The organism is Oscillospiraceae bacterium, from assembly GCA_009780275.1.
Taxonomy (GTDB): Bacteria; Bacillota; Clostridia; order Oscillospirales; family UBA929; genus WRAI01.
Genome location: WRAI01000005.1, coordinates 1 through 87,917 on the forward strand (window position 1 = coordinate 1; position 87,917 = coordinate 87,917).

Annotated in this window: 88 protein-coding genes and 1 tRNA gene; 48 read left to right on the forward strand and 41 right to left on the reverse strand. The window is 49.2% G+C overall.

Going from position 1 to position 87,917, the window contains the following annotated elements; translation table 11 throughout:
* Window positions 1–13 precede the first annotated feature (13 nt).
* From FWE06_02465 to FWE06_02490, 6 genes are all read right to left on the reverse strand, one after another.
* Window positions 14–403, reverse strand: coding sequence for a VOC family protein (locus FWE06_02465; protein ID MCL2546045.1), 390 nt, complete (start codon window positions 401–403; stop codon window positions 14–16).
* A gap of 33 nt (window positions 404–436) precedes the next feature.
* Complete coding sequence (locus FWE06_02470; protein ID MCL2546046.1) at window positions 437–1,597, reverse strand: PLP-dependent aminotransferase family protein; 1,161 nt, start codon at window positions 1,595–1,597, stop codon at window positions 437–439.
* Between the two features lie 96 nt (window positions 1,598–1,693).
* Complete coding sequence (locus FWE06_02475; GenBank protein MCL2546047.1) at window positions 1,694–2,590, reverse strand: YegS/Rv2252/BmrU family lipid kinase; 897 nt, start codon at window positions 2,588–2,590, stop codon at window positions 1,694–1,696.
* 155 nt (window positions 2,591–2,745) lie between these two features.
* Complete coding sequence (locus FWE06_02480) at window positions 2,746–3,291, reverse strand: chromate transporter (protein ID MCL2546048.1); 546 nt, start codon at window positions 3,289–3,291, stop codon at window positions 2,746–2,748.
* Window positions 3,288–3,881 carry a chromate transporter gene (locus FWE06_02485; protein ID MCL2546049.1) on the reverse strand — a complete coding sequence of 198 codons (594 nt, stop codon included), beginning with the start codon at window positions 3,879–3,881 and terminating at the stop codon, window positions 3,288–3,290. The genes FWE06_02480 and FWE06_02485 overlap by 4 nt, the downstream gene beginning before the upstream one ends.
* A gap of 48 nt (window positions 3,882–3,929) precedes the next feature.
* Window positions 3,930–6,086 (reverse strand): hydratase, encoded by a 2,157-nt coding sequence (locus tag FWE06_02490; protein ID MCL2546050.1) that lies wholly within the window; start codon window positions 6,084–6,086, stop codon window positions 3,930–3,932.
* A 247-nt stretch (window positions 6,087–6,333) separates the two neighbouring features.
* Between FWE06_02490 and FWE06_02495 the strand changes: the two genes are divergently transcribed.
* A complete protein-coding gene (locus FWE06_02495; protein ID MCL2546051.1) occupies window positions 6,334–6,825 on the forward strand; it encodes a DUF4537 domain-containing protein in 492 nt (163 codons plus the stop codon).
* An 82-nt stretch (window positions 6,826–6,907) separates the two neighbouring features.
* Here the strand turns inward: FWE06_02495 and FWE06_02500 are convergent, their stop codons facing one another.
* Window positions 6,908–8,347: a YdiU family protein gene (locus FWE06_02500; GenBank protein MCL2546052.1), complete on the reverse strand. Its 1,440-nt coding sequence runs from the start codon at window positions 8,345–8,347 to the stop codon at window positions 6,908–6,910.
* Between the two features lie 272 nt (window positions 8,348–8,619).
* On the opposite strand from FWE06_02500, the gene FWE06_02505 reads away from it, so the two are divergent.
* The 7 genes from FWE06_02505 (at window position 8,620) to FWE06_02535 (ending at window position 14,738) form a co-directional block, all read left to right on the forward strand.
* Entirely contained in the window at window positions 8,620–9,099 is a 480-nt protein-coding gene (locus FWE06_02505) for an Lrp/AsnC family transcriptional regulator (GenBank protein MCL2546053.1), read from the forward strand.
* Window positions 9,096–10,259 carry an aminotransferase class I/II-fold pyridoxal phosphate-dependent enzyme gene (locus tag FWE06_02510; GenBank protein ID MCL2546054.1) on the forward strand — a complete coding sequence of 388 codons (1,164 nt, stop codon included), beginning with the start codon at window positions 9,096–9,098 and terminating at the stop codon, window positions 10,257–10,259. Before FWE06_02505 ends, FWE06_02510 begins: the two co-directional genes overlap by 4 nt.
* Window positions 10,234–10,755 (forward strand): GNAT family N-acetyltransferase, encoded by a 522-nt coding sequence (locus FWE06_02515; protein ID MCL2546055.1) that lies wholly within the window; start codon window positions 10,234–10,236, stop codon window positions 10,753–10,755. The genes FWE06_02510 and FWE06_02515 overlap by 26 nt, the downstream gene beginning before the upstream one ends.
* 74 nt (window positions 10,756–10,829) lie before the next feature.
* Window positions 10,830–11,942: a DUF362 domain-containing protein gene (locus FWE06_02520; GenBank protein MCL2546056.1), complete on the forward strand. Its 1,113-nt coding sequence runs from the start codon at window positions 10,830–10,832 to the stop codon at window positions 11,940–11,942.
* On the forward strand, window positions 11,939–12,835 hold the full coding sequence (gene ispE / locus FWE06_02525) for a 4-(cytidine 5'-diphospho)-2-C-methyl-D-erythritol kinase (GenBank protein MCL2546057.1): 897 nt from the start codon (window positions 11,939–11,941) through the stop codon (window positions 12,833–12,835). The genes FWE06_02520 and ispE overlap by 4 nt, the downstream gene beginning before the upstream one ends.
* Window positions 12,769–13,848, forward strand: a complete 1,080-nt coding sequence (locus FWE06_02530; protein MCL2546058.1) for a DUF3810 domain-containing protein — start codon at window positions 12,769–12,771, stop codon at window positions 13,846–13,848. Before ispE ends, FWE06_02530 begins: the two co-directional genes overlap by 67 nt.
* A gap of 62 nt (window positions 13,849–13,910) precedes the next feature.
* On the forward strand, window positions 13,911–14,738 hold the full coding sequence (locus FWE06_02535; GenBank protein MCL2546059.1) for a PLATZ transcription factor family protein: 828 nt from the start codon (window positions 13,911–13,913) through the stop codon (window positions 14,736–14,738).
* A gap of 34 nt (window positions 14,739–14,772) precedes the next feature.
* On the opposite strand, the gene FWE06_02540 is transcribed toward FWE06_02535, so the two are convergent.
* The 3 genes from FWE06_02540 to FWE06_02550 form a co-directional block, all read right to left on the reverse strand.
* A complete protein-coding gene (locus FWE06_02540; GenBank protein MCL2546060.1) occupies window positions 14,773–15,039 on the reverse strand; it encodes a hypothetical protein in 267 nt (88 codons plus the stop codon).
* Between the two features lie 24 nt (window positions 15,040–15,063).
* Window positions 15,064–15,492 (reverse strand): hypothetical protein, encoded by a 429-nt coding sequence (locus tag FWE06_02545; protein MCL2546061.1) that lies wholly within the window; start codon window positions 15,490–15,492, stop codon window positions 15,064–15,066.
* Between the two features lie 66 nt (window positions 15,493–15,558).
* Entirely contained in the window at window positions 15,559–15,813 is a 255-nt protein-coding gene (locus FWE06_02550; protein MCL2546062.1) for a hypothetical protein, read from the reverse strand.
* A 183-nt stretch (window positions 15,814–15,996) separates the two neighbouring features.
* Here FWE06_02550 and dnaJ point away from each other — a divergent pair, with 183 nt between their 5' ends.
* Complete coding sequence (dnaJ, locus tag FWE06_02555) at window positions 15,997–17,106, forward strand: molecular chaperone DnaJ (protein MCL2546063.1); 1,110 nt, start codon at window positions 15,997–15,999, stop codon at window positions 17,104–17,106.
* Window positions 17,107–17,227: 121 nt separating this feature from the next.
* The gene (locus FWE06_02560) at window positions 17,228–19,756 is read left to right on the forward strand and encodes a phospholipid carrier-dependent glycosyltransferase (protein MCL2546064.1); all 2,529 of its coding nucleotides are present in this window, start codon (window positions 17,228–17,230) and stop codon (window positions 19,754–19,756) included.
* A 48-nt stretch (window positions 19,757–19,804) separates the two neighbouring features.
* Here the strand turns inward: FWE06_02560 and FWE06_02565 are convergent, their stop codons facing one another.
* The 4 genes from FWE06_02565 to FWE06_02580 all read right to left on the reverse strand — a co-directional run bounded on the left by FWE06_02565 (window position 19,805) and on the right by FWE06_02580 (window position 24,946).
* Entirely contained in the window at window positions 19,805–20,125 is a 321-nt protein-coding gene (locus FWE06_02565; GenBank protein MCL2546065.1) for an MGMT family protein, read from the reverse strand.
* Entirely contained in the window at window positions 20,118–21,230 is a 1,113-nt protein-coding gene (locus FWE06_02570) for a hypothetical protein (protein ID MCL2546066.1), read from the reverse strand. The genes FWE06_02565 and FWE06_02570 overlap by 8 nt, the downstream gene beginning before the upstream one ends.
* Window positions 21,231–21,354: 124 nt before the next feature.
* Entirely contained in the window at window positions 21,355–23,262 is a 1,908-nt protein-coding gene (locus FWE06_02575; GenBank protein MCL2546067.1) for a beta-N-acetylhexosaminidase, read from the reverse strand.
* 130 nt (window positions 23,263–23,392) lie between these two features.
* Window positions 23,393–24,946, reverse strand: coding sequence for a hypothetical protein (locus tag FWE06_02580; GenBank protein MCL2546068.1), 1,554 nt, complete (start codon window positions 24,944–24,946; stop codon window positions 23,393–23,395).
* Window positions 24,947–25,094: 148 nt separating this feature from the next.
* On the opposite strand from FWE06_02580, the gene FWE06_02585 reads away from it, so the two are divergent.
* The 6 genes from FWE06_02585 (at window position 25,095) to FWE06_02610 (ending at window position 30,882) form a co-directional block, all read left to right on the forward strand.
* A complete protein-coding gene (locus tag FWE06_02585) occupies window positions 25,095–26,045 on the forward strand; it encodes a hypothetical protein (GenBank protein ID MCL2546069.1) in 951 nt (316 codons plus the stop codon).
* Between the two features lie 86 nt (window positions 26,046–26,131).
* Entirely contained in the window at window positions 26,132–26,590 is a 459-nt protein-coding gene (locus FWE06_02590; GenBank protein ID MCL2546070.1) for an ATP-binding protein, read from the forward strand.
* Window positions 26,591–26,649: 59 nt separating this feature from the next.
* On the forward strand, window positions 26,650–27,771 hold the full coding sequence (locus FWE06_02595; GenBank protein ID MCL2546071.1) for a hypothetical protein: 1,122 nt from the start codon (window positions 26,650–26,652) through the stop codon (window positions 27,769–27,771).
* 83 nt (window positions 27,772–27,854) lie between these two features.
* A complete protein-coding gene (locus FWE06_02600; GenBank protein ID MCL2546072.1) occupies window positions 27,855–28,076 on the forward strand; it encodes a DUF4006 family protein in 222 nt (73 codons plus the stop codon).
* 157 nt (window positions 28,077–28,233) lie between these two features.
* Window positions 28,234–29,001: a hypothetical protein gene (locus tag FWE06_02605; GenBank protein ID MCL2546073.1), complete on the forward strand. Its 768-nt coding sequence runs from the start codon at window positions 28,234–28,236 to the stop codon at window positions 28,999–29,001.
* 213 nt (window positions 29,002–29,214) lie between these two features.
* Window positions 29,215–30,882, forward strand: coding sequence for a peptidoglycan DD-metalloendopeptidase family protein (locus tag FWE06_02610; GenBank protein ID MCL2546074.1), 1,668 nt, complete (start codon window positions 29,215–29,217; stop codon window positions 30,880–30,882).
* A gap of 54 nt (window positions 30,883–30,936) precedes the next feature.
* Here FWE06_02610 and FWE06_02615 read toward each other — a convergent pair whose 3' ends face one another.
* The 4 genes from FWE06_02615 to FWE06_02630 form a co-directional block, all read right to left on the reverse strand.
* Window positions 30,937–32,931 carry a penicillin-binding transpeptidase domain-containing protein gene (locus tag FWE06_02615; GenBank protein ID MCL2546075.1) on the reverse strand — a complete coding sequence of 665 codons (1,995 nt, stop codon included), beginning with the start codon at window positions 32,929–32,931 and terminating at the stop codon, window positions 30,937–30,939.
* A 55-nt stretch (window positions 32,932–32,986) separates the two neighbouring features.
* Window positions 32,987–33,424 (reverse strand): hypothetical protein, encoded by a 438-nt coding sequence (locus tag FWE06_02620; protein ID MCL2546076.1) that lies wholly within the window; start codon window positions 33,422–33,424, stop codon window positions 32,987–32,989.
* Between the two features lie 52 nt (window positions 33,425–33,476).
* On the reverse strand, window positions 33,477–34,223 hold the full coding sequence (mreC, locus tag FWE06_02625; GenBank protein MCL2546077.1) for a rod shape-determining protein MreC: 747 nt from the start codon (window positions 34,221–34,223) through the stop codon (window positions 33,477–33,479).
* A gap of 66 nt (window positions 34,224–34,289) precedes the next feature.
* The gene (locus FWE06_02630; protein ID MCL2546078.1) at window positions 34,290–34,907 is read right to left on the reverse strand and encodes a Maf family protein; all 618 of its coding nucleotides are present in this window, start codon (window positions 34,905–34,907) and stop codon (window positions 34,290–34,292) included.
* 140 nt (window positions 34,908–35,047) lie between these two features.
* On the opposite strand from FWE06_02630, the gene FWE06_02635 reads away from it, so the two are divergent.
* Both FWE06_02635 and FWE06_02640 read left to right on the forward strand, forming a co-directional pair.
* Window positions 35,048–35,410, forward strand: coding sequence for a hypothetical protein (locus FWE06_02635; protein MCL2546079.1), 363 nt, complete (start codon window positions 35,048–35,050; stop codon window positions 35,408–35,410).
* A gap of 141 nt (window positions 35,411–35,551) precedes the next feature.
* Window positions 35,552–35,716, forward strand: a complete 165-nt coding sequence (locus FWE06_02640; GenBank protein ID MCL2546080.1) for a hypothetical protein — start codon at window positions 35,552–35,554, stop codon at window positions 35,714–35,716.
* Between the two features lie 104 nt (window positions 35,717–35,820).
* Here the strand turns inward: FWE06_02640 and FWE06_02645 are convergent, their stop codons facing one another.
* Complete coding sequence (locus tag FWE06_02645) at window positions 35,821–36,147, reverse strand: cell division protein ZapA (GenBank protein MCL2546081.1); 327 nt, start codon at window positions 36,145–36,147, stop codon at window positions 35,821–35,823.
* Window positions 36,148–36,270: 123 nt separating this feature from the next.
* On the opposite strand from FWE06_02645, the gene FWE06_02650 reads away from it, so the two are divergent.
* From FWE06_02650 to FWE06_02665, 4 genes are all read left to right on the forward strand, one after another.
* Window positions 36,271–36,352, forward strand: a tRNA-Leu gene (locus FWE06_02650).
* A gap of 261 nt (window positions 36,353–36,613) precedes the next feature.
* Entirely contained in the window at window positions 36,614–37,975 is a 1,362-nt protein-coding gene (locus FWE06_02655; protein ID MCL2546082.1) for a 2-isopropylmalate synthase, read from the forward strand.
* 81 nt (window positions 37,976–38,056) lie between these two features.
* On the forward strand, window positions 38,057–39,604 hold the full coding sequence (locus FWE06_02660; GenBank protein ID MCL2546083.1) for a hypothetical protein: 1,548 nt from the start codon (window positions 38,057–38,059) through the stop codon (window positions 39,602–39,604).
* A gap of 31 nt (window positions 39,605–39,635) precedes the next feature.
* Entirely contained in the window at window positions 39,636–41,045 is a 1,410-nt protein-coding gene (locus tag FWE06_02665) for an ATP-binding protein (protein MCL2546084.1), read from the forward strand.
* A gap of 65 nt (window positions 41,046–41,110) precedes the next feature.
* Here the strand turns inward: FWE06_02665 and FWE06_02670 are convergent, their stop codons facing one another.
* The 16 genes from FWE06_02670 to FWE06_02745 form a co-directional block, all read right to left on the reverse strand.
* Window positions 41,111–42,343, reverse strand: coding sequence for an aminopeptidase (locus FWE06_02670; protein MCL2546085.1), 1,233 nt, complete (start codon window positions 42,341–42,343; stop codon window positions 41,111–41,113).
* A gap of 90 nt (window positions 42,344–42,433) precedes the next feature.
* Window positions 42,434–43,219: a septum site-determining protein MinD gene (minD, locus tag FWE06_02675; GenBank protein ID MCL2546086.1), complete on the reverse strand. Its 786-nt coding sequence runs from the start codon at window positions 43,217–43,219 to the stop codon at window positions 42,434–42,436.
* Window positions 43,220–43,364: 145 nt separating this feature from the next.
* Window positions 43,365–44,048, reverse strand: a complete 684-nt coding sequence (locus FWE06_02680; GenBank protein ID MCL2546087.1) for a DUF1624 domain-containing protein — start codon at window positions 44,046–44,048, stop codon at window positions 43,365–43,367.
* An 11-nt stretch (window positions 44,049–44,059) separates the two neighbouring features.
* On the reverse strand, window positions 44,060–44,527 hold the full coding sequence (gene rnhA, locus FWE06_02685) for a ribonuclease HI (protein ID MCL2546088.1): 468 nt from the start codon (window positions 44,525–44,527) through the stop codon (window positions 44,060–44,062).
* 3 nt (window positions 44,528–44,530) lie between these two features.
* Complete coding sequence (gyrA, locus tag FWE06_02690) at window positions 44,531–46,978, reverse strand: DNA gyrase subunit A (protein MCL2546089.1); 2,448 nt, start codon at window positions 46,976–46,978, stop codon at window positions 44,531–44,533.
* Window positions 46,979–47,229: 251 nt separating this feature from the next.
* Window positions 47,230–49,149: a DNA topoisomerase (ATP-hydrolyzing) subunit B gene (gene gyrB, locus FWE06_02695; GenBank protein MCL2546090.1), complete on the reverse strand. Its 1,920-nt coding sequence runs from the start codon at window positions 49,147–49,149 to the stop codon at window positions 47,230–47,232.
* Window positions 49,146–49,394, reverse strand: a complete 249-nt coding sequence (locus FWE06_02700; protein MCL2546091.1) for a DUF370 domain-containing protein — start codon at window positions 49,392–49,394, stop codon at window positions 49,146–49,148. The genes gyrB and FWE06_02700 overlap by 4 nt, the downstream gene beginning before the upstream one ends.
* A gap of 34 nt (window positions 49,395–49,428) precedes the next feature.
* On the reverse strand, window positions 49,429–50,526 hold the full coding sequence (gene recF, locus FWE06_02705) for a DNA replication/repair protein RecF (protein ID MCL2546092.1): 1,098 nt from the start codon (window positions 50,524–50,526) through the stop codon (window positions 49,429–49,431).
* Window positions 50,527–51,633, reverse strand: a complete 1,107-nt coding sequence (gene dnaN, locus FWE06_02710; GenBank protein ID MCL2546093.1) for a DNA polymerase III subunit beta — start codon at window positions 51,631–51,633, stop codon at window positions 50,527–50,529. It abuts the gene before it with no gap.
* A gap of 253 nt (window positions 51,634–51,886) precedes the next feature.
* On the reverse strand, window positions 51,887–53,197 hold the full coding sequence (dnaA, locus tag FWE06_02715) for a chromosomal replication initiator protein DnaA (GenBank protein MCL2546094.1): 1,311 nt from the start codon (window positions 53,195–53,197) through the stop codon (window positions 51,887–51,889).
* A 104-nt stretch (window positions 53,198–53,301) separates the two neighbouring features.
* Window positions 53,302–54,543, reverse strand: coding sequence for a serine--tRNA ligase (serS, locus tag FWE06_02720; protein ID MCL2546095.1), 1,242 nt, complete (start codon window positions 54,541–54,543; stop codon window positions 53,302–53,304).
* A complete protein-coding gene (locus tag FWE06_02725) occupies window positions 54,543–54,998 on the reverse strand; it encodes a hypothetical protein (protein MCL2546096.1) in 456 nt (151 codons plus the stop codon). The genes serS and FWE06_02725 overlap by 1 nt, the downstream gene beginning before the upstream one ends.
* Window positions 54,999–55,000: 2 nt before the next feature.
* On the reverse strand, window positions 55,001–55,864 hold the full coding sequence (locus FWE06_02730) for a ParB/RepB/Spo0J family partition protein (GenBank protein MCL2546097.1): 864 nt from the start codon (window positions 55,862–55,864) through the stop codon (window positions 55,001–55,003).
* 63 nt (window positions 55,865–55,927) lie between these two features.
* Window positions 55,928–56,680: an AAA family ATPase gene (locus FWE06_02735; protein ID MCL2546098.1), complete on the reverse strand. Its 753-nt coding sequence runs from the start codon at window positions 56,678–56,680 to the stop codon at window positions 55,928–55,930.
* A gap of 168 nt (window positions 56,681–56,848) precedes the next feature.
* Entirely contained in the window at window positions 56,849–57,664 is an 816-nt protein-coding gene (locus FWE06_02740; protein ID MCL2546099.1) for a ParB/RepB/Spo0J family partition protein, read from the reverse strand.
* A gap of 207 nt (window positions 57,665–57,871) precedes the next feature.
* Entirely contained in the window at window positions 57,872–58,075 is a 204-nt protein-coding gene (locus FWE06_02745) for a DUF378 domain-containing protein (GenBank protein ID MCL2546100.1), read from the reverse strand.
* Window positions 58,076–58,305: 230 nt separating this feature from the next.
* Here FWE06_02745 and FWE06_02750 point away from each other — a divergent pair, with 230 nt between their 5' ends.
* On the forward strand, window positions 58,306–59,979 hold the full coding sequence (locus tag FWE06_02750; GenBank protein ID MCL2546101.1) for an alpha-glucosidase: 1,674 nt from the start codon (window positions 58,306–58,308) through the stop codon (window positions 59,977–59,979).
* 124 nt (window positions 59,980–60,103) lie between these two features.
* Here the strand turns inward: FWE06_02750 and FWE06_02755 are convergent, their stop codons facing one another.
* Together FWE06_02755 and FWE06_02760 are read right to left on the reverse strand one after the other, a co-directional pair.
* On the reverse strand, window positions 60,104–60,775 hold the full coding sequence (locus FWE06_02755; protein MCL2546102.1) for a DUF4956 domain-containing protein: 672 nt from the start codon (window positions 60,773–60,775) through the stop codon (window positions 60,104–60,106).
* The gene (locus FWE06_02760) at window positions 60,772–61,473 is read right to left on the reverse strand and encodes a polyphosphate polymerase domain-containing protein (GenBank protein MCL2546103.1); all 702 of its coding nucleotides are present in this window, start codon (window positions 61,471–61,473) and stop codon (window positions 60,772–60,774) included. Before FWE06_02760 ends, FWE06_02755 begins: the two co-directional genes overlap by 4 nt.
* A 290-nt stretch (window positions 61,474–61,763) precedes the next feature.
* Between FWE06_02760 and FWE06_02765 the strand changes: the two genes are divergently transcribed.
* The 15 genes from FWE06_02765 to FWE06_02835 all read left to right on the forward strand — a co-directional run bounded on the left by FWE06_02765 (window position 61,764) and on the right by FWE06_02835 (window position 74,223).
* Window positions 61,764–62,504 (forward strand): ATP-binding cassette domain-containing protein, encoded by a 741-nt coding sequence (locus FWE06_02765; GenBank protein ID MCL2546104.1) that lies wholly within the window; start codon window positions 61,764–61,766, stop codon window positions 62,502–62,504.
* Window positions 62,501–63,709, forward strand: a complete 1,209-nt coding sequence (locus FWE06_02770) for an ABC transporter permease (protein MCL2546105.1) — start codon at window positions 62,501–62,503, stop codon at window positions 63,707–63,709. Before FWE06_02765 ends, FWE06_02770 begins: the two co-directional genes overlap by 4 nt.
* Before the next feature lie 86 nt (window positions 63,710–63,795).
* Window positions 63,796–64,566, forward strand: a complete 771-nt coding sequence (locus FWE06_02775) for an RNA methyltransferase (GenBank protein MCL2546106.1) — start codon at window positions 63,796–63,798, stop codon at window positions 64,564–64,566.
* Between the two features lie 104 nt (window positions 64,567–64,670).
* Window positions 64,671–66,344: a M3 family oligoendopeptidase gene (locus FWE06_02780; protein ID MCL2546107.1), complete on the forward strand. Its 1,674-nt coding sequence runs from the start codon at window positions 64,671–64,673 to the stop codon at window positions 66,342–66,344.
* A 51-nt stretch (window positions 66,345–66,395) separates the two neighbouring features.
* Complete coding sequence (locus tag FWE06_02785; GenBank protein ID MCL2546108.1) at window positions 66,396–66,800, forward strand: GNAT family N-acetyltransferase; 405 nt, start codon at window positions 66,396–66,398, stop codon at window positions 66,798–66,800.
* 47 nt (window positions 66,801–66,847) lie between these two features.
* Window positions 66,848–67,477 carry a TatD family nuclease-associated radical SAM protein gene (locus FWE06_02790; protein MCL2546109.1) on the forward strand — a complete coding sequence of 210 codons (630 nt, stop codon included), beginning with the start codon at window positions 66,848–66,850 and terminating at the stop codon, window positions 67,475–67,477.
* A 380-nt stretch (window positions 67,478–67,857) separates the two neighbouring features.
* Window positions 67,858–69,156 carry a UDP-N-acetylglucosamine 1-carboxyvinyltransferase gene (gene murA, locus FWE06_02795; GenBank protein ID MCL2546110.1) on the forward strand — a complete coding sequence of 433 codons (1,299 nt, stop codon included), beginning with the start codon at window positions 67,858–67,860 and terminating at the stop codon, window positions 69,154–69,156.
* A complete protein-coding gene (locus tag FWE06_02800; GenBank protein ID MCL2546111.1) occupies window positions 69,153–69,917 on the forward strand; it encodes an MBL fold metallo-hydrolase in 765 nt (254 codons plus the stop codon). Before murA ends, FWE06_02800 begins: the two co-directional genes overlap by 4 nt.
* Window positions 69,911–70,330 carry a 23S rRNA (pseudouridine(1915)-N(3))-methyltransferase RlmH gene (locus FWE06_02805; GenBank protein ID MCL2546112.1) on the forward strand — a complete coding sequence of 140 codons (420 nt, stop codon included), beginning with the start codon at window positions 69,911–69,913 and terminating at the stop codon, window positions 70,328–70,330. Before FWE06_02800 ends, FWE06_02805 begins: the two co-directional genes overlap by 7 nt.
* Window positions 70,331–70,380: 50 nt before the next feature.
* On the forward strand, window positions 70,381–70,638 hold the full coding sequence (locus FWE06_02810; GenBank protein ID MCL2546113.1) for a hypothetical protein: 258 nt from the start codon (window positions 70,381–70,383) through the stop codon (window positions 70,636–70,638).
* A 62-nt stretch (window positions 70,639–70,700) separates the two neighbouring features.
* Window positions 70,701–72,332 carry a phospho-sugar mutase gene (locus tag FWE06_02815; GenBank protein MCL2546114.1) on the forward strand — a complete coding sequence of 544 codons (1,632 nt, stop codon included), beginning with the start codon at window positions 70,701–70,703 and terminating at the stop codon, window positions 72,330–72,332.
* Between the two features lie 107 nt (window positions 72,333–72,439).
* Window positions 72,440–72,892 (forward strand): LytTR family transcriptional regulator, encoded by a 453-nt coding sequence (locus FWE06_02820; protein MCL2546115.1) that lies wholly within the window; start codon window positions 72,440–72,442, stop codon window positions 72,890–72,892.
* 2 nt (window positions 72,893–72,894) lie between these two features.
* Window positions 72,895–73,059, forward strand: a complete 165-nt coding sequence (locus FWE06_02825; GenBank protein MCL2546116.1) for a hypothetical protein — start codon at window positions 72,895–72,897, stop codon at window positions 73,057–73,059.
* Window positions 73,049–73,801 carry a cell wall-active antibiotics response protein gene (locus FWE06_02830; protein MCL2546117.1) on the forward strand — a complete coding sequence of 251 codons (753 nt, stop codon included), beginning with the start codon at window positions 73,049–73,051 and terminating at the stop codon, window positions 73,799–73,801. Before FWE06_02825 ends, FWE06_02830 begins: the two co-directional genes overlap by 11 nt.
* Window positions 73,802–73,812: 11 nt before the next feature.
* The gene (locus tag FWE06_02835) at window positions 73,813–74,223 is read left to right on the forward strand and encodes a hypothetical protein (GenBank protein MCL2546118.1); all 411 of its coding nucleotides are present in this window, start codon (window positions 73,813–73,815) and stop codon (window positions 74,221–74,223) included.
* Here the strand turns inward: FWE06_02835 and FWE06_02840 are convergent.
* Entirely contained in the window at window positions 74,201–75,454 is a 1,254-nt protein-coding gene (locus FWE06_02840; GenBank protein MCL2546119.1) for a stage II sporulation protein P, read from the reverse strand. The two genes, FWE06_02835 and FWE06_02840, sit on opposite strands and share 23 nt — an antisense overlap.
* A gap of 182 nt (window positions 75,455–75,636) precedes the next feature.
* Window positions 75,637–76,533 (reverse strand): GPR endopeptidase, encoded by an 897-nt coding sequence (gene gpr / locus FWE06_02845; protein MCL2546120.1) that lies wholly within the window; start codon window positions 76,531–76,533, stop codon window positions 75,637–75,639.
* 145 nt (window positions 76,534–76,678) lie between these two features.
* On the opposite strand from gpr, the gene FWE06_02850 reads away from it, so the two are divergent.
* Window positions 76,679–77,230 (forward strand): rubrerythrin family protein, encoded by a 552-nt coding sequence (locus tag FWE06_02850; GenBank protein MCL2546121.1) that lies wholly within the window; start codon window positions 76,679–76,681, stop codon window positions 77,228–77,230.
* Window positions 77,231–77,281: 51 nt separating this feature from the next.
* Here the strand turns inward: FWE06_02850 and FWE06_02855 are convergent, their stop codons facing one another.
* Window positions 77,282–77,542, reverse strand: coding sequence for a hypothetical protein (locus FWE06_02855; protein MCL2546122.1), 261 nt, complete (start codon window positions 77,540–77,542; stop codon window positions 77,282–77,284).
* 213 nt (window positions 77,543–77,755) lie between these two features.
* Here FWE06_02855 and rplU point away from each other — a divergent pair, with 213 nt between their 5' ends.
* The 9 genes from rplU to FWE06_02900 all read left to right on the forward strand — a co-directional run bounded on the left by rplU (window position 77,756) and on the right by FWE06_02900 (window position 87,241).
* On the forward strand, window positions 77,756–78,067 hold the full coding sequence (rplU, locus tag FWE06_02860) for a 50S ribosomal protein L21 (GenBank protein ID MCL2546123.1): 312 nt from the start codon (window positions 77,756–77,758) through the stop codon (window positions 78,065–78,067).
* On the forward strand, window positions 78,064–78,390 hold the full coding sequence (locus FWE06_02865; GenBank protein MCL2546124.1) for a ribosomal-processing cysteine protease Prp: 327 nt from the start codon (window positions 78,064–78,066) through the stop codon (window positions 78,388–78,390). Before rplU ends, FWE06_02865 begins: the two co-directional genes overlap by 4 nt.
* Entirely contained in the window at window positions 78,387–78,665 is a 279-nt protein-coding gene (gene rpmA / locus FWE06_02870) for a 50S ribosomal protein L27 (GenBank protein ID MCL2546125.1), read from the forward strand. Before FWE06_02865 ends, rpmA begins: the two co-directional genes overlap by 4 nt.
* Before the next feature lie 150 nt (window positions 78,666–78,815).
* Entirely contained in the window at window positions 78,816–80,114 is a 1,299-nt protein-coding gene (gene obgE / locus FWE06_02875; protein ID MCL2546126.1) for a GTPase ObgE, read from the forward strand.
* Between the two features lie 127 nt (window positions 80,115–80,241).
* Window positions 80,242–80,958, forward strand: a complete 717-nt coding sequence (locus FWE06_02880; protein ID MCL2546127.1) for a YebC/PmpR family DNA-binding transcriptional regulator — start codon at window positions 80,242–80,244, stop codon at window positions 80,956–80,958.
* A 54-nt stretch (window positions 80,959–81,012) separates the two neighbouring features.
* Complete coding sequence (locus FWE06_02885) at window positions 81,013–83,310, forward strand: ABC transporter ATP-binding protein/permease (GenBank protein MCL2546128.1); 2,298 nt, start codon at window positions 81,013–81,015, stop codon at window positions 83,308–83,310.
* Between the two features lie 73 nt (window positions 83,311–83,383).
* A complete protein-coding gene (locus FWE06_02890) occupies window positions 83,384–83,992 on the forward strand; it encodes a DUF1854 domain-containing protein (GenBank protein MCL2546129.1) in 609 nt (202 codons plus the stop codon).
* Window positions 83,993–84,359: 367 nt separating this feature from the next.
* Window positions 84,360–86,180 (forward strand): translation elongation factor 4, encoded by a 1,821-nt coding sequence (gene lepA, locus FWE06_02895; protein ID MCL2546130.1) that lies wholly within the window; start codon window positions 84,360–84,362, stop codon window positions 86,178–86,180.
* Window positions 86,181–86,380: 200 nt separating this feature from the next.
* Window positions 86,381–87,241, forward strand: coding sequence for a leucine-rich repeat domain-containing protein (locus tag FWE06_02900; GenBank protein MCL2546131.1), 861 nt, complete (start codon window positions 86,381–86,383; stop codon window positions 87,239–87,241).
* Window positions 87,242–87,493: 252 nt separating this feature from the next.
* Here FWE06_02900 and FWE06_02905 read toward each other — a convergent pair.
* Window positions 87,494–87,917, reverse strand: a 424-nt coding sequence (locus FWE06_02905; GenBank protein ID MCL2546132.1) for an HNH endonuclease, incomplete at its 5' end; no start/stop codon positions are given.

Here is an 87,917-nt window from a genome sequence, read left to right on the forward strand (position 1 = left end):
TCGGTGTAGTTGTTTAATATGCTATCTCCCAATAATGTCCATCTAAATCTCTGAAATAAAAGTGATAACCGTTCCAGTCTTTTGCTTTTTCCGGGACGTGATCAACGCTTCCGCCTAACTCTTGAACTTTCGCATACATTTCATCTACTTCTTCTTTTGAGTCAAGGTTATATGCTAATGTTATGCCGGCAAAGCCATTTACGATTTCAGGCGGACTATACACATTTATATCCTCTGCCAATTTATTAAGATTGCACAGAGAAAGTCTTATCCCCTCAATTTCAAAATCTGCCGTCCAACCGTCTAAATCCACCTTGAAGCCTAAGCCAACGTAAAAATCCCTTGACTTTACAACATCTCTTACACCTAAGGTAATTAACATATCTTTGTTTGTATTTTTCATACGTTCAGCCTCGCAAAATATGCATTTTCTCCCCTACAACACCCCCGCCAACCGCTTTACACCCTTTTCTATCGCCACCTCATCGGGCATAGAGAAATTCAGCCGTATGAAGTTTGACGACACACCCTCGTCGATGGCAAAGGCATTGCCAGGCACGCAGAGCACTTTGTTTGCCTTTGCCGCGGCGCAGATGTCGAGTGCTGCTTTTCCCTCGGGCAGCTTTAACCACAAGAACAGTCCACCGCATGGCTTGACGAACTCTATACCGTCTAAGGCTTGCAGGCCTTTGACTAATGCATCACGCCGTTTGCCGTAAAGCTGGCAACATGCCTTAATATGAGCATTGAAATCGCATTCATCCAAGAACCGGCTGACAACGTGCTGAAAAAATAAGTTTGTATGCACATCGGATACCTGCTTGGCAACGGTCATCTTTGTAATGATGTCATGCCGTGCCACGGCATAACCCACGCGGATACCCGGCGCAATGGTTTTGGAATATGAGCCACAGTATATCACACGACCGCTGTCGTCCATCGACTTCAACGGCGGCACAGGCACACCCTCGTAGCGTAGTTCGCAGTATGGGCTGTCCTCGATAATCGTCGCGCCGTATTGCTCGGCGAGAGACAGCATCTGAGTGCGAGGATCAACCGGCAGCACCGTCCCGCAAGGATTGTGGAACGTCGGAATGGTGTAAATCACCTTAGCTCTAGTTGCTTGCAATTTTGCCGCTAAGTCAATCATATCCATGCCGTTGCCATCCATGGCAACGCCGACCAACTGTAAGTTGTATGAACGAAAGGCATTGAGTGCGCCGACAAAACTACTTTCTTCGCACAGTACGATGTCACCCTCGTTGCACAGCACTTTCGCCGCCAACTCAATGGCTTGCTGTCCACCGCTAGTGATGATAAGTTCATCTTTCGCGTTGCCGATTTTCCATGTGTTTTTCAGGTAGGCTGCTGTCTGCTCGCGCAAGGGTGCAAAGCCCTCGCTGATTCCATATTGCAAGGCCTGCGAGGCTTGCGAGGCATAGATGTCGGCCGAAATACATGCCATGTCTGCAGTGGGGAATGTCTGCGGCGATGGGTTGCCTGCCGCGAAGCTGATGATGTCCGGGCTTTCAGGTGCCTTGAGTATCTCACGAATGATCGATGGTTGCAATGTTGAGATGCGATTGGAAAACTGCATATAGAAATCTCCTTCTATGGAGGCATTATAGCATAATGTGACACATTTTACAACTTCCGTATTTTGCCCACAAATGAGACACGTTTTTGATGCGCCTTACGGGCAATATACCATCAATGCGGCGGGGTTGACCGACATTTCAATGGGGAGAGCGGGACCACGATCGCCATCAAGATCGCAGGATTCGAAGTAGCTTGACTCTTCCACCATCTCGATCTTCATGTGTGCTGTTTGGAAGTATAGGACATTTTTGTCACGCACAATTTCACCGTTGAACGCTTTGACAAGCAGTGCCGGCCTTGCCACAGCCGGCACTGCTTTGACCGCCACGATGTCAAGTACGCCGTCATCAGCCGTTGATTGGCGCGAAATGTTGTGAAACCCGCCGGTGCCGGTGCTGTTAAGTGCCAGTACAAGCTGAAATTTTTCACAGTATTCTTGGCCATTGGCCTCTATGCGCAGCAACGCCGGCTTAAAGTTGATGGAGTCGGCCACGCCTTTGGTGTAATACGCGGCGCGCCCCCACGTCTTTTTCAGGCGCGGGTCATAACTCATATAGCCATGGGAGAACATGCCGACGGCGCAGACATTGATAAAGAACTGCTCGTTGACACAACCCAAGTCGACACGGCGCGTGCTGCCTTGTAAAAAAAGATCGAAGCAGTCGCAGGGGTCGCTTGGCAGCTGCAAATACCGCGCGAAATCATTGACCGTTCCACAGGACACGATGCCGAGCGGCTTGTCCAGCAAACTGTTGGCCGCCATGCCGTTGATAACCTCGTTGAGCGTGCCGTCACCACCCATAACGATAAACGCATCGTAGCTGCTTAAGTCGTTACCGCCGAAAAAAGCGGCGATGTCGCCGCTGTAATTGCTGCGTTTGATATCAAGTACCCAGCCCGCTTTTTGATAGGCCGCCAAGGCGGTGTCCAGCATTTGCGCGGCGCGATTACGACCTGCGTTGGGGTTATAAATGAGTAGTGCCGATGACATAAAAGTCTCCTTGTAATGCAGACACGGGCGATTATTCATCGCCCTTCACAGCATTGTAGCATACTTGTCAGAGAATGGCAAATTGGGTCTGAGAGAATGGGCGCTGCCGGTGAAGTCTATGGGACACAATAACGTGCATCCTCGTGCAATCAGCGTTACCGCAAAAATAGCGCGCCGAATAGACCAGCAATTAGGATGCATAGCGGGGGGGATAACCATTTTTTCCACATTACCCAAAACGACATAGTTATCATCGCCAAAATAAGTGCCGTGTCCAAAATGTCTTGCGAATGACCAAATAAGGCCGTGCGCCCGAAGATCACGACAACCGACGCCAAAATGCCTAGAACGACAACACGCAAACTTGACAACACAGCACGCATGGCCTTGTGCTCAAATGCTTTGGAAAAGAACTTGACGACGAGGGTGACAATGACCAGCGTTGGCAACGAGATGGCGGCTGTCGCAACCATCGCACCGGGCAGGCCATACAGACGCATGCCGACAAAGGTTGCAGCACTTGTGGCCAGCGCGCCCGGCGTCATTTCACTGATGGCGACGATGTTGACGGCTTCGGCGGCTGTCATGAGCCCCGCCGAGACCATTTGCTCTTGAATGACAGCAATGACAGCCAGTCCGCCGCCCGGCAGTGCGCCAATGGGCAACAGGAGTATAAATAGTTCCAACAAACCAGCCATCATGACGGACCACCATCTTTCGGGTCATGTATGGATAATCGGGGACGGCCGCCCCTACGCAACAGCGGCAGTAGTCCGACGATAGCACCACCCAACATGAGCCACATGACGTTGATGCCGGTAAACAGCGCCAAGGCCAGCGTTACGGCAAAGAGCAACCAGTGCCAAGGTGTTTTAACGGCTGTTTTGCGCAAATCGAGCAATGTGTAGAGCAGCAATGCTGTCACCGCCGCGCTGATGCCGCGCATGGCGCCCTGTACCCACGCATAGCCAATGAACCGATCGTAAAGCAAAGCGACGGGAATCAGCACAAAAAAAGGCGGCAGTATAATAGCCAATGCACCCAACCACGCACCCAACCAGCCACACAGTTTATGCCCGACCAAAAAAGCGGCATACACGCCGGGAAGCCCCGGCGGCGCTTGCGCCAAGGCAAACAGGTCTGTCAATTCTTCTTTGGTCATCCATTGATGGCGTTCAACATACTCGGCGTTCATCTGCCCGAGAATGACGAAACCGCCACCAAAGGTAAGCGTACCGATTTTGAGTGTGGAGAGAAAGAAGTTTAGTCTTTTTGCTTCGCATTTTGCCATAATATCTGCCCTTCATACATATTTCATGCACAGCGAGCAATTCATGCCTTATGCTCGGTTGGCGTTGATTAAGCATCCTGCCAGCAATATATGCAGTTCATCGTCGGTCAGGTTGGGCAATGCCAACTTGATGATGCTCTCGTTGCCGCCGGTACAGTTGACTTTGGCTGTGAATTCGCGCTGTCCGGCAAGCAGGCCATCACGTACGCCTTTGATTTCAACCATGTCACCAGCTTGCAATTGTATTTCACCCGATTCCGTGCCCAATTCAGTGCAAATAAAGGGCAGCATACCCCAGTTGATTAAATTGCTGCGGTAGCGTTTGGTGGCGTATTCGCGGGCGATGTTTGCCATGCCGCCGAGAACGCGCTGGCAGCTGGCAGCCTGCTCACGTGCACTGCCGTCGCCGGGACGCAACGCGACAACGACGCTGCCGATACTACACTCTTGTGCCGCTTTGGCGCGCTTAACATATTCAGGGTCACGGCGCGACAGTGTGAATTCGGCCAGGCGTAAGGGGGTGGAACGGTAGGATGACGTTTCCCCGCTGGGGATAAGTTCATCGGTCGTTGTTACATCGTCGTAGAGGGCTGAGGCGACGGCCACAACAATGTCGTTGGGCAAAGCGGGCATTTCGGGCCAGTCGGCGATGTTCGGGCCAAAACGCAAAGTCTCGTCGGCATTAGGCTTATTTACGCCGCGGTAAACGCGGGCACGATAGCTGCTGTCATCGAAACGATAGCTTTCGCCGGTGTCCTCCACAGGCGGGTTTGGCAAAGTATCGGCCGCCGTCAACACACCGCCGTTGAGAGCTGTTGCGGCGATCGAGCGGGCGTCCATAAGCGCAACGTAGGCGCTCTGCTTTTCAGAAGATTTACTGCCTTCGCGGTTAGGGAAGTTGCGCGTGGCGTGGCGAATGGAAAAACCGCCGTTGCGCGGCACGTCACCGGCGCCAAAGCAGGGCCCGCAGAAAGCTGAGCGAATCATGGCGCCTGCGGCAGTGAGTGCGCTGAGTTCTTGAGTCAGTGCCACGCCCATCGGCACACTGGCAGGGTAGACACTTAGGGCAAAGTCACCGTTGCCGGTGTTTCCGCCGTTGAGGATTTTTGCGGCGGCGATGATATTGTTGGGCAGACCGCCACTGCATCCACCGATGTAGGCTTGATCGACTGTGAACTTTCCATCGATGAGCTTATCAGTCAAATCGGGCGGGCTGTCGAGCTGCCATAACTCTTGGGCGCGTAGGCCAATGCCGCGCAAGTGTTCTTGCGGCGATTGGATAAATTCGTGTATGGGCAACGCCAACGATGGGTGGAATGGCAACGCCAGCATGGGCCGGATTTTCGATAACTCTATGTCAATAAAGTCGTCGTAATAACATGGTGTATTTGGGGTTAGCTGCTTGTAGTCATTTTCGCGGCCGTGGACAGCCAGCCAATGGCGTGTTTTTTCGTCTGTCTGCCAGATGGAAGAGAGACAAGTTGTCTCGGTCGTCATGACATCAATGCCATTGCGCATGTCAATACTCATCTTGCTAATGCCATCACCAATGAATTCCAACACGGCGTTTTTAACGATGCCTTTTGCGAACACCGCGCCGATGAGCGACAACGCTATGTCTTGCGGACCGACGCCGGGATTGATTTCGCCTTGAAAATTGACGGCTACGACGCGGGGTGGAGCGATATCATAGGTTTTGCCCAACAGTTGCTTCGCCAGTTCGCCGCCGCCTTCGCCGATGCCCAGCGTTCCGAGCGGGCCGTAACGCGTGTGACTGTCGGAGCCCAGAATCATTTTGCCGCCGCCGGCGTAAACTTCACGCGTATATTGGTGAATGACGGCCATATGTGCAGGTACGTACTCGCCGCCGAATTTCTTGGCGGCAGACAACCCGAAAGCGTGGTCGTCTTCGTTGATCGTGCCGCCGACAGCACAAAGGCTGTTGTGACAGTTTGTCAAGACATATGGCAAGGGGAATTCTTTCAGCCCTGATGCCCGTGCCGTTTGGATGATGCCGACATAAGTGATGTCATGGGATGCCATGGCGTCTACTTTAAGTTTGAAAAGGTTGGGGTCAGTTGATGTGTTATGGGCGTTTAAGATATCGTATGCCATCGTGTTGGCACGGAGAGCTTTTTGTTGGTCATTGGCTGTGGACACTGTCTGCCCGTCGTAAATGACGGGGTTTCCCGTAATTTTAATCATGTCTTTTCTCCTTTGCGTGTTCACTTTCTGTATGTAGTATACCACAAAGGCGTTTGTTTGTCGAGTAGAAGGCGTGCAAAGACACACATTATGCCGACACGAAAGCAGACGACCGATGGTCGCCCCTACACTGCATTTTAGTACATTTTCTATTGTGATATGGCGCGGGCGCTTGATATTTATCGGACGATATAGTAATATGTCAGTGTTACGTATGATTTAACTGCATATTTTGGAGGAAGTGTGTATGCACGCTCACAGTCTACAAGTCGGAGAAACAGTCTTTGCGCTTTGGGCGCCGGACGGATTCTATTATCCCAGCATTATTCAACAGGCGCTTGACAACGATGAGTATAAAATCTCATTCTTGGACGGCCATACAGGCCAAATGTCAAGCACACATATTGTAAAACTGCAAGAAGCCCTCAGTAGCATGAAAATTCAGAGCAACTGGGGCAATTTCGGCACTTTTTACCCGGGAACACTTTCGGGTACGCAAGAACCCTTTACAATACACTATGATGACGGCGATATTTCGCGCCGCACAAAATTGAGGCAACTGCGCGGGATAAGAGCTGTGGCGCCTGCTGCATCTGACCATGCTGCGCAGGCACAACCTCCGTCGCAAGTGGTAAGTTTTCGCTGTGACGCCTGTACTGCACCACTGGATATAGGTACAGCGGTGCGCGGCCAACCGGTCGTGTGTAAATATTGCGGAACGCAGAACATGGTGCTATAAAACAAAGCGGACGATGGCTGTTGTTCGCTTTTATTTTCATCCAACGTTAACACGGTTATAAACGTCTCTTTCCACTAAACACTTAAGTGCCGCAAAAGGTTTGATATCTGCAGGAGGTTGGCTCTGGCCGCCGGGAGTACTCTTTTGATTCCTCATAGGGGTTTCGCAAAGCTTCAAGCAAGCTTTCCATCACTGAAAAATTTCCCTGTTCTGCAGCGGACAGAGCTTCTTCTACATGATGATTTCTTGGGATAACAGCGGGATTGTGCTTTTTCACCCTATCTATCGCCTCTTTTAGGCTTTGCGGCTGCCGACTTAGCTTGGCTTGCCATTTTTCATGCCAGAGGGCAAGCTCGGGCATTTCAGTTAATGGCGATATTTCTTGGTCGGCGGAAGACAGAGCTCGAAAGGTGCTTGTATAATCTAAAGCATGTGTTTGCATTAATCTCAACAACTCTTCAGCAAGAGCAACATCTTGCGGCTCGTCAGAAACGATCCCCAGCTTGGCCCGCATGCCAGCTAGCCAGTTTTCATGATAGCACGCCCAATACTTGTCTATCTCTCGTTGCGCCAATTTCACAGCTTCGTTTTGATCATCGTCAATTAAGGGCAACAAATCCTCTGCAAATCTTGATAGATTCCAGGCTCCCATCGCGGGCTGATTGTTATACGCATAGCGACCCGCTATATCGATGGAGCTGAAAGTACTATTCGGATCATACGTATCCATAAAAGCACAGGGGCCATAGTCTATTGTTTCGCCTGAGATGGTCATATTGTCTGTGTTCATCACACCATGGATAAATCCAACCAACTGCCATTTTGCGATTAGGGATGCTTGGTTCCGAGCCACTTCCCGTAAGAGCAAAAGATACTTGTTTGGAGCGTTTTCAAACCAAGGGAAATGACGTTGGATACAGTAGTCTGCGAGCCTCTGCAGATCTTTCTCTGTGCCATAAACAGCTGCATAGTCAAATGTGCCCACCCTAACATGACTTGATGCTACCCGTGTTAAAACAGCACCTTGTAAAACCTTTTCTCTGACAACGTCTTTTCCGGTAAGAGCAACGGCCAAAGCGCGCGTTGTGGGAATACCTAAAAAGAACATGGCCTGACTGATAATATACTCTCTCAGCATGGGCAAGAGGGCGGCTTGCCCGTCGCCGCGCCGGGAATACGGCGTCTTTCCTGACCCTTTCAGCTGGATATCAAATCTTTGGCCGTCCGGCGCAATATGTTCCCCAAGCAAAACTGCACGACCATCTCCCAACATGGTAAAATGACCGAATTGATGGCCGGCATACGCTTGAGATATAGGGTCGGCTCCATCGGGCAACACTGTGCCGGTAAATATTCCGGGCTTGCTTTTTAGTGCATCTGCATTTAGTCCCATGTTTCTAGCAAGCTCTTGATTAAACATAACCAGTTTTGACTTAGAAGCCGCCGCCGGCGTTTGGTTGTGATAAAATGTTTTGGGAAGCTTTATATAGGTGTTTTCAAAATTCCAGCCTTCAGTTGACATATTGTAGTATCCTCTCGAAAAGATTCTGTCTGTTCAGCAATTATTATTCACGTCATCACCGTGTCTTAGTCATTTACATGAAAGCCGGCAGCCGCCTGTTGCCACTGTCGATTGACAAATGGTTTTTCAGATATTATAATAGATTGGTTCAAAGTGAGCATGTTATCTGACAAGCGACGACTTGAATTTGACGTTATTGATATGCCGCGCCGGAAAGCATTTCGCTTCGCTTGGGTAAATGGTTGCGCGGCCGTGTTTTGGAGGCTTTTACCATGTTGGATATTTTACGTCTATTAGAACAAGATTGCACGCTGACGCCTGTGCAAATTTCCGCCATGACGGGGCATGATATATCAGAGGTGGAGCGTGTCATTACCGACTGTCAAGAGAAAGGCATTATCTTGGGCTATAAAGCTAAAATCGATTGGGATAAGACCCGGCAGGAAACAGTGACGGCCATTATTGATGTGTCAGTGACGCCACAGCGCGGCAGCGGGTTTGACCGCGTTGCCGAACGCATTTACCAGTACGACGAAGTCGAGAGCTTGTACCTCGTATCGGGCGGGCACGATTTTTCTATTGTTATCAACGGGCGTACGATTAAGGAAGTGGCGCTCTTCGTTGCCGAAAAGCTGTCGCAGCTCGAAAATGTTACCAGCACGGCGACACACTTTATGTTGCGGCGCTATAAGGAAAACGGTGTAATTTTTGCCCATCCAACGGATGAACAGGAAAGGATGAGCCTGCTGTGAGTTTCTCTTTTGCCCTTGGAAGACAGGCACAGGCGCTTCCACCATCTCCCATTCGCCGCTTTTTTGATTTGGTTGAGCAGAACAAAGACGCCATCAGCCTCGGCATTGGTGAACCTGACTTTGTTACGCCCTACCCTATCCGTGATGAAGGCATTTTTACGCTGGAAAAAGGGTATACAAAATACACGCCCAACGCAGGGCTGACGCTGCTGCGCCAAGAGGTTTCGGCATATATGGCGCGGCATTTTGGACTTACTTATGATTATGCCAATGAGATTTTAATCACAGTCGGCGGCAGTGAGGCCATTGACTTGGGCTTGCGAGCTTTGCTCAACACGGGCGATGAGGTGCTGATTCCCGAACCTTCTTTTGTTTGTTATGCGCCGTTGACACAGTTGGCGGGCGGCGTGCCTGTCGGCATTGAAACAATTGCGGCAGAAAATTTTCGACTGACTGCCGACCGTCTGAAAGCCGCCATCACGCCCAGAACTAAAGTGTTGGTTTTGCCGTTTCCCTGCAATCCCACAGGCGCCATTATGGAACACGCCGATTTAGAGGCTATTGCCCAAGTGCTGTGCGGCACGGATATTGTCGTGCTGTCCGATGAGCTTTACGCCGGCTTGACGTATGGCGTATCACATATTTCGATTGCCACCGTTGATAACATGCGTGAGCGAACGCTAGTTGTCAACGGACTGTCTAAATCTCACGCTATGACGGGCTGGCGTATGGGGTTTGCGTGCGCACCGCCGCCACTGATTGCACAGATGACGCGCATCCACCAATACGCCATTATGAGCGCGCCGACGATGAGCCAGTATGCCGCGATTATTGCGTTGCGCGACAGTGACGACAGCGTGGAACAAATGCGACAGGCTTATGACCAGCGCCGCCGCTTGGTGTTGAATGCATTTGAAACAATGAACCTGCCCTGTTTTGAGCCACAGGGCGCATTTTATGCTTTCCCCGATATTCGCGGCACGGGGCTGTCAAGTTTTGCGTTTTGCGAGCGCTTGTTGACCAAATATAAGGTTGCCGTCATCCCCGGCGACGGATTTGGAGGTTGCGGCGAGGGCTTTGTGCGAATTTGCTACGCGGTTGATGTCGGACTATTGACAGAGGCATTGCGGCGGATTGAAGCATTTATTAAGGGGTTGTAAGGGCGAACAGCGTGCAGGCAAACCCCGTCCGTTGGTGATGGAAAGGATTATTGCCATGATTCACTTGCGAGAAATTGACGAAAGCAACTGGCTTGATTGCATTGATTTGAAACACGAAGACGAGCGATTTGTCGGTAGTCCGGCGTTTATATTGGCCGATGCGTATGTGTCAAGGCATTACATGACGGCATATGCCTTTTATATGGGCGAAACCATCGTCGGTATGACGCTTTTGCAGAACGAGCCAACAAACCATGAAAAAGGCTACGCCTTCACCGAATTTTTTATCGACGACCGCCACTTACGCAAGGGCTACGGCCGCCAAGCAGTTGGATTTTGCTTAGAGAAATTGAGAGAAAACGGCTTTGCTGTTGCCAAAGTGTGCGTTGAAGAAAAAAACGATATTTGCTTGGCCTTTTGCAGAAGCTGTGGTTTCACTGAGAGCAGACGCACAGATTGGGATAGCCGCTATATTGATTTTTCGATGATTTTATAGGGGCGATATTTCATCGCCCAGAATTAATTCAATACTTTCGGGCGGCGGGATGCTGCCCCTATACGAGGATTATCATGATTCAAAAAATTGCCGCCATCCCTTGTCATACATACGCCCAAGCAGAAGTTGACACCGCTGTTACACGGATATTCAAAGCGTTCGGCGGGGCGGCAGCGATTGCCAAGACGGGGCATCGTGTCTGCATTAAGCCCAATTTGCTTATGCCGCGCAAGCCTGAAGATGCTACGACAACACATCCGGCTGTTGTTTCTGCGGTGACTCGGCAGTTTACGGCGCTGGGCTGTACGGTGGAGATTGCCGACTCTTGCGGCGGGCCTTATAATGCCGCTATGTCCAAGCTGCTTTACCGCAAAACCGGCATGGCGCAAGTTGCCGAAGACACCGGCGCGATCATCCGCTACGACGGCGAAACAACAGCGTCTGAAGTGCCGCTGGCCGCGGGTGCGGCGCGTAAGTTCCATATCATTCAGCCGATTGTTGACGCCGATGTGATTATTAACATTGCCAAACTCAAAACCCACGGACTGGGGCATTATACCGGCGCGGTCAAAAATATGTATGGCGTGGTGGCGGGCCTGCAAAAAGCCAAGGGGCATGCGGCGTTTAAGTCTCGGCAAGAGTTTTTCGCTTGCCTGCTCGACTTGTATCAACATATCACGCCACAATTTAACATCATCGACGGCATTGTTGGCATGGAGGGTGACGGTCCGAGTGGCGGCACGCCCAGGTCAGCCAATGTGCTGCTAGGCGGTATTGACGGTCACGTGCTGGATCAATTCGCCGTTTGGCTGACGCATTTGGATGAAAGTAAAGTTTTTACGCTGGTTGACGCACAAAAACGTGGAATTTTAGAGGACACGCCCCCGCGTGCCCCGCACGACGTAGAGCGCGTGCGCTTCCGTCAACCATCAACCGATAAAAACAGCACCATTATTTTGCGCACACTATTGCCACGCCGACTGCGCAACTATTTGCGCGACCGGCGTATGCCCTATCCGCATGTCATTGGGGCAAAATGCACAGGCTGTGCCGATTGCCGGCGCATTTGCCCCGAAGAGGCGATTGAAGTGGCGGGTAAAAAGGCGCATATTCTACGCGAAAAGTGCATTCGCTGTCTGTGCTGCCATGAGGTTTGCCCACCTAAGGCGATGGAGTTAAAGCGATGATTGTTGAGAAAGCCTACGCCAAAATTAATTTAACGCTTGACGTCCTCGGCAAGCGCGCTGACGGCTATCATGAACTGCGCTCTGTGATGCAGACGATTTCGCTGCATGACGAGTTGACACTTACGCCCAACGACAGCGAGTCATTGACGGTTGGCAGCAACTGCCCCGGCTTGCCGGCCGACGAAGGCAATTTAGCCATTAAGGCAGCTAACGTATTTTATGCTGCGACAGGCATTGCGCGGCAAGGGCTGCATATTCATATTGACAAACGCATTCCCGTTTGCGCCGGTTTGGGTGGCGGCAGTGCCGACGCCGCGGCGGTGTTGCGCGGACTCAATGTGATTCACGGTGACTTTTTGTCTATGGACGACTTAATTGAACTTGCGGCGCAGGTCGGGTCTGACGTGCCGTTTTGCATCCGTGGCGGCACACAGCTGGCTTGCGGTCGCGGAGAGATTTTAACACAGTTGCCGCCGTTGCCCGAGTGCTGCTTTATTCTCTGCCAAATTGGGCATAAGACATCAACAGCTGACGTGTTTGCGCAATTTTCTGGCTTGGCGGGAACGAACACAATTCGTTCCTATACAGACGAGATGATTGTAGCTTTGCGGGCACAAGACTTGCCCAAAATCGGCGAATGTTTGGGCAACGCACTGGCAGGCGATGTATCTTTTTCGGCAACGCGTGAGACATTAGAGTTATTAAAACAATCGGGCGCGTTAGGCGTATCCGTCAGCGGCGCGGGGCCGACAGCGTTTGGACTATTTAGCGGCAATTCGCCGCCGACATTGGCGCTTGCGAGCGCAGGACGGGAGTTAAAGGATAAATGCGACCAAAACGAAAACTTATTCTCTCCGCCGTATTGGCCGTGGCAACCATTGTGCCGTGGCTGATTGCCGGGCGTTGGAACGGCACGGTTACAGCTTTTTTTCGCCCTATTTCGCGCGTGTTGTCACGTATACTGGGCTATATCTTCTCGCCGTTTCCGTTTGCCGTCTTTGAATGGCTGATTGTGCTTGCCGTTATCGGCTTGATTGCCTTATTGGTGCGACTGATCGTGCAACTTGTCAAAACTCGCGGCAAACGCAAGCAGTGTTTGGGCAAAGCAGCTGCGTCACTGTTGGTCGGTGTTTTGTCCGTCGCTTTTTCGTTTACGTGGTTGTGGGGCTTAAACTATGTCGCACCGCCGCTGCACGAGGTGATGGACTTACCTATGCGTGCACATGAGGAAGCGTTTCTCATCCAAGTCACTGTCCATCTCGCCGAACGCGCCAACGAAATCGCACCGCTCGTGCCACGACATGAAAACAATCGCACCATCTATCGCAGCGTACGAGCCAGCAATGCCTCAGCGTTGCAAGGCTTTGCTGCTTTGGCGGAAGATAATAGGCTCTTTCACGCCGCTTCGCCTGGCACCAAGCGGCTGACATTTCACGGATTCTACTCAGCGTTTGGTGTAGCCGGCATGTATTTTCCCTTCACCGGCGAAGGCGGCGTTAACCCTGATACGCCTGCCGCAGTGCTACCTTTTATCGTGACACATGAGATTGCACACAGGCTAGGTCTGGCGCGCGAAGATGAGGCAAACTTTGTCGCTTTTCTTGCCGCTCGCGCGTCTGATGACCCGATGACACGCTACTCGGGCTACTTGAATGCCTTGATCTACTGTTGGAACGCCCTGTCGACAGGCGGACAGCGTGAAGTCGCACCGCTATTGGGTGAATATATTTTAGCGGATTGGCGCGAGATTGGTGAACATTTTGAGCGTCATGCCGGCCCGGCGAGGGACTTCGGTGAACGCGTCAATCATGGCTATTTACAGGCCATGGGACAGCCTGAGGGCGTGGACAGCTATGGCATGGTGGTCGATTTGATTTTGGCATATTTCTACAAGCATGGAACGTAACACCTATTTATACTGCCCGGCGCGCCGAAGACGCCGCGCCTTACATATTTGGAGGATATTTTATGAGAAAAACATTTAACCGATTCTGTTATAAATATGAGAAGTTCGGCATTAGCAATTTGATGTATTATATTGCCGGCGGGTATATCATTACATTTATCGCTGAAATCGCCGCTCGCGCGAACGGAAACAGCATTATACCTATGCTGACCTTTAATCTAAATGCCATTTTGCAAGGTCAAATTTGGCGTTTGTTGACATTCTTGCTTATCCCGCCTACGATGGATGTACTTTTCGTCGTCTTTGCTATTTTGTTTGCTGTCTTCGCGGGACGCTCGCTCGAAGCAGCGTGGGGCAAGATGCGCTTGACTATCTATTACTTTTCCGGCGCGCTGTTATCGATACTTGTAGCGACGGGATTTACGCTGTTGACCGGTTTTTCCCTGCCCATCGACAATACATTTTTGAATCTATCACTCATCATGGCGTTCGGCACAGTATTTCCCGACCAAGAAGTGCGTTTAATGCTCATTCTGCCTGTTCCGGCAAAAGTTTTTGCTCTTATCGGTGGTGCTTCCATCTTAATTATGGCGTTTCGAGTAGGCTGGCCGCTAATGTTGATACCTTTGGTGGCTATTGGTAACTACTTACTCTTCTTTGCCCCCGATGCTTGGGCAATGCTGCACAAGCAACCCGCACGGCAGCGACAGCGTAGCGCACAATTTCGTCAGCAAGTCAGGCCAAAATCGAACAAGCAGGCTCGCCACACTTGCGCTGTTTGCGGCATCACAGATATTGATGATCCGGGCATGGAATTCCGTTATTGCTCGCTGTGCAAGGATTATTTGTGCTATTGCTCGAAGCATTTATTTGGACACGAGCATAAGTAGGCTCTGCCAAACAACCATGCACATCCCGCTCACTCTATCCCAGCAACAACACTAACATAATCAACAGTTCCATGTTTTCCCCGAGAGCAGCCGTTGCCCCGCTGCTGTCTTGCAGCATGAGCAGCAACAGTATGAGCAACAACATATCGTTGTTGCCCGAGCGTTTGACGGGCGTCGCCTCAGGCGACTTGAGTTCAAGAGTCGGCGTTTTGTTTTTTTGTGATTCAACAGGCGGCGTGTCGAGGTCGCCGCGTCCCACACTGTTTTCCGCATTTTCCGACTTCATATAACGGCTGTACATGACAATCAACCTCCGTTATTCCGATTATTCCAACAATTTTCCCAACAAACCGCCGCTACCGAATGTTTCCATGGCAATCTTAGCCGTTGCCGCCAGCTTAATCATGCGAACAGCTCGATCCATCTGCCCATGACGACTCTCATGCATATACGGCTTTAAGGCATGAATCAACCGCGTGCGATGGTCTTCCGGTTTACTATATTCGCTCAGAATGCGCGACATGCCATTGAGTATCCCGGGGTCCATGTTGGCGACCATGCGCATTAAATTGCCCGCATCGCCCATCGGCGTAAGACTGTTGACGATGGCCGGCATGGCATTTTCAATGACATTTTCCTCTTTTTTTGGCTCGTCTTTATTGCCGCCCAGCCCAAGCGATTGTGCCATGGCCATAATCTTCTCCATGCCGGCCGGGTCGTTGAGCATGGCCGATATTTTACTTTCTATGTCCATAGCCTTCCCCCGCGAAACCGGTTTCACGGGAACCCCCTTTCGATTTTATCAGCAGCGCCACAAATGTTATTCCGTTGCTTTCTTAACCTGCGCAATCAAATCCTGCCCTTCTTTGCTTGTCACCAGGTCTTTGAGCAGAGCTGACATGGCAGTCGCGTCACCAGCTTTGGCTTTTTCGGCGTTAAGATTGTTTTTGATTTTGTTGATGCTGTCTTTGTTCTCGACGATATTGACTTTGCGCATAATATCGTCCAAGTTGGCCGCCGCTTTAGCACCATTAGGATTACTTTGCAACATTTGCTGTAACAGTTCCGAATTCATAAATTTGCCTCCTGCTGTCTTATCAATATGCTCCCATTCTATGCGGCAAAACAGGCGGACTTTACAGATGGGCTTAAATTGAGTATAATGTGTAAGGCGCGATGTCCTCATCGCGTTGAGACAACAAATAGTCATTTTATCACACGGCGTGATGAGGACGTCACGCCCTACACAGGAGGAACAATGCAAAAACGCGATTATTATGACGTGCTTGGCGTCGGCAAAAGTGCCGGCGACGACGAAATAAAAAAAGCCTATCGAAAGTTGGCAAAACAATACCATCCCGACCTCAATCAAGGTGACGATGAGGCCGAAGTGAAGTTCAAGGAAGTCAACGAAGCCTACAATGTGCTAAGTGACGGCGATTTGCGGGCGCGGTATGACCAGATGGGTCACGCCGGCGTTGATCCCAACGGCGCAGGCGGCGGACAGTACAGCGGCGGCTTTGGTGGTGGTGGCGGCTTTGGGTTTGACGGCTTTGATTTGGGTAGCATTTTTGACTCTTTCTTCGGCGGATTCGGGGGCAATCAGCGCGCCAATGCGGCGACACGGGGTGAGAATATTCGCACGGCCGTGACGCTTGACTTTGAAGAAGCGGCATTTGGCTGCGAAAAGAAAATCGCCGTCAACCGCATCGAAGAGTGTCATACCTGCCACGGCAACGGCACAAAGGACGGTAAGCCGGCACCCGTTTGCACGCAGTGCGGCGGCAGCGGCACGGTGCGCGTACAACAACGCACGCCGTTGGGCATGATGGCAACCACCGGTGTCTGCCCGACCTGCCACGGCAAGGGGCGCGTCATCAAGGAACCGTGTGAATCTTGCCGTGGAAGCGGATTGGAGAAAAATCGCGTGGAACTGACGGTCAAGTTCCCCGCCGGTATTGATAACGGGCAAACACTTAATCAACGCCGTCAGGGTCATGCCGGGCAAAACGGCGGTCCGCACGGCGACTTGCTCATCAGCGTCAACGTGCGACCGCATAAACTGTTTGAGCGCGACGGCAACGATGTGCATATGACACAGGACATCAGCTTTGTACAAGCGGCTTTGGGTTCAGCGTTAGAAATTCCCACATTAGAAGGCAAGGTTAAGCACACCATCGCGGCGGGTACGCAGAACGGGAAAGTGGTGATTCTTAAAAACAAGGGCATTGTTGATGTGCACAATAAAGGAAAAGGCAGCCAATATGTGCATATCAATGTCGTTGTACCCACTGACTTGACCGAGGCGCAAAAAGAGTTGTTGCGTGAGTTTGAAGGCTTGCCGCCGAAGAAAAAGAAGAAGAAATAGGTTTTTGTAGGGCGCGGTGAGGGCACTGCGCCGCTTAATTGGTACAACCACTATACTGCGGACGTGATGAAGGCATCGCGAACGCTTGAACGCCGCCCCTACAAAGTTGGAGGATATACCTATGAATGTCTTGCTGCCTATTGCCACAGTTATCTTCGCCGTGTGGTTTGTCGCACGGTATGTTTGTAAGCTCCGGAAACGTGATGACAATACTGTAGAGAACGCACCCCCGTGCATCTCGCAGCAAGGCAGCTGTCCTGAAAAACAGGGTGTTGAACAGGCCCCCCGCCAATCCATTTTTACACGTTCGCGCGGCAAGATGACCCCTTTAGATATACTGCCTCTTGTTGTCATCACACTTGTTTACGCTTGCGTGGCGTTTTTCAACCTCGGCGACAGGCAAGCGCCGCAGTCGGGCTGGATGGCGCGAGAAGAGACGTCCGCCTCTGTTACCATTGACTTGGGCGAAGAGGTTGAACTATACCGCATTGTCTATTTCGGCGGCGTCCTGCAAGCCAATCCGCTGGGAAGCGGGCTTTTTCTGCGCGCCGAGCACTGGGAAGTAAGCGAGGAAGATGACAGTGCTTTTATACCGGTGGTAACGGAGCGGAAAGAGTTTCGAACGGCCTCCGACGCCGCGTTTGTCTGGCGTGAGTTTCAGTTTAACAGCCAAGGCGACGATCGTACACGCTATCTTCATTTGACTGCGTTGCGAACATTTCAAGTCAACGAATTAGGCATTTACGTGCGTGATGCTGACGGCGAAATTACGCGGCTTGACCCTGCTAATTTCGACTTTTTCGACGACGAAAATGCAAAGGCTCTTTTTGACGAGCAACTTTTGATCCCCGGGCAAATTGCCGCTCAAGGCAATGGGCAAGAACCGCAAACGGGCTGGCCGGCGCGAGAAGAGCCGCCCAGTCAAACTGTCATGTTTAGCTTAGGTGAAGAGGTTGAGCTATACCGCATTGTACATTTCAACGGTGTCAAGCACGGCAATATTTGGCAGGATCCTAACCTTCCGCCGTGCTGCGTCATTCGTTTTCAAACGCGCCTTAGCGCCGACGAGCCTTGGGTGGAGCGCGAAACGCTGCGGGCGGGATTTAACGACGTCTTTTATTGGCGGGATCTGCAGCTTGGCGGCGGCGAACATAACCGTGCGCGTTATATCCGTTTGATCTCGGTTCGCACGTTCCAAGTCAACGAAATGGGCATTTACGTGCGTGATGCTGACGGCGAAGTGACGCGGCTTGACCCTGCTAATTTCGACTTTTTCGGCGACGAAAATGCCGCGCGATTGTTTGACGAACAGCATTTAATCCCCGAACACTTCACATTTACCAATCAAATGTACTTCGATGAGATTTACCACGGACGCACGGCGTACGAAGTCATTCATGGCATTTATCCTTATGAGACAACGCATCCGCCGCTGGGCAAAGCCATTATCAGTTTGGGCATTCGCATGTTTGGTATGACGCCGTTTGGCTGGCGGTTTATGGGCGTGGTTTTTGGCATTATGATGTTGCCGTTTTTCTACTGGCTGCTCAAAGGGCTGTTCAACAAAACGCTTGTTGCGGCGGCCGGCACAACGCTGCTTGCCACCGAATTTATGCTCATCACACAATCGCGCATTGCCACCATTGACACGTATACTGTGTTTTTCATTATCGTATCGTACTTGTTCATGTTCCGCTATATCACTTCGGGGTTGGATGCGCCGTTGAAAAAGACGCTGCTGCCGCTGTTCTTATCGGGGTTGGCGTTTGGGTTGGGCGTGGCGAGCAAATGGCCGGTGTTGTACGCGGGATTGGGCCTGCTTGCCTTTTATGTGATGTATCAAGTCGCGCGAATTCGCCATGCGAAGAAACAGGGCGTTGATTGGGTTGTTTTCTTGTCTCGTACACTTTCAGCGTCGATCATTTTCTTTATTTTCGTGCCGGTAACGGTGTATGTTGTGTCCTATGCACCATATGTACAAAACAACCATGAACGCATTGTGTCTATGCGTATTCCCGAGGACGACCACTATTTGGTATGGCAGCCCAGCGGCGAATGCATGCCATTGACGGCAAATAACTTGTGGGATAAAGCGTGGAGCAACTCCATTGACATGTTAAGCTATCACGGCGGCAACCCGGGCGATTCGGCACATCCCTTTGCGGCGGCCTGGTATCACTGGCTGGTCAATGCCCGCCCCATGCTCTTTTATGCCGACTGGGGGTGGTGCAGCGATAACGGGCAGTGGGTATTTCTCGCAGGATTTGCCAGCTTTAACAATCCGCTGATTTCGTGGGCGGGCTTGTTGGCGTTGTTTGCTGTCGCATGGGCATTTTTTCGCAAGCGGCATTGTTTAGCCACCGTATTTATTGTTGTCGGATTTTTATCGCAGTTTGCGCCGTGGCTGCTCATCTCTCGGGAAACGTATGCCTATCACTACTTCCCGTCGATTATTTTCTTGATACTGGCGTTGGCATATATTTTTAACGATTTGCTCGATATGGATATTAAGCAAAACCGCCGGTGGGTGGTAGGCTTTGCCGGCGCATCGGTAGTGTTGTTTGCGCTGTTCCTACCGGTGCTGATTGGCATCCCCATTCCAAGTTGGTATCTTAGCGGACTACAATGGTTGCCGAATTGGCCCTTCTAAATCAAAAAAAGACAGCTCACGCCGTCTTTTTTTGCGCATCGGCAGCCACTAAAACGGCCCTTCTAACAAAGGCTCATCCCATTGACATGCTTTCATATCCACCCGTCCATTAGGCAGAAATGTAACGCCTTCGCTCTCCAACAATCCACGACGTATTTCGGCGCATTCGCCGCCTGTAACGCTGCCGTCTTTTTTAACAACACGTTGCCATGGGATATCATCGGACGGGCAACAGCGCATGGCAAACCCAACGTGACGCGACATACGCGGTGCGCCCAGCATTTGAGCAATTTGCCCGTACGACGCAACCTTGCCGTACGGAATTTGCGCCACAATTTCGTAAACTTGCTGAAAAAAGTTATTACTCATACAGTGCGTACACGTTCTCGACCGATGTGCCATGTAATATTGAATTTGAACTACCAAGAATCAGCCGTGAGCCTGCGGTTTCTTTGCACCATGCCGCGAATTCGCGGATTTGCGCCGGTGTGCCGCTGTGCAGCAAGTCGCACGGCACGTTGCCCATGAGGACTAATTCGGGATACTTTGCACGCAGTTTATCAAACGTCATACCCGCATGATGGTCGATTTCGTAATAAGCGTCAGAGCAATTTTCGCCAAACAGTAAATCCGAAATTGCCCAAATATCGCCGTCAGAACGGAAGATATACTTCTGCCCGTTGCGTTGGCTCATTTTAAATTGCGTACGATATGCAGGCGCAACCGCTTGCTCGAAAAATTTGGGCGAATACGCCAGCCCGCTGTTAAATGCCAAGTCGCCGCCGCCGTTAATCAGCCAAATGCCGATGTCGTGCTGCGCTTGAATATACTGCGCCTGGTCGTGTCCCACAATTTCAAACCACGCCGCAAGCAATCCGGGGTCAAGTACAGTAGCTTCCAGCCAACCCGAATCCAGCGGCAACGCGCAAAAAGCGTCCCCGGCAACAACAAATTCGTCGCTCAATTCACGTACAGCGCGTTGTAATATAGGGCGCACAGTATGGCGCGCCGTTGTGCCATCGTGCTTATCTACAATTTTGCGCAAGTTGTCAATCACTTTATCGGGGCAATCGTTGCGCTGCGCGGTCTCTGCCAATCCATATGTGCGCGAATGCGGGTCATAGGCGTACACGCGCCAATTGCTGCCGTCAGGGTCGCCGTAGAGAATACTATTTTCGTCAATTCGCTTTGTCGGGCGTTCTGTCATACGCCACGGCAAAAAGAATATATCGAATTTCAATGCACGGTGCAGTGCAACAACATCTTGATAACATTTTTCCACGAATTCGTCGTGTGCACCATCGCCGTCGAGCCATGCGCAGGCCTCGAAGTAATGCAAATCTGTCGAACCTGTATAGGCATTGTAGCCCAGTATTTCTGATGCAACACTCGATGCAAACGCCTGCTCGCAGACGGGTGTGCGATCGCAGGGAACGCCGTCAAATGCGGCGCGGACACGTTGGGGTGATGTCATAGTAGCCCTCACTTTGCTCCGTTAAATGATAAATAAGAATGCAGAAATAATAAATTGCGGATTACAAAATTTTGTCCGCAGGAAATATTTCTGCATTTTTATTTCTTATTTGTTATTTAATAAATTACCCGTTCATCGGACACGCGCTGACAATCCGTTCCCAAATGTTGCAGTGCGTGTTTATGTCAGCACCTTCGGGAATGGGACCGTTAAAGCCTAAGCGTTCGACTTCGAGTTCTTCAAGCCGCTCAATGTCGCCGTCCAAATAGCCGTTAATGCGCCGCTGTGCCGCAAGTAAGCGTGTACGCACCCCGCCTAAGCGGATATGAATGACTTCCAAGCCTTGCGGCTTATTTTCGCGTGCCCAGAAAGTTTCAAAGCTTAAAATCAGCTCGTCCACCATACCGCAAAGTCCCGGCAATACATTGTTTGCCAGTGTCCTTAATTTTTCACGCTCGCCGTTGCGATAGGCTTCGGTGATGGCAATGCCTACCGTGCTTTTTACCATAAGCAGGTCGCTCAATGTCGCCATATGATTGAACAGATAGCCCCATTCGCCGTTGCGCTTGGCCGCGGCGTGCAGTTTGTCCGTCAAGGTTTCGTAGTGCGCGGGGAATGTCGCAATATCAACGTGTTTGTCAAACAAGCCGAGCAATACATCCTGGTACAGCAATGGCTTGGACGTATTTGTCGTACCGTCACGCCGCGCCGTTGTGTTGTTAACATCGTCGAGCAAGAAGAAATCTTCCCACACGCCGCCTGTGCAGACGGCGAACCGCGCCGCTAGTTCCGCATCGGTAAAAATTGTACAGTCGAGAATATCAACTGCGTCAAGTGACTTGGGTTGCGTGTATTTGAAGTCTATATAACCGCATTCGGCTTGCAATTGCAACGCCGGCAGTACGCTAAACGCCGGGCATTCTGCGCCGTTGTCGCCCCAGCCTGTGGCAAATACAATGTCTACGCCGGTTGCACGGCAAGCCGCAAGGCTAGATCGCGATGTGTGCATATTAAAGCGCAAATCAGGCGCCAATCCGCCCCATTTCCATGCGCCGCCGGCGAACCCGATGGGGTTCGGAAACTTTTTATGTTGTTTGAGCATACCCTCGTAATGTGCTTGGCTGAGGTGATAATAATCCCAGTACACCAATGTAACTTCGGGCGGCAACAATTCCAAAATTTCTTTCGGGAACGGCACATCGCTGCCGTGGTAGTAGTCGCCGCCGACAAGGCGGAAGAACATATCACTCCACATCATGGGTTTGAATCCGTACTTTTTACAGATTTCGACAACTTTTGTCAAGTGGCGACACATGATTTCGGTGCGATTTTGATAGCCGTGTTTGTCGAGATATTTGCCCAGCCCCAACATATGCGCTTCGTCCATGCCGATGTTAATGTTGCGGCTGGTGAAACAGCTTGCCAGCTGTTTCATCATATCGTCGATAAATTTATACGTTTTCTCTTCGCCGACAAGTAAAATGTCGTTGCAGTCGATGATATCATGAAATTGCACCCAACGCAACGCCGCGTTAAGATGCGCCAGCGTTTGCACGCAGGGAATCAGCTCAATGCCCAACTTGGCGGCGTAGGTGTCGATTTCTTTGAGTTCGTCGGCTGTGTAGCGTCCGCGCTGGTAGCCAAAATATTCCCATTCCGGGATTTCAAATGTGTCTTCGGTGTAGAGCTGCAACGTGTTCAGCCCCATCAAAGACATGGATTGCAGTAGTCTTTTAACCGCCGGAACGGTTGCCACGGCATTGCGCGAACAGTCGAGCATATACCCGTTTTGCGAGAACGCCGATTGCTGCGCAACGTCAAAATTACCTTGCAGTACATAGCTTACAGCACGGAAAAAATCAATTTCGCGCTCGTATGTGATAGAATTTTGCGTAACGGCAAAACCCTTGCCGCCTTGCGTGACAGTGATAGCCGTGCCGTCGGGCGACAAGGCAAATTTGCCGGCCTCGGCAAGCAGTTGCAAGCCGCTGATAATCGGCTGTGTATCGCCTGTGAAATTAAATGTTTGCATGGTGTTGCTCCTTTTCGTCGCAGTGAGAAATTAGAAGTTAGTAGCGAGAAGTGAGAAGTGACTATCTCGCGCCGTGCGCAAAACTACCAACTCCTCACTTCTAATTTATAACTGTAATGCACAAAGTGCGTTACACCAACTCCACCCAATGCACAATGCCACCGTTGGAGTTGCCCAGAATAATGTACTCAACTGTCAGCTGCTCAACACTGTTCGGCGCAACGGTAACTTCCGCCGCCAATGCGCGCTCGTGGTGATGCTCCCAGTACGGGCGGCCGTCAACAATCGGCCAGTAATTGCCGTCACGTTCGACATAACGCGGGTCGTTGGCCTTGCTTTCGTCTTTGTCGATAATCGCGTGGCAGTTTAACTTCGCGCTCAACGGGTTGCCGTCACGGTCGCGGATTACCACGTTCAATGCACCGGCAATCGCGCCTTTTTTGTAAATCTTAAACGTGCGCGGCTTTGTGCCGGTGTTTGCCAGCGTAAAGTTGTCTTGGTACGGAATCATCCAGTTGCCAAAGTTGCCGGGACGTCCTGCACCGTCGGCGCAATCGTTGGTCAAGAACACTTCTTTGCCGTCCTCGGTGATGCAACGGAAACTCGACATATCTGTGCCGACAGCCCTGCGGTTGTTTTGCGAGTTCAGCGCGTTTTCCCACTCGTCGCCTTCAACGAGATTTTCTTGGCTGTTGTAGACGGCATAAGGCTCGCGCTTGGCAAGTTCGCCGGTGTCTTCAAAGTTTTTAACCGTCGGGTCAAAGCTGTTTTTGTACCAAACAGGCAGCTTGCCTGCGGGTGTCAAGTCGTTGACCGTCCAGCCCGCGTCGGTTTCAATCAGACCCATTGCGTCGTCGATACCTTTGTATTGCGCCGAGAAGTTGACGTTTTCTTCAATGCCCTTGTGCGGGTTGTATTGAAAACGCTCAACAACGTAGCCTTGTTCGGGGCCGTTTTCGTCGCAATATTTCGCGTCGGTGTAGAAGTACAGCGAGCCGGTAATATCTTCGCCTTGTTCTATGTCAAACAGTACAACGCCGTTCATGCAGCGGCCGTTAGGCACAATGCGGTCGGCGGTGTCGCCAATGTTGTGGCGCGAGAAATTGTCGGCAACCGTGCCGCCCATAATCCAAATGTATTTGCCGCTAGGCACGGTGATGGTCATTGGCTCAAACTTTTTCGGCACGTGAGGCAGGAAGTCTTGTCCTACATAGTACCAGTTCTCTTCGCCTTGCTTGTTATAGTAGTCGGCGGGCAGGGTGTGTTCCACGTTATAAAAATCCGCCCATTCGCGCGCACCGAGCCACTCGCCGCAGTATTGGTAGCCGATGTTGTAAATCGTAACCACCATGTCCTTTGCGCCGTTGTTGACCAGGCGGTAACCGGCATAAATGTCCATTTCCGACCAGTTGGAGTGTTCCCAGGTAAAAAAGTAGCGACCTTTCATGTTGCGCGTACGCATATTGCAGACGCCGGGGCTTTTTTCCGACGCAATGTCTTGCCAACGTAACATTTCGGGGTTATTGGCATAAATGTACCGTCCGTCGGTGTTTTTAATGCACTTAATTTCGCAAGGTACACAGGGGTCACTGTCAGGTGTAGCGGCCGGCACTTGCGGTTTTGGTGTACCCATCAAGCGGGTCTTGTAGGGCAAATAATCGCGTAACGGTTTGGCGTTTGTCATGGGATTTCACTCCTTATATGTAGGTTTGTGGCTAGTGTACTGTATTTACACAGGATTGTCAACAGTTGGATTGTGTGGTATGATGTAGGAAATTTATATTAGGTGCGTTGCCGACATCTGATAAATTTAGAGTAAGGAGAGGTTGAAAGTGGAAAATAAAGGTCATATAAATGATGCGCCATATATGCAGCGATTAAGCGATTTTATTTCACAAGAATACAATCTTATCGCAAAGTCAATCACGCCTGCGGCTCGTGGTTACTATGGCGAAACATGGCGGCTTGATACAACTGATAAGAGCTATTTTGCCAAAGTAGATTATTTTATGCGCCACCAAATAATCTTTCAAAATAGTTTGTCCGTTATAGAATATCTTTGCGATAACGGCATTGGTTTTATCCCTAAAATTATCAAAACGAAATCTAACATGCTATATTCCGAGTTTGACTCGGCAACTGTGGGCTTGTTTGAATGGATTGATGGAACAAACATCGAAACAGATGAAACAAAAGTCGCAGAATACCAAATGTTATGCGAGATATATCCATTAACTAAACAAGGTTTTGGCATTCCGACTATGACATTTTCAAATAGCGTGGTTGTTCAAGTTTATGAAAAGTGGGAATCCCTCAAAGATACACATCAAAACAATGTTATTCTATCAACTCTTGAAAAATACAGGGAAAATTTATCGCATTGTGCGTCACGCTTGGCTCACTTTTCATCAGTTTGTCGCATGAATACAGACCATTTTTATTTTACGCACGGAGATGCAGGAGGGAACTTCTTTGTAGGCAACGACCGAAATTATTTCGTTGATTGGGACGAGGTTATTTATGCGCCGATAGAACGCGATGCGTGGGTAATGTGTTGCCATGATTGGGCGCGAGCGTTATTTAATGATACGCTCAATAAAAATAACATTCCTTATCAGTTACGCATGGAACGACTTGCCTATTATTGCTACTATATGCTTTTTTGGTATCTTGGCGAATTTTTAGCAGATATTGAAAAACCGGATATAGCAAAAATAATAGACGAATATCTCGATGAAACTTGTTGGATTTGGGATAGAGTGCGATTTGCTGATAAAGTGTAAATCTATTTCACAAAATAAACAATTTTGACAACGCCGTTGGCATGTCAAAGCAATAGCAAAATTTATATTTAGTGTAGGAGGCTAGCATGGCAACATTGCATTTAATGATAGGACTGCCGTGTAGTGGAAAAACCACTTATGCTCGCAAACTTGCGAACGATATAAATGCTCTTTTGCTTACGCCTGATGTTTGGCATATAAAACTTTTTGGTAATGATATAAGGCATGAAAATCATGATATTAATCATGATAACGTTGAAATGCTTATGTGGGATGTGGCAGAGCAAATATTAAAACTTGGCTGTGATGTAATTCTTGATTTTGGGTGCTGGGTGCGTGTTCAACGAGATGATTTTAGAAATCGAGCGAAAAAATTAGGAGCAAACTTTAAGCTGCACTACATGGATGTTCCTTACGAGGAATTGTATCGTCGTTTGGAACAGCGAAATCGAAATCTACCCCAAGGCATATTTGAAATCCCCAAAGAGGAAATGGATAAATATATTTCTTTTTTTCAACCGCCAACTTCTGATGAATTGCAGTAAGCAAATGCCGCAAAATAAGCATTTTCTACGCAATTTATGCGCCATCGGAGGTACACGCTATGACACGCAAACAACGCCTGCACGCTACGCTTGCTCGCCAAGCCGTTGACTGTCCTGCGGTCAACTTCTACGAACTCAACGGGCTTGACGAAAACCCTAACGACACCAACCCGTACAACATCTATAATCACCCGTCTTGGTTGCCGTTGATTGAGTTGACGCGCGATTTTACCGACCGTATTGTTATGCGCGGACTGCCTGTGCGGTACGCCTGCGACCCGCTTGCCGAATTGACGCACACCGAAACATTTACCGCCCCCGACGGCACGCACAATGTTATTACCGAAATCCGCGCAGGAAACCGCACATTGCGCCAGCACACCAAACGCGAGCGCGATATAAACACTGTGTGGGTGACTGAGCATTTGTTGAAAGACGAACAAGACCTTGCGGCGTGGATAACGCTGCCGCCGCGCGAGGGCGCGTTTCATGTTGACACAAACGGCGTACTTTCCGCCGAGGAAACGTTAGGCGACAGCGGCATTGTTATGCTTGACGTAAGCAGTGCACTTTGTACAGTGGCGAGTTTGTTTTCGATGGAAGACTTTACTGTTATCGCAATGACAGAACCAGCTTTGTTTGAAGCGGCAATCGAAAAAGTGCACGTTTCGCGTTTGCGTGACGTTGAGGCAGCATCGCGTGAGCTGCCCGGGCGATTATGGCGCATTCACGGTCCCGAATACGCCGCACCGCCGTACTTGCCGCCGCAGTTGTACAAGGAGTATGTCGCCAAATACGACAGGCAACTGGTTGCCGCGATACAGGCGCACGGCGGTTATGCGCGTTTGCACCAACACGGAATGCTGCGTGATACGTTGGATATGATTGTTGATATGGGCGTAGACGCCATTGACCCCATCGAGCCGCCGCCGCAAGGTGACGTAACGCTTAAATATGTGCGCGAGCGGTACGGCGATGAGCTGATTTTGTTCGGCAATCTCGAAGCCAGCGACATAGAAACGCTGCCGCCGGCGCAGTTTGAGCGTAACATACTGACAGCACTCGAAGAGGGCGGCAAAAACTTTGTGCTAATGCCGTCGGCGTGTCCATATGGACGGGTATTGTCGGAGCGAGCGCTAGAGAATTATAGGCTGATGGTCAAAATTGTTAAATTTTTGTAAACAATCGCCAAAAACACTTGACGGATATATATATAATGGAATGCAAGGATTCTATCCTACATTAAATGAGGAGGTTCTTGCATATGAGAAAAAGGATTAAGCGCGTGGCGGCCGGTCTGGTGATGGTGTTTCTCTTTTTTAGTCTAGTGGCGTTTATCTCGCCACAACAGGCTGAAGCCACAAATCCTTATGGGCATAGGCCACCTTATTTTTTCCGCGGCCGTCTTATGCCGGCCAGTGTGAACAGCCCCTTTAACTGGCGTTTTCATATCCATAATCTGCCCCAAGGCGGAATGCTTTTCTGACGATGTCGGCATACTTTTGTGTCCACACTGGAACATCAAAACAGCATATGTTCCAACTCAGAATGACATACTCGGCATTGTTGCCCATAGCCGACAATCTCCCTTATAAAAACTAAAACCATATCAGTTTTCAATTTCAAATCAAGGAGGATATATCATGAAAAAGACTATTTTTATCTGCATTCTCTCATGCCTCTTTTTGTTGGCAGCTTGTGGAACCCCTCGTGAGCCGACTACGGAGCAAACGCCAGAATATCAGGCGAATATCCCTCTTAGCGACGATGTTATCAGCCCAGACGGCACTATCAACTTTGAGCATGTAATCCTCCCAGAGCCAAGCACTTATCCCGCCGTTATGCTTATATCCGTTGCTTGGCTGGGGGATACGTGGGAACAATATTTTGATGCATCCGAAGTCGTTATTATTGCACACGTAAATAATGTTGATCGCTATGGGTACTATGAGATGGAAGGCTATGAGGACGGCCATTATATCAGCCTGCCAGAATCATTTCCGCGATTAACCGTTATTGATGTCTTCAAAGGTGATTTGCTGCCCGGCGACAATATTTTACTTCGTCAAATAGGGTACACTACTGAAGATAGCCACGACTTTGGAAGCGTGCAGGGCGTCCCGCTGTTGAGGGAAGATATGGTTGTGCTGTTATTCTTAAACGAATTTTCTATTGACACACCGGAACGTCTAGCGCATATATCGCTTGAAAATATGCCCGTATTCAGCGTTGTGGGCGCGTATCAAGGCGCATTCTTTTTCGATTCAAGCGGGTATATGCATCAAAGCAGTTTGTTTGGCCCTGAACCCTCAACGTCCAAAGACATAGAAGAGCTTCATTATGCTGATATTGTGGCATTGCTGCAAGAAGTAAGCCTGGTCAACGCACAAAATAACGACGATGAGCAGTAAACTTGCTCACAAAGAGCCGGTCAAATGACCGGCTCTTTGTGATTGTCAATATTTACAGAAAGTTCATTTTTAAGAGGCCAAATTTGCTTGACATCCCTGCTGCCATTTGCTATAATGACAACGTTGTAACTTTTTTGTAGCCGCTTTGTTACCTTCATATTTAGCGACGCATAACATGAAAGTACACAAACCAACAGGGGGATGAACTCTATTATGCGACAGATTGCCATCCCACGCGGCGACGCGTTGGGCGACGCAGCACGAATACATAAAAAGACTCAAAGCGTGCGCCGATTGGAAAAATCGCGCCGCAATATCGAACGCATGGCCATAAAAGGTCAAGTTGCGTCCGGTGCTATACTACACAATGTGCGCCCAAAGCTGTCATTGTTTGGACGCTTGCGGGCTTTTGTGCTATCAGCCAAGCATAGAGGCTATATTTTCGGCGTGTCGTTCCGAGAAAATGCGTATCGCGCACTCTGTGCGACAGGTCGGACGCTACAAAGTCCTTTTGTCGGCACATGGCGGCGCATTCGGGCACGTGATCACAAAGTTTATCGCCATGCACGGCTGAATGCCATTATCGTAACATTGCTTGTGGCCGGTGTCATTACTGCCATCGGGTTCTTTGATTTCGGCATTGCCGTTGACTTTAACGGTGAGCAGATCGGATTTGTTGCCAACCAGCAGGTGTTTGACAATGCGGTGTCTAATGTCAACCAGCAGGTTTCACGTATGCTGGGCGAGCCATTCCGTATGGAGTTGGACGTCGCTTACCACTACTCACTTGTTGACTCTCGGCAGATGTTAGAACAGCGCGACATTGAGCGCATTTTGTTCTCCTCGGTTGAGGGTCTTGACACCGGCTATATTTTGACCATTGACGGCACACAAGTCGGTGTTTCCGATTCACGCGAAAAACTTGATACACTGATTGAAGAGTACAAAGAGAGCCATGTTGAGTACGGTGTGGCAGTGGAGATCGCGTCAGATATTGAAATTTCACGAAACTGGGTCAGCGTTGACACATTTATGGGCAAAGATGAGCTCTATGAAGTGTTGCACCGTCCGTTGCGCGGCACTGTTGAATCAACAGTCAACGAAGGTGACACCATTGCGTCGTTCGCAGCCGCCTACGGTATGACGCCGGATATTTTGAAAAGCCTTAACCCCGAAACGCTCAATGGCGAAGATGTTGTTCCCGCAGGTACACGCTTAATCGTTAACCCGGCATTGCCATTGGTGTCCATGGCGACAACCACGACCGTTGAAGTTGAAGAAAGCATCCCGTTTGAGCGTGAAACAGTCAACAATGCCAATATGTTCCAAGGCGAGCGGCGTGTTTCACAGCAGGGTTCTTATGGCACACGAATGGCTACTTTTGACGTACGCGTTGTCGATGGTTTTGAGCAATCGCGCACATTAGTTAGCGAAACCATTACGCGTGAGCCTGTCACTGAGATTACACAAGTCGGCACGCGAGCGCGCCCCGCCACTGTGGCGCGCGGCAACTTTGTCCGCCCGCTACGCGGCAATTTCCGCGTGACTTCACACTTTGGTTGGCGGCGTTCCGGCTTCCACCACGGCGTTGACTGGGGCGCGCCGTTTGGCACACCCATTCATGCGGCTGACGGCGGACGTGTTGCCTTTGCAGGACGACGCGGCAATCTGGGTCTGGTTGTTGAAATCGACCACGGCAGCGGTGTACGTACTGTTTATGCACATGCCAGCTCTATCCAAGTCAGCGTCGGACAGCAAGTTTTCCAAGGCCAGCAAATCGCGCGCGTTGGCTCAACAGGCCGTTCAACAGGCAACCACTTACACTTTGAAATTCGTTTCAACGGTAACCCGGTGAACCCACTGCATCATTTGCGTGGTTGATCATTGACAGAAAAAAGCCATCCAATAGGATGGCTTTTTTTGTGGGGTGCTAATTTATTGCAATACGCCCCTACTTACTCTGTCAAAAAAGCAATCCATCACATCACGGGCGATAGGGGCGACATTGCCGCCTGAGTCGCCGCGTTCGACAACCACAGCGATGGCAATTTTCGGCGCATCAAAAGGCGCAAATGCTACAAAAATACCGTTGGTTTGGTCGTTGACCTGCGCACTGCCAGTTTTGCCTGCTACGGCAACAGGATAGTCACCGAAAATATGATAGGCTGTGCCGCCGGGCTGGCATGTTTTGCGCATGCCCTGCAGGATAGCTTCTAAATTGTCAACAGATACATCTAATTCGGCGACCTCCTTTGGCGTATTGCGCAGTTGTTCTTGACTGAAATCGTAGTTGTAGACATGGCTGATGATATGCGGTTGCAAACGCTTTCCGCCATTGGCCAACATGGCTGTAAAGTTGGCCATTTGCAGCGGTGTTGCCAAGGTATCCGATTGCCCGATTGCCATTTGCAATGTGTCTCCGGGATGCCATTGTTGGTTGCGTGACTGCCTGTGCGCCCTGCCGGCCAGAATGCCGGCTCGCTCGCCAGGAAGCTCTATGCCGGTCGGCTGCCCAAACCCCATTAAGGTCGCCATTTCTTCCAACGGCGCAATGCCTGCACGGTGCGCCGCATCATAGAAATAATAATTACATGAAACTTGCAACGCCGACACAATATTGACCGCGCCGTGCGTGCGGCGGTGGCTGCGATAGATATGACAAACAGGCGCAAAGCCTTGCGCTTCGAAAGCCGTGAAACGCCCGCGGTCGTATATATAGGTTTCCGGTGAGACCACGCCGCTTTTGAGCAGTGCCAGTCCGCTGCTCATCTTAAAGGTTGAGCCGGGCGCGTACAATCCGGCAATGGCGCGATTGAAGAGCGGCGCGGCCGGGTCATTGGTCAGTTCGTAAAACTGCGCATTGTAGACGGCAAGATCAAAAGTGGGGTAGCTTGCCATGGCCAAAATGGCGCCGCTCTGTACATCCATGGCGACAACGGCGCCGGCGTAGGCCTCGCGCCCCAATGCGTCGAAGTCTTGTTCCCCTGTTGCACGCATCTCAGCAATGCGACGGGCCAACGAATACTCAGCTGTTTTCTGTAACTCTAAATCAAGCGTTAGAAAGGCGTTGTCGCCGGGGGCGGCAGCTTGTATATCTGTCACGCCGACAACACGTCCAAGGCCGTTGCGTTCGACTTGTCGTTGGCCATCATGACCGCGTAAGTACTCTTCCAATACACGTTCCATACCATCTTTGCCAATAATGGCATCCATGGCATAGCCAAGACCGCTCATTTGTTCAAACTCTTCACGGTATATCGGCCCAATTCTGCCAAGAATATGAGCAGCGGCTTCGGTGGCGTAGTGACGCACGGATTCGCGCCCAATTCGTACGCCAAACAAATCGGCCTCAACAATGGCAGTGAGCAAATTAACGTCAATGTCGTCAACAAGGCGATAGGGCGGCAGTCCGCCCAACGCAAAACGCAGCGACAGCTCGTAGCGCACGGCTGTAACTGCTCGAACTTCATCATCGGGCAGGCTGTCGCTGATGCGATAGGCGGCGCGCAGCCGCTCAAAAAGCTCTTGTTCAGATAAATCCTGTCGCCAGCCACGCCAATCAAGATAGCGCGTTAAACGATTGCGATGTGTGTCGCTCATAGGTTCGGCAAAGGTGACAGTTGGCGCGACTTTGGTCAATTGCAACAGCGCAGCGATGGAAATATTGGCCTGTTCATGGTGACGAGCCAATGCGCTTATATCAAACTCCAAATAATGACGCAGCGTGTTGATAACCAGTGGACGACCGTGACGGTCGAGGATTTTTCCGCGCACGGCGGAAATAGGCTCTATGTGGGCGATAATGCGCAGTTCATCGGTCTGCGCGATAATTTGCTCGACCACTTGCAGTTGATAGAGGCGTGCTGACGACAAGAGAGTTGCTAAAACAAGGACAAACGTGAGGAAAGTCAGGCGGATTTTGTATTTCAATTTAATCCTCCTGCTTCATGAGTTCATACGTAATGGACACAGAGAAATGCGTTCCCTATAAGGGTTCGGCAATTTTTCGAAATATCGGATACACTACTGGCACTCCAAGCAACGACAGTGCCGTTTCCAGCGGCAGACGTGTCCAAAGCAGGCTTATATTCGCGCGCCCGGCTGCAAGTAAGAATAGTACAGCGTAGAGCAATTGACCTAACAAACTGCTTCCGACCGCTATGATAAGCATCGTTACCCATGAGCGGCGCGGGAAGTTGTCTGCATATCGCCATGCAACCAGCGTAATGAGCGGGTACAACAAGGTAAATAATATGCCACTGTGCAGATAGACATCGCACCATGTGCCGAGCAATCCCGCATACAGCAGCGCGCCTCCGCCGCTTTCAAACGCCAGCACACTGCCCAGCAGCAGCGGCGGCAGCCAAAACATTGCGCCCAGTATACGTCCGTACGGCACAATTGTCAGCTGCAGCGCAAGCAAAACGTAGCTTCCTATTGTATAGAATATCCATTTTTTTGCGTTTTGTAATCGCTTATCTCTCATTGATAAAGTCAGTTATGACAAAGAGTGTTCGTAGTTGCCGATATTCGATATTCGGTGCGATTTTGGCAAGCTGTCCCAAACCGCTTTCATGCGCGCACACGCTTTCTATCATACCGATAATTAGGCCGTCCGGAAATGTATCATTGGCACCTGATGTGACTACCAAATCGCCAGCGTTGACACGGGCGTCGTCGGGCAGATATGCCAAGCGCAGTTTATTTTGCTGCATGTCGTCAAAGTGCCCGACGGCAACACCAATGGTACTTGTCTGCTCAATCATGGCACCGATACGCATGTGCGCATCGGTAATCGCTTGTACATTTGCCCATGTGTCACCAGCTTCAGCGACAATGCCGGCTAAGTGCCGATGCTCGTCTATTACACTCATGCCAGCGGCAACGCCGTACCTCTCACCGCGATCAATGGTAAAAAACTGCCCCGTATTGCCGCCGCTAAATCCGATGACATTGGCCATGACAAGCGTAAGTTCGCGTTGGCGCGTTGGCAGATTAAGCAGGGTTCGCAGACGATCATTTTCGGAAACGATGGCCTGGATTTGGCGTGAAGCAGCTTCCATGTCAGCGATTTTTCCGTGCAGGTCATACACTTCGGCTTGCGTGTCGTTTGCGGTCACTCGCCGTCTCACCGCGGCAATGCTGCGCTCGGCCGGCGTAAAGGCGGCGCGCCACGCACCTGATAGCGGAGCATTATTGCTAAGAATTGTTGCTGTTGTCATTGTCGCGATAAAAATGAACAGCAACAGCGTGGCTAAAAATGTTTTTTGACGTTTGAAGAAGATCGTTTACCTCCCACGTTGTAGAGCAAGAGCCGGGCTCCTTCCCTGCGGTGTTTCCGCGAGAATCATTTCCAATTTTATCAGCGGTAACCCAATTACCGTATTTATATCGCCGTCAATGCCTTCAATGAAGACACCACCATGGCCTTGTGCGCCGTATGCGCCGGCTTTGTCAAATGACTCGCCTGTTTGCATATACCAGTCGAGCAGGGGCAAAATATGCTTAAACGTCACGTGTGCCTGTTCATGCCAAAGGTGTTCGACGCCGTTGGCGTCGCGGCAGTATACGCCGGTGTAAACGATATGCGTGTTTCCCGACAAGGCCGTCAACATGGCGCGGGCATTGGCTTCGTCATTTGGTTTTTCGAAAATTTCGCCTTGAAAAGCCACGGTGGTATCAGCGGCTACGATAGGGATGCCTGCGTCATAGCGCGTTGCCACGGCTTGTCCTTTGCGATACGCTAGATTTTCTACCATTTGCGTCGGAGAAACTGAGCCTGCGACCCCTTCGTCAATGTTTGACACGTCAACAATGATATCGTAGCCATGCACCTTCGCCAACGGTTCCAATAACATCAATCGTCGCGGGGAACCAGACGCTAAAATCAAAATTTTGGCTTGCATAAATATTACCTATCCTTCATAGTATAGCCAATAGTTGAGTGAGATAAACAACAAGGCTTGACTTTCTTGAAAAAATCATATATACTCTCTAAGGTCTTAAACTGAGACCTACATTAAAAATCTTTGGAGGAATCTTATCAATGAAAAAGGCAATTACCTTGTTGCTCGCATTGCTGATGGTTGGCGCGTTCACATTCGCGCTGGTTGGCTGCGACAACGACAGCGGAAACAATGAAACAGGCGACGGAAACATGAGTGCCGACTTGGTTGGCACATGGGATTTGTATATTGAAGGCGTTGGCGTTGCCATGGAAGGCGCGCTTGTCATCAACGCAGACGGTACGCTCGAGTCAATGGAAATTCCAATGGAATGGACCTACGCCGATGGCGAGATGACAATCTCTTTTGCGGGTACCGAGACAGATACTTGGACTGTTTCGCTTGACGGTGATATCCTCACCATTGGCGCAGTGGGTGAAGTGCTCACTTATCGCCGCGCTTAAGCACTTATTTTATGAAAAAGGCCGGCACGATAATAACATCGCGCTGGTCTTTTTTGTTGATACTTTCACTAAATATGATATTCTGATTTTTGTGGCCCAAAATAGGCTCTATGATTCAACATAATTTTGGAGAAAAAAACTATGAAAAAGATACTTGCCGTATTGCTCGCGTTGCTGATGGTCGGCGCAATGACGTTTGCGTTGGTTGGTTGTGGCAACGATGATGACAACGATGACGACGGTGGCAGTCTGACTGACATTTTTGGTGTTCTGGAAGACGACGTGGCAGACATCTTTGGCAACTAAGTCAATTTTGAAATGAAAGGGACGCAAAGTTGCGTCCCTTTCATTTTTTACTTTGCCTACATGCCTCGCGGCGGCGTATTACCGGCAAAACTTCAGTGGCTCTTCTATACCCCGCCCATCTCCGCGCCGCGCAAGCGGACGACCTCGCGTTTGAGTTCGTTAATTTCCATTTTAGCTTTGGATGACTCTTCGATATAATCCTTCAATTGCGCACGCATATGTTCCGTCAGCTCGTTGGCTTTAAGCAGATCGTCCACAATGTTTAAGCAGGCCAAAGTTGCCGCTTGGCTAGATGAAACGCGCGTTGTTTCGATGATGCTGCGGATTTTTTGATCAGCGATAGACGCCACCTTATACATATACTCTTCACTTTCATCGACCAACAGGTGCAGCTCCTGTCCGGCGACATTAACCGTAATGCGATTCTTCATGTCGGGTCCTCCTATATCTTGTGGTATTTTGTTGCGTTAGCCTAGTATACCACTATTTTTACATTTCGGCAAGTAGGGACATTGACAAACCAAAAATTTTATGTTATCATACCTCTTGCATGTGCCGGCGTGGTGGAATGGCAGACACGCGCGACTCAAAATCGCGAGGGAAACCGTGTGGGTTCAAGTCCCACCGCCGGCACCAGCGTGACGCTGGACCCAATTGAGGGTTCAGCAAATTCCTGGCAAGGTGCAAAAAATCCCATAAGGACACTTGCATCATGATGATGTCGAGTTAGGCGATCATTAAAATCTCGCAGCGTGTGAATTTTGACGATAAGGTGCCGTATACGAGGCATAACAGCCAAACATTTCGAATTAGGAGTTAGGGATTGAAGCGTGAACCGTTCAATTCTTAGCTCTTAATTCCTAACTTCATAATTAAACGAAAGAAGGTGAACCGCTCATGGAACCCAAGAAGAATAAACGCTCAGGATTGCTGGAGTTTGGCTATAAGTACACCGAATTGGAAAAACCCAACCTATTCCGCTACATGTACCCTTACGACCAAATCCCGCGCTTGATTTTTAACCAGCGGATTGTGCCGATGAACTTACCTGATAAGATTTATATCACTGACACGACATTCCGTGACGGTCAGCAATCACGCGCGCCATATACTGTTGAGGAAATTGTGCATCTCTTCGGACTACTTCACAAGCTCGACAACGGGCAAGGCGTCATCGCACAATCGGAGTTTTTTCTCTACTCAAAAAAAGACCGTGAGGCAGTTGAAAAATGCCGGGAATTGGGCTATGAATTCCCTGAGGTGACGTCATGGATTCGTGCCAATATCAAAGACTTTCAACTTGTCAAAGACATGGAAATCAAAGAGACCGGCATTTTAGTATCCTGCTCAGACTACCATATCTTTAACAAAATGGGCTGGACGCGCGCCGAGGCTCTAAAAAATTATTTGACCATCGTTGAGGCAGCGCTCGAAGCCGGTATCCGCCCACGTTGCCATTTTGAGGATATTACACGCGCCGACTTCCACGGCTTTGTTTTGCCGTTCGCGGCCAAGCTGATGGAGTTGTCAAAAGAATCCGGTATTCCCATCAAGGTGCGCGCTTGCGATACATTAGGGTTGGGTACATACATCCCCGGCGTGGTATTGCCACGCAGCGTGCAGCAAATTATCTACGGCCTGCACAACTATTCGGGCGTGCCGAGCGAGATGATTGAATGGCACGGGCATAACGACTTCTACAACGCCGTGCCCAATGCCGTGACAGCTTGGCTATACGGCGCAAGCGCTATCAATACGTCACTGCTTGGTATTGGTGAGCGCACCGGCAATACGCCGTTGGAAGCCATGTGTATTGAATATTGCCAACTCAAGGGGCATCATGGCGGCTTAAATTTGCGTGTCATTACTGAAATTGCAGAGTATTACGAGTCGCACCTCGGATACGATATTCCACCGCGCACGCCATTTATCGGCAAAGCGTTCAACGCCACACGGGCCGGCATTCACGCCGACGGGCTGCTCAAAGACGAAGAGATTTATAACATCTTTAACACGGCCGAAATTCTCGACCGACCACCGATTGTTATTGTCGACAGTCACTCCGGCTTGGCAGGTTTGGCGATTTGGGTCAATACATACTTTAACCTCAAAGATGACAAGAAAGTTGACAAACGCGACCCGCGGCTGGCAAAAATCAAAGAATGGATTGACGCGCAGTACGCTGACGGGCGCAATACCACGATTGGCGACGTTGAACTGAAAAAACTGGTGGCCGAGCATATGCCGGGATTGATGTGATGCAAGGTTAATCGCCGCTTCAGCGCTCTCCCACGATATATCTGCTATGACGCACGACATTGCACAACAGGAGCTCACACTATGACCATCACACAAAATTGGATGTCTAAGAGCGTGTTTTTCTTTTGTGCGCTTGTTGCAGCACATATCTCATTACTTGCGTTTGCACAGGTGACTGTGCTGTTTGCGGCCATTTTTGTTTGCGTTGTGCTCGGTGGTATTTGGTTTTTGCGCCGTAATTTTATGCAAAAATTAACGCCGCGTAAATTTGCATTGCTTTTGGGCGGCGTAAGTTTTTTGTTTTATCTTATTTATGTTCTCAACTTGCAAACCCCACCGGTTTCTGATTTTGCTACGATGTACAATGCTGCCGAAGAGGCAGCGCACGGAGATTTTTCTACCCTGCACGATAATCTATATTTTTACAACTGGGCGTATCAGACCGGGTTTGTTGCGTGGCAGGCGTTTTTCATTCGTTTTTTTGGCGCGGGCGTGACGTTCTTTAAAGTTACCAACGTGCTCTTTATGGCGATCACCAACGTATTGATTTTTGCCATTGCACGGCGGTTTGCATCAGAAACAGCAGCACGGTGTGTTGGTATTTTGTACGCGCTTAATCCGGCGCACCTTTTCTTAGCCTCGGTGCTGACCAATCAGCATCTGACCAACATCTTAGTGCTACTTGCAATTTATCTCTATATTGCGAATAAGGACAAGCCCTTTGTGCCGCGAGTTTTGTTCGCTATGCTTACCGGCGCGTTGATTGCGTTTGGCAACGCTATTCGTCCTCTTGGCATTATTGCCGTTGTTGGTATTGTGTTTGTCGAAATGCTCCACTTTTTTGGCGCAATCATTAATCCGTCTGCGCGCGCAAGCAAACGCAAGTTAACAAGAAAGCAAAAGAAACAGCAAACAAAAGAGACTGCCATTGCCGCTGTTAAACAATTGATTTTCCCTGCTGCAATGTCTGTTGTTTACTTGCTGATGGTTATGTTGCTCTCTTTTACAGTCAGAGCATCGGGGCTGAATCCCCATGGGTTGAGCAATAACTTCCCTGAGTGGAAATTTATTGTCGGGCTCAACGCCGAACATAATGGCGTATGGAATCCCGATGATTCTGCTTTTATAGGCCCTCCGTCGCCCGAGCGCGACATTCTCGCACGCGAAATTATTTCCGAACGGTTAGACAATAGCCCGGGGCACTTCTTGTTACTTTTCAACACCAAAATACAAATTATGTGGGCGTTTCAAGATTCGCCCGGCCCAGCATTTCATCACTGGGAACCAAGTCCACACGCTGCGCACTCTTTTAGGTTTTTGCTACTAGGCGAAACGTCAGTGGTTGACGTTATGCAACGTGCTTCGTTTGGCTTTCTCTGTGGCATTTTTGTGTTATTCTTCCTGGCAAGCTGGCGATTGTTTCGGCAAAAAAAGGGCGAAGACGTTTTTGTGCCGCTGTTTCCGATTGCAATTTTCTTGCTATATTTCGGGGTGCATTTACTTATTGAAGTACAACCGCGTTACCGTGATTTTGGCATGATGTTTGTGTTTATCGCGGCGGCATATGGGGTGGAATGGTTAATGAAACGCCGTCAAAACCCCAGCGGCAAGAAAAGCTCTCTTATTTAAGAACACAAAACCCTTTTCGTATGGAGATTTTATGAAAACGATTTTTTTTCGCTATTTTTTTATGACGGCGACACTGCTGTTGACAAGTGTCATTGTCATCAGCACTGTTATGATGCTATTGATACACAATTATTTGCAAAATGAACAACAAGTACGGTTAGATCGACGCACTTTGAATTTACGAGATATCTTACAAGAGCATGACATAGCTCTTGATGACCCGGTCTTCCGCGCCAGTCTGCACTTTCTTGCCGATGCCACGCGTACGCATATTATGTTTGTTGATTTATCGCCTGAACGTTATGGTTATATTAAGTTCCGCACCTCTAACCATATTGCATATGATAACCTCTCTCCCGACGCACTGACGCCCATTTATGAGGGTATAGATAAGTTTGACGACACGCTGGATGGCTTTTTTGCTACGCGGTACTACACCCGCGTTATTCCCATCGTGTTTTGTGGCTCTGACCAACACGTCACAGCTATTTTGGTTTCGCTGCCTATCGATGGACACTACGAAATTTTATTAGATGTGCTGTATATATTGTTGTTTATCTCGTTGCTGGTTGTCTTTGCCGCAGCCGTTTCAGCTTACTTTATGTCGCGCCGCATCTTGGCGCCGCTCAATGATATGCGCGTTGCCGTACAAAACTTTTCGCTGGGCAACTATGCCGCGCGTGTGCCGTACCACGGCAAGCGTGACACCGAAATGGCAGAGCTCGCGACGGCCATCAACGCTATGGCGGTCGCGTTGGAAGTTGGCGAAGAGGCGCGCGCGGGATTCATTGCCAACGTCAGCCATGAGATACGCACACCGATTACTAATATCCTCGGCTACATCAACGGCATTCTCGACGGCACGTTGCCACAAGATCGTTCGCCACACTACTTAGGCATTATCCGCGATGAAATCATGCGCTTATCGCGGCTAGTCAAGCGTATGCTTGACATCGCGCGTGTGCAGTCGGGTGCGTTTGTCGCACAGCCACATCCTATGGATTTGTGCGAGCTTGCTGCACAGATGCTATTGTTGTTTGAAACGCAGATTACTGACAAACAATTAGACGTGCAAGTCGATATGCCTGACGCGGCGTTTTGCCTCGCCGATGAAGAAGCCATCGCACAGATTTGTTTTAACTTAATTGAAAATGCCATCAAGTTTTCCGAACCAGGTTCACCATTAAAACTAAAAATCTCACAGCAAAATGACAAAGCTTGGTTTTCGATTACCAACTTCGGTGATGAAATTAAGCCGGCCGATATGCCGTTGCTGTTCGACCGCTTTTACAAGGTTGACATTTCACGCTCACGCGACCCGTCGGGGTTGGGACTTGGTTTGTTCTTAGTCAAAACCATCATCAATGCCCACGGTGAACAGATCTATGTTGAGAGTCATGATGGAGAGACGACGTTTAAGTTTTCGCTGCCGGACTTATAGTGTAAAACAAAAAAACAAGCCGATTGGCTTGTTTTTTTCGTGAAATTATAGTACAAAGCGCGCCCCTACCAAGCCCATTCGCCTTGCTTGAATACTTGAACTTCTTTGCCGTCTTGAGTGATGCCAATAATATCCATATCCCCCGACCCAATCATAAAATCCTCATGCTCAAACGATTGGTTAAGTCCCATAGCGATCCGCTCTTGCTCGCTTTTGCCGACAGCTCCTGTGATACAGTCGGGATAACCATCACCTAACGCCAAATGGCAAGACGCATTCTCGTCATAAAGAGCATCATACCACAAAATGCCTGACTGAGAAATGGGCGAGGAATGGGGTACAAGAGCCACTTCGCCCAAATAGTTTGACCCCTCGTCGGCAGTCAACAGTTTCTCTAGCAAGTGTTGGTTCTTCTCAGCGGCATATTCCACTACTTTACCATCCTCAAACCGTAGCCAAAAACCGTCAATGACATCCCCATAATAGACCAGCGGCTTGGTGGCATAAACCACACCATTAACGCCATTCCGTTGCGGTGCAGTAAACACCTCTTCTGTTGGCATATTTGCAACAAAGTTGATGCCGGTTTTGGCCTCCTCACCACAAGCCAGCCAACAATGATTTTTCGGCAATTTCACTTCTAAGTCAGTGCCTAGCCCACTGGTAAATCGCAGGCTCTGAAAATTCCATTTGTTCAGCGCATCAGCCTTACCCTGCAAATACGCTACGTGCACCTGCCAATTCTCCACTGGATCGTTGTCGTCAATGCGACAAGCGGCATAAATAGCTTCCCACATCAATTCCATGGCTTGCTCATCGCCGGCAGCGTCAGGAAACACTTTTCTGGCCCAAGCAGGCGACGGCACACTACAGCTAACCCACTGTACTTCATTGGCCATAATCTGATCGTCGCGTGGTTTGCTCATTTTATTGTACGCCTTTTCGTCCCGCTCAATTCTATCGGGACAAACCCCTTTTAGGTTCTCGGGGTCGTCAGAGGAAATCCACAGCACATGATACTTCTCATCCACCAAATGCTGCATTCTGGCTCTCTCCCACTCCGCCACTTTCCCAAAATTTTCGTCTGGCGCAAGAAGATAGCCAATTCGCTCACTGGCCTCGTCACTCCAACGTATCACAACATCAGCTGCCCCACGGCGATACGCCTCTTCCATTGCCATCCGAGCCATATATGCCGCATTAATTTCGCAGTATATCGCCAACTTCTGCCCGGGCTGGATATTAACTCCGATTCCAAGAACAGCTTCCACATACTTCTTCAACATTTTTTCACACACGGCATAAGCCTCCAAAATATTAATTTTTTACACTGCCGTAAACTATACAGCTCGTCGTCAGAGGCAATCGTCGCCCGTTATGTGCATTCCTTATTTCACTTCGACAAACTGCGAGGCCGAGGCTCTTATCTTTTTTGGCAATGGCACATATAGGCCGTCAATACGCCGTGCAATGTCGAGCATGGCTTGGCCTGCGTTGGTGCGCCCTTGCAAAATTAGCGGTGAGGCGTGGTTGGCGCAAGCGATGACTGTCTCATCTTCGGGCACGAGCCCCAACAGTGGCAGACCCACCATATCCATGACTTCGTCAATGTTCGCAGCTTCACCGGCAACAATCTGATGCGGGCGCACGCGGTTGACCACTAAACGGCATTGCTTTTGCCCCTCTGCCTCCGCCAACAACAACTGATGTACGCGCGCCGCATCACGCAAACTGATGAGCTCAGTATTTGCCACAACGATAACCATGTCGGCCACCGATACTGCCAGTTGAAACGCCGTGTCCACACCTGCCGCACTGTCGACCAAAATATAGTCGAAGTGCGGGCGCAACGGCTTCATCATGGCTTGAAAGACATTGAGATCTATTTCTTGCGGCATGATCGTGTTAGGCGCAGCCAGCAGTGATAGCCGTTTAAGCACCGGATGCGCAGTCACTGCGTCGTTGAGCGTACAGCGGCGCTCAATGACATCATTAAAATCGAAAGCCATTGATTCATGCATACCGAGCAACACATCCAAGCTGCGCAGCCCGATGTCGGCATCAACTGCCAACACGCGTTTGCCCAGTGCCGCCAAATAGCTCGCGATACCTGCTGCCAACGTGCTTTTACCTGTGCCACCTTTGCCTGAAGCCAATGTAATGACTTTGCCCATAATTCTCCCCCACGAGACGGGCCTCACAGAGGCCCCCCTCTTTTATTTATTGGCGGGCGGCCCTTACAGGGCACGCACCTAGATTACATGAAGTTGCTGTATGTTGCCGCTTCATTCGTCGGCTGCGGTGAATCCGGCAACATTTTTATGCTACCAACCAAAATATCCCATATAAAACCGGCTGATGCACCAAATATATAAGTAAGCCGTGCCGCCCGATAATTGGCAAAATCGGCATATTGAAAGTGTAAAACCATTTTGGCAATTTATTTTCAACGGCCAACTTTCCCAGCCAGGTACCAAGCAAGAAAAGAAACAACCAGGGCAATAGCGGGAAATAATCAGCCCCGCGATTACCATAAAGCCCAAATGGCAGAAATAAGTTTGTCTCCTCTTCAATGGCACGCGGGAAAAAGAAGCTACTCACAGCAAATAATGCGATATATATTGCCGGCTGTAATCGTTTTGGCAATTTGTCGAGCGTGCTTTGCAACAATCCGTACAACGTCATTGCTACGCCGAGAAAGTGCAATATACCAAAATAAATTGGCATTCCAATCCAGAATGTTGCGATGCTGACAGCGTAAGCGCAAAGTAAAACAATAACGCCGCGCCGCAAGTTGGAGCGTGAAAATCGGCTGCTCATGCCGGACAACAGAATGAATACACCAGCGAAGATAGGCTGCAAAATGCGCAGCGTTGGATTAAAAACTAATGTCGGTTCGGCAAACCCCCAGTCGACAAGATTGATGCCAAAGTGAAAGGCAACCATGAGGATAATGGCAAACCCACGCAAGGCGTCGATGAGATGAATGCGTTGTTTTATCATGCCGTCTCCTTTTAGTTTTCACGGGACGCCCGGGGAGTCCCCGATGAATGATTTTTGTACTCCGCCACGGCCAGTTCATCACATCGATTGTTATAGGGGTTGTCACTATGCCCGCGTACCCAAATGAAAGTCACCTCATGTGTTTCGCAGAGGTCGAGTAGTTGTACCCAAAGGTCAGAATTCAAAGCCGGTTTTTTGTCAGACTTGATCCAATTATTGCTGCGCCATTTCTTTGCCCAACCTTTGTTAATGCCGTCGGCAACGTAGCGCGAGTCCGTGGTAACAATGACGTTACAGGAGCGCTTTAGCGTTTGCAAGCCTTGAATAACGCCTGTCAACTCCATGCGATTATTGGTAGTGTCGGGGTCATAACCGGAAAGTTCTTTTTCGTGCTCGCCGTATTTCAAGATGGCCGCCCAGCCACCGGGACCGGGGTTTCCGGAGCAAGCACCGTCGGTGTAAAGAGAGACGTTATCCATGGGTTATTCCGTTTGCGGCATGTCGAGCTCACCGTGCCCTACACTGCCTTCGCTGTCACCTTCAATATTATCGCTCTCTTCCTCTCGCTTGACGCGGGCGGTAGCGATGAGTTTAGCGCCCTTACCCATGCGCATGACGGTGACGCCTGACGCACTGCGACTATAAACATTGATGGAATCGACAGCGATGCGGATGATTGTGCCATCGTCGCTAATGAGCAGAATATCATCATCGGGACTGACGACTTTGATATCAGCCACCAAGCCGGTTTTGTCATTGAGGCCGTGGTTTTTGACTCCCATGCCGCCACGTTTCTGCATACGGTACGCCGACAGCTCAGTACGTTTTCCGTAACCGTTTTCAGTGACAGTCAACAACGTACCGTCCGGGTGTGCCCGCGCCGCGCCAACAACTTCATCACCCTCGGCCAGCCGCATACCGCGCACGCCGCCGGCCTCGCGCCCCATGGTGCGAATATCGGTTTCAGGGAAACAGATAGCTTTACCCTGCCGCGTGGCAATAATGATATCAGTGTACCCATCGGTTTTGCGGACGGTGTTTAACTCGTCGCCCTCGGCCAGCGTGATGGCACGGACGCCCGACTTTCGGTTGGTGCGCAACACATCAAGCAACACGCGCTTGACAACGCCGCGCCGTGTGACCAACACAAGGTATTCTTCAGCCATATCGTCACTGGTTGGAATAATAGCTGTTACACGTTCATCGGATTCCAGTGGCAGTAGGTTGACAATGTTCATGCCCTTGGCATTGCGCCCCGACTCAGGGATATGATAGCCTTTTTTAGTGTATAGCCGCCCATAGTTGGTAAAGAAGAGCAACGTATCGTGTGTATTGCCAACAAGTACATCCTTTATATAGTCTTCCTCACGGATGGCTTGCGCCGTTACACCGCGACCGCCCCGCCGCTGTGCGCGATAAACAGCTTCAGGCTGACGCTTGATGTAGTTTTGGCTGGTTAGCGTAAAGACGCAGTCGGTGCGCTCAATTAAATCTTCCATGTCAATCTCGTCATCAACAATTTCAATATCAGTACGGCGTTCGTCACCGTATTTTCGTTTGATTTCGAGCAATTCTTCGCGCACCATTGCCATAATTTGTGATTCTGAACCGAGCAGACCGCGCAGTTCTTCAATTTTCTTCATAATTTCGGCGTATTCGGCCTCGATTTTGTCGAGTTCCAGCCCAGTCAAACGCCCCAGGCGTAAATCGACGATGGCTTGCGCTTGAATATCAGATAAGTCAAAACGACTAATCAGCGCTGTCTTGGCTTCGGGAATGTTGGTACTGGCGCGAATGATTTTGACAACTTCGTCGACATTGCGTGCCGCTATACAGAGTCCTTCTAAAATGTGGGCGCGTTCGAGTGCTTTTTTCAACTCGTATTCGGCGCGGCGAATGGTAACTTCGCGTTGGTGTGCAATATAGTGGTCAAGCATTTCGCGCAATGTCATGACTTTGGGCTGTCCGTTAACGAGCGCAAGCAAGATGATACCAAAAGTTACTTGCATCTGCGTATGGGTGTAGAGCTGGTTGAGTACAATTTGCGCGTTGGCGTCACGTTTGAGTTCAATGACAATTTTCATGCCGTTGCGGTCAGACTCATCACGCAACGCAGAAATAGCTTCAACGGTTTTATCTTTGACCAGTTCAGCAATTGATTCGACCAGCCGCGCTTTGTTGACTTGATAAGGCAGTTCCTTGACGACGATGCGCGTTTTGGTTTTGCCCTCCTCAATTTCGGCCTTGGCCCGAACTTTCATGCGACCGCGGCCTGTGGCATATGCTGCCCGCATCCCCGATACGCCAAAAATTGTACCGTAAGTCGGAAAATCAGGCCCTTTGATGTGCTGCAAAAGATCTTCGAGGGTAACCTCTGAGTCATCAATAACAGCGACAGTCGCATCGATAACTTCACTTAAATTGTGCGGTGGAATATTGGTCGCCATGCCAACGGCGATGCCTGAGCTACCGTTAACTAATAAATTGGGAAACCGTGAAGGCAATACTGACGGCTCTTTACGAAAATTGTCATAGTTGGGCACGAAATCGACGGTATCTTTCTCAATATCAGCCATCATTTCCATCGCGATTTTTGACATGCGCGACTCGGTATAACGCATGGCGGCCGGCGGATCACCGTCAACTGAACCGAAGTTACCGTGACCATCTACCAGCATGTAGCGCAACGAGAAAGGCTGCGCCATACGCACCAGTGAATCATAAATAGCTTGGTCACCGTGCGGGTGATAGCGACCCATAACATCGCCGACAGCTGTTGCAGCTTTACGGAATGGTTTATCAGAAGTAAGATTTTCTTCATACATCGTATAGAGAATGCGGCGATGTACCGGCTTCAAACCGTCACGCACATCAGGCAATGCACGACTGACGATGACGCTCATGGCATAATCAATGTATGATTTTTTCATCTCGCGTTCCAGCTCAATGGGAACTATGGTTTGGTTAGAAAAATCGGCAATGTTATTGTTGTCGGGCATGGTATTTACTCCCCACGGGGCACGCCTCGGGGACTTCTAACATTTCGCCATGGGCGAAAGTCGATGGTCCGCGGGACCCCTTTTTTATTTTATCGGCAGACGGCACGGCAAAGCTGCACCTATGGAATTGACTTGTCGCTACGCTCAGCGATTATATCGCACTTCCGGCGAACAATTTTTATTTAGACATCCAAATTCTGTACATACTTCGCATTTGCTTCGATAAATGCACGGCGGGGTTCGACTTTATCGCCCATGAGCACTGTGAAAATTTGATCAGCGCTCACCGCATCTTCTAGTTCAACCCGCATTAACGTCCGTGTTTCCGGATTCATCGTTGTTTCCCACAGCTCGTCGGCATCCATTTCACCCAGGCCTTTGTTACGGCCAACCTCAATTTTAGCATTTTCATCAGCGCCACGCATTTCGGCCATGACACGATCACGGTCTTGTTCATCGACTGCCCAACGCACTTGCTTACCACGTGTTACTTTGAAAAGCGGCGGTTGTGCAATATAAACATGCCCGCCTTCAATCAACGGCCGCATATAGCGGAACATAAAGGTCAACAGCAATGTGCGAATATGCGCACCGTCAACATCGGCGTCAGCCATCAGGATAATTTTACCATAGCGTAACTGTGTCGCGTCAAAGTCAGGGCCAATGCCAGCACCCAAAGCTGTAATAATTGGTATTAACTTCTCATTGCCATACACTTTATCCAGCCGCGATTTCTCCACGTTGAGCATTTTACCCCATAGCGGCAAAATGGCTTGATACTTACTATCACGCCCACCTTTGGCGCTGCCGCCCGCACTGTCACCTTCAACAATAAATAATTCAGTCAAAGCCGGATCTTTTTCGTGACAATCAGACAATTTTCCCGGCAATGATGCCGAGTCAAGCGCACTCTTGCGTCGCGTTAAGTCCCGGGCTTTACGAGCAGCCTCACGCGCTCGTGCTGCATCAATAGATTTGCCGACAATGGCTTTGGCAACGGCAGGGTTTTCCTCAAAATAGTCGGTTAGTTTTTCGGTAACCATACCGTCGACAATGCCTCGCACTTCGCTATTGCCCAGCTTTGTCTTGGTTTGTCCCTCAAATTGCGCATCTGTGAGCTTGACGCTAATGACACAGGACAGGCCTTCACGCACGTCTTCGCCGCCCAATTTTTCATCTTCTTTAAGGATTTTATATTTCTGTCCATAATCGTTGATGGCGCGTGTCAATGCCGTTTTGAAACCGGTTTCGTGCATACCGCCCTCGCCGGTATGAATATTATTGGCAAAGGATAAAATACTTTCAGTATAGCCATCGTTATATTGCAGTGCCACCTCAGCCATGACTGTGTTTTTTTCGGCATTCATGTAGACAATTTGTTCGTGCAACGGCACGCGGTTTTGGTTGATAAATTCGACAAAGGAGCGAATTCCACCTTCATAACAAAGATTTTCTACACGTTCGCGTCCCACTCGCTCATCTGCCAAAGCAATACTCAGCCCTGCACATAGAAAAGCCTGTTCACGCAGACGCTTAAGCAATGTTTCATATTCATAAACCGTGTCTTCAAAGATTTCTGCATCGGCTTTGAAACGTACTATCGTGCCGGTTTTATCGGTCTTTCCAACGATGGTGATTTCTTGCACCACATCGCCACGCGAAAATTTCATTTCATGGATACTTCCATCTTGATAGATAATAACTTCCAGCCATTCTGATAGCGCGTTGACCACCGATGCGCCGACGCCATGCAGGCCACCGGACACTTTATAGCCGCCGCCGCCAAATTTTCCGCCGGCGTGCAGTACGGTAAAGACAACCTCTGCCGCACTCTTGCCCGTCGCATGCATGCCCGTTGGAATGCCATGCCCATTATCCGACACCTCAATAACATCACCGTCTAAAATTTTGACATCAATATGACTGCATCGCCCAGCCAACACTTCATCAACAGCATTGTCAACAATTTCGTAGACCAAGTGATGCAAACCGCGCAGTGATGTTGTGCCGATATACATACCCGGACGCTTGCGAACGGCCTCTAACCCTTCGAGCACCTGTATCTCATCGGCACTGTATTGCTGATTTTCTAATTCATTCATATATTTACTCTCTTTCGTAAGGTATCACTCGCAATTTGGGTAATATATACGCGTTTGTCGCTGTTTTCACAATACAGCACAAAGGCTTTTGGAATATCATCACAAATATCGCAGACCTGATTGTTGATTTGTACATCATGTAAAAAATCACGTGTATCTTTAGCAGTCGTTGAGGTTTCCAAATCGAATACGCCAATAACGTATTTTCCAAGTACAGTAGCGTTGTCGCCTAAATGTAAATACATACACCTTCTCCTGTGGACGAGTAAAACTCATCCCTTATTGATAAAATTCTCCATTCCTCACTCGTATCACGTTTCCATTGAGTAATCTTGTTCTCCGATTATCGCAACAAGTAATCAAAATCTGCCCGTCTGTCACCTCATTCAGCACTACGCGTCGGCGATGTTCATCTAATTCACTCAGCACATCGTCCAGTAACAACAATGGCGATTCATTTAACTCTTTCTTAAAATAAGCGCGTTCCGCCATTTTGATGGCAATAACTGCCGTACGTGCTTGCCCTTGTGAAGCAAAAATTCTCAGCTCATTTTGATTGATATTCAATTGAAAATTGTCACGCTGTGAACCTGTCAAACAAAATCCAGCAGCTATTTCTTGATGCAATCGTTTGGCGAAATGATCCAATAAAACAGTTTCAAGTTGTGAGGCATTAAAAATATCTTTTTCTTCTACACAACTTACGGTTCTATACGCCAATGTCAATACTTCTTTACCGTTACTCAACTTCTCATGATAATTTTGCGCCAGTTGTGATAAGATTTTAACAAACCTCGCTCGTTCTGGGATAAGTACGGCGGCATACTTAGCCAGTTGCGTATTATAAGCTGCCAGTAAGTCAATATCGGGTGCTTGTTTGCGCAATACTTTCTGCTTTTGTTTAAGCACCTTATTATAACGGCTTAATGCCGATAAGTATGCAGGCCGTATTTGACATAATACCGAATCCATCAATCGCCGTCGCAATGCTGGTCCTTCTTGCACCAATCCCAAATCACTTGGGGCAAATAGTACTGATGGTAAAATCCCTACCAATTCGCGCAATGTTTGCAGTGTTACACCATTGAGAGTAATTTTGCGCTGTCTGCGACGTAATAGTGAGGCTTCCAATTTTTGCTGACGACCTTGTGATATAAATTGCGCCGATAGCCACGCGTGCGGTTTACCAAACTGTATCAACTCTTCATCATGCACCGTACGGAATGAGCGCGCTGCCGACCAATAGGCAACACCTTCGAGCAAACTCGTTTTACCCTGTGCGTTAGCACCGACAATCACATTGATACCCTCTTGAAATTCTACGACTTGCCTATCAATATTCCGGAAATCCTCCAATGCCAATGACCGAATAACCATTTAATCGTTGCTTAACCGAGTTGGCAACACCATATTTAAATATACCTCACCTTCCAGCGGCAAGACAACACATGGATTTAAGCTTCCATTAAAACATAATTTTACCTCATCATCATCGACTGTCCGTAACGCGTCAAGTAAGTAGCGGTTATTAAAACCAATTTCCAAGCCCTCACCGTCACCTTGACTGTCACATACGTCACTGCTGAAACCAAGTGCTGTTTTACATTGCATAGCAACGGTATTTTCATTGATTGTCAAACGAACGGCACTACGAATTTTTTCTTGAATGACCAGTGACACGCGCTCAACTGCTGTTTGTAACATCCGCGCATTAACAGTGACAGTATATTTGTAGTCTTCAGGAATGGCACGTTGATAATTGTGAAATTCACCTTCTAACAATCGTGAAAATAACGTCGCGTGTCCCATCATAAACTGAATATGCCGCCGGCCCAACTCAATGGTTAATATACTCTCCTCGTCTTCAAGCAAAATGCGTTCTAACTCACGCAGCGCTGCGCCGGGCACGATGAATTTAAAGTCTTCGCCTCCGTGTTCAATTTCCGTTTTACGAATAGCCATACGGAATCCGTCCAACGCTACAACATTCAGCTGATTGCCAATAATGTCGAACAATGCACCTGTGTTGAGAATTCGACTTTCATTGTCACTCAGCGCATATGTGATATGTGACAAAATATGTCGCAATGTAGCTTGTGAGAAAGTAAAAGTTTTTTCATTTTCAGTTTCCGGTAAATTGGCGTAATCACTTGCCGGTAAGCCGGGTAATTGAAAAGCAATGGTGCCGCATTGAATGTCAATGACATTTTGATCGTTGACTTCAAAAGAAATGACGTCATCAGGCATTTTACGTAAAATATCTTGCAACATTTTATTGGGCATAATAACTGCACCCTGCATTTGGATATCAGCGTGTAAAGATACTACAATGCCGATTTCCATATTATAACCGGTGATGGTGATATTATTGTCAACGTTAAAAAGCAAACCCTCCATTGATGGCAAAGCATTGCGCATCGAAGCTGCTCGTGCAGCCGTTGCCACAGCATTGAGTAAAATGCTTCGCTCACATTGAAATTTCATAGCATGTGTACCTCCAAAATTTTTTGTCTCAAACAGATAAGAGTATAGTTTATTATTATACTTAGTGGTAGTCGTAGGGCTGTGGATTGTGGAAAAGTCACCATAAGGCTTACGAGATATGGGATTGTAACTGGGGGCAACGTGTTGATAAAAAAGAATAACTTTTAATAATTATTTTTAAAAAAGTTTATTAACAATAACTTATCAACACTCAACAACTTGTCAACAGCGCATTGAGGTCATTATTCTCTGTTTAACCTCGAATATTTCGAAGAATAATATCAATCTCTCTCGCTGTTCTGTCGTCATTGTCTTTTTTGTTTTGCACTTGGCTCATTGAATGGGTGATGGTAGAATGGTCACGATTGAAGATTTTTCCGATTTTTGTATTTGAAATATCAATTAATGTCTTAACCAAATAAATGGCAATTTGTCGTGCGCTGGCAATGTCAGCACGCTTGCTGGAACTGAGCAATTCGTCTTCTTCTAAATGATAAAAGCGGCACACTTCTTTAATGATATGCTCCGGTGTAGGATTTAACCCTGGGTTTTCAGATAACAAGTCTTTAATCGCGCGCCGTGCCGTCTCAATATCAAGTGGTGCATTCATCAATTGATGATGTGCCATAATTTTTTTAACTGCACCTTCTAATTGTCGAATATTTGCCGTGATGTTTTCAGCAATGTAAAAACTCAAGTCATTTGGCAGTGGTAACCCAAGTGTTATGGCTTTGCTTTGAATGATGGCGACTCGTGTTTCAAAATCCGGCGGTAAAATATCAACAACTAGTCCTGATTCAAACCGTGAACGTAGCCTGTCTGTCAGCATGGGAATTTCTTTGGGCGGACGATCGGAGGTAAAGACCAATTTGTTATTGTTCATATACAACTCGTTGAAGGTGTTAAAAAATTCTTCCATTGCGTAATCTTTACCGCCGATAAACTGAATGTCATCAACAAATAACATGTCAACAAGACGGTATTTTTCACGAAATTCTTTTGTCTTATTGGTGCGAATGGCTGATATGATTTCGTTAGTAAAATTCTCAGCCGTTACAGCACAAAGAGTGCTGTCAGGAGTATCGTGTTTAATTTTGTTTATCATGGCATAGAGTAAATGTGTTTTACCTAAACCAGAATCACCGTAGATAAACAACGGATTGTTGGTAGTATTCGTAACGTTAGTGGTTGCCCAAGCAGCAGCATGGGCGAACTCGTTAGATTTTCCAACAATAAAGTTATTAAATGAATACTGTTCACTCAAACAATCAGGGTCAAGCTGACTGTCGATGAGCGGCATTTTAATAACTTCCATCGCATTGGCGTCGTCGGTAATATGGATGTCAAATGTGCCACCGTACAGTGAATCCATGGCGCGGTGCAATGCCGGCATATACCGCTCTTCGATAAACGGGCGTTTGAACGAGGAAGTGTACAATGTCAAAGCATTGGGGGCGAAAGATACGACTTGTGTATCATCAAACCAAGTTTTCATGCTTTGCGGTGTCAATTCAGTTGCCAAATGCTCGTAAATTAGTTTCCATAATTGGTGCTTATCTTCCATGTCTGTATACCCTCATTTCAATTGACTCATTATATCATAAACGCAAGAAAAAGGCAAGCAGGGAACAACTAATATATCGTTCCCTGCCTGTAAAGTTTTGCATCCTACGAAATGACCTCTTGGCCGCCTAAATAAGGGCGTAATGCGACAGGGATATAGATGCTGCCGTCTTCGTGTTGATGATTTTCTAGCAACGGAATTAGTATTCGCGGTGTCGCAATGCCCGTATTGTTGAGAGTCCAACAATATTGTGTATTGCTGTCGATATCACGATATCGAATATTTGATCGCCGCGCTTGAAAATCGCCCATTGTTGAGCAGGAATGCGTTTCGCAATAAGCCTCACGACTAGGCATCCAAGTCTCAACTTCATGTTTTTTAATCTGTCCTAAGCCAATTTCACCCGTACAGGCTAACGATACACGATATGGCAACTCTAAAGCTTGCAAAATGGTCTCAGTATTGCCTAATATTTCATGATGCAAATCGTCGGCCATATCGGGTGTGCAAAAGACGACCTGTTCAACTTTTTGAAACTGATGTACGCGATACAATCCACGTGTATCTTTGCCGTATGTTCCCGCTTCACGACGAAAGCAAGTGGATTGTCCGGTGTAACGTAATGGCAATTTTTGTCTTTCTAAAATTTCATTACTATGGTAGCTGACCAAAGCTACTTCTGACGTACCGACAAGATATAACTCATCTTCGCCGACGTAATATGCCGATTCACGTCCGATGGGGAAATATCCGGTACCTGCCATGGCATGTTCTTTGACGAGTACCGGCACGGACATGGGCGTGAACCCTTTATTACACAGCACATCAAGGGTCATCCTCAAGATGGCTGATTCAAGTAATGTACCCATATTTTTTAGAAAGTATGAACGACTACCCGCACATTTAACGCCGCGCGGAATATCCATCATATCGTGCAAATCACACAACTCAACATGGTCACGCGGTGCAAAGTCAAACTGTGGGATATCGCCGACACGGCGTACTTCAACATTGCCCTCTTCACCTTTACCGATGGGGACATCAGGTAAAGGAACAGACGGTACAGTCAACATCAGCGCATCAAATTCAGCCTTTAATTCACCTATAGCTATTTCCAATGTGGAGAGCTCGGGCTTGATGGCGCGTACACGCGCAATCCCCGTTTCATCGGGCTTGCCTTTAGATAATGTGTTGCGCTCGGCGCGTAGCTTTTCAATTTGTGCCGTTTTATCACGTAGTTGTGTGTCCAAGTCGAGCAAACGATCGATATCAACCGGAAAATTTTTATCAGCTGCCGCTTGTTTACAGACGATTGGATTGTTACGAATAAAATTGATATCAAGCATTATTCTTCACCCTCCGATGCTAATAAAGATTCCAATTCGGTTACGCGTTGACGTAGCTGCCGTAATTCTGACATGTAATTTTCATTTACTGTGCGAAAGGCCTCAATTTCGCCTTCTAATCGCTCAATGTCATCTTGTAGTGACTCCCTTTCCATACGTAAGGCATTGCGCTCTTCGCGCAGCGCCGCATATCGCGCATCCATAGCGCTTAATTCATTGAGTAAAGTGTCACGCTCTTGCTCTAACATCGCGATATCTTCGCCAGCTTCAAAAAGTAAACGGTCCGTACTTATATTATGCGTGGCAAAGAGCGACGTAACAAGAAATATAGTTGAAACAGAGAACAATAACAATATATAAATGGCCAGAAATCGCAAATTTCTCTTTGGATTCTTAACCTTTATAGTGGATTCATTTGTCTCAGAAGTGTCGTGCTTCACATTTTTTTCGTCCATAATCATGCATCCTTCCTTTTCGACAACTGCATCAACAACGCGTCTAAATCGTCAAGGCCATAATATTCCAATTCGACTTTGCCTTTGCGTGCGCTGTGGGTGATTTTGACTTTGCGCCCGAGTGACGAGCTCAATTGTTGCTGTAACGCCGTGATATTGGCGTCGGGCGTTTTGGCGCGAGAGGTGATATCTTTGCCGTCAGTCATTTTTTTGACTAGTGCCTCAGCTTGTCTTACTGACAATTTGCCCGACAAAATGGACTCAGCCGCCTTTTCTTGTAACGCTACTGTGGATAACGACAACAGTGCCCGCGCATGTCCGGCGGTAAGGTTTTCATTATGCAGTAGTATCTGCACCGACTCTGGCAAGGATAGCAACCGCAAGGCATTGGCGATTGTCGGGCGCGATTTACCGACGCGTAACGCCGTCTCTTCTTGTGTCAACCCGTAGTCGTTGATCAACTGGCGAAAACCTTGCGCTTCCTCCAATGGCGCAAGATCTTCGCGCTGTAAATTATGAATCAGGGCCATCTCGGCAGCCAATCGATCATCTGCCTCAAAGATACGTACCGGAACTTGTGTTAAATTGGCCAAGCGAGCCGCCCGCCAGCGCCGTTCACCGTCGATAATTTGATAATAGCCACTGGGCAATCGCCGCACAGTAATAGGCGATAGCACGCCGTGTGTTTTTAGGCTTTCAGCCAGTTCAGCGAGTGCCTTTTCATCAAAATGTTTGCGTGGCTGGTCGATGTTGGGTTCAATTTCGGCAACGCGTAGCGTCAAATCGCCCTGTTCTGCACCATGCAATGCTTCGTCGCCAATTAGCGCACCTAAACCGCGGCCGAGGCCTGTGGACTGTTTTTTCATAATTTTATTCCTCGTGAAACTTGATTTCGCGAGGACCCCTTTCTTGATTTTGTCTGGCGATCATTATTTCTTAGTGACGATCTCCTGGACCAACTCACCATATGCAATTGCGCCGCGTGACAACTTGTCGTAACCGAAGATTGGCAGCCCGTGACTGGGCGATTCTGACAAGCGTACATTTCGCGGAATAACGGTTTTATATACTTTGCCGGGAAAGTGCCGCTTGACCTCATCGGCGACTTGCGACGACAAGTTTGTGCGGTTGTCAAACATCGTTAACACAACACCTTGCAAGGACAACGTGGGATTCAATCGTTGCTTAACCAACCGAATGGTGTGTGTCAAATTACTCAGTCCTTCCAACGCGTAATACTCGCATTGAACCGGTACAAGCACAGCGTTGCTAGCGCACAAAGCATTTAATGTCAATAGCCCAATTGATGGCGGACAGTCGATGATAATGTAGTCATATAATAAATGCAGCGGCCGTAGAGCGCGACGCAAACAAAACTCACGCTCTTCTGCGCCAATCAGTTCTAATTCTGCGCCTGCCAATGCCTTGTTTGAGGGCAACAAATCACCCCAAGGCGTTGATACGACGGCTTTAGAAGCGTCAACTTCATTAATGAGCACGTCGTAAATATGCGGCGATGAGCCCCTATCCACGCCGAAACCGGACGTGGCGTTTGCCTGTGGATCAAAATCAACAAGCAACGTGCGCTTATTTGCACAGTATAACCCCGCTGCAATATTGATAGAGGATGTCGTCTTGCCGACGCCGCCTTTTTGATTGACTATGGCGATGATATGAGCCATATGTGAATGTGCCTCCGTGTGTAAAATTTCTAACTTGGCTATCATATCATGTCGCGCACAAAAAAGCAAGCATAAAAATGTTTCACGTGAAACATTTGCGGCGGATAGCGCCTGCCAACGTTTCACGTGAAACAAGTCAATTTGACAAAGTCGTGAAAAAGCAATCCCCTATAATTTGCTCTCACCTTTCGGGATTCGCACGGTCATCACAAAATCAGCGTCGGTATCGTCACGGTGGATATCGGCGGCCACACCGGCAGCGCGCATCATTGACAATGCGCGGTCAATGGTATTAAAAAACAGCCGCACATCTTTAATCAGCACAAGAGGCTTTCGTTGCGTCGGTTCGGACTTCTGCTGGAAAAGGCGGTCGATATACCGTTCAGCTTGTGCCACATTCCAATCGTTTTCAATGATGGTAATAAGAACGGCCTTGCGCTGAACAACATCTTCAAGGCGCAGCAATGCCCGTGCGTGACGTTCGGTCAAGTTATGCTCACGGAGGAGTGCCACCACATCGGGCGGATGGCGCAGCAACCGTAATTTATTGGCCACCGCTGACTGTGATTTGCCCAATCGCAGCGCGGCCTGTTCTTGCGATAGTCCATAACTTTCAATAAGAAAGGCAATGCCCTTAGCTTCCTCGAAAAAATCCAAATCGCGGCGTTGTAAATTTTCAATCAGAGCCAACAGCGGGGAATCGCTATCTTTGATGTCGACCAGCAGGCACGGCACTTTTTTTAAACCGGCCAGCCGCGCGCCGCGCAATCGCCGCTCACCGGAAACTAATTCGTAGCGATGAGAAAGCCGCCGCACGGACAGCGGTTGAATGATACCGAATTGATGGATACTATCAGCAAGCTCGCGCAGAGCCGTCATGTCAAACACACGGCGCGGTTGCGAAGGATTGGGAGCAATGTGGTCAATGGGAATAAAATGTACTTTAGGGCTGTCAAGCAAACTTTTCTTAAAAATCGGTTGCATACCGTACCTCCTATGTATAGACAAGCATAGTATACTGCAAGGGTTTTCATAAACCTTGAAAATGTTGTCGAACGTTTGTGTCGATTTATAGGAAGTTTTGATGAGGTAAGCTTTACATTACCGCATCAAATTGAAGTAACAGAGCAAAAAACCGCTCAATTACGGGCGGTTTTTGCTCTGCTGTCAGAGTTTGCTATACAGCAAACTCTATTCTTCCAACATCCTCGTGCGTTCGCGAAATAGCAGCGAAATGGTCCACACACCGGCTAATGCAATAATGGCATATACAATACGACTGATGGTGGCGGTTTGTCCGCCGAATAGCGCAGCAATCAGGTCATATCGAAACAGGCCAATACTGCCCCAGTTGAGTGCGCCGATGATGCTGAGTGTTAAGGCCAATCTATCCATAGGGAAATTTACTCCTTTCCTGGTTATGCTGAAAAAAGAAATGCATTCTAACACTTCGTTTCTTAGTACAGGTTGGGGATAAGTTGATTCAAAATTTATTTAGCCCGTGAGTTAGTATCAGCCGAATAGATTAAACTATGCAAAAAAAAATGATTTTCAAATTTGCAATTTTTGCTGTGAAATGATATACTGAGCAATACAATGAACGTTAACACTTTTGGGAGGCTCACATGAAAAATAAAACCTGGTGGCATGATAAAATTGCCTATCAAATCTATCCACGCAGCTTTTACGATGCCAATGGCGACGGTACCGGCGACATCAAAGGCATTACGGCAAAGCTTGATTATATTAAGAGCTTGGGTATCGACATCGTGTGGATTTGCCCGTTCTATAAGTCGCCGATGGACGATGGCGGCTACGATATCAGCGACTACTACGACATCGACCCAATTTTTGGTTGCAAAGAAGATGTTGATGAGCTGCTTGAAGAGGCCGGCAAGCGTGGCATTAAAATTTTGATGGACTTAGTGCTCAATCATTGCAGTGATGAGCATGAGTGGTTTCAAAAAGCCCTTGCTAACCCGACTTGCGAAGAAGCAGATTACTTCTGGTTTCGCACGACGACCGACGGCAAGCCGCCCAATAACTGGCGTTCAATGTTTGGCGGTTCGGCATGGGAACACGTTGGCGGCGGGCGGTATTACTTACATTTATTTAGCAAAAAACAGCCCGACTTAAACTGGGAAAATCCCAAACTGCGCCAAAAACTATATGACATGATTAATTACTGGCTCGACAAAGGTCTCGGTGGCTTCCGCATTGATGCGATCACACACATCAAAAAAGAGCCGATGTTGGCATCCTTGCCACCTGACGGCGATGATGGTTTAGTCGATTGCTATATTCCCACACGCAACTACCCCGGCATTGGCGACTATCTGCTCGACATGCGGCGTAATACGTTTGACAAATATGAATGCATGACAGTTGCCGAGGCGGCGGGCGTGCCATATGAAGATTTAGTAGATTATATTGGAGCCAACGGTTACTTTGATACGTTGTTTGATTTCAGTTATTCCGAGCTATACCACTACGGACACGCGTGGCATACCTGCAAAAAAGCCGGTGAATGGCCAATTTCGTTGCTGCGTGACAAGATGTTCGCCTCACAAATCGAAACGGCGAAAATTGGCATGGGTGCGGTGTATTTTGAGAACCACGACTACCCACGGGCATCGGCGAAGTTTATTCCCGAGCAATATCGTTGCGCCACGGCCGACAAAATGCTGGGTACTTGCTTTTTCTTCCTGCGCGGCATTCCGTTCATCTATCAGGGGCAGGAAATCGGCATGACCAACGTGCGTATGCCGTCGATAGACGACTACAACGATATCAGCACGAAAAACCATTACGCCCTTGCCATCGCCGACGGCCTTACGCCGGAAGAGGCCATTGATGCCGTGTCGATTTACAGCCGCGATAACGGCCGTGTGCCGTTTAGCTGGGATGATTCGCCTAACGGCGGTTTTACTGCAGGTACGCCGTGGTTAGCCACACATCCCAAGTACAAAGAAATCAACGCGGCGAAAGAGATGGCGGATAAAAACTCGGTCTACTGGCATTATCGTGCCATGATCGACTTACGTAAAAATCCGGTCTATAAAGATACCTTTGTCAATGGCGGACTTACACCGATTTTATTGGCGTATGACCAAATTATCGCTTATAAGCGTGGTGAGAATATTGCGGTGATTTGTAATTTCAGCCACGAGGAGCAAGTGGTAAAGCTGCCTTTTAATGCTCGGCGATTACTGCTGAACAATTATGAGAATTTTGTGACGCATGATATTGGTGAGGATGTGGTGCTTGCGCCGTACCAGGCAGTGGTCTTGGAAGTGTAGGGTTAAAAAAAGGACGGCATCGCCGTCCTTTTTGCTATGTCTTCTCGCGTTTCACTATGTTTAGCGAGGCCGATGACTTCGTAGCAGTTGCCTTTGTAGGGCGATAGATGCCTAACTCATCGCGCTAGACAACATACTCTCCGTCATAGGCCACCAATGCCGCGTGGTTAACACCATCAAGTTCGTTCAGTTCGTTAACGAGCGAACCCTCTTTATCAATCAACGTGACTTCATAAGTCAGCTCAATGCCTTTAGCGGTAACGCTGCGCGAGCGCAGCTTGTTGCGCTTGGTGGCTTTGTTCATGGCGGCCAGCGCAGCTTTGGCAGCCTGATCGTCATCACAGCCGACAACGAGCAGATAGCTGAGCCCGCCCATGGGCAGTAGGTTCAACACAAGCAGCACCACGGCGACGGCGATGCTGCCGATAAACGCCAAGCGGTACATGCCGGCACCCATACACAAACCGGCGGCAATTGACCAGAACAGGAAGAGCAAGTCAATGGGATCTTTGATCGCGGTACGAAAACGTACGATAGATAATGCACCGACCATGCCGAGCGACAACGCCGGACTGTTGCCAATCGCCATAACCACCATGGCTACGACAACGGACATCGCCGACATCGTAATGTTAAAATTGCGGCTGTATAACACCGCGCGACTGCTGATGCGGTAGACAAAGAAGATGTAGATAGACAACGCAAAAGTCAGTAGCAACGTCGTAACGATTTGTCCTGCCCCGATGTCATTGTCGAAGCCGACGGCCAGCATGTCGAAAAAGCCTTGCAAGTTCATAGTGTGTAGTTCTCCTTTATGCGCTGTGTCGCCGCACAGCATAGTATGAATTTCGACGTCGCTTGCCTGCGGCGGCCATCCAGCCTCAACATTTGCCCGATGTGTTTGGGAATAAAAGCGTCATACTTGACTTCCAAAATGGCCTGCCCGTCCGGCAGGACATCTATGGCGGACAAATGCTGCTCGGTTAGCGGAAACATGCCAAACGGTGCGCGAAGCCTTTGGTCGAGCGTCACGCGTACATTGCCCATCGGATTGACGAAAGCCTCGCGGTAATAATCAACCAACTGTACGGGTTTCAGCAGTTGCAGGCGGCGCGACAGCTCAAAGCGGCGAAGCAGCTGTTTTTCACTGGTCATCAAGGCGCGGCTATCATTTTCGAGAATTTGCCGCAATTCCTCCGGTGTTAGTGCAGCGACTTCTTTATTGACGTAGCTATCCTTTTTCTCTTTGCGTTCCAAATACACCATGCCTTGGAAATTATATAGCCGCAAACGGTATTTCTCGCGCTCGGCAACGCCTTCAAGTTTGTCGAGGAAAGTGCTCATCTGCGCGTTTTCAAAATAGAGGCTGCGTATGTAGTACCCGCCACTTTGATCGGCATTGGCATCACGTGCCATCACAGGTTCGAGCCGACGGCGTATGGTAACGACATCACTTTCATTGATAATGGTCTTGAACTCATGGCGGAAGCCCAAAACTGCTCACCCCCTTGCGTATATTTGCTATCTTACACCATTGTGGAGAATTTTGCAAGATGTATTTACAAATGGTGAAAGAGTATGATATAATGCGCTGCCAAGCCAAATGCGGTGGGGTGCTCCCGAAAAGAACGTTATATAATTAAATTAATGGGATAGTGGGAGCGGGTTATTTCAATTTTGCAAGCAGAAAAAGTGTTAAAAAATCGCTTGAAAGTATCCCCTTCCTTCGTCCCTCCCGTAATATGGATATATTGGCTAAAATATAGGTTTGAAAGGATATCTCTATGCTTCAACTTACGAACTTAACCAAGCAATTCAAAAAGGGCACATTGGCGGTTGATAATTTGTCGCTGACTATCAATGATAGTGAAGTTTTTGGTCTGCTGGGTGCCAACGGCGCGGGCAAGACTACCACGCTGCGTATGCTCGCTACTATGCTGTCGCCAACAAGCGGCACGGCTACTGTTGAGGGCTTCGACATTGTCAAACAACCTGAAGATACGCGCCGCAGCCTGGGTCTGCTCTTTGGCGGCGATGTTGGGCTATATGACAGGCTGACCTTGCGCGAAAATATCCTCTATTTCGCTGAACTCAACGATATGCCAGCCGAGGATGCCGAGGCGCACGTTAAACGCTTGGCAGAGCATCTCGACTTTACAGAACATCTCAAAAAATGGGCAGGCAAATGCTCGAAAGGTACGCGCCAAAAGGCGGCATTTGCGCGCGCCATTATCCACAACCCCAACGTCATGCTGCTTGACGAGCCGACCATCGGTCTTGATGTTACGGCACGGCAGAGCGTGGAAGATTTTATTCTGCATTGTAAAGATCTTGGCAAAACCATTGTGCTGTCCGATCATAATCTGGATATGGTTGAGCGCGTCTGCGATCGTATCGGCATCATTGATCAAGGCAAGCTGCAAGGTGTCGGCACCATTGCCGAATTGTGCGAACAGCACGGTTGCGAAACGCTCAAAGACGTATTTTTCAAGCTTTGTCATGAGAGAAAGGCGGTGGCGTCATGAGCAAATACACAGGTGTTGTCTTGCGAAAAGAGCTGAAAGACACTTTCCGCGACAAGAAGACAGTTTATCTCGGCATGTTGCTGCCATTGGTGCTATACCCGTTGCTCTTTTGGTTTATGGGTCGCGGTGCGGCGCAATTTGACCAAGCCGGTGCGACGGTGGCACTCTACGGCATGAATAACGCGCCTGCCGTGCAAGCGTTTTTGACGGACACTGTTTTTGCCGATTTTGAGGAGATTGACGTTGTTGATAGTGATGACCCACTGCAGGACCTGCTCGACGGCAACGTAAACGTTGTGATGCGTATGGACGACAATGCTGCCGCGGCCTTGCTGGCGGGCGAGCAGGCTGATATCCAGTTGATGTACAACAACACGCGTACGGCATCGCAAGTTGGTGTTGCCACGGTGCAGGGAACGCTTTACGCTTACAACCAAATCGTTGTGGCGCAGCGTCTGTATAGCGAGCATGGTGTTTCGCTTGATGATTTGTCACCGCTTGTGATATTGCCGAACGAGCGGTACAGCGACGCCGAGGGAGAAGCCAATGATTTCCTGTCCATGATGGTGCCGATGCTGCTGTTGATTATGCTGGCAGTGGGCAGCATGGCCTCGGCCGTCGACATGTTTGCCGGCGAGAAAGAACGCAAGACATTGGAACCGTTGCTGACAACACGCGCAGGGCGCGGCTCGATTTTGACGGGCAAGTTCTTGGCTGTGTCGATGATTGGCTTCTTGACCACGATTATCACCTTAGTCGGTATGTTCCTCGGCTTCTACATCAATGCCGACACCATGATGGGCGAAGGCGGTGGCTTTGGCGGGTTGTTGGAAATTCCTATTCCGGCTTTGTTGTTGTCTTTGCTGCTTGTCGTTGCGGTGCAGATGAGCTTTACCGCCATCCACGTCATTCTGTCAGCGTGGTCAAAGAATGTGAAAGAAGCCAGCACCTATGGCTCGATGGTCATGGTGGCCGCCATGATTCCCGCCTATGCCACAATGTTTATGGCGGCCGGCGATGTGCCGCGCTGGATGATGTATGTGCCGTTTGTCAACGTCGCGGGCGCGCTGAAAATGCTGCTTGGTGGCTTCCACGACTATGCCATGGTTGGTATTGCGCTGGCCAGTTCGGCGGTCTTCCTATTCGTCCTGCTGTGGGTGACAACGCGCATGTTCAAAAAAGAGGAGATTATGCTGAGGATGTGATCCGCCGTACAAGAGGCGTGACAAATATAAACATAGGGGCGGGCATCCCATGCCCGCCTATTTTTTATCATAGGAGATAAGCCATTATGACAACAATGCCGCATCACATCATACTTGACGGCATCATCTCAATACAAGCTTGCATTCAATCCAAGAGCCGCCCCATACACACCGTCTACATCGGCACACAAAAGCAAAGCCGAAAGATTGACTGTTTTCTCAATGTGCTGGAAGAGAATAGCATACATGTCCAATGCGTTCCGCCGGATTTTATTAAACAGCTTTCCGCCGGCAAAACAAATGGCGGTATTGTCGCGACGGCGGGAAAACGGGTATTTCAATCTGCTGAGACCATATTTGACAGCATGGCAACGCCGCACTTTTATGTGCTGCTGGAAGGCATCGAAGACCCGTTTAACGTTGGCTATTGCATTCGGTCTTTGTATGCGCTGGGCGTTAACGGCTTGTTTTTATCTGCGCGGGACTGGGGCGCGGCGGAAAGTATTATTGTCCGTGCCTCAGCAGGGGCTTCGGAATACATGCCCATTTGTCTCTATAACGATGCGGCGGAATTGGCTTCCACCGCACGTTTTCGTAATATCGACATCGTTTGCGCCGATGCGACTGATAAAGCTATAGACTTATATGAGACTCAATTTTCTGCGCCGATGCTATTGGTTATTGGTGGTGAAAAACGCGGGATAGCAATGGACTTTCTGTCGACGGCCAGCACTGTTGTGAAAATTCCGTATGCGCGGGAATTTCGATATTCTTTACCGGCAGCCTCGGCAACGAGTATTTTGGCATACGAGGTGATGCGGCAGCTGCGACAAAGAGACGCCGTACGCGAGGTGTAGGTTTGGCGCATTGTTTACAATTGCATGGCTGTAGTGTATACTAGACGCAACCGTAAAGCATAGGGCGGAAAAGTGCTGCTCTTATACGAATTGGAGGCTAATATATGACATTTTCTCAAATCCCCTACGAGCGACTGACCTACGAAACCCTCGTGCCGCAGATGCAAGATTTGACTGAGCGGTTGGCCGGTGCGGTTTCAGCTGCCGAAGCGCGTGAGGTCTATGTTGCTTACGACAAATTGGCGCAGCAGTTCGACGCGGCAATCGCCGTTGTCTACATCCGCAACCATTTGGACACGACGGACAAATTTTATGAAGACGAACAGGCATACAACGATGAAATGATTCCGCGTGCGATGGAGTTGTTACATGCATTCAATATCAAGCTGTTGGCTACGCCCTTCCGTGCCGACTTAGAGCGCGAATTTGGGGCATTGATTTTTAAGAACGTTGAAATTGAGCAACGCGCTTTTTCGTCCGCCATTGTTGAAGACTTGCAAGAGGAAAACAGACTCGATACGAGCTATACCAAATTGTTGGCAAGTGCGCAAATTGAATACAACGGAGAAACGTACAATTTGGCGCAATTGGACGCGTTTCATCTTGATGCTGACCGTGAAGTACGCCGCTGCTCAACGCTGGCACGAGCCGAATGGTTTAACAAGCAGACGGTCGAGCTGGATGAGACTTTCGATAAATTGGTGGCTTTGCGAACAGCGATGGCACAAAAACTGGGACACGACAACTACATCGCCATGGGCTATGACCGACAGGAGCGCAATTGTTACGGGCCGGCCGAAGTGGCAAAGTTCCGCGATGCCGTAGCAGCGCACATTGTGCCGTTAGCGGCAGAGTTGAAAGCCAAACAGGCGCAGCGTATTGGGCTTGACAGCTTAAAAATTTACGATGATGGTGTGCTCTTTCCCGACGGTAACGCCAAGCCGTTGGGCACACCCGAAGAGATTTTGGCCAATGGGCGGCAGATGTACCGCGAACTTAGCGCAGAGACGGACGAATGGATGGAAGCTATGATTGCAAAAGACGCATTTGATGTGCTGGCCAAGAAAAACAAAGCTGGCGGCGGGTTTTGCTACACCATTCACGAGTATAAATTGCCCTTTATCTATGCCAATTTCAACGGCACAAGCGACGATGTCGAAACGCTGACGCACGAAGCGGGACATTCGTTTGCGGCGTGGCGGTCATTTAAGTACCCCATGACAGGGCAGCGTGAATACTCTTACGATACTGCCGAAGTGCATTCAATGGCGATGGAGTTTTTGACATGGCCATGGATGCACCTGTTCTATGGCGCGCAAACCGATAAATTTAAACAAGCGCATTTGGAAAATGCCTTGACGTTCCTGCCCTATGGCGTGATGGTGGACGAATTCCAGCACATCATATATGAGCAGCCGAAACTATCGCCGCAGGAGCGCAACGAAGTCTGGCGCGCGTTGGAGAGCAAGTATCGCCCGTGGCTGGACATTGACGTGCCATTTTACGCCGAGGGGCGGCGCTGGCAAGCACAGAGCCATATTTATAGCCGGCCGTTCTACTACATTGACTACTGCCTGGCACAAGCTAACGCGCTGTCGATTTGGGCCGAGTCGCAGACTGATCACAAGGCAGCCTGGCGCAAATATTTGGCGTTTGTCGAGCTGGCAGGTACGCAGACATTTATCGATTTAACGCGAGGTGCCGGACTGAGCGACCCGTTTGAAACCGCGACATTGGAGAAAGTGGCTGAGATTGTGGCAAAATCTAAACTAATATAAAACCATCTTGGCGGCGCAGAGAAGTTATATTAGCGACAAGGGGTGTAGGCAATGAACATAACCTACAAAGACACAAAAAATTTTGTTAGCACAGACTTACAAGAGCTATTCTTATCTGTTGAGTGGTCGTCGGGACACTACCCTGAGAAGTTAGCTGTTGCGATGAGAAATTCCGGCTCAGTGTTCACAGCTTGGGACGGTAATAAACTTATTGGGCTTGTGAGTGCCTTAGATGACAATGTTATGACTGCATATATTCATTATTTGTTGGTTAACCCCGAATATCAAGGAAAAGGCATTGGAAAAGAATTGCTTAAGCTAATTACAGAAAAATACGAGACGTACCTGCGCATTGTGCTGATTGCATACAAAGAGGAAACAGGATTCTATCAAAAATGCGGTTTTATTCATAATGATAGAAGTGTACCAATGAAGATTACTTCACTCTGCACCTAGTAAGCATGCGAAAGCACGCCCCCCCTATGCTATGATTGGAGAAAACCATGACCATCACCTACACAGTTCACAATGGACTATATGTCAATCTAACCAATCGATGCACCTGCGATTGCGATTTTTGCGAGCGAAACAGCATCGACCGTGTCGGCAATTCTGGCAGTTTGTGGTTGGAGCGTGAACCGACGTTGCAGGAAATTCTCGACGATTTGGCAAAATACGACTTGATGCAATACGATGAACTGATTTTCTGCGGATTCGGCGAGCCAACACTGCGGTTAGATGTTATTTTAGGTGTTGCGCGTGATGTAAAGGCGTGTCATCCCCGCCTACCGATTCGTATCAACACCAACGGACATGCCAACCTGATTGCCGGACATGACGTCACACCGGACATGCAAGGCCTGATTGATGTGTTGTCCATTTCGCTCAACCGCCCTGACGGTGCGGCATATGAACGTCATATGAGGCCGGTCTATGACTGCGCTTTTGACGGCTTGCTCGATTTCGCGCGGCGCGCTAAGCAATATGTGCCGACGGTTGTACTAAGTGTTGTTGATGTATTGCCGGAAGAACAATTACAACAGTGCCGACTGATTGCAGAACGTCTAGATGTTACCTTTCGCGTTCGGCCCTATCATGCCGATTCTGATAATACTGTCGGCAATTTGACATAATTCCGTCTGTGGATAACCCTGTGGAAAACTTGAATTACTCTTGATATGACGGCATTTTTAACAATCCGATGATTTGCCTTGAATTCCACAAAGCATTGCGGCACAATGCGCGTTGTAATCCTTTGCGGGATTATTGTAAAGTAAGCGAAAATGTTTCGAAACCATGAATTCTAGCCATTGTCTACATCAAACGTCATGTAGTGGATGCAACGCCCTGTATCCCATAGCCTGCAAATGTTTACCGATTCATATGTAAAAGCAGCATTTCTGAAAATAATAGTTACAAACTTGACACAACCGTTGAATTTCTCAAAAAAACGTGGTATACTACTTAATGCATATTCTTTTCATGAAAGAAAACACAAGAGAGAGGGAACCACGTGATTCATTATACAATAGAGGGCGGCCGGCCGTTGAGCGGCACTGTGTCCATCAGCGGTGCAAAAAATGCTGCACTTGCCATTATTCCCGCTGCAGTACTCGTGCGGGGCACGTATCGGCTCGACAACGTACCAAACGTGCATGACGTTTGCATCCTCATCGACCTGCTCCGCGCCATGGGTGTGACGGTTAAAAAAATCAACAACAATTGTTACGAATTCAATTCAGACAGTGCCGATTGCTGTAACGTGCCGTATGAGTTGGCACGGCGCATTCGGGCGAGCTATTATTTAGTCGGCGCTTGTTTAGGTCGCTTCGGCAAAGCCGATGTCGCCATGCCGGGTGGCTGCGACTTTGGTGTACGCCCTATTGATCAGCACCTCAAAGGGTTTCAGGCCCTTGGTGCAACTTGTGATGTACGCGGCGGCGCGATTATCGCTGAATGTGCCGGTCAATTGACCGGCAGTACGGTTTACCTTGACAACGCATCGGTTGGCGCGACGATTAACATTATGTTGGCTGCGGCGCTTGCCGAGGGCACGACCGTTATTGAAGCGGCGGGCAAAGAACCGCATATTGTCGACTTGGCCAATTTCCTTAACTTCTGCGGTGCTGAAATTCGCGGCGCTGGTACCGATGTCATCAAAATCCATGGCAAAAAAGAGCTGTACGCCCGTGATTATGCTATCATACCTGACCAAATTGAGGCGGGAACGTATATGGCTGCTGCAGCGGCAACCGGCGGTGAAATTACATTGCTCAACGTCATTCCCAAGCATTTGGAGTGTATCAGTGTCAAGTTGCTTGAAATGGGCGTTGAAATCGAAGAAGGCGATGACACATTAACTGTGCGGCGTGACGGCGAAACCCCGTTGACAGCAACGTCGATAAAAACCATGCCCTACCCCGGATTTCCAACTGATATGCATCCGCAGATGGGTGCGCTGCTGACCATTGCAGAGGGCACATCAATGATTGCCGAGCGCGTGTGGGAAAATCGCTTTCGCTATGTCAACGAATTGCGGCGCATGGGTGCCGATGTTAAAATCGATGGTCGTGTTGCCGTTATCGAGGGTGTTAAACGTCTGTCCGGCGCGCCGGTGCAGGCATGCGACTTGCGGGCTGGTGCAGCGGCAGTCATTGCCGGCCTTGCGGCGTGGGGCACGACAACCGTGACTGACGTTTTTCAAATTGAGCGTGGCTATGAGGATTTGGTGGGAAAGCTGCAAGCGCTCGGCGCCAATATCCAACGCGCTGAAGAACCTGAAGAGCCGACGTTGACCGTGGTGACTGCGTGACCTTTGCCGTCACTCTCGCCAGCAGCAGTGCCGGCAACGCAACGCTGTTTTCTAACGGCAGGACGCACATTTTGCTCGACGCCGGATTGGGCATCCGTACATTAAAGCGCAATTTGGCCGCCTTTTCGCTGGCACCGGAAGACTTGTCCGGCATTGTCATCAGCCACGCCCATGGTGACCATACGCGGTCGCTGCCGTACATATCTGAAAGTGTACCTGTTTACGCCTCAAGCGGCACATCGAAGCGACTGTCAAATCGCCCGATTGCTGTTATGCCGGGGCAAATTTTCGAAATCAACGATGTACAAGTCAGTCTGTTCGCTACGCCACATGACTGTGCCGAAAGCACTGGATTTCTATTGCAAGACGGCGAAAAAACAATGGTGCAAGTGACAGATTTGGGACACATGTCATCTGATGTACTGGATGTGCTGACAAGCGCGCCAACAGTATTTTTGGAATCGAATTACGACCACGACATGCTCATCAACGGGCACTATCCGTGGTTCTTAAAAAAACGTATTGCCGGCTATCATGGGCATTTGTCCAATGACGATTGCGCCGACGCTGTGGCACATTGCGTCAAAAAAGGTCTGCAGAACCTTGTGTTGATGCACTTGTCTAAAGAAAATAATACGCCCGAGCGGGCGTATCAAACAACGACGGCACGGTTGGCGCACGACGGTATCGTTGTCGGGCGGGATGTGCAAGTACAAGTCGCGCCGCGGACGGAATGCTGTGAGTTAGTTACGTTATGCTAAACATCGAAATCATCTGCGCCGGACGTATCAAAGAAACACACTATCAAGCCGCTTGCGCCGAATACGCAAAGCGATTATTGCCATATTGTAAACTTACAGTAATCGAACAGCCCGAAGGTAAGCCGATAAATATCCCCGATGATCGTATATATACCATCGCGCTAACGCCCGAAGGCAAGACGCAAACAAGTTACGATTTTAGCCGTGAATTTTGGTCAGTCGGCGAAGCGCACAGCAAGCTGCGCTTTTTAATCGGCGGCTCAGACGGCCTGTTTCCGAAGGACTTGGCACGGGCGAATGAAGCATTGTCACTGTCACGTATGACATTTACGCATGCCATGGCGCGGGTGCTGTTGTTAGAGCAGATTTACCGTGCCTGTATGATTCGCATCGGAAAGAAGTATCATAAATAATGTAGAGGATGCCGCGCCTGCGCGGCTCCTACGAAACAAGGAGAATAAGCATGAAACATGAAAATATGGCGCTGCTCACCACTATGGACAACACAAACCTGGAAGTCGACTCACTCTGCGCGTTGCTCAACTCATGTGATATTGATACCTATGCCATGCCGGCTGATAACAATGGCATTACGCAAATCTTGCTCGGACAGTCGATGCAAAACCGTTTTGGCTTTGATGTCTACGTGTCAGCGGACAAGTTGCAAGAGGCAAAAGATATTCTCGCCGCGCCGCCGGTGTTTGAAGACGATGAGGAATAATGCATAGAGGCGGGTGCTTGGCCGCTTCCGCAGGCGAAAATAACAGGAGGTGCTTGTTGTACATGACATACCAAAAAAACTACCGCCATTGGCTAACCTCCCCCACTCTCACCGCCGATGAACGCGCTTATTTGCAAGGCTTGAATGATAAACAAATTGAAGCACTCTTTTTCGCGCCGTTGTCATTTGGCACGGCAGGGTTGCGCGGCGTGATGGACATTGGCCTGCACGCCATGAATGTGCACATCGTGCGCCATGCCACGCAGGCATTAGCCGATTTGGTGTTGCGGGAAAAAGAGGAGAGCCCGGTGGTTGTCATCGGTTATGACTGTCGTGAAAATAGTAAAGAATTCGCTCACGCCGCCGCGTCCGTGCTGGCCAACAACGGCATTGCCGTCAAGCTATTTTCCGAGCTTTGCCCCACGCCGCAAGTGTCGTTTGCCATTCGGCATTACGGTGCGATGGCCGGTATCAATATTACGGCATCGCACAATCCGCGTGAATATAACGGCTATAAAGTTTACTGGCGCGACGGCGCGCAATTGCCCACCGCCCACGCCGCGCAAATGGCTGATGTTATGGCAGGGCTGGATGTTTTGGAAAACTCGGCGCGTCATGTCGAGTGCCAAAATGCGGATTTACTCACAATACTGGGCCAAGAAACCGACAGATTGTTCCTGGACTGTGTGCTGGCACAGCGCAAGCGCGCAACACCGCCGGACAAGCAACTCAGCCTTCTCTACACACCATTCCACGGTGCCGGCTACCGCCTTGTACCGCAAGTTTTGCGCGAGGCGGGTTACACGCAAGTGCAACTTGTACCTGAGCAATCGATACCCGACGGTACGTTCCCGACCGTCAAATCGCCCAACCCTGAAAACATCGAAGGCTTTGCGCTGGCTATTGAGCAAGCCAAAGTGGAGGGCATTGACGTCATCATTGGGACCGACCCAGATGCCGATAGAGTCGGTGTAATTGTAAGAGAGGGTGAAAAATACAAAGCCCTGTCCGGAAATCAGATTGGCGTCATGCTGGCCGATTACTTAATAAAAAACACGTCCAAGGAAACCGAACAAATGCCTTGCGTCATTACAACCATCGTCAGTACGCGCATGATTGATGTCATCTGCAAAGCGCATGACGTGCCGCTATTCCGCACCTTTACCGGCTTTAAGTACATCGCCAGCGTGATGGAGCAGCACGCCGATACCCATAGTTTGTTGCTCGGGTTCGAAGAATCTTTTGGATATATGACAGGCGATTTCTGCCGCGATAAAGACGCCGTGACGGCGTCACTGCTCATTGTTGAAATGGCGCACTGGTATGCTGCGCAAGATATGACGCTGGCCGATGGCTTGGCGGCATTATACGCGCAATACGGCAATTATCGCGAAGAGACAGTTAATCTAGTCATGCCCGGCGTCGACGGCTTAACCAAAATGAGAGACTTGATGCACAACCTGCGCCGCAACCCGCCACAATGCATTGCCGCTGCGGCAGTTAAGGAAAAAATTGACTACAATAACGGCATCAATGGCCTGCCGCCCTCAAACGTATTACAATTCGAGCTAGCCGACGGCACGACAATCCTCGTGCGCCCCTCCGGCACTGAGCCAAAAGTCAAAGTATATATTCTGTCATCGCATCAAGAGATTGAAACATATGTAGTTTGGGCGAAACAATTAGCAGGATAAATATAAAAGACGGCAACTCGCCGTCTTTTTCTAACCACTTACCTAAAAACGCTTGCAATTTCACTGAAATTGCGCCATACTGCAATCACAGGAAGGAGGTCGCTCATTTGAGGTTTCGCATCGAATACATAGACTTGGCAGAAGATGAGGAAATTATTCTGCGCTGCCATAGTCTTGATGAAAACATTCGTCGTCACTGCCAAGCCATTGAGGCAATGCTCGACGAACGACCTGCCATCGTGTATACCAAAGGCGAGCAGGAGTTTTACCTGATTAGTCGTGACATCCTGTACTTCGAAACCCAGGGGGAAACAGTGTACGCCCATACGGCAAAGGATCTGTTCAAGGTTAATTATCGACTCTATCAGCTCGAAAGTATGCTGCCGCCGGAATTTCTGCGCATCAGCAAATCAACCATCGCCAATACGGCGCGGATATTATCGCTGACCAAAAGTGTATCATCAAACACTATCCAGTTTGCCGGTTCAAACAAAGAAGTCCATGTATCACGGTTCTATTTTAAGGAATTGAAGCAAAAACTAAGCCAAAGGAGAGGGTAACAATGAGAATGACTTTTGGCGCTTACCAAGAACTTGCCATGGTTAAGCAGCGTGCCATGCATGAGCACGAGCGACGGGATATGCGCCTGGCCATTCTGTTTCAAGGCATGGGCGGAACAATCAAGCCGCGCCGGCGAACAAAAAGGAGTGGGAAATATGAAAAGTAAACAGAATAATATCATACTGGGGTTAATCTTCCTCGCGACAGCTGCCGTAGTTATCTTGAATATCATCGGCATCGTCGAATTCGGATTTTGGACCATTATTCTTACCGTATTATTTGGTGGTGGCGTTATCTACCATACGGCATACCGCGAGTGGTTCGGCATGTTCTTCTGTTTAGGCGCGCTGACATGGGTATACCGCGATTTAATCTATGAGCATACCGGCATCGTGGTTCGCTTCTGGCCGCTGGTTGGCGTAGCGCTTTTGTTGGCAGTGGGGTTTCGCTTCCTGTTTGGTAAAGGGAAGGGCAAGCAAGGTATTTTTAGTAACTGGGACGTAAATGTTGATTTCAGCGACGACGATGACGTCATCATCGGCAATGTAGGGTCATCGAGCGATGAAAACGCCCCCGGCGAGCGTGTGTATTTTAAGGAAAGTTTCAGTGGCAGCACCAAGTTTGTTACGTCGGACAACTTGTCTTATGTTGGCATTATCAATAAATTTAGCGGCATAGAAGTGCATTTGGAGCAGGCAACGCTGGCGCCCGATGGCGCGACGGTTGCCATCGAAAACAAATTCGGCGGTGTAGAAATTTATGTGCCTCATGGCTGGAATATTGTTACTAAGGCAAACAGCTTTTGTGGCGGCTTGGAAACACCAAATCAGCCGTGGAAGGAAGGCGCACCGACACTGACAATTGTCGGGCGCAATCAATTCGGCGGTGTAGAGGTCAATATTGTGTAAGGGGTCATATCATGAAAAAACAAACCAACATCTTTTGGGGACTTATCGCTATCGCTGCCGCTGCATTAATCATTATCAACATTGTTGTACAGCCGCTGCCCATGAGCCCGCTCTCTATTGTCCTCACGGTCTTGTTAGGCGTCGGATTTATCTATAAAGCCATTCGCCGTGAATGGGGCAGTGCTTTCTTCTTCGCCGGTTGGTTGACATGGCTGTACCGCGAACCCATTTACAACGCAACGGATGTGCGTCTGAGCATCTGGACGATTTTTGGTGTCATGTTATTGTTGAGTATTGGGTTTAGGATGCTGTTCGGCAAGCGTAAACACACCTTTTTCGATATCGCCGGCGTTAACATAAGCTTTGATGCCGACGAAACAGGCGATAAAGATGAAATCATCATTGAGGCAGAAGAGGACTGAGAACGCCTGCCATTTCTTCACCAAAAATTCGCACGGCACGAATGGCCTCGCTCAAACAGTTGCCCGAACTGCCAACCTCAAGCAACAGTGAGCCTGTCGTGGCATGTTGATTAAATCGCCCGTTGCGCATCAAAATTGGGCGCATACTGTTCGGGACACGCGCCAATACTGCCTGTTGCAGCTGTGCGGCAAAAGCCAGATTTTCGCGCCAATGCGGAAATGGCTGCCCACTGCCGCTGCTGCCCATCACAAACATCATCTGCGCGTGATTTTCCCCATTATATTTTGTCACAGCACTATAAATTGTACCATCGTCGCGCATAATTGAATCCCGGTGAATGTCAATAACAATAGCTATGCTTGGATAGCGCTCAATATAGCTTTCGATGCTCTCTAATGCGCGGCTATATGCGCCGGCAAATGTTGGGAAATCATAGATCGTACGGTCGTGCAGTACGTTAAACCCGTGTGCCGTCAGCACTCGCGCCAATTCGTCGCCGATGCGCACAACATTAAAGTTCGCATCATCGGTACGCTCCACATCAGTCGGAACGTACCAATTTTGTTCATTGGGGAAAAATGCTTCGGTCGTATGTGTATGAATAAGCAAAACCTGCGGTTGATTGCGCTGCAAATTGAGGTTGAGCGGCGCATTGAGCAGCAGTTCGACGTCAATATCATAAGAAGTGCCATTGCGGACAAAGACATCGCCGTAAGTTACAAAACCGTTGGCGTTGGCCGGAATAAATGATCCTTCACGCACACGATAAGCCCGCCGATCGGGCTCAAACGGCGGAAAATCAAGCTGTGGCATAAGCACGGGGAAGACAGAGGGCGCAATACCATCCACAGCCGTTGCGGTATGCGCCGGGATCGGCACACTGCCTGTATCATTCGGCACATCAAGGTTCGCTGCCGGCGGTTGTCCGTCGTCTTCTACGTATACTGTATTAAAATTCAGCCATCGCCCCAACGCCGCCGACTGCCAAGCAATGGCATGTCGGGCTTCAAGGCGTGGTGGTGCAAAAAGTGCGCTCTGTGAGGCAATGGAGGCTTGAAAGAGACTTGTTCGCCGAGCTGGCGTATTGAGCGAAACGTTGCCAGTCAATAATATGTACAATATTGCTGTCAAGAAAGTCAGCACAGTTATGGGAAAAATGATTCGCTGTATATAAGGGTGGACACCGTTTGCTCGTTGTTTTGGTAGCGTGTAGGGTCGGTGAGGTTGCATACATGTTCTCCTTTGTTCTTGTAAGAGCGAACACAGTTCGCCCCTACGACTATATGCGCCTGTCCTCGCGGATATGCTTGTAGGGTGCATAACCTGGTCGCTCCGAGAGGGAAAGCGCATTGCGTGCTGCATGGCTGCGCCTTTATGGCTTCAAAGTTATTTAACGGTTGCCTGCGGCAGCGCTATGCCAAAAATCCCCTGACATCGGCTAACGTAAACTCTTTATGCAAGGCCAAACTAATACCATATCCCACCACCCGCGCCACTTCTTTAACCAATGCATCAATATCCTTGGGCGTGACGATTAAGCTGCCGCCGTAATCGTTAAGCGCCTGCGGGTCAACTTCCCCTTGTCCTGCTTCTTCAAGTAGATCGGCGGCCAGCGTTGCTGCATCAACAACAGTCGGAATGCCGACGGCAATAACCGGTACGCCCAGTGTCTGCGCATTCAATGCTGCCCGTGCATTGCCAACGCCCGAGCCGGGCACAATGCCGGTGTCGCAAATCTGCACCGTCCGGCAAAGTCGCGATAACTTACGGCTGGCCAGTGCGTCAACGACCAGCAGACAATCGGGATGCATGCTGTCAACAACGCCACGAATAACATCGGCACTCTCCATGCCCGTTGATGCCAATACGCCGGGACTTAACGCCGAAACCGGCCGCAGCGCCCCAAAATGTTCGGGATATTTCTGCACTAAGTGCCGTGTCACCACAGTACTTTCGACAGCAAGCGGCCCGACGGCGTCGGGCGTAATGTTCTTGTTGCCCAATCCAACAATCAGTACCGCCGTGGCATTGGAAGGAAGAAGCTGTGTGATGTGTTGCGCTGCGGCGTAGGTGCTGTTGTCAAAAGCCTGCGCATCATGCCTGCGCAGTGACGGTAGCTCAATGGTAACATACTGTCCGGCGGGCTTGCCCAACGCCCTTTCACCGCGCTCATCGAGAATACGAACGGTGTGAACATCACAATCAAAGGCGTGACTGTCCGAAATGTCAACACCTTCAAGCGCAGTTGATTGTTGCTCCTGCCATAGTTCGTGCGACTCAACGGCAAGATCGGTGCGGATTTGCGGCATAAAAAATCTCCTTTATACAAATTAGGGGTTGTACTTTGGTAGGCAGGCGTGATATAATAATACTGAAAGCGAGCGCATGAGTTTTGCCGTGAAAAATGCTGCGAACGCGCCGCCAATGAAGTTCAAATCTAAAAAGGAGGCTACTATGAAAGACGTAAAAGACTTGAAAGGTACAAAGACTGAAAAGAATTTGCACGAGGCGTTTGCCGGTGAGAGCATGGCGCGCAACAAGTACACCTATTATGCAAGCAAGGCCAAGAAAGAAGGCTATGAGCAAATTGCCGCCATCTTTACCGCGACGGCTGACAACGAGCGGGAGCACGCTAAAATTTGGTTCAAGCTGCTCGAAGGCGGCGAAATTGAGAGTACCGATAAAAACTTGGCGGCGGCCGCCGCGGGTGAGCGGTATGAGTGGACCGACATGTATAAAACATTCGCTGAAGAAGCCGCCGAAGAGGGCTTTGATAAGATTGCATCGCTGTTTACAATGGTGGCAAAAATTGAAGCCCAGCACGAAGCGCGATATAATAAATTGCTCGAACGCGTCAAAACCGGCGGTGTGTTTACCCGCGATAACGATATCTTATGGGTTTGCCGCAATTGCGGCCATTCGCACAAAGTCGATGTTGCGCCAGACATATGCCCCGTTTGTGCCCACCCCAAAGCATATTTTGAGGCGTACGCAGATAACTATTAAGAGTATTGAACATCGTAAGGGCGGGGCAACCCGCCCTTTTTCGCGCATCCCTTATAAAGAGGTTATTTGTGAAGCGTGTTTGCTCACCAAATAAGCTTTGGCGCGGCGTGCATCCTGCGGCGCGACATCAATTTTCATGGTAACTTCGGTGCTGTAAATGTCGTTAAAGATATAAGGAAACAATCCCGTCGGCCGTTGTGGTTGACGGGGCAAAACTTGCATGGCGTTGACCGCCACGCCTGTATCGCGCAAATTGCGCAGCGCCCACTCAGCAGTATCGGCATCCTCAAAATTGGCAATGATGACAGACATAGGGCTCTCCTTATCGCGGAGCGTTGTGCTCCATAACACAGTCTTTGCAAAATTTCGCCGATTATCCAAAAAAAATGCTTGACTTTACCAGCCTCACATGCTATACTTCTCTGTATCGCGTCAAACGGGTTACACAAGATGTAGCGGTGAACGGTGTTTGCCCGCATACACACCCTAAGAGCGGCTTGACAAAACATTCGAGAGGAAGAACACATGAAAGCAATCATTGAAACCGGCGGTAAGCAGTTTACCGTCAGCGAAGGCGACATCGTTTATGTCGAAACATTGGGGGCTGAAGAGGGCGAAACAGTCACGTTTGATCGAGTGCTTGCCATCATCGACGGTGACGGCATTACAGCAGGTGCACCGACGCTCAAAGGCTCAAAAGTAACGGGCAAACTCATCAAAAACGGCAAACAGCGCAAAGTCGTCGTCTATAAGATGAAGCGCCGGAAAGGCTATCGCCGCAAGCAAGGGCATCGCCAGCAGTATTCGAAAGTGCAAATCGAAACCATCGCACCGTGACAACGCTGACATTCAGCCTGCGTGGCGATGACATCATCGCCGTGTCCGTCGAGGGCCATGCGGGGTACGCCGAGTCGGGCGAAGACATTGTATGCGCCGGCATCAGTGCGTTAGTGCAGATGGTCGATTGCCAGCTGTATATGCTGGAAACCGATGCCGACATGTCAGTTGACGAAGAGACAGCGCGCATTATGATCAAAGTCGGCAATAAAGAAGCCATTACAAAAGCGCAATTGCCATTACACGCGCTGATGGTGGTCGCCAAATCGTGGCAAGAAGAATATACTGATTTTATTTCAGTTCAGGAGGTCAAATTACTATGATGAATATTAGTTTACAATTTTTCGCCCATAAGAAGGGCGTTGGCTCGACCAAAAACGGTCGTGACTCTGAATCTAAGCGCCTCGGCCCCAAGCGCGCCGACGGACAAATGGTACTGGCAGGCAATATCCTGGTGCGCCAACGCGGCACACGCATTCATCCGGGCAACAATGTAGGCATTGGGCGTGACGATACGCTGTTTGCCTTGACAAGTGGTCGTGTGCGCTTTGAGCGTATGGGACGTGACCGCAAGAAAGTCTCGGTTTACGCGGAATAAATTTTAACATAAATTTATCATGCAGAATGCAGAATTGGGATGCCGCCGTCTACGGGCGCGTAACTCTGCGTTCTGCATTTTACATTGACGCCATGTAGGAGATGCGCCTCTGTGCGCTTCGCCGATAAGCATATAATTGAGAGGTTACTCATGTTTATTGATAAGGTCAAAATTACAATCAAAGCAGGTCGAGGTGGCGATGGGTCGATCAGTTTTCGCCGTGAAAAATACGTTGCCGCCGGCGGCCCCGACGGCGGCGATGGCGGACGCGGCGGCAGTGTCTACGTTGAAGTTGACGGGCATCTCAGCACCTTACGTGACATCCATTACAAACGTCACTACGCTGCCGGCAACGGTGCGCCGGGTAGCGGCAAGAAGTTTTACGGCAAGGACGGTGACGATATTGTCATCCGCGTACCGCGTGGCACAGTTATTTACGATGCCGAGAGCCGGCTCGTTATCCAGGACATGAGCCTGTTGCCCGAAAATGAGAAATTTTTGCTCGCCAAAGGCGGGCGCGGCGGCTGGGGCAACAAAAAATTTGCCACACCGACACGGCAAGCGCCTCGCTTTGCCAAAGCCGGATTGCCTGGGCAGTCGTGCGAAGTCATTTTAGAACTGAAAATGCTGGCCGATGCCGGATTGGTCGGTTTCCCTAACGTGGGCAAATCAACACTGCTGTCAGTTGTGTCGGGGGCTAAGCCCAAGATTGCCAACTATCACTTCACAACGCTGACGCCGCACCTGGGTGTCGTTCATGTACGTGAAGAGCAAAGCTTTGTCCTCGCCGATATCCCCGGCCTTATCGAGGGTGCTGCTGACGGGCATGGTTTGGGGCATGACTTCTTGCGCCATGTTGACCGCTGCCGCCTATTGATACATGTCATCGACGTATCGGGCAGCGAAGGCCGCGATCCGTTGAAAGACTATCACGCTATCATGGCCGAACTTCAAGCCTTCAGCCCTGAATTGGCAGCGCGTCCGCAGTTGATTGCGGCAAATAAAATAGATTTGATCCCCGCCGCAGAAGGCGTGCACCCAGGCATTCCAAATGAGTTCATACAAGCCATGCAAGCCATGGGACACCAAGTCTTCCCCGTCAGTGCCGCCACGCAGCAAGGGGTGCGCGAACTCGTATCCGCTGCCATGGAAGCCCTTGGTGACCTACCCCCCATTGCTATGTATGAGTCGCAAACAGCGGTTGCCGGCGTGTCGCTCGGCACACCCGAAGACACCGAAATTGTCAAAGAGGGTGAAGATCTTTGGCTGCTCAGCGGCATCTGGTTGTCACATCTTTGCGCCAACGTCAATTTTGATGACTATGAATCGCGCATGTACTTTAACCGTACGCTGCAACGTTTCGGCATCTACGAGATGTTAGAAAAACAAGGCGTGCAAGAAGGCGATACGATAAGTGTGTATGATATTGAATTTGTGTATGAGATATAGTGCTGTCGCCGACTAATTCGGGGTCAATTCCGCAAGGAATTGCGCGGCAGTCACAATCGCGCTTGTGGCGTTGCCGATAGAAGTAAAAAGGGGGTTCCCGCAAAATTGCTTTGTGGGAGAAAACACCATGGCAGGACATTCTAAATGGAACAACATAAAGCACCGCAAAGGCAAATCTGATGCCCAACGGGCAAAGATCTTCACCAAGTTGTCGCGTGAAATTATCGTAGCTGTGCGCGAAGGCGGCGGCGACCCGTCCGCCAATGCCAAATTGCGTGATGTCATGGCCAAAGCCCGTGCCGCCAACGTGCCTAATGACAACATCAAGCGCGTCATCGATAAAGCTGCCGGCAATCAAAATAGTACCAACTACGAGTCGATTACGTATGAGGGCTATGGCCCGTGTGGCGTGGCCGTCATTGTTGAAACACTGACCGACAACCGCGTACGTACCGTTGCCGAAGTTCGCCACGCTTTCGACAAGTACGGCGGAAACATGGGTGCGGCCGGTTGTGTGGCATGGTCTTTTGACGCCAAGGGCATTCTCATTGTTGAGCGCGATGGCGTGGATGAAGAAGCACTCATGCTCGCGGTTCTTGACGCCGGCGCAGAAGACATCGAAACACTTGGCGAGGTTTATCAAATCACCACAACGCCCGAACGTTTCACTATTGTGCGCGACGCGTTGACTAACTATGCTTTTGTCAGTGCACAAATTGAAAAAGTACCGCAAACTACGGCAAATATCGACGACGAAAAAGATAAAGCCAAAATGCAAAAATTGCTCGACGCACTGGAAGACAATGACGACGTGCAAGATGTATGGCATAATTGGGCTGTGTAGGAATGATCACTCCCACAATAACAAATATTTTCGCCCCAAGGAGGTGACCCAACCATGCAAGATGAAACGCTTGCCCAGGCGACAGTCGCCTGCGAAACTGAAATCATAAAAAAAGCTCGTGCCGACATGAACGTCGATGGCGTGTATCAAGACTATGAGCTGATCTTGACACACGAAACATTGACCGTCGTGACATATGAAATACAAGAACAGACTCGCATCTTCGCCGGCTTTCCCGGCACGAAGTTGCTTCCTCCGCCGCCAAAAGTCGTGCAGTCGGTCGATGAATACGCGGTCAGCGATATCAGTGAACCGGTGATAGGAGATTTGGTCAGCGGCGGTGTGATTTCTGTTGAAATCAACGGCCAGGCCAAGGCTTTGTGTGCCACAACAAACCTATACAAAGCCGAGTGTGCAAAACTTATCGCAGTGCTTGAAAAGTTGTGTAAAAGCGAAGACTTGCCCGAAGAAGAAAAAGAAGACGAACGCGTCTGCCCGCGTTGCGGCACAGTCTATCCCGAGGAGGGACGCGCCGTCTGCATGCATTGCATAAACCGTGGTACGCTGTTTATTCGTACGTTGCGCTATTTTATGCCATACAAGAAACAATTTATTCCGCTGTTTATCTGCATTTTGGGTGTTGCGGCGCTGAGTATTGTATGGCCGTATTTGTCTGGTCAAGTGCTGTACGATCAAGTGTTGCGCGGTGGTGGCCTGCCGTGGATAGACATTTCCAGCCCCTATACGCAGTTGCTCATTCTGGCATTGTCGATGGTGGCCGTACGCGTTGTGCAGCAATTGTTCGGCATCATTCAAGGTCGCATTATCGCAAAAATCGTGCCCTATGTTGTGCGCAGCATCAAAGAAAAGACTTTCGCCGCACTTGAAAAGCTGTCGATTTCATTCTTCGCCAAGCGCCAAACCGGTGCACTCATGACCCGCGTACTCGAAGATGCAGAACAAGTAGCCGGATTTTTTATCGACGGTTTGCCTTTCTTATTTGTCAACACCATGACGATACTGGCATCCATCGGTATCATGCTGGCCATCAACTGGAAAATGGCGATTGCCACCATCGTTGCTATGCCGCTGATGTTGCTGATACACTTGTGGTTGGGTCCTGCCTTTTGGAACATGGTGGGGCGGCGGCATCGTGCCCGCCGGCGCATGGTCAGCCAAGTCAACGACAATATCACCGGCGCGCGTGTCGTCAAAGCTTTTGGCCAGCAGTCCAAAGAAATGGGGCGTTTTGACAGAACCAACCGCCGCGTGCGTGACTCTGAAATGTCATTGGTTAAAGTCGACTCACTTTACACCGCGCTCTACTTTGCCTGTCATACATTGATACAATTGACCGTTTGGATTGTCGGCTCAATTCTCGTGCTCAACAACGAGCCTGGTTTCTCATTCGGCACGCTCATCACGTTCATCAATTACACCGCGCTGTTGATAGGTCCCATCGAATTTTTCAGCTTCGTTGTGCGTTGGTGGGCCAATTCCATGAACTCGTCGTCGCGCATTTTCGAGATTATCGACCATCAGCCCGACGTTGTGGAGCCGCTCGACCCCACACCCTTGCCCCACATGGCAGGCGCCATCAAACTCAAAAACGTCACTTTTGGCTATGACGCGCATAAAAACGTGTTGAAAGATATCAGTTTGGATATTCCTGCCGGACATATGTTGGGCGTTGTCGGCAAATCGGGTGCAGGTAAGTCTACGTTGGTCAATTTAATCAGTCGCCTCTACGACGTGACTGATGGCGAAATCAGCATCGACGGCATCAACATCAAGCAATTGTCATTCGCCGATCTGCGCCGTCAAGTCGCCATGGTCAGCCAGGAAACATATATCTTTATGGGCACCATTGCCGAAAACATCGCCTACGGTTGTCCCGATGTATCACGCGACGACATTGTCAAGGCTGCCATGGCGGCCAGTGCGCACGACTTTATCTCCAAATGTCCTGACGGGTACGATACACTGGTCGGCGCGGGATACCGCGACCTATCTGGCGGTGAACGGCAACGCGTTTCTATCGCTCGCGCCATCTTGACAAACCCGCGTATCTTGATACTCGACGAGGCAACGGCTGCCATGGACACCGAAACCGAGGGCAAAATCCAAGCCGCTCTTGACGAGTTAATCGTTGGCCGCACGACTATCTCTATCGCCCATCGGCTGTCAACCTTGCGCAACGCCGACAGCCTCATCGTCGTCGAAGACGGAAAAATCGTAGAACAAGGCACGCATATGGAGCTGATCAAGCAAAAAGGTGCCTACTTCACGCTGGTGCAATTGCAGGGCAAAGCCTTGGCAATGAGAGGCATTGGCGGCGGGGCTCCCGAGTAGCGTGTTGAAAATTGAGTGTAGGGCGCGGCGGTGACCCCGCCGCGCTCGATGAATGGAAACGAGGTAAATTATCATGTCAACCAAACCAAACACTATTGAACAAGACGAAGAAATCGCCAAACAGCAGGCCAAAGTCGAAGAGCTCTTGACCGTACGCTATCTAACGCCGGACAATGCGGCGTTTGTGCGCACCGACGGCGGCTTTGTGTCGCTTGAAATTGTGGGAGCAAGCAATATGCGCCCCAAGCCTGACGCCGAGGAAGCCGACTGTAAAGAAGAAAAATATGACCGTGTCAATTTCTTTCGCGCCTTTCCATTCAGCGATCCTGATCGCTATGTATCTGTTCGCGAAGCTGATACTAAGGCACGGGAAATCGGCATTATCCAAGAGATGAATGCATTTTCTGAGGACGTGCAAACCATGCTGCGTGAGCAGATGAATTTGCGTTACTTTACACCGACCATCACGCGCGTATTTGATGTCAAAGTCGAATACGGCTATGCGTACTGGGATGTCATGACCGATCGTGGGCCGTGTAAATTTACTATGAACAGCGGCTCTATTCCGCATTTGAGTGATGTACGCCTGCTCATCAGCGACATCGATGGCAACCGGTTCGAGATTAAAGATTTCACCAAACTACCGCAAAAAGATGTCAAGAAGTTAGATTTGTTTTTGTAATAAAGAGCTATCAGCCTGACAAGCGCAAGTTTATCCCCTGCAAGAACCTCCATACAAACAGGAGAGAGAATTTGTGTCAAACATTACCAACCTCCAGTGCCGGTGCATACACTTCCCGATGGGGAGAGGCGCAATAACATACGCCAAGAGGTACTTGTCTCGAATATGCCCGTATGGCCGGCTGAGGGTTCAATTGGTATTATTGATAACGTGATAGTGATTAATTTTGGAATATCGTAACAAGAGCAGCTGCCCGGTATAACAGACGAAACACAATTGCTTGTTTTGACAAGATGTCTAAATTACGCTATACTCTAATTGAATATAGGGCAGTGCCGCCGCGACGGTGTTGCCAAGGAGAAAATATATGCCCAACCATATCCGTAATTTCTGCATTATCGCCCACATCGACCATGGAAAGTCAACTCTGGCCGACAGGCTCATCGAGCTCTGCGACGGTGTTGCCGCGCGCGACATGGAAAGTCAATTGCTCGACAATATGGATTTAGAGCGCGAACGCGGCATTACCATCAAAGCGCGCGCCGTGCGCCTGCACTACAATGCTCTTGACGGCGAAACATACGAGTTGCACTTGATTGACACGCCGGGGCACGTTGACTTCAACTACGAAGTCAGCCGCAGTCTGGCCGCTTGCGAGGGCGCGGTGCTGATTGTCGACGCCGCGCAAGGCATTGAGGCACAGACGCTGGCAAACACGTATCTGGCGATGGAGCACGACTTGGAAATCGTGCCCGTCATCAATAAAATTGACCTACCTGCCGCCGATCCCGATGCCGCTGCACAGGAAATCGAGGATGTCATCGGCCTGCCTGCTCTCGACGCGCCGCGCATTTCGGCCAAAAATAAAGTCAATATTCGAGAAGTGCTCGAATGCGTCGTCAAAGAAATACCGCCGCCGACCGGCGATGCCGCCGCGCCCTTGCAAGCCCTCATTTTCGACAGTCAATACGACAGCTACCGTGGTGTTGTTGTGCTCATTCGCGTTATGCAAGGCACGTTGAAAACCGGCATGACCATCCGCATGATGGCAACTGGTGCCGAGTTCACTGTTGTTGACACCGGCTATATGACGCCGTTGGACTATAAGTCAACAGGTGAGCTCAAGGCCGGGCAAGTCGGCTACGTCACAGCATCAATTAAAACCGTCCGTGACACACGCGTAGGCGATACGGTTACGGATGCCAATAATCCCGCCGCTGCACCGCTGAGCGGCTACAAAAAAGTCCAACCGATGGTTTACTGCGGCATTTATCCTGCCGAGGGTGATAAATACACAGATCTGCGTGACGCGTTGGATAAACTGCAACTCAACGATGCGGCGTTATCTTTTGAGCCCGAGTCATCGGTGGCGCTGGGACAAGGTTTCCGCTGCGGATTTTTGGGGTTGTTGCACATGGAAGTCATCCAAGAACGTTTAGAGCGCGAATATGACATTGATTTGGTCTATACCGCGCCGTCAGTTATCTATCACATCATCAAAACCGACGGCAGCGATGCTTGGATCGATAACCCGTTGCATTACCCTGACCCGTCACACATCGCCAGCGCCGAAGAGCCGTTTGTCAAAGCCACAATTATCACGCCGCACGATACCGTCGGCGTCATTATGGAGTTGTGCCAAGAGCGGCGCGGCATTTTTAAAGATATGAAGTACCTCGACCCTGCCGGAGAAGGTAAACAAGGCGGCCGTGTCGAAATGCACTACGAGCTGCCGCTCAACGAAATCGTTTACGATTTCTTCGATGTGCTGAAATCGCGCACCCGTGGGTACGCTTCACTCGACTATGAGATGATCGGCTATCGCCCGTCGCAACTGGTCAAACTTGATCTGCTGCTCAACGGTGATGTTGTCGACGCCATGAGCTTTATCGTACACGCCGATAAAGCGCAAGCCCGTGCCCGCCGCATCGCTGAAAAACTGCGTGAACATATTCCGCGGCAGTTGTTTGAAGTGCCCATTCAAGTCGCTATCGGCGGCAAAATTATCGCTCGCGAAACAGTCAGAGCTGTCCGCAAAGACGTGTTGGCAAAATGCTACGGTGGTGACATTACACGTAAGAAAAAGCTGTTGGAAAAGCAAAAAAAGGGCAAAAAGCGCATGCGCCAAGTCGGCAGTGTAGAAGTGCCGCAAGAGGCGTTTATGGCAGTTTTAAAGTTAGATGAATAGTTAAAGGGCGGCCTTGTGCACCGCTTCTATAACTACGAACGCATTCAGCTTAAAACAAAGCTGACACTGCTCGAAAAACGACGCCAGCTTGCGTAATCCGGAGCTATTCTGCGACTGACCCTTTTTTTATGTGTCTAATCATTGGGGGGCGGTGCAGTTTTTTTGTTTTCCCATGTCCCGCCCATAACAGGAGGTTTCATATGAAACGCACACTTATCGGAATGGGTTGTCTGTTTTTATTGTCGGTCGCATTGTTAATTTTTTGGGAACCGAACCCACCAGTGCCCATTCCCCCGCACACGCCACTGCCTATGCCACCTTCAACGCCAGAGTCTATGCCTTCAACAACAGCAACGCCTGAACCACTTTATGTGCAAATTGGAGATAACCAAATTCCAATAGATAGCGATTGGCTGGCTCTGCGAACCTTTCAAGAGTTTGAAGATGCGATTGCGGCACTACCACATTTGCAAAAGTTAGAGTTTTTGATGATTCACGGTGGTGAAAGCCAAAAATATTTACATGAAAATCATGACTACTCACGCGAAAGAAGTGGGGGAATTGTACTGCTTTATGCTTCACCATTATTTGAGCTGTTGCCGGTATTGTCTAATTTGCGGGAATTACGAATTCATTCTGTACCTCTCGATAATATTTCCCTTGCAATAATTGCAAGAGCGACACAAGTTATTGACATTGGGTTCCATTCTAATGACCTTCATGATATTTCCCCATTGGCAAGCATGACAAATTTAATAGGTTTTTCATCGATGTATAACCCCATCGCAAACTTAACGCCGCTTGCAGGGCTAACCAATATACGATGGTTAAGTGTCACATATGGTCAAATCTCTGATGTTTCGCCATTGGGAAACCTTATAGCTTTGGAGCGGTTGGGTTTGGAAAATAATCAAATCTCCGATGTTTCGTCATTAGCTGCACTCATAAATTTACGCATATTGAATATTTGGAATAATCCAATTGATGATTTTGCGTCGTTGGCACATTTGACAGAATTAGTGTTTCAATATAATTTTCCAAATCCTAGGGCGTGTTATTAAAATACTGAGAGAAGAGAAATTACTCGCTCCGGCACTTACCTTTGAGGGTGTTAAATTTTTCTTTGAGAAGTTCCGTAACGGCAACGCAAACGACCCTGCCTACCGCTCGGCATTGGTTGATACGTTCATCAACAAGATTTATCTCTATGATGGCGAGGACGCAAGGCTTGAAATTTACTGCCACGCAAAGGAACATTTGGCATGGTTGACAACGTTTTTACAATCAGTCGTTGCTTAAGCAATTCTCCGCCATCATACACTATATATTTGATAGAGTTCTTCAAGTGTAATAGGCTCTTTTAATATAGAACACATCTCTTTTTCTCTTGAATAAAATAGTTGTGAAATGAGTTTTCGAATATCTTCTTTTGTTCCGTAATGGATTTGGTTATGGCAGTTACTGCAAAGCGAAAATATATTTTGCTCCCTATCTAGAGTCACATCAAAACGATCGGTCATCGACATCGGGATTAAATGGTGTGGCTCCATATATAAACTCGAGGAACTTCTGCGCTGAAAGGATGGATGTTCCGGACCTAACTCACATTTGTGTCCAGCTCTTCGCAGCGCATTATACGAAGTTATTGCGTTCCGCGCGTAAACTTTTCGTTTTCCTTTATGCTTTAACATAGGGCCTTTTGACAAAGGTTTATCCAGAGAGATTATGGGCGGATCA

Coding starts and splice junctions, on each gene's coding strand:
- FWE06_02465 (MCL2546045.1), bottom strand. CDS start 403: ATGAAAAATACAAACAAAGATATGTTAATTACCTTAGGTGTAAGAGAT.
- FWE06_02470 (MCL2546046.1), bottom strand. CDS start 1,597: ATGCAGTTTTCCAATCGCATCTCAACATTGCAACCATCGATCATTCGT.
- FWE06_02475 (MCL2546047.1), bottom strand. CDS start 2,590: ATGTCATCGGCACTACTCATTTATAACCCCAACGCAGGTCGTAATCGC.
- FWE06_02480 (MCL2546048.1), bottom strand. CDS start 3,291: ATGATGGCTGGTTTGTTGGAACTATTTATACTCCTGTTGCCCATTGGC.
- FWE06_02485 (MCL2546049.1), bottom strand. CDS start 3,881: ATGGCAAAATGCGAAGCAAAAAGACTAAACTTCTTTCTCTCCACACTC.
- FWE06_02490 (MCL2546050.1), bottom strand. CDS start 6,086: ATGATTAAAATTACGGGAAACCCCGTCATTTACGACGGGCAGACAGTG.
- FWE06_02495 (MCL2546051.1), top strand. CDS start 6,334: ATGCACGCTCACAGTCTACAAGTCGGAGAAACAGTCTTTGCGCTTTGG.
- FWE06_02500 (MCL2546052.1), bottom strand. CDS start 8,347: ATGTCAACTGAAGGCTGGAATTTTGAAAACACCTATATAAAGCTTCCC.
- FWE06_02505 (MCL2546053.1), top strand. CDS start 8,620: ATGTTGGATATTTTACGTCTATTAGAACAAGATTGCACGCTGACGCCT.
- FWE06_02520 (MCL2546056.1), top strand. CDS start 10,830: ATGATTCAAAAAATTGCCGCCATCCCTTGTCATACATACGCCCAAGCA.
- ispE (MCL2546057.1), top strand. CDS start 11,939: ATGATTGTTGAGAAAGCCTACGCCAAAATTAATTTAACGCTTGACGTC.
- FWE06_02530 (MCL2546058.1), top strand. CDS start 12,769: ATGCGACCAAAACGAAAACTTATTCTCTCCGCCGTATTGGCCGTGGCA.
- FWE06_02535 (MCL2546059.1), top strand. CDS start 13,911: ATGAGAAAAACATTTAACCGATTCTGTTATAAATATGAGAAGTTCGGC.
- FWE06_02540 (MCL2546060.1), bottom strand. CDS start 15,039: ATGTACAGCCGTTATATGAAGTCGGAAAATGCGGAAAACAGTGTGGGA.
- FWE06_02545 (MCL2546061.1), bottom strand. CDS start 15,492: ATGGACATAGAAAGTAAAATATCGGCCATGCTCAACGACCCGGCCGGC.
- FWE06_02550 (MCL2546062.1), bottom strand. CDS start 15,813: ATGAATTCGGAACTGTTACAGCAAATGTTGCAAAGTAATCCTAATGGT.
- dnaJ (MCL2546063.1), top strand. CDS start 15,997: ATGCAAAAACGCGATTATTATGACGTGCTTGGCGTCGGCAAAAGTGCC.
- FWE06_02560 (MCL2546064.1), top strand. CDS start 17,228: ATGAATGTCTTGCTGCCTATTGCCACAGTTATCTTCGCCGTGTGGTTT.
- FWE06_02565 (MCL2546065.1), bottom strand. CDS start 20,125: ATGAGTAATAACTTTTTTCAGCAAGTTTACGAAATTGTGGCGCAAATT.
- FWE06_02570 (MCL2546066.1), bottom strand. CDS start 21,230: ATGACATCACCCCAACGTGTCCGCGCCGCATTTGACGGCGTTCCCTGC.
- FWE06_02575 (MCL2546067.1), bottom strand. CDS start 23,262: ATGCAAACATTTAATTTCACAGGCGATACACAGCCGATTATCAGCGGC.
- FWE06_02580 (MCL2546068.1), bottom strand. CDS start 24,946: ATGACAAACGCCAAACCGTTACGCGATTATTTGCCCTACAAGACCCGC.
- FWE06_02590 (MCL2546070.1), top strand. CDS start 26,132: ATGGCAACATTGCATTTAATGATAGGACTGCCGTGTAGTGGAAAAACC.
- FWE06_02595 (MCL2546071.1), top strand. CDS start 26,650: ATGACACGCAAACAACGCCTGCACGCTACGCTTGCTCGCCAAGCCGTT.
- FWE06_02600 (MCL2546072.1), top strand. CDS start 27,855: ATGAGAAAAAGGATTAAGCGCGTGGCGGCCGGTCTGGTGATGGTGTTT.
- FWE06_02605 (MCL2546073.1), top strand. CDS start 28,234: ATGAAAAAGACTATTTTTATCTGCATTCTCTCATGCCTCTTTTTGTTG.
- FWE06_02610 (MCL2546074.1), top strand. CDS start 29,215: ATGCGACAGATTGCCATCCCACGCGGCGACGCGTTGGGCGACGCAGCA.
- mreC (MCL2546077.1), bottom strand. CDS start 34,223: ATGACAACAGCAACAATTCTTAGCAATAATGCTCCGCTATCAGGTGCG.
- FWE06_02630 (MCL2546078.1), bottom strand. CDS start 34,907: ATGCAAGCCAAAATTTTGATTTTAGCGTCTGGTTCCCCGCGACGATTG.
- FWE06_02635 (MCL2546079.1), top strand. CDS start 35,048: ATGAAAAAGGCAATTACCTTGTTGCTCGCATTGCTGATGGTTGGCGCG.
- FWE06_02640 (MCL2546080.1), top strand. CDS start 35,552: ATGAAAAAGATACTTGCCGTATTGCTCGCGTTGCTGATGGTCGGCGCA.
- FWE06_02645 (MCL2546081.1), bottom strand. CDS start 36,147: ATGAAGAATCGCATTACGGTTAATGTCGCCGGACAGGAGCTGCACCTG.
- FWE06_02655 (MCL2546082.1), top strand. CDS start 36,614: ATGGAACCCAAGAAGAATAAACGCTCAGGATTGCTGGAGTTTGGCTAT.
- FWE06_02660 (MCL2546083.1), top strand. CDS start 38,057: ATGACCATCACACAAAATTGGATGTCTAAGAGCGTGTTTTTCTTTTGT.
- FWE06_02665 (MCL2546084.1), top strand. CDS start 39,636: ATGAAAACGATTTTTTTTCGCTATTTTTTTATGACGGCGACACTGCTG.
- minD (MCL2546086.1), bottom strand. CDS start 43,219: ATGGGCAAAGTCATTACATTGGCTTCAGGCAAAGGTGGCACAGGTAAA.
- FWE06_02680 (MCL2546087.1), bottom strand. CDS start 44,048: ATGATAAAACAACGCATTCATCTCATCGACGCCTTGCGTGGGTTTGCC.
- rnhA (MCL2546088.1), bottom strand. CDS start 44,527: ATGGATAACGTCTCTCTTTACACCGACGGTGCTTGCTCCGGAAACCCC.
- gyrA (MCL2546089.1), bottom strand. CDS start 46,978: ATGAAAAAATCATACATTGATTATGCCATGAGCGTCATCGTCAGTCGT.
- gyrB (MCL2546090.1), bottom strand. CDS start 49,149: ATGAATGAATTAGAAAATCAGCAATACAGTGCCGATGAGATACAGGTG.
- FWE06_02700 (MCL2546091.1), bottom strand. CDS start 49,394: ATGTATTTACATTTAGGCGACAACGCTACTGTACTTGGAAAATACGTT.
- recF (MCL2546092.1), bottom strand. CDS start 50,526: ATGGTTATTCGGTCATTGGCATTGGAGGATTTCCGGAATATTGATAGG.
- dnaN (MCL2546093.1), bottom strand. CDS start 51,633: ATGAAATTTCAATGTGAGCGAAGCATTTTACTCAATGCTGTGGCAACG.
- dnaA (MCL2546094.1), bottom strand. CDS start 53,197: ATGGAAGATAAGCACCAATTATGGAAACTAATTTACGAGCATTTGGCA.
- serS (MCL2546095.1), bottom strand. CDS start 54,543: ATGCTTGATATCAATTTTATTCGTAACAATCCAATCGTCTGTAAACAA.
- FWE06_02725 (MCL2546096.1), bottom strand. CDS start 54,998: ATGGACGAAAAAAATGTGAAGCACGACACTTCTGAGACAAATGAATCC.
- FWE06_02730 (MCL2546097.1), bottom strand. CDS start 55,864: ATGAAAAAACAGTCCACAGGCCTCGGCCGCGGTTTAGGTGCGCTAATT.
- FWE06_02735 (MCL2546098.1), bottom strand. CDS start 56,680: ATGGCTCATATCATCGCCATAGTCAATCAAAAAGGCGGCGTCGGCAAG.
- FWE06_02740 (MCL2546099.1), bottom strand. CDS start 57,664: ATGCAACCGATTTTTAAGAAAAGTTTGCTTGACAGCCCTAAAGTACAT.
- FWE06_02745 (MCL2546100.1), bottom strand. CDS start 58,075: ATGGATAGATTGGCCTTAACACTCAGCATCATCGGCGCACTCAACTGG.
- FWE06_02750 (MCL2546101.1), top strand. CDS start 58,306: ATGAAAAATAAAACCTGGTGGCATGATAAAATTGCCTATCAAATCTAT.
- FWE06_02755 (MCL2546102.1), bottom strand. CDS start 60,775: ATGAACTTGCAAGGCTTTTTCGACATGCTGGCCGTCGGCTTCGACAAT.
- FWE06_02765 (MCL2546104.1), top strand. CDS start 61,764: ATGCTTCAACTTACGAACTTAACCAAGCAATTCAAAAAGGGCACATTG.
- FWE06_02770 (MCL2546105.1), top strand. CDS start 62,501: ATGAGCAAATACACAGGTGTTGTCTTGCGAAAAGAGCTGAAAGACACT.
- FWE06_02775 (MCL2546106.1), top strand. CDS start 63,796: ATGACAACAATGCCGCATCACATCATACTTGACGGCATCATCTCAATA.
- FWE06_02780 (MCL2546107.1), top strand. CDS start 64,671: ATGACATTTTCTCAAATCCCCTACGAGCGACTGACCTACGAAACCCTC.
- FWE06_02785 (MCL2546108.1), top strand. CDS start 66,396: ATGAACATAACCTACAAAGACACAAAAAATTTTGTTAGCACAGACTTA.
- FWE06_02790 (MCL2546109.1), top strand. CDS start 66,848: ATGACCATCACCTACACAGTTCACAATGGACTATATGTCAATCTAACC.
- FWE06_02805 (MCL2546112.1), top strand. CDS start 69,911: ATGCTAAACATCGAAATCATCTGCGCCGGACGTATCAAAGAAACACAC.
- FWE06_02810 (MCL2546113.1), top strand. CDS start 70,381: ATGAAACATGAAAATATGGCGCTGCTCACCACTATGGACAACACAAAC.
- FWE06_02815 (MCL2546114.1), top strand. CDS start 70,701: ATGACATACCAAAAAAACTACCGCCATTGGCTAACCTCCCCCACTCTC.
- FWE06_02825 (MCL2546116.1), top strand. CDS start 72,895: ATGAGAATGACTTTTGGCGCTTACCAAGAACTTGCCATGGTTAAGCAG.
- FWE06_02830 (MCL2546117.1), top strand. CDS start 73,049: ATGAAAAGTAAACAGAATAATATCATACTGGGGTTAATCTTCCTCGCG.
- FWE06_02835 (MCL2546118.1), top strand. CDS start 73,813: ATGAAAAAACAAACCAACATCTTTTGGGGACTTATCGCTATCGCTGCC.
- FWE06_02840 (MCL2546119.1), bottom strand. CDS start 75,454: ATGCAACCTCACCGACCCTACACGCTACCAAAACAACGAGCAAACGGT.
- gpr (MCL2546120.1), bottom strand. CDS start 76,533: ATGCCGCAAATCCGCACCGATCTTGCCGTTGAGTCGCACGAACTATGG.
- FWE06_02850 (MCL2546121.1), top strand. CDS start 76,679: ATGAAAGACGTAAAAGACTTGAAAGGTACAAAGACTGAAAAGAATTTG.
- FWE06_02855 (MCL2546122.1), bottom strand. CDS start 77,542: ATGTCTGTCATCATTGCCAATTTTGAGGATGCCGATACTGCTGAGTGG.
- rplU (MCL2546123.1), top strand. CDS start 77,756: ATGAAAGCAATCATTGAAACCGGCGGTAAGCAGTTTACCGTCAGCGAA.
- rpmA (MCL2546125.1), top strand. CDS start 78,387: ATGATGAATATTAGTTTACAATTTTTCGCCCATAAGAAGGGCGTTGGC.
- obgE (MCL2546126.1), top strand. CDS start 78,816: ATGTTTATTGATAAGGTCAAAATTACAATCAAAGCAGGTCGAGGTGGC.
- FWE06_02880 (MCL2546127.1), top strand. CDS start 80,242: ATGGCAGGACATTCTAAATGGAACAACATAAAGCACCGCAAAGGCAAA.
- FWE06_02885 (MCL2546128.1), top strand. CDS start 81,013: ATGCAAGATGAAACGCTTGCCCAGGCGACAGTCGCCTGCGAAACTGAA.
- FWE06_02890 (MCL2546129.1), top strand. CDS start 83,384: ATGTCAACCAAACCAAACACTATTGAACAAGACGAAGAAATCGCCAAA.
- lepA (MCL2546130.1), top strand. CDS start 84,360: ATGCCCAACCATATCCGTAATTTCTGCATTATCGCCCACATCGACCAT.
- FWE06_02900 (MCL2546131.1), top strand. CDS start 86,381: ATGAAACGCACACTTATCGGAATGGGTTGTCTGTTTTTATTGTCGGTC.